General features: G+C 48.4%; 95 protein-coding genes, 4 tRNA genes and 1 pseudogene (2 of these 100 cut by a window edge). 43 read left to right on the top strand and 57 right to left on the bottom strand.

Annotated features, from left to right (window positions below):
- A protein-coding gene (gene acnB, locus FHP88_RS11785) for a bifunctional aconitate hydratase 2/2-methylisocitrate dehydratase (protein WP_144359271.1) crosses the window boundary here: on the bottom strand, positions 1-1,196 show its beginning. The gene continues 1,393 nt to the left of window position 1, outside the view; 1,196 of the gene's 2,589 nt are visible here — the first part of the coding sequence; its start codon is at positions 1,194-1,196; the stop codon falls past the left edge of the window.
- A 335-nt stretch (positions 1,197-1,531) separates the two neighbouring features.
- Here acnB and purB point away from each other — a divergent pair, with 335 nt between their 5' ends.
- On the top strand, positions 1,532-2,899 hold the full coding sequence (purB, locus tag FHP88_RS11780) for an adenylosuccinate lyase (RefSeq protein ID WP_144359270.1): 1,368 nt from the start codon (positions 1,532-1,534) through the stop codon (positions 2,897-2,899).
- Between the two features lie 139 nt (positions 2,900-3,038).
- Here purB and FHP88_RS11775 read toward each other — a convergent pair whose 3' ends face one another.
- Positions 3,039-3,803: an OmpA family protein gene (locus tag FHP88_RS11775; protein WP_144359269.1), complete on the bottom strand. Its 765-nt coding sequence runs from the start codon at positions 3,801-3,803 to the stop codon at positions 3,039-3,041.
- A gap of 347 nt (positions 3,804-4,150) precedes the next feature.
- Positions 4,151-4,639 carry a YchJ family protein gene (locus FHP88_RS11770; protein ID WP_144359268.1) on the bottom strand — a complete coding sequence of 163 codons (489 nt, stop codon included), beginning with the start codon at positions 4,637-4,639 and terminating at the stop codon, positions 4,151-4,153.
- Positions 4,640-4,846: 207 nt separating this feature from the next.
- Here FHP88_RS11770 and FHP88_RS11765 point away from each other — a divergent pair, with 207 nt between their 5' ends.
- Positions 4,847-6,259, top strand: coding sequence for a diguanylate cyclase domain-containing protein (locus FHP88_RS11765; protein WP_144359267.1), 1,413 nt, complete (start codon positions 4,847-4,849; stop codon positions 6,257-6,259).
- A gap of 12 nt (positions 6,260-6,271) precedes the next feature.
- On the opposite strand, the gene hrpA is transcribed toward FHP88_RS11765, so the two are convergent.
- Entirely contained in the window at positions 6,272-10,177 is a 3,906-nt protein-coding gene (hrpA, locus tag FHP88_RS11760) for an ATP-dependent RNA helicase HrpA (RefSeq protein WP_144359266.1), read from the bottom strand.
- Between the two features lie 230 nt (positions 10,178-10,407).
- On the opposite strand from hrpA, the gene FHP88_RS11755 reads away from it, so the two are divergent.
- A complete protein-coding gene (locus FHP88_RS11755) occupies positions 10,408-12,036 on the top strand; it encodes a methyl-accepting chemotaxis protein (RefSeq protein ID WP_144359265.1) in 1,629 nt (542 codons plus the stop codon).
- Between the two features lie 43 nt (positions 12,037-12,079).
- Here the strand turns inward: FHP88_RS11755 and FHP88_RS11750 are convergent, their stop codons facing one another.
- A complete protein-coding gene (locus FHP88_RS11750) occupies positions 12,080-13,822 on the bottom strand; it encodes an aminotransferase class V-fold PLP-dependent enzyme (protein ID WP_144359264.1) in 1,743 nt (580 codons plus the stop codon).
- A 138-nt stretch (positions 13,823-13,960) separates the two neighbouring features.
- Between FHP88_RS11750 and FHP88_RS11745 the strand changes: the two genes are divergently transcribed.
- The gene (locus FHP88_RS11745; RefSeq protein WP_144359263.1) at positions 13,961-14,419 is read left to right on the top strand and encodes an Lrp/AsnC family transcriptional regulator; all 459 of its coding nucleotides are present in this window, start codon (positions 13,961-13,963) and stop codon (positions 14,417-14,419) included.
- Between the two features lie 67 nt (positions 14,420-14,486).
- Here the strand turns inward: FHP88_RS11745 and FHP88_RS11740 are convergent, their stop codons facing one another.
- The 4 genes from FHP88_RS11740 to FHP88_RS11725 all read right to left on the bottom strand — a co-directional run bounded on the left by FHP88_RS11740 (position 14,487) and on the right by FHP88_RS11725 (position 21,917).
- Positions 14,487-15,260, bottom strand: coding sequence for a ferredoxin--NADP reductase (locus tag FHP88_RS11740; protein ID WP_144359262.1), 774 nt, complete (start codon positions 15,258-15,260; stop codon positions 14,487-14,489).
- Between the two features lie 341 nt (positions 15,261-15,601).
- Complete coding sequence (locus FHP88_RS11735; RefSeq protein ID WP_144359261.1) at positions 15,602-17,284, bottom strand: choice-of-anchor I family protein; 1,683 nt, start codon at positions 17,282-17,284, stop codon at positions 15,602-15,604.
- Between the two features lie 87 nt (positions 17,285-17,371).
- Positions 17,372-20,086 carry an aconitate hydratase AcnA gene (acnA, locus tag FHP88_RS11730; protein WP_144359260.1) on the bottom strand — a complete coding sequence of 905 codons (2,715 nt, stop codon included), beginning with the start codon at positions 20,084-20,086 and terminating at the stop codon, positions 17,372-17,374.
- Between the two features lie 148 nt (positions 20,087-20,234).
- Positions 20,235-21,917, bottom strand: coding sequence for a hypothetical protein (locus tag FHP88_RS11725; RefSeq protein WP_144359259.1), 1,683 nt, complete (start codon positions 21,915-21,917; stop codon positions 20,235-20,237).
- A 267-nt stretch (positions 21,918-22,184) separates the two neighbouring features.
- Here FHP88_RS11725 and FHP88_RS11720 point away from each other — a divergent pair, with 267 nt between their 5' ends.
- The 3 genes from FHP88_RS11720 to FHP88_RS11710 are packed head-to-tail and all read left to right on the top strand — an operon-like array spanning position 22,185 to position 24,605.
- Positions 22,185-22,628 (top strand): ATP-dependent zinc protease, encoded by a 444-nt coding sequence (locus FHP88_RS11720; protein ID WP_144359258.1) that lies wholly within the window; start codon positions 22,185-22,187, stop codon positions 22,626-22,628.
- Positions 22,629-22,652: 24 nt separating this feature from the next.
- Positions 22,653-23,558: a 30S ribosomal protein S6--L-glutamate ligase gene (gene rimK / locus FHP88_RS11715; RefSeq protein ID WP_144359257.1), complete on the top strand. Its 906-nt coding sequence runs from the start codon at positions 22,653-22,655 to the stop codon at positions 23,556-23,558.
- Between the two features lie 3 nt (positions 23,559-23,561).
- Positions 23,562-24,605, top strand: coding sequence for a succinylglutamate desuccinylase/aspartoacylase family protein (locus FHP88_RS11710; RefSeq protein ID WP_144359256.1), 1,044 nt, complete (start codon positions 23,562-23,564; stop codon positions 24,603-24,605).
- 103 nt (positions 24,606-24,708) lie between these two features.
- On the opposite strand, the gene FHP88_RS11705 is transcribed toward FHP88_RS11710, so the two are convergent.
- The 5 genes from FHP88_RS11705 to gap all read right to left on the bottom strand — a co-directional run bounded on the left by FHP88_RS11705 (position 24,709) and on the right by gap (position 29,707).
- Entirely contained in the window at positions 24,709-26,112 is a 1,404-nt protein-coding gene (locus FHP88_RS11705; protein WP_144359255.1) for an NAD(P)(+) transhydrogenase (Re/Si-specific) subunit beta, read from the bottom strand.
- Positions 26,113-26,127: 15 nt separating this feature from the next.
- Entirely contained in the window at positions 26,128-26,412 is a 285-nt protein-coding gene (locus tag FHP88_RS11700) for a proton-translocating transhydrogenase family protein (protein ID WP_144359254.1), read from the bottom strand.
- Between the two features lie 45 nt (positions 26,413-26,457).
- Positions 26,458-27,555 (bottom strand): Re/Si-specific NAD(P)(+) transhydrogenase subunit alpha, encoded by a 1,098-nt coding sequence (locus tag FHP88_RS11695; RefSeq protein ID WP_144359253.1) that lies wholly within the window; start codon positions 27,553-27,555, stop codon positions 26,458-26,460.
- A gap of 281 nt (positions 27,556-27,836) precedes the next feature.
- Positions 27,837-28,652, bottom strand: a complete 816-nt coding sequence (gene ppsR / locus FHP88_RS11690; RefSeq protein ID WP_144359252.1) for a pyruvate, water dikinase regulatory protein — start codon at positions 28,650-28,652, stop codon at positions 27,837-27,839.
- A gap of 23 nt (positions 28,653-28,675) precedes the next feature.
- A complete protein-coding gene (gene gap / locus FHP88_RS11685) occupies positions 28,676-29,707 on the bottom strand; it encodes a type I glyceraldehyde-3-phosphate dehydrogenase (RefSeq protein WP_144359251.1) in 1,032 nt (343 codons plus the stop codon).
- A 126-nt stretch (positions 29,708-29,833) separates the two neighbouring features.
- Here gap and FHP88_RS11680 point away from each other — a divergent pair, with 126 nt between their 5' ends.
- Complete coding sequence (locus tag FHP88_RS11680) at positions 29,834-30,589, top strand: class I SAM-dependent methyltransferase (RefSeq protein ID WP_144359250.1); 756 nt, start codon at positions 29,834-29,836, stop codon at positions 30,587-30,589.
- 61 nt (positions 30,590-30,650) lie between these two features.
- Here FHP88_RS11680 and rhlE read toward each other — a convergent pair whose 3' ends face one another.
- Positions 30,651-32,090 carry an ATP-dependent RNA helicase RhlE gene (gene rhlE / locus FHP88_RS11675; protein ID WP_144359249.1) on the bottom strand — a complete coding sequence of 480 codons (1,440 nt, stop codon included), beginning with the start codon at positions 32,088-32,090 and terminating at the stop codon, positions 30,651-30,653.
- A gap of 283 nt (positions 32,091-32,373) precedes the next feature.
- On the opposite strand from rhlE, the gene FHP88_RS11670 reads away from it, so the two are divergent.
- Positions 32,374-33,942 (top strand): Na/Pi cotransporter family protein, encoded by a 1,569-nt coding sequence (locus tag FHP88_RS11670; protein WP_144359248.1) that lies wholly within the window; start codon positions 32,374-32,376, stop codon positions 33,940-33,942.
- 43 nt (positions 33,943-33,985) lie between these two features.
- Here the strand turns inward: FHP88_RS11670 and FHP88_RS11665 are convergent, their stop codons facing one another.
- On the bottom strand, positions 33,986-34,972 hold the full coding sequence (locus FHP88_RS11665; RefSeq protein WP_144359247.1) for an NAD(P)-dependent alcohol dehydrogenase: 987 nt from the start codon (positions 34,970-34,972) through the stop codon (positions 33,986-33,988).
- 83 nt (positions 34,973-35,055) lie between these two features.
- Positions 35,056-35,646: a peptide-methionine (S)-S-oxide reductase MsrA gene (msrA, locus tag FHP88_RS11660; protein WP_335341567.1), complete on the bottom strand. Its 591-nt coding sequence runs from the start codon at positions 35,644-35,646 to the stop codon at positions 35,056-35,058.
- A 548-nt stretch (positions 35,647-36,194) separates the two neighbouring features.
- Between msrA and FHP88_RS11655 the strand changes: the two genes are divergently transcribed.
- Positions 36,195-36,437, top strand: coding sequence for a hypothetical protein (locus tag FHP88_RS11655; RefSeq protein WP_144359246.1), 243 nt, complete (start codon positions 36,195-36,197; stop codon positions 36,435-36,437).
- 137 nt (positions 36,438-36,574) lie between these two features.
- On the opposite strand, the gene FHP88_RS11650 is transcribed toward FHP88_RS11655, so the two are convergent.
- Positions 36,575-36,796 (bottom strand): DUF1127 domain-containing protein, encoded by a 222-nt coding sequence (locus tag FHP88_RS11650; protein ID WP_260843266.1) that lies wholly within the window; start codon positions 36,794-36,796, stop codon positions 36,575-36,577.
- A gap of 156 nt (positions 36,797-36,952) precedes the next feature.
- Between FHP88_RS11650 and FHP88_RS11645 the strand changes: the two genes are divergently transcribed.
- A complete protein-coding gene (locus tag FHP88_RS11645) occupies positions 36,953-37,870 on the top strand; it encodes a LysR family transcriptional regulator (RefSeq protein WP_144359245.1) in 918 nt (305 codons plus the stop codon).
- Positions 37,871-37,883: 13 nt separating this feature from the next.
- On the opposite strand, the gene FHP88_RS11640 is transcribed toward FHP88_RS11645, so the two are convergent.
- Both FHP88_RS11640 and FHP88_RS11635 read right to left on the bottom strand, forming a co-directional pair.
- Complete coding sequence (locus FHP88_RS11640; RefSeq protein ID WP_144359244.1) at positions 37,884-38,129, bottom strand: Rho-binding antiterminator; 246 nt, start codon at positions 38,127-38,129, stop codon at positions 37,884-37,886.
- A 168-nt stretch (positions 38,130-38,297) separates the two neighbouring features.
- A complete protein-coding gene (locus FHP88_RS11635) occupies positions 38,298-38,573 on the bottom strand; it encodes a hypothetical protein (protein WP_144359243.1) in 276 nt (91 codons plus the stop codon).
- Between the two features lie 331 nt (positions 38,574-38,904).
- Between FHP88_RS11635 and FHP88_RS11630 the strand changes: the two genes are divergently transcribed.
- On the top strand, positions 38,905-39,483 hold the full coding sequence (locus FHP88_RS11630) for a c-type cytochrome (protein ID WP_260843265.1): 579 nt from the start codon (positions 38,905-38,907) through the stop codon (positions 39,481-39,483).
- A gap of 9 nt (positions 39,484-39,492) precedes the next feature.
- On the top strand, positions 39,493-40,791 hold the full coding sequence (locus tag FHP88_RS11625) for an NAD(P)/FAD-dependent oxidoreductase (RefSeq protein ID WP_144359242.1): 1,299 nt from the start codon (positions 39,493-39,495) through the stop codon (positions 40,789-40,791).
- 402 nt (positions 40,792-41,193) lie between these two features.
- Here the strand turns inward: FHP88_RS11625 and FHP88_RS11620 are convergent, their stop codons facing one another.
- Entirely contained in the window at positions 41,194-41,901 is a 708-nt protein-coding gene (locus FHP88_RS11620; protein ID WP_144359241.1) for a hypothetical protein, read from the bottom strand.
- A 319-nt stretch (positions 41,902-42,220) separates the two neighbouring features.
- On the opposite strand from FHP88_RS11620, the gene FHP88_RS11615 reads away from it, so the two are divergent.
- The 4 genes from FHP88_RS11615 (at position 42,221) to FHP88_RS11600 (ending at position 50,219) form a co-directional block, all read left to right on the top strand.
- A complete protein-coding gene (locus tag FHP88_RS11615) occupies positions 42,221-42,721 on the top strand; it encodes a hypothetical protein (protein WP_144359240.1) in 501 nt (166 codons plus the stop codon).
- Positions 42,722-42,927: 206 nt separating this feature from the next.
- Positions 42,928-45,546 (top strand): PDZ domain-containing protein, encoded by a 2,619-nt coding sequence (locus FHP88_RS11610; protein WP_144359239.1) that lies wholly within the window; start codon positions 42,928-42,930, stop codon positions 45,544-45,546.
- Between the two features lie 45 nt (positions 45,547-45,591).
- Positions 45,592-47,928, top strand: a complete 2,337-nt coding sequence (locus FHP88_RS11605) for a hypothetical protein (protein ID WP_144359238.1) — start codon at positions 45,592-45,594, stop codon at positions 47,926-47,928.
- Positions 47,925-50,219 (top strand): hypothetical protein, encoded by a 2,295-nt coding sequence (locus FHP88_RS11600; protein ID WP_144359237.1) that lies wholly within the window; start codon positions 47,925-47,927, stop codon positions 50,217-50,219. The genes FHP88_RS11605 and FHP88_RS11600 overlap by 4 nt, the downstream gene beginning before the upstream one ends.
- Before the next feature lie 149 nt (positions 50,220-50,368).
- Here FHP88_RS11600 and FHP88_RS11595 read toward each other — a convergent pair.
- The 11 genes and pseudogenes from FHP88_RS11595 to FHP88_RS11545 all read right to left on the bottom strand — a co-directional run.
- A pseudogene (locus FHP88_RS11595) lies at positions 50,369-50,944 on the bottom strand (DUF6920 family protein); the annotation flags it as partial.
- Between the two features lie 103 nt (positions 50,945-51,047).
- Positions 51,048-51,902 carry an FAD-binding oxidoreductase gene (locus FHP88_RS11590; protein WP_144359235.1) on the bottom strand — a complete coding sequence of 285 codons (855 nt, stop codon included), beginning with the start codon at positions 51,900-51,902 and terminating at the stop codon, positions 51,048-51,050.
- Positions 51,903-51,943: 41 nt separating this feature from the next.
- Entirely contained in the window at positions 51,944-52,120 is a 177-nt protein-coding gene (locus FHP88_RS11585) for a chemotaxis protein (protein ID WP_144359234.1), read from the bottom strand.
- Positions 52,113-52,703: an electron transport complex protein RnfA gene (locus tag FHP88_RS11580; protein WP_144359233.1), complete on the bottom strand. Its 591-nt coding sequence runs from the start codon at positions 52,701-52,703 to the stop codon at positions 52,113-52,115. Before FHP88_RS11580 ends, FHP88_RS11585 begins: the two co-directional genes overlap by 8 nt.
- On the bottom strand, positions 52,693-53,355 hold the full coding sequence (gene rsxE / locus FHP88_RS11575) for an electron transport complex subunit RsxE (RefSeq protein ID WP_144359232.1): 663 nt from the start codon (positions 53,353-53,355) through the stop codon (positions 52,693-52,695). The genes FHP88_RS11580 and rsxE overlap by 11 nt, the downstream gene beginning before the upstream one ends.
- 10 nt (positions 53,356-53,365) lie before the next feature.
- A complete protein-coding gene (locus FHP88_RS11570; RefSeq protein ID WP_144359231.1) occupies positions 53,366-54,058 on the bottom strand; it encodes an FMN-binding protein in 693 nt (230 codons plus the stop codon).
- Positions 54,055-55,113 (bottom strand): RnfABCDGE type electron transport complex subunit D, encoded by a 1,059-nt coding sequence (locus FHP88_RS11565; RefSeq protein ID WP_144359230.1) that lies wholly within the window; start codon positions 55,111-55,113, stop codon positions 54,055-54,057. The genes FHP88_RS11570 and FHP88_RS11565 overlap by 4 nt, the downstream gene beginning before the upstream one ends.
- Positions 55,114-55,203: 90 nt before the next feature.
- The gene (gene rsxC, locus FHP88_RS11560) at positions 55,204-56,559 is read right to left on the bottom strand and encodes an electron transport complex subunit RsxC (protein ID WP_144359229.1); all 1,356 of its coding nucleotides are present in this window, start codon (positions 56,557-56,559) and stop codon (positions 55,204-55,206) included.
- A gap of 80 nt (positions 56,560-56,639) precedes the next feature.
- The gene (gene tpx, locus FHP88_RS11555) at positions 56,640-57,140 is read right to left on the bottom strand and encodes a thiol peroxidase (RefSeq protein WP_144359228.1); all 501 of its coding nucleotides are present in this window, start codon (positions 57,138-57,140) and stop codon (positions 56,640-56,642) included.
- A gap of 24 nt (positions 57,141-57,164) precedes the next feature.
- Complete coding sequence (locus FHP88_RS11550; RefSeq protein WP_144359227.1) at positions 57,165-62,078, bottom strand: 2-oxoacid:acceptor oxidoreductase family protein; 4,914 nt, start codon at positions 62,076-62,078, stop codon at positions 57,165-57,167.
- Between the two features lie 67 nt (positions 62,079-62,145).
- Complete coding sequence (locus FHP88_RS11545; protein WP_260843263.1) at positions 62,146-63,021, bottom strand: (Fe-S)-binding protein; 876 nt, start codon at positions 63,019-63,021, stop codon at positions 62,146-62,148.
- 232 nt (positions 63,022-63,253) lie between these two features.
- Here FHP88_RS11545 and FHP88_RS11540 point away from each other — a divergent pair, with 232 nt between their 5' ends.
- Together FHP88_RS11540 and FHP88_RS11535 are read left to right on the top strand one after the other, a co-directional pair.
- The gene (locus FHP88_RS11540; RefSeq protein ID WP_144359226.1) at positions 63,254-64,204 is read left to right on the top strand and encodes a LysR family transcriptional regulator; all 951 of its coding nucleotides are present in this window, start codon (positions 63,254-63,256) and stop codon (positions 64,202-64,204) included.
- A gap of 377 nt (positions 64,205-64,581) precedes the next feature.
- Complete coding sequence (locus tag FHP88_RS11535) at positions 64,582-64,791, top strand: cold-shock protein (RefSeq protein WP_029132379.1); 210 nt, start codon at positions 64,582-64,584, stop codon at positions 64,789-64,791.
- Between the two features lie 153 nt (positions 64,792-64,944).
- Here FHP88_RS11535 and FHP88_RS11530 read toward each other — a convergent pair whose 3' ends face one another.
- Positions 64,945-66,132, bottom strand: coding sequence for a ChaN family lipoprotein (locus FHP88_RS11530; RefSeq protein ID WP_144359225.1), 1,188 nt, complete (start codon positions 66,130-66,132; stop codon positions 64,945-64,947).
- A 170-nt stretch (positions 66,133-66,302) separates the two neighbouring features.
- Here FHP88_RS11530 and FHP88_RS11525 point away from each other — a divergent pair, with 170 nt between their 5' ends.
- Positions 66,303-68,339, top strand: a complete 2,037-nt coding sequence (locus tag FHP88_RS11525; RefSeq protein ID WP_144359224.1) for a M1 family metallopeptidase — start codon at positions 66,303-66,305, stop codon at positions 68,337-68,339.
- A gap of 28 nt (positions 68,340-68,367) precedes the next feature.
- On the opposite strand, the gene dinB is transcribed toward FHP88_RS11525, so the two are convergent.
- Entirely contained in the window at positions 68,368-69,561 is a 1,194-nt protein-coding gene (dinB, locus tag FHP88_RS11520; RefSeq protein ID WP_144359223.1) for a DNA polymerase IV, read from the bottom strand.
- A 297-nt stretch (positions 69,562-69,858) separates the two neighbouring features.
- On the opposite strand from dinB, the gene FHP88_RS11515 reads away from it, so the two are divergent.
- The 9 genes from FHP88_RS11515 (at position 69,859) to FHP88_RS11475 (ending at position 79,375) form a co-directional block, all read left to right on the top strand.
- Positions 69,859-70,341 (top strand): MarR family winged helix-turn-helix transcriptional regulator, encoded by a 483-nt coding sequence (locus FHP88_RS11515; protein WP_144359222.1) that lies wholly within the window; start codon positions 69,859-69,861, stop codon positions 70,339-70,341.
- Positions 70,342-70,773: 432 nt separating this feature from the next.
- Entirely contained in the window at positions 70,774-71,730 is a 957-nt protein-coding gene (locus FHP88_RS11510; protein ID WP_144359221.1) for an MBL fold metallo-hydrolase, read from the top strand.
- 72 nt (positions 71,731-71,802) lie between these two features.
- Positions 71,803-73,473 carry an FAD-dependent oxidoreductase gene (locus FHP88_RS11505; RefSeq protein WP_144359220.1) on the top strand — a complete coding sequence of 557 codons (1,671 nt, stop codon included), beginning with the start codon at positions 71,803-71,805 and terminating at the stop codon, positions 73,471-73,473.
- A gap of 11 nt (positions 73,474-73,484) precedes the next feature.
- Positions 73,485-73,691, top strand: a complete 207-nt coding sequence (locus tag FHP88_RS11500; protein ID WP_144359219.1) for a DUF2783 domain-containing protein — start codon at positions 73,485-73,487, stop codon at positions 73,689-73,691.
- A gap of 45 nt (positions 73,692-73,736) precedes the next feature.
- Positions 73,737-74,273, top strand: coding sequence for a VOC family protein (locus tag FHP88_RS11495; protein WP_144359218.1), 537 nt, complete (start codon positions 73,737-73,739; stop codon positions 74,271-74,273).
- A 199-nt stretch (positions 74,274-74,472) separates the two neighbouring features.
- Positions 74,473-75,489: a fumarylacetoacetate hydrolase family protein gene (locus FHP88_RS11490; RefSeq protein WP_144359217.1), complete on the top strand. Its 1,017-nt coding sequence runs from the start codon at positions 74,473-74,475 to the stop codon at positions 75,487-75,489.
- Positions 75,489-76,127: a maleylacetoacetate isomerase gene (maiA, locus tag FHP88_RS11485; RefSeq protein WP_144359216.1), complete on the top strand. Its 639-nt coding sequence runs from the start codon at positions 75,489-75,491 to the stop codon at positions 76,125-76,127. Before FHP88_RS11490 ends, maiA begins: the two co-directional genes overlap by 1 nt.
- A 92-nt stretch (positions 76,128-76,219) precedes the next feature.
- The gene (gene hppD, locus FHP88_RS11480; RefSeq protein ID WP_144359215.1) at positions 76,220-77,299 is read left to right on the top strand and encodes a 4-hydroxyphenylpyruvate dioxygenase; all 1,080 of its coding nucleotides are present in this window, start codon (positions 76,220-76,222) and stop codon (positions 77,297-77,299) included.
- A 123-nt stretch (positions 77,300-77,422) separates the two neighbouring features.
- Complete coding sequence (locus tag FHP88_RS11475; RefSeq protein WP_144359214.1) at positions 77,423-79,375, top strand: acetoacetate--CoA ligase; 1,953 nt, start codon at positions 77,423-77,425, stop codon at positions 79,373-79,375.
- Positions 79,376-79,458: 83 nt separating this feature from the next.
- On the opposite strand, the gene FHP88_RS11470 is transcribed toward FHP88_RS11475, so the two are convergent.
- On the bottom strand, positions 79,459-79,944 hold the full coding sequence (locus FHP88_RS11470; protein WP_144359213.1) for a Spy/CpxP family protein refolding chaperone: 486 nt from the start codon (positions 79,942-79,944) through the stop codon (positions 79,459-79,461).
- 182 nt (positions 79,945-80,126) lie between these two features.
- Here FHP88_RS11470 and FHP88_RS11465 point away from each other — a divergent pair, with 182 nt between their 5' ends.
- Positions 80,127-80,858, top strand: a complete 732-nt coding sequence (locus FHP88_RS11465) for a response regulator (protein WP_144359212.1) — start codon at positions 80,127-80,129, stop codon at positions 80,856-80,858.
- A complete protein-coding gene (locus tag FHP88_RS11460; RefSeq protein WP_144359211.1) occupies positions 80,855-82,258 on the top strand; it encodes an ATP-binding protein in 1,404 nt (467 codons plus the stop codon). Before FHP88_RS11465 ends, FHP88_RS11460 begins: the two co-directional genes overlap by 4 nt.
- Before the next feature lie 172 nt (positions 82,259-82,430).
- Here FHP88_RS11460 and FHP88_RS11455 read toward each other — a convergent pair whose 3' ends face one another.
- The 4 genes from FHP88_RS11455 to prsT all read right to left on the bottom strand — a co-directional run bounded on the left by FHP88_RS11455 (position 82,431) and on the right by prsT (position 90,704).
- Entirely contained in the window at positions 82,431-85,091 is a 2,661-nt protein-coding gene (locus tag FHP88_RS11455) for an MMPL family transporter (protein ID WP_144359210.1), read from the bottom strand.
- A gap of 117 nt (positions 85,092-85,208) precedes the next feature.
- On the bottom strand, positions 85,209-86,669 hold the full coding sequence (locus FHP88_RS11450; RefSeq protein ID WP_144359209.1) for a hypothetical protein: 1,461 nt from the start codon (positions 86,667-86,669) through the stop codon (positions 85,209-85,211).
- Positions 86,670-86,757: 88 nt separating this feature from the next.
- On the bottom strand, positions 86,758-87,591 hold the full coding sequence (locus tag FHP88_RS11445) for an outer membrane lipoprotein-sorting protein (RefSeq protein ID WP_144359208.1): 834 nt from the start codon (positions 87,589-87,591) through the stop codon (positions 86,758-86,760).
- Positions 87,592-87,911: 320 nt separating this feature from the next.
- Entirely contained in the window at positions 87,912-90,704 is a 2,793-nt protein-coding gene (gene prsT, locus FHP88_RS11440; RefSeq protein ID WP_144359207.1) for an XrtA/PEP-CTERM system TPR-repeat protein PrsT, read from the bottom strand.
- A 429-nt stretch (positions 90,705-91,133) separates the two neighbouring features.
- On the opposite strand from prsT, the gene FHP88_RS11435 reads away from it, so the two are divergent.
- From FHP88_RS11435 to FHP88_RS11410, 6 genes are all read left to right on the top strand, one after another.
- Positions 91,134-91,859: a PEP-CTERM sorting domain-containing protein gene (locus FHP88_RS11435; protein WP_144359206.1), complete on the top strand. Its 726-nt coding sequence runs from the start codon at positions 91,134-91,136 to the stop codon at positions 91,857-91,859.
- Between the two features lie 416 nt (positions 91,860-92,275).
- Entirely contained in the window at positions 92,276-92,695 is a 420-nt protein-coding gene (locus tag FHP88_RS11430) for a hypothetical protein (protein WP_144359205.1), read from the top strand.
- Between the two features lie 46 nt (positions 92,696-92,741).
- Positions 92,742-93,059, top strand: a complete 318-nt coding sequence (locus tag FHP88_RS11425; protein WP_144359204.1) for a hypothetical protein — start codon at positions 92,742-92,744, stop codon at positions 93,057-93,059.
- Positions 93,056-93,976, top strand: a complete 921-nt coding sequence (locus FHP88_RS11420; protein WP_260843262.1) for an HprK-related kinase A — start codon at positions 93,056-93,058, stop codon at positions 93,974-93,976. The genes FHP88_RS11425 and FHP88_RS11420 overlap by 4 nt, the downstream gene beginning before the upstream one ends.
- An 8-nt stretch (positions 93,977-93,984) precedes the next feature.
- Positions 93,985-95,133 carry a nucleotidyltransferase family protein gene (locus tag FHP88_RS11415; RefSeq protein WP_144359203.1) on the top strand — a complete coding sequence of 383 codons (1,149 nt, stop codon included), beginning with the start codon at positions 93,985-93,987 and terminating at the stop codon, positions 95,131-95,133.
- Positions 95,134-95,190: 57 nt separating this feature from the next.
- Positions 95,191-95,385 carry a hypothetical protein gene (locus FHP88_RS11410; RefSeq protein WP_144359202.1) on the top strand — a complete coding sequence of 65 codons (195 nt, stop codon included), beginning with the start codon at positions 95,191-95,193 and terminating at the stop codon, positions 95,383-95,385.
- A gap of 9 nt (positions 95,386-95,394) precedes the next feature.
- Here the strand turns inward: FHP88_RS11410 and galE are convergent, their stop codons facing one another.
- The 10 genes from galE to FHP88_RS11360 all read right to left on the bottom strand — a co-directional run bounded on the left by galE (position 95,395) and on the right by FHP88_RS11360 (position 102,314).
- Positions 95,395-96,411, bottom strand: a complete 1,017-nt coding sequence (galE, locus tag FHP88_RS11405) for a UDP-glucose 4-epimerase GalE (protein WP_144359201.1) — start codon at positions 96,409-96,411, stop codon at positions 95,395-95,397.
- 132 nt (positions 96,412-96,543) lie between these two features.
- Positions 96,544-96,631: transfer RNA gene (locus tag FHP88_RS11400), tRNA-Leu, on the bottom strand.
- Positions 96,632-96,659: 28 nt separating this feature from the next.
- Positions 96,660-96,733, bottom strand: a tRNA-Cys gene (locus FHP88_RS11395).
- A 100-nt stretch (positions 96,734-96,833) separates the two neighbouring features.
- A tRNA-Gly gene (locus tag FHP88_RS11390) sits at positions 96,834-96,909 on the bottom strand.
- Between the two features lie 63 nt (positions 96,910-96,972).
- A complete protein-coding gene (gene pgsA, locus FHP88_RS11385; protein WP_144359200.1) occupies positions 96,973-97,557 on the bottom strand; it encodes a CDP-diacylglycerol--glycerol-3-phosphate 3-phosphatidyltransferase in 585 nt (194 codons plus the stop codon).
- 9 nt (positions 97,558-97,566) lie between these two features.
- Positions 97,567-99,393, bottom strand: a complete 1,827-nt coding sequence (gene uvrC / locus FHP88_RS11380) for an excinuclease ABC subunit UvrC (protein WP_144359199.1) — start codon at positions 99,391-99,393, stop codon at positions 97,567-97,569.
- A 7-nt stretch (positions 99,394-99,400) separates the two neighbouring features.
- A complete protein-coding gene (locus FHP88_RS11375; protein WP_144359198.1) occupies positions 99,401-100,030 on the bottom strand; it encodes a uracil-DNA glycosylase in 630 nt (209 codons plus the stop codon).
- The gene (gene uvrY / locus FHP88_RS11370; protein WP_144359197.1) at positions 100,023-100,679 is read right to left on the bottom strand and encodes a UvrY/SirA/GacA family response regulator transcription factor; all 657 of its coding nucleotides are present in this window, start codon (positions 100,677-100,679) and stop codon (positions 100,023-100,025) included. The genes FHP88_RS11375 and uvrY overlap by 8 nt, the downstream gene beginning before the upstream one ends.
- 224 nt (positions 100,680-100,903) lie before the next feature.
- Complete coding sequence (locus FHP88_RS11365) at positions 100,904-101,872, bottom strand: DHH family phosphoesterase (protein ID WP_144359196.1); 969 nt, start codon at positions 101,870-101,872, stop codon at positions 100,904-100,906.
- 351 nt (positions 101,873-102,223) lie between these two features.
- Positions 102,224-102,314 (bottom strand) — tRNA-Ser (locus tag FHP88_RS11360).
- 216 nt (positions 102,315-102,530) lie between these two features.
- On the opposite strand from FHP88_RS11360, the gene FHP88_RS11355 reads away from it, so the two are divergent.
- Together FHP88_RS11355 and FHP88_RS11350 are read left to right on the top strand one after the other, a co-directional pair.
- Positions 102,531-103,202, top strand: a complete 672-nt coding sequence (locus tag FHP88_RS11355; protein ID WP_144359195.1) for a Bax inhibitor-1/YccA family protein — start codon at positions 102,531-102,533, stop codon at positions 103,200-103,202.
- Positions 103,203-103,268: 66 nt separating this feature from the next.
- Positions 103,269-103,454, top strand: a complete 186-nt coding sequence (locus FHP88_RS11350) for a hypothetical protein (protein ID WP_144359194.1) — start codon at positions 103,269-103,271, stop codon at positions 103,452-103,454.
- 67 nt (positions 103,455-103,521) lie between these two features.
- On the opposite strand, the gene serS is transcribed toward FHP88_RS11350, so the two are convergent.
- The 6 genes from serS to FHP88_RS11320 form a co-directional block, all read right to left on the bottom strand.
- Entirely contained in the window at positions 103,522-104,796 is a 1,275-nt protein-coding gene (gene serS / locus FHP88_RS11345) for a serine--tRNA ligase (protein WP_144359193.1), read from the bottom strand.
- 3 nt (positions 104,797-104,799) lie between these two features.
- Positions 104,800-105,111 carry a DUF190 domain-containing protein gene (locus FHP88_RS11340; protein ID WP_144359192.1) on the bottom strand — a complete coding sequence of 104 codons (312 nt, stop codon included), beginning with the start codon at positions 105,109-105,111 and terminating at the stop codon, positions 104,800-104,802.
- Complete coding sequence (gene crcB, locus FHP88_RS11335) at positions 105,108-105,482, bottom strand: fluoride efflux transporter CrcB (protein ID WP_144359191.1); 375 nt, start codon at positions 105,480-105,482, stop codon at positions 105,108-105,110. Before crcB ends, FHP88_RS11340 begins: the two co-directional genes overlap by 4 nt.
- Before the next feature lie 101 nt (positions 105,483-105,583).
- Positions 105,584-106,918 (bottom strand): replication-associated recombination protein A, encoded by a 1,335-nt coding sequence (locus FHP88_RS11330; RefSeq protein ID WP_144359190.1) that lies wholly within the window; start codon positions 106,916-106,918, stop codon positions 105,584-105,586.
- A gap of 11 nt (positions 106,919-106,929) precedes the next feature.
- Complete coding sequence (lolA, locus tag FHP88_RS11325; protein ID WP_186297696.1) at positions 106,930-107,562, bottom strand: outer membrane lipoprotein chaperone LolA; 633 nt, start codon at positions 107,560-107,562, stop codon at positions 106,930-106,932.
- Position 107,563: 1 nt separating this feature from the next.
- Complete coding sequence (locus FHP88_RS11320) at positions 107,564-109,864, bottom strand: DNA translocase FtsK (protein ID WP_144359188.1); 2,301 nt, start codon at positions 109,862-109,864, stop codon at positions 107,564-107,566.
- Between the two features lie 320 nt (positions 109,865-110,184).
- Here FHP88_RS11320 and trxB point away from each other — a divergent pair, with 320 nt between their 5' ends.
- The gene (trxB, locus tag FHP88_RS11315) at positions 110,185-111,144 is read left to right on the top strand and encodes a thioredoxin-disulfide reductase (RefSeq protein ID WP_144359187.1); all 960 of its coding nucleotides are present in this window, start codon (positions 110,185-110,187) and stop codon (positions 111,142-111,144) included.
- A 64-nt stretch (positions 111,145-111,208) separates the two neighbouring features.
- Here trxB and FHP88_RS11310 read toward each other — a convergent pair whose 3' ends face one another.
- Positions 111,209-111,874, bottom strand: a complete 666-nt coding sequence (locus FHP88_RS11310; RefSeq protein ID WP_144359186.1) for a flagellar brake protein — start codon at positions 111,872-111,874, stop codon at positions 111,209-111,211.
- Here FHP88_RS11310 and aat point away from each other — a divergent pair.
- The 3 genes from aat (at position 111,848) to infA (ending at position 113,727) form a co-directional block, all read left to right on the top strand.
- Entirely contained in the window at positions 111,848-112,651 is an 804-nt protein-coding gene (aat, locus tag FHP88_RS11305; protein WP_313957294.1) for a leucyl/phenylalanyl-tRNA--protein transferase, read from the top strand. The genes FHP88_RS11310 and aat overlap by 27 nt on opposite strands.
- Positions 112,648-113,397 (top strand): arginyltransferase, encoded by a 750-nt coding sequence (locus tag FHP88_RS11300; RefSeq protein WP_144359185.1) that lies wholly within the window; start codon positions 112,648-112,650, stop codon positions 113,395-113,397. The genes aat and FHP88_RS11300 overlap by 4 nt, the downstream gene beginning before the upstream one ends.
- Before the next feature lie 111 nt (positions 113,398-113,508).
- Entirely contained in the window at positions 113,509-113,727 is a 219-nt protein-coding gene (infA, locus tag FHP88_RS11295; protein WP_144359184.1) for a translation initiation factor IF-1, read from the top strand.
- An 18-nt stretch (positions 113,728-113,745) separates the two neighbouring features.
- Here the strand turns inward: infA and clpA are convergent, their stop codons facing one another.
- Positions 113,746-115,343, bottom strand: partial view of an ATP-dependent Clp protease ATP-binding subunit ClpA gene (clpA, locus tag FHP88_RS11290; RefSeq protein ID WP_144359183.1) — the 3' portion only. 661 nt of this gene lie beyond the right edge of the window; the window shows 1,598 of its 2,259 coding nt (coding positions 662-2,259); the start codon falls outside the window, past its right edge; its stop codon occupies positions 113,746-113,748.

The raw sequence follows: 115,343 nt of genomic DNA, 5'->3' as shown, positions 1-115,343 counted from the left end.
CGAACCCCCTCAACACCGCAGGCCTTACCGACCATCTTCTGCGCCAGCGAGTAGCCTTTACCCGTATCGGCAACAGGCGCCGCCGCCTTAAACAGGGTGGATGGCTCAAGACCCAATGCCTCACGGGCACGTGCAGTCAGACCACGTCCAATAATCAGGGGAATACGACCACCCGCCCGAACCTCATCGAGTATGACATCGGTCTTCAGCTGAAAACGACAAAGCTCTTCGCCCGTGTCATGGTTTTTAACGACACCTTCATAGGGATAAACATCAATCACATCACCCATATTCATCTTCGAAACATCACATTCGAAGGGCAAGGCCCCGGCATCTTCCATGGTATTGAAGAAGATAGGCGCAATCTTGCCACCAAGACAGTAACCACCGGCGCGTTTATTAGGGATAAAGGGGATATCATCACCCATGTGCCACAACACAGAGTTGGTGGCAGACTTACGGGAAGAACCCGTACCCACCACATCGCCCACGTAGGCAACTGGATGGCCCTTGGCCTTCAACTCTTCAATCAATTTGATGGGGCCAATGGTTCCAGGCTGATCGGGAACAATACCCTCTCTCGCCATCTTCAACATCGCATTGGCGTGCAGTGGAATATCGGGGCGCGACCAGGCATCGGGGGCCGGAGAAAGATCGTCGGTATTGGTTTCACCCGTCACCTTAAATACGGTCAGGGTGACCATCTCGGCCTGCTCTGGGCTTTGCGTGAACCACTCGCCTTCTGCCCAGGATTTCAGTACAACCTGCGCATGACTATTGCCTGCATCGGCTTTCTCTTTCACGTCATTGAAGGCATCGAACACTAACAATGTGTGGGAGAGTGCCTTAACTGCCGTTGGCGCTAACTCGTCATCATCAAGCGCGTCCACTAAAGGAGCGATATTGTAGCCACCCAACATCGTGCCCAGCAGCTCAGTCGCTTTCACACGATCAATTAGCGGGCAGGTGCAGTTGCCTTTAGCGACATCAGCCAAGAATGCAGCCTTAACATAGGCCGACTGATCCACACCGGCAGGTACGCGATTAGTGATCAGTTCCAATAGAAATGCTTCTTCACCTGCAGGAGGATTCTTTAGCAGTTCAACCAGCTGAGCTGTCTGTTCTGGATTGAGCGGAAGCGCCGGGATACCTTCTGCGGCACGCTCTTCTACGTGTTTGCGATAGCTTTCTAACACCGAGTGATCCTCCTGGGTTGATGCCTGGATCAGGCTCTTTCATCTAAATATTCAAGGGATTAGAGTGAGTCATTACATGACCGAGTTCTATTTATAACGTAAAACAGGAATAATTTCTGCACCGCAGCACAATTTAATTCCAAAAAAATATCCGGAAATATTTGGACAGTCATCCTTTTTCAAATATTTCGTGCAAGGATATTAACCCATAGCCGACCTTTTAGCGAGCAACTACGCTATTCCCAGGGATATAAATCAGACTAACATTTGGCCATGCCGGTCGCTCAAATGGTACAATTATTCAAATTTGAGCCTTAACAGCACGCAGGAATCCCATGGAACTCACTACTCTAACCGCAATTTCTCCGGTTGACGGCCGTTATGGCAGTAAAACCACAAGCCTTCGACCAATCTTTAGTGAATATGGCCTGATATTCGCCCGTGTCCAAGTCGAAGTTAAATGGCTACAGGCACTGGCCAGCCATCCTGCTATCGTCGAAGTACCACCGCTGAGTCCAGAGGCAAACACTGCACTCGATAGAATTTTAGACGATTTCAGCACGGACGATGCACAGCTGGTAAAAGATATCGAACGTGAGACCAATCATGACGTTAAGGCCGTAGAGTATTTCCTAAAACGAAAGATTAATGGTAACAGTGAGTTAGAGGCGGTCAGTGAGTTTATCCACTTTGCCTGCACCTCGGAGGATATCAACAATCTCTCTCACGGCTTAATGCTCCAGCAGGGTCGCAAACAGCAACTACTACCTGAAATGGACCAGTTGATTGAGGCGATACGCAAACTGGCGCATGCCCACGCTGAAATTCCCATGCTGTCACGTACCCATGGACAACCCGCATCACCAAGCACGCTGGGAAAAGAGATGGCCAATGTAGTGTATCGCCTGCAGCGACAACGCGACCAAGTTGCCAACGTACCTCTACTCGGCAAAATCAATGGCGCTGTTGGTAACTATAACGCCCACCTATCAGCCTATCCCCAGATTGATTGGGAAAGTTTCGCACAACAATTTGTAGAATCGCTCGGACTGACCTGGAACCCGTACACAACCCAAATCGAACCCCATGACTACATGGCAGAGCTGTTTGATGCGACCGCTCGCTTCAACACCATCAGCATAGATTTCTCCAGAGACATTTGGGGCTATATCTCTCTGGGTTATTTCAAACAAAGGACTGTCGCAGGCGAGGTAGGCTCCTCCACTATGCCGCATAAAGTCAATCCGATCGACTTTGAAAATGGCGAAGGAAACCTGGGCATTGCCAATGCCCTGTTCAGTCATCTTGCAATGAAACTGCCCATCTCACGTTGGCAGCGCGACCTGACCGACTCCACGGTTCTGAGAAATGTCGGCGTCGGGTTTGCGTATACCTCTATAGCACTGCAGTCTATTCTCAAAGGCATTAGTAAACTGGAGGCCAACGCGGCTCTCCTTGCCAATGATCTGGATAACAACTGGGAAGTGCTTGCCGAACCGATTCAGACAGTGATGCGTCGTTATGGCATTGAGAAACCTTACGAAAAGTTAAAAGACCTGACGCGCGGCCAGCGGATTGGCGCCGCAGAATTACGCACTTTTGTTGACGCGCTTGATATGCCTGAAGAGGCCAAGGCGGCGTTGCGGCAGCTCACACCAGCCAGCTATATCGGCAATGCGATTGATCAAGCAAAAAAGATTTAACCGTCAACTGAGCCCTTAACAAATCGCTTTAGAACATCCCAGTGCTCACACTCTAACGTTTCCATGCATTAAAAAACCGGGGCTTGTTAAGCCCCGGTTTCCTTAGTACGAAATAGCCGCCTTAGCGACTAACATCGCTTTACTTCATCATTACGTTAAATTCAACGCGACGATTCATCGCACGACCGGCCTTGGTATCATTACCAAATGCGGGCTGTGACTCACCTGCGCCATTTGCTTGCAGTTTGCTGGCATCAGCACCCTGGCTGATCAGGTAATCGCGTACCGTATTGGCACGGCGCTCTGACAGACCCTGGTTATATGCATCAGATCCAATACTGTCAGTATGACCAGTGATAAGGACAGACTTAACGGCGTCATTACCCTTAAACTTGGCATAGCTGCTATCCAGTACATCGTTCGCTCCGCCCTTCAGCGCAGCACTGTCAAAATCAAACAGCAGGATGTTATCGATGACAACCTTCTCCATCTTAGCCATCGGTTTCATGACCTCACAGCCATCTTTATCAACCTTGGCCCCAGCTTTGGTGCCTGGGCACTTATCCAGGTAATCAGGCACACCATCGCCATCTGAATCCAGCGGACAGCCTTTAGCATTGACCGGTGCGCCCCTTGGGGTACCAGGACACATATCTTTATCGTCAGTTACACCATCGCCATCTGAATCAACAGAAACCATATCACCACAGGCCTCCATTTTTTCCATAATGCCACCAACGGTGAACCAACACTCTCCTGCAGAGTTTTTAACGACTCCCTTTGATGCATCAATCGCATAGCGATTGTGGCTATCAGCGAAGCCCTCTACAGACAGAGCCATTCCACCGATCAGACCCAGAGGGGCGAGGATTGCGATAAGTTTTTTCTGTTTGAATTGTGCCATTTTTTCCTCTCTATTATTAACTATGGCGCCTGATGTTCAGACATCTTCTGCCCTGAAGTATTGAATCGACCAACTGAAGTAAACTGAATGTTTCAGCTGCCCTCTTCGTTCTGTCATAAGCAGCTTGTCACAGCCACGAAGGAATATCTAGGGTATGAAACAAATTATTACAATTGATTAATTCCCCACATAAAATAAGCAAATAAACTTGGCAGATCCATTCCCTTCAGGTTGCATAGTAAAACTCAGTGCCAAGCTATTCCACACCATCATTACTCAAGAGAAGTATAGCTGAGTCATGTCATAAAGCGCCGTCACCTCAAATATTTTATTTCAAGAGGGTGTGTTTAGCGCCCGCAACACTTCTTATATTTTTTACCACTACCACATGAACAGGGATCATTTCGTCCAATCTTTGGTGTCTCATTTCTAATAGTTGCAGGAGGAACAATATCGCCATCGACAAAAAACCATTCACCAGCCGCTTTACTAAAGTTACTACGCTCGTGATGATGACGCACAACACCCTTTTCTTTAAAAGTCGCTATAAACTCTACCACCCCGGTTGAATCGTCCACGCCGCCCTTCTTGGTATCAACTATCTGCAAGCCAAGCCATTCTGAATTTTCAGCCCATCTTCGGGTCGCCTCAACGTCATGATCATTACGGTGGTCTGGATGTAAACTCTGGCCCAGGAAATCAATATTACCGAGAGTAAAGGCGCTATAGCGTGCACGCATCAAACGCTCAGCAGTATCAGCCTTCTGCTCACCTAAAAGAATGGGCGTACAACAAGATGCGGCCGGTTGATTGGAACCACAAAGACAAGACGACATTAATTGGTTACTCCTGGTAAGTGCATATTGCATTAAGTATGCAATGATACGGTTTCTGTTGCTAGCAGCATGGTTTTATAGGCTTACTCATCAATACCAAATAGCGTATATTCTAGGCATAAGAAAACATTAAGAGATCGAATATATTCGTCAGCCAATGCGGACATTTTCAATATATCCATGATGACTAACTAACGGATTTTCAATGTGAAAAGGGTATACTCTCCTTATATTGCCGGCATAACAGTCCTCTTGGTCACTGTTATTGTCACGCTCATGGTGGAGAAAAATCAATCGCGGGAGTTTGAGCGACAGAGCCGCAATGAAGCCCTTACCTATCTCAGTGCAGTGCGCGCCCGCCTTGAAGGCACATTTAACTCAACCATCTATTTGACACGGGCACTCACCGTCCTGGTAACGGCACAAGATGGCATTTCTCGCAGTAAATTCAATCAGATAGCTCGAGAACTCATGTCCAGCAGTCACCACATACGCAATGTTGCCCTGGCTGAGGGCTATGTCATCAATTACATGTACCCGATATCAGGCAACCAGAAAGCGATTGGACTGGATTATCGCAAGTTACCCGCTCAATGGGACGCAGTGAAACGTGCAATCGATACCGGACAAACCGTTATCGCGGGTCCGGTAAAACTGGTACAGGGTGGTGAAGCCTTTATTAACAGAACCCCTATTTTCAAATCAGCCTTTTCAGATAAACCCGATTCAGGGGAGTACTGGGGCATCGCCAGTATTGTCATCAATATGGACACCGTTTTTGAAGAAGCCGGTCTGCCCGATACCGACTCAAAATATCGAGTAGCCATACGTGGCAAGGATGGCTTGGGGGAAAAAGGCGCGGTATTTTGGGGGGACGGCAACCTATTTGAACAAAACCCTGAACGCCTGGAAGTGACGTTTCCCAATGGCCAGTGGCAACTAGCCACCATCCCCACCGAAGGTTGGATTAGCAGTCGGAGTAATAGCAACTGGATATTAATCAGCGGCATCATCATCGGAATACTACTTGCCGCACTGACCATCATTGTCCAGCGAAACAGTATGCGGCTGCAGCACTATGCGCTACATGACCCATTGACCAAACTACCCAATCGCCTGCTGTTCAATGACCGTGTCTCCCAGGCACTTGCCCAGGCACAACGTAGTCGTGGCCAGATAGCCTTAGCGGTGCTGGATCTGAATAAATTTAAGCCGGTAAATGATACTTATGGACACCTTGCGGGAGATTATGTGCTGGAGCAAGTGGCCTACCGTATTCGAGCAACACTGCGAAAAGTGGATATTGTCGCCAGGACAGGAGGTGATGAATTCACACTGCTCTTCGTTAATATAAAATCCCTGGATAATATTGCCGTTGTTGTCGATAAATTAACCGCCCGACTGCTTGACCCCTTCATCTGGCATGGCCAACAAATCAGTGTCGGTGTCAGTATTGGCATAGCGATTTACCCAGAGCATGGCCAGGATCTGACAGAACTGTTCCATAATGCAGACAGTGCCATGTATGAAGCAAAACATGATCCTAATACCAACTGGAAAATCATGACGACAGAAAAATCCAAGCTATCGTCTGTAACGCAGACCGCAGACATTTCATAGCAGGGCCAATTGCTACAGTCCAAGCGCCTTCCAGCGCTTTTCTATTCGTTTTACCGATACGGGATAAGCGGTCTTTAACTCCTGGGCAAACAGTGACACGCGCAGTTCTTCCAACGACCAACGAATCTCCTCCAGACGCTCATCCTGCCGACCCTTTTTTCGCTCCCGCAAATCTCTTTCTTGCCACTGCTGATAAACGCCCTGCATCTCCCTGATCAACTGCTGATCCCTTGTCGCCGCATGATTAAGCTTTTCTATACGGTGTAAAAGCGCGGCCAGGTAACGCGGAATCTCGCGCAGTTGCTCAATCGGGGTCACACTTAAAAAACCCTTAAAGACCATCCGGTCGAGCTGTTGCCGTGCATCCTGGAGAGATGACATCCAGTTTATCTGAGTGATGGAAGACAATTTCTTGTTTACGAGTTGATAGTGTTCAAATATCTCACCGGCAAGCATTGTTACGTTGTTAGCTGTAACTATTAAACGTGATTTCCGCTCATCGATGCGGTCATTAAACGCGGTACCATCCCTGATCTCTGGCAAGTCATCGATGAAGGTCAGATCAAAGATTAACCTAACGAGCTCCTGCTCAAGATCAACCTTAACATCACCCTTTTTGCCCTCCAGGTCGGTTGCTTTTGCATACTGCAAACGCATCTTTTGCAGGCCTTGTATGTTACGCCTGATATAACGAACATCTTTAGCCAACTTGAGCATAAATAGCCGCGTCAAGCCAATACGGTGCAGCGCCTTTGCATTCTGCTCAGAGTCAACAATCCGAACCGCCACCTTATCCCTTGACTCAACCAATGCAGGAAAACCCGGCAACGTGATCCCGCCACGATCCAGATCAATCCTGTGTGGAAGTGGACCAAAATACCAATCTGTAACCTCATCAAGTTCCAGACCGCTCTCTGTTTCAGGATGATAGCGATCTTCCCCCTGACTAGCGTAGCGCGTTTTCAATTGCTGCAGATTCCGTCCTGAATCCACAACCTTCCCTTGTTCATTGAGCACTACAAAATTCATCTGCAGATGCTGATCCACGTTATCAGCCTGCCAAGCGTCTTCCGGAATATAGACTCCGGTCATCTCCAGTAGCTGTTCAGAAAGCACTCGGGTTAGCGGTTTGTCTGACGGCTCCATTGCGTTGAGACAGGCGTCGGCATAATCAGGGACAGGTACAAAGGATTTACGTAAGGCCTTGGGTAATGACTTTAACAACGCAATAATTCGCTCACGCAATAACCCTGGAACCAACCATTCACAGCGCTCTTCAGAGACCTGGTTGAGCACCGACTGTGGGATTTTTATACTCACGCCATCGGCCTTATGGCCTGGATCAAAATGATAGGCCAGTGGTAATTGCAGACTGTCCATCTTCAGCGCATCTGGAAATGCGTCATTGATTTGACCCGCCTCATTCGCCATCAAATCCTCAGCCCGCATATGCAGTAATTTAGGCTGATCATGTGTTACTTTGCGTAGCCACTTCTCAAACTGGGCCGCACTATAGATACCACTGGGCAGACGCTTATCGTAATAGTCATAGATCGCCTGCTCATCGATTAGCAGATCACGCCGCCTCGTTTTATGCTCAAGCAACTCAATTGATTGGATGGTTTCACGATTGTGCCGCCAAAAGGGTGCACGTGTTTCAAAGTCTTGATCGACTAACGCTGATCGGATAAAAATCTCCCGCGCTTCCACCGGGTTGATCAGTCCATAATTCACCTTGCGCTTTGGAATTATTGGAAGGCCGAAGAGCGTAATTCGTACAAAAGCGGCAACCTGTCCACGCTTTTTTTCCCAGTGAGGTTCAGAATAATTTTTCTTGACCAGATCGCCCGCGATTTCCTCAACCCATTCTGGTTGAATCTGGGCAACCGATCGTGCATACAGTTTTGTTGTTTCTACCAACTCAGCCGCCATCACCCACTTAGGCTGCTTCTTGAAAAGCGCCGATCCAGGAAAAATAAAAAAGTGGCTATTCCTCGCACCAAGATACTCCCTGCTGTTACCTCCCTGTTTGAATCCGATATTACTCAGTAAGCCCGTCAGTAGTGAGCGGTGAATCGCCTCATAATTGGCCGCTTGCTCATTCTCCCGATGCCCCATCTCATGCAGTTGGCCACGCAATTGATGATGGATATCGCGCCACTCCTGAACCCTTGTCCAGGATATGAAGTGCGTACGACAATGTGTTTGGAATTTACGTCGTGATAGATGCCGTTGCTGTTCCTCCAGATGTCTCCACATATTTAACAAGCCAAGAAAATCTGATGACTCATCGCGAAACGATCGATGAGCCTCATCTGCAGCTTGCTGTTTATCCATGGGTCGCTCACGTGGGTCCTGCACACTCAAGGCCGCCGCAATCACCAACACTTCATTGAGACAATCGGCCTCCGCAGCAGCCATAAGCATACGCCCAATCCGCGGATCAACTGGTAAACGGGAAAGCGATTTGCCGATCGAAGTAACACGGCGGGCGGCGTCAATTGCACCAATCTCTTCCAGGACACGATAACCATCTTTGATCAAACGGCCGTCAGGCTTGTCGACGAAAGGAAATTGCTCAATATCGCCAAAACCGAGCAAACGCATCTGTAAAATCACCGAGGCCAGGTTTGTCCGTTGAATCTCGGGTTCGGTAAACTCAGGCCGCGATAAAAAATCCTCCTCTTCATAGAGACGAATACAGACACCCGCCGCGACACGACCACAGCGACCTTTGCGTTGATCAGCACTGGCCTGTGATATGCGCTCCACCGGCAACCGTTGAACCTTACTACGATGGCTGTAACGACTGACACGGGCATAGCCCACATCGATTACATAGCGTATGCCTGGCACAGTAAGAGAGGTCTCAGCCACATTAGTGGCCAGAATAATGCGGCGGCTCCCACCCGGCTTAAAGACCCTTGTCTGCTCAGACGGTCCAAGCCGTGCATAGAGCGGGAGCACTTCTGTCAACTGAAGCTTATGTTTTCGTAAGTTTTCAGCTGTTTCACGGATCTCTCGTTCACCACTGAGAAACACCAGGATATCGCCCCGATCAATTCGTGAAAGTTCATCTACAGCAGAGAGAATAGCCTGTTGCATGGCATCATCGCGCTCGCTATTACCCTCATCCACTGGCGGACGGTAGCGCAGTTCTACTGGAAAGGTTCTGCCACTGACATTGATAATTGGAGCACCCCAGAAATGAGTGGAAAAACGCTCTGGATCAATTGTGGCAGAGGTGATGATCAACTTGAGGTCCGGTCGCTTTGGCAAAAGCTCCTTGAGATAGCCTAATAGAAAATCAATATTAAGGCTGCGCTCATGGGCCTCATCAATAATCAGTGTGTCATAGTCATTGAGATAACGGTCTTGCTGGACCTCAGCCAACAACATACCATCGGTCATCAGCTTAATGTGGCTATGCGGTCCAACACGGTCATGGAAACGCACTTTATAGCCTACCGAATCACCCAGTTCCCGCCCTAACTCGGATGAAATCCTCGAGGCCAGGGCACGAGCGGCGATACGCCTCGGTTGGGTATGCCCAATACGACCGAATACGCCTCTTTCCAGGGCAAGACATATTTTGGGTAGCTGGGTGGATTTTCCGGAACCCGTCTCACCACATAGAATGATCACCTGATGCTGCGTTATCAGTGCCGCTATCTCTTCCCAGCGCTCACTGATTGGCAATTCCTCGGGGAAATCCGCTTTCGGGAGCCGCTGTTTACGTTGCGTGGCAATCTGCCTTGATGTCTCAATACGTTCTAGAACACGGGCCAATCCCGCTTCAATGGGTTTCTTTTGAGCGCGCTGACGTTGTAATCCCCGGATTTGATTACGCAGAACATGCCGATCCCTTATCAGGCAACCCTCTACCGCCTCCAACGCAGATTTCAGATCAAAACTCACAATTAAATAACCCCTATGACAACAGCCCCTATTTTACAGATTTGGCGATCACGGCACACACTCCTTTAAAAACATTAATTTATAAATGGAATATTGACCCAGATCATTTAACTAAGGTATGTCCCCGCCCTTTCCTAAAGTTATACCCATAAGCGACGCAACATGGGGTAGAAATTTTATTGAATATTCGCTGAAGGACAGGCGCTCAAATTAATCTCCGGGGAATACAAATGAACAAGCCCAGTAATACCACCGAGAAAGGACTCTCGATCAGTACCAAGATCGATCTCGCGCTTATTATTCTCTTTTTGGTGATCCTGCTCGTCTCCGCCCTTTATCAGTTCAACAGCCAAAGAAATCTGGTTGAAGAGCTGGTTATGGACCAGACAGAAACCTTGGCTGACAGTTACTTTGATAACGTCAACACCTTGATGCTGACTGGGGGCATGGCCAATAAGGAGATCGCACGCAAAAAAGTAACCGCACGAGAAGAGGTCTTGGATGCCCGCATTATCCGCGGTGAGGGCATTGTCAAGTTTTTTGGTGCAGGGGATGAATTGAATGCAGTCAAAGATGATTTTGACAAACGCGCCCTGAACGGAGAAAAGATTGACACCATTATTACGGATGAACGAGGGCGAGTCCTCACGGTAGTCATACCCATGCGTGCCGAGAAAGACTATCGAGGCACCAACTGCCTGCTCTGCCATCCTGTGGCTGAAGGCGATGTTCTGGGTGCTGTGCGGGTGGACTACTCTTTACAGAAACTGGACAACACCGTATTTAAAGAGCTTTGGTTGAATATCGGACTGAATTCAGCGCTGTTAATTGCTGGCCTACTGATTATCAGTTTCATCCTGAAAAAGCTGGTTGTTTCACCCATTAGAAAAGTAACCGAAGTCGTACGCGCTATCGAACAACAATCTGACCTCAGTCTTCGAGCTGAGGTTAAATCAAAAGATGAATTGGGTCGACTCGCCATAGCCATCAACCTGATGATGGAAAAATTCGGCTCTATTATAACCCGTGTAAGTGCTTCGACGCTCCAGCTTGCGGAAGAGTCAGCACAGCTTACCAACATCACTACCCAGAGTATTGATGGCGTTCGTAAACAGCAACAGGAGAGCCAACAGGTAGCAACCGCCATGACGGAGATGGAGGCCAATGCCAATGAGGTTGCAGGCAGTGCCAGCAACGCCTCTGATGCCGCCAACCAAGCAGATGCACAAGCTAAAGAGGGCGGTAAGGTTGTGAATAATGCGATTGCCTGTATCAATACGCTCGCAGATGATGTCAGTCAGGCATTCGATGTTATCCGTCAATTGGAAACCGATAGCGATGGTATCGGTAAAGTCGTTGAAGTCATCACCAATATTGCCGAGCAGACCAATTTGCTCGCATTAAACGCGGCGATTGAGGCCGCACGTGCAGGTGAACAGGGACGCGGCTTTGCGGTAGTCGCCGATGAGGTAAGAACACTGGCTACCCGTACGCATAAAGCAACCCAAGAGATTCAGACCATGATCGAGGGATTACAGCGGCAATCACAGAATGCAGCGAATATGATGTCTCAAAGCCAGAAGCGTGTGGAGACCAGTGTTACCGAGGCCGCGCATGCAGGTGACTCTCTGAATAAGATCACACACTCTATCAGCACCATCAGTCAGATGAATGAACATATCGCCTCAGCATCACATCAGCAATCGATGGTGGCAAGTGAGATCAGTCGCAACATCACCGTGATCAGTGATGTGACAGATCAAACTGCTGATAACTCGGAGAAGATTGCCCATACCAGCCAACAACTTGCTCAGCTTGCCTATGAATTAAAACAGGTGATGGGCCAGTTCAAAGTTTAAACCACAACCGTCCATAAGCCGGAGTTACTCCGGCTTATGGACTTCAACTACGCCCCTGTAGGCTCTCTTTAGCCAATAAAAAAAACTGCAGTACGCCCTCTTCTCCTGCAAGCTTGACGTCATCATCCCGGTACTCAGTTTCAAGGTGCTTAGCATAAGTATGTGCTGCATTGAGATTGCTCGCGTAGTGATCACGCCGTTCTGCCTCAGATAGGCTTTCCGCTCCAAAGAAGACGCTATTCAGTGCATCTTCAAGAGAGAGTGAGGCCGATAACAATTGAGGTTGCTTGTGTGTCCAAAGCCCCGTAGTCGAATCAAATCGATACAGCGCAAGATACTTAAAGCCATTCTCAGCAATAAATTTCACCGCTTCTAAAATGTATTCCACCTCCGCATCATCAAACAGATAATGAAAACCGATCCGACACCATCCGGGTTTAATACCACAGTGTCCCTCTGCAATAACCGCTCGAAACTCCTGCGCTTTCTCCTCATCAATACCCAGCAACTTGTGGCCATACGGACCAGCACAAGAACAACCCGCCCGACTCTGAATACCAAACAGATCATCCAGCAGTGTTGTAATGAAACGCGGATGGTAATAGCGATCCCCCGGCCCCTTCAGATTGAATGAGACAATCCCTGTACGTCGCGTCGGATCAGGATTTCCCATGATTTCAATATTCGGATGTTCGCCCCATTGCCCCAGCGCACGGGTGACATAATCTGACTCACGTTGTTCAATCACCTTAACCCCGACAGCCTGCTTGATCTCAAAGACCAATGCAGCCTTGAGTGTCTGGAGAATGCCCGGAGTCCCTGCATTCTCACGGGTTTCGATATCCTTGATAAAATCATGGGTCTCAGGCCCCACATAATCAACCGTACCGCCACCCGCTACACTGGGCGGTAGTTCGGGATGGTAGCAGCGCTGGTTAAATACCAATACACCGCTGGCACCCGGTCCACCCACAAACTTATGGGGCGAGATGAATACCGCATCCAGTGATGCATCACCCTCATCAGCTTCCATCGACGGGTTCATATTAATCTCTACATAGGGTGCACTGGCCGCATAATCAAAGAAGGCCAGGGCATCATAGCGATGCAGCAGTTTTGCAATCTCATGAACGGGGGAAATCATGCCGGTGACATTCGACGCAGCAGAAAAAGAACCCATGCGCATGCGCCCCTGATACGCGGGTAACTGTAATAACCGTTCCAGGTCCGCCAGATCAATTCCACCATCTTCTGCCAATCGTACCTCGACAACAGTCGCCATACTTTCACGCCAGGATACTTCATTGGAATGGTGCTCATACGGCCCTACAAACACCACGGGCTGGTGCTCACGGCAATACGCCGTAAAAGCGCACGCTACATCATCTCCGGCAGAACCACTCAGCAACGACAACAGAGACAATCGAGTCGCCGCTGGCAATTTCACACCCACCAACTGTTGCATGCGATCAATCGCACCCGTCGCACCTGTTCCGCAGGCGATAATTCGTCCGTCAGATCCTGCATTGACGGCTCGCTTTATAATCTGCTCGGCTTGATGCAATAACTGAGTTGTTGTGCGACCACTGGTATCGTCTTCTGTGTGACTATTTGCATAGAGCACCTGAATCTGTTTCAGATAATCCTCAATAAAATGTAACCCGCGACCAGACGCCGTGTAGTCGGCATAGACCATGTGCCGTTCACCAAATGGCGTGGTGAGTTTGGCATCTACTCCGATGATCTGGCTACGCAAGTATTCCGGTGTGAGGCTCTGCAATTTCATTGAATGACCTTCTGAGGGTGACCTGATGTTAACTATGCTACACCCACCGCACTGAAAGTTGTTTCTATATTGACTCTGATTTGACCTATAATGGACACTATTATCCTATTTTACTACATTATTAGAGTAATTTTTTCTATGGATAGGACTGATAAGAAGATTCTCAACCTACTTCAGCAAAATTGCAGTCTCTCTACGGCAGAGATTGCCGAGCAGATTGGCTTGAGCACAACACCCTGCTGGCGACGCATACAAAACCTGGAAAAATGCGGAGTAATTCAAAAGCGTGTAGCGCTATTGGATCGTAAATCGATCAATCTGGGTGTGGATGTCTTTGTGGCGATAAAGACCCGGCATCACAACGCGGAGTGGCTGGATGCCTTTGCAGAGGCCGTATCCGCGTTCTCAGAAGTGGTTGAGTTTTATCGAATGAGTGGTGATATCGACTATCTGATGCGGGTCGTTGTACCCGACATCAACGCCTATGACCGTTTCTACAAACGACTCATAGAGAAGGTCGATATTCAGGATGTCAGCTCCAGCTTTGCGATGGAACAGATTAAATACACCACCTCATTACCTGTGGACTATGCATAAAGTCTTTTGAAGACTGTCATCTTCCCTGACCCGATCATAAGGATCGAGTCAGGCAATGGCATTCACCCTACGATTCAACAAAGGCCCGTTCAATGACATAGTGACCAACCACGCCATTACGCGACTCGGTAAATCCCTGGTTATCCAATATCGCACAGGTATCTTTCAGCATGCTCGGGCTACCACAGATCATGAACCGATCATGCTGGATATCAAATGGTTCCAGACCAACATCATCAAACAGCTTACCGCGCTCCATCAAGTCAGTGAGTCGACCCGAGTTATGGAAGGGCTCGCGAGTCACTGTTGGATAATAGGTCAGCTTCTCCTTGATCATCTCGCCAAAGAACTCATTTTCAGGCAGTTCATTTTGTATATAGTGGGCATAAGCGAGTTCAGATACGTAACGCACACCATGCGTAAGGATGACACGATCATATCGCTCATAGATTTCCGGGTCTTTGATAATACTCATGAAGGGTGCCAATCCGGTACCCGTACTGATCAAAAACAGATTCCGACCCGGCAATAAATTATCCACCAGCAAGGTGCCGGTTGGTTTGCGGCTCAAGATCAGCTCATCACCCACCTGAATATTCTGTAGTCGAGATGTCAGGGCACCATCAGCCACTTTAATACTGAAGAATTCCAGTTCATCTTCATAGTTGGCACTGGCAATACTGTAAGCACGCATTAACGGCTTACCTTCCAGCTCAATACCAATCATCGTGAAGTGTCCGTTATGAAAACGGAACGAGGGATCACGACTGGTCTTAAAACTGAACAAGGTGTCATTCCAGTGATGTACACTGGTCACTGTCTCTTTTGTCAAACTGGCCATTGTTAATACATCTTCCTTTTGAGGGGTTATTATTCCAAATAAAAACCACTCTATACCGTCTATTCCCAATGGGTGAAATACCCAATGCTTCTTAGCTTATGCCGTTTAATTGATTACCTGGAGCAGATTAAGTTCCACTAGCACCCACGCCAGTGTGACACAGAAGATAGGCGATTAATATATGCGTAAGGGATTGACAAACGTACAGCGAAGCAAAAATGGCCGCTTTTGCGTAGCGCAATAAATTCTAATGCTATTAAGTACAGATTACTTGGGCAGAGTTAAACTTTTTGCCGGGGAGAAATACCCCCGGCATGTTAGCTTCCGTCGTTAATATTTCACTATCGCCGATAGCGCCTCATTACCAGCATACCTAAACCGAAAAGCGCCAAACTACCTGGTACGGGTACAGCACTCACACTGTAAAGTGTTGTGGTTCCAGAACCTTCATTGGCAACGGCAACATAACCGTATCCGCCACTGCCATAGGCTAAATTACCCAGTGACACAAACAGCAGTCCTTCAGGGCTTAGGTCACCCGCTTCCACTATATAACTTTGATAGAGGGGATTAGTGGGATCGGTAATATCAAATATCATCACACCATTGGTTCGCTCTAATCCGACAAGTGCATACATCCACTGTCCTAACTGTGCAATGGTGATACTTTCCGGCTCCGGACCCTTGTCATCCGAACGACCATCTGCCCATTGCCCTGAATACTGATTGGCTAATATCTGTTCAATCAAGTTTCCACTGTCATAGACCTGGTTGCCATTCTCATCCCAGATAGAGAAGGAGCGTGCGCCAAATGAGTAGATTTGCTCTGTCAGGCCATCACCGTCACTATCGCCATTGGCGGTGGTGGTCTTCAAGCGACCCAGATTTCCATTTTTCTGCAGAAGGAAATCGCCATCGCTTAGTCCGCCAGGACTTCCCAGGTTATCCGTATCATCAGCATCACTGTCAGCAATATTATTATTATTCAAATCAAGCGCTAAATCTTTTACTCTCACCTCTTCGGAATAACCGCTGTAATCACGGGCATCGCCTTCATTGGCCGTAACATAGTAAAGATTTCCATTCACTACATAGGAGTCAATGGCATCCGGCTGGTACATCCCCATAACATTCCAATTCTGCAGATTACCGTTAATACCGTCCTTATCTGATGCATCAAACTCATTACCCGGAAGGGTGTAATCCTTATAGCCCAATCCCTGTATTTCAGTGATTGTGTTGGTAGTAAGATCGATCTTGGCAACTGCATTGTTCTCCTGCAATGTAACAAAAGCGGTTTTACCATCAGGTGAAACCGTGATGTACTCGGGCTCCAGGTCCTGCGATACGGTTGCGCTATTGTTATTACCAAATACCCGACCACCATCGGCCTCAATCGCTGCCTCGCTGAATGCGCCAAAGCCCAAGTGAGTAGCCGTTGCGGAGGCCACACCAGTCGACAGATCAATTACAGTCACCGTGCCATTCGGATCATTGGTGTAACTGTCATTCGGCTCTCCTTCATTCGCCACCAGAAGCTTACTACCATCAGGCGTGAAGGTAACCATATCGGGGAGTGCGCCGACTGTCACTTTACGGGTAAAGGATGCCGTTGCAGCGTCAAAAAACCAGACTTCACCCGCGTCCTGTTTATTAGCTGAATTTTCTACGGCTACAGCAACAACACCATTTTTTACTGCAACACTGTTGGGAGACCCCATGACTGATGTATCGAGAGTGGCAATTTTTACACCGCTTTTATCCAGAACATCAACCCCTTTCTCACGACCATTAATGACAAAAAAGCGCTCGCTTGCAGTGTCATAGCTGACAATCTCTGCTTCCGGTGCCAGATCAAAATCGGTCACACCCTGATCAGCATAGCTGTCGAGCACACTATTACCTGCATCGTATGTCCAGAGCTTCTGAAAATTGAGTATTGGGGCGGCCATAGCCGGTGACCCAATGATTAGGGAAGTAAAGAGTATTGCCGTCACTCCATAACGCGTTTTAATTCTTAGCATGATTTTCCCGACAGAATGCAAAATGAAATTTCACACTCATGCTATGTCGATAATGTTACAGGTTGTTGAAGGAAAGCTTACGCTGTTTTACTCTTGCGCCAGTCTCCGCAACACGTAATGCAGAATCCCACCATTTTCATAGTAGGCAAACTCATTGGGAGTATCGATTCGAATAGTCGCACTTAATGTAATTACGTCACCCGATGCTCTGCGAATCGTTACTTCAACAGATTCCTGACCAACAGCTACAGCAGGAATAGAAAAATATTCTGTACCATCCAACCCATTTGTGTCGGCTGACTCCCCTGCTTTGAATTGCAGTGGCAAAATCCCCATACCAATCAGATTCGAACGGTGTATTCGTTCATAGCTCTCGGCGATGACGACTTTCACCCCTAAAAGCGCCGGTCCCTTGGCTGCCCAGTCTCTTGATGAACCTGTCCCGTACTCTTTACCCGCTATTACAATCAGCGGTGTCTGCTCTTTACGATATAACTCGGCTGCATCAAAGATAGAACACTGTTGATTGCTTGGAAAATGGGTGGTCCAACTCCCTTCCGTGCCTGGAGCTAAAAGATTTTTCAGTCGAATATTGGCAAAGGTACCTCGCATCATCACCTCATGATTACCACGCCTTGAACCGTATGAGTTGAAATCCTGTGGCGCAACCTGACGTGATTGCAAATAGCGCCCTGCTGGACTGTCAATCGCAATGGCACCGGCAGGGGAGATATGATCGGTCGTAATACTGTCCCCCACTTTAACTAGACAACGGGCATCCTCAATCGAGCTGACCCCGGGCTGAGTGCTGGCAATATTTTCAAAAAAGGTTGGTAAACGCACGTAGGTGGATTCAGGCCAGGCAAAGCGTTCACTCTTTTCTATCGGCAGATTGTTCCAGAGTTCATTACCGGCATAAACATCCCGATATTTGGACTTGAACATCGCTTCATCCAATGAATCCAGCATCAGTTGTTGAATCGTTTTTCCATCGGGCCAGATATCGACCAATGTAATGGGATTATTATCAGCATCATATCCGAGTGGGTCAGTATAGAGATCCACCCCCATATTACCTGCCAGGGCATAGGCCACGACCAACGGTGGCGAGGCGAGATAGTTCGCCTGCACATCCTGATGGATACGGCCTTCAAAGTTACGGTTACCGGAGAGGACCGAGGTAACCAGCAGCTTACCTTTATGGATAGCTTGGCTAATCTCCGTAGCCAACGGCCCGGAATTCCCTATACAGGTGGTACAGCCATACCCCACGACATAGAAGCCCAATGCCTCAAGATCTTCCATCAAACCAGTACGCTGCAGATATTCAGTTACCACTTTTGATCCAGGTGCCAAGCTGGTTTTAACCCATGGTTTGGTCTTCAGGCCAAGCTTTCTGGCATTTCTTGCGACCAATCCTGCGGCAATCAGCACCGCAGGATTAGAGGTATTGGTACAACTGGTAATGGCTGCAATCACCACCGCACCATGTTCCAGATTAAACGTTTTCCCCTGATAGCTGACGTTCACAGCGCCCGCTTCAATCGGTGTATGGCCACCCTCTTCATCAAAATCAGTGACGTTGTCAGACGCCTGCTCGGAGTGTCTAAAAGTTGCGAGGACATCTTTGAAGCTCGATTTCGCTTCCGTTAGGGGAATCCTATCCTGCGGCCGCTTCGGGCCGGCAATCGAGGGAACCACATCGGAAAGATCCAGCGACAATACTGCACTGTATTGAGCGGTCGGCGTATTGATGTCATGCCACAGCCCCATACGACGCATATAGCTTTCGACCAGTGCCAGGCTGTGCTGATTGCGACCGGTCAGTCTCAGGTAACGGATGGTTTCCGCATCTACGGGGAAAATACCGCAGGTAGCCCCATATTCTGGCGCCATATTGGCAATGGTGGCACGATCGGCCAAGCTCAGATTTTCCAATCCTGGACCAAAGAACTCGACAAACTTTCCGACAACCCCATGTTTACGTAAACGCTCTGTTACTGTCAGAACAAGATCCGTCGCCGTTGCACCCTCAGCAAGTTTACCCTCCACCCTGAAGCCCACTACCTGAGGAATCAACATGGTGATCGGTTGTCCCAGCATGGCAGCCTCAGCCTCAATACCGCCAACCCCCCACCCAAGAACCCCCAGCCCATTAATCATGGTGGTGTGTGAATCAGTACCTACCAGCGTATCGGGATAGGCCTCACTGCCAGCATCATCCTCACGGGTAAAGACGCCGCGTGCCAGATACTCCAGATTGACCTGGTGAACAATACCCGTACCCGGTGGGACAACCTGAAAATTATCAAACGCGTTCTGACCCCAGCGCAGAAACTGATAACGTTCCCTATTACGACCAATCTCGATCTCGGTATTCTTATTCAGTGAATCGGCTGAGCCAAAATGATCCACCATGACCGAATGATCAATCACCAGTTCCACTGGCGTAAGCGGGTTGATCTTGGTTGGCGAACCACCCAACTCCACCATAGCATCGCGCATGGCAGCAAGATCCACAATCGCAGGCACACCGGTAAAATCCTGCAGCAACACCCTGGCGGGTACAAAGGCGATCTCTTGTGAAGGTTCTACGGATGGATCCCAGTTGACCAAAGCGTGAATATCATCATCGGTTACGTATGATTCATCGCCATGTCGAAGCAGGTTTTCCAGCAGGATACGCAGTGAGAAAGGAAGGCTATCAACAGGATACTTCCCCCGCAGGTGATCAAACGGATAGATGGTATATTCCCTGTTATCGACGTTCAGCAATTCCGCTTGTTTGTAGGATGTGCTCATACCCCTGATCCTCCTCGTCTTCCTTATAGCTCATATTGTCTTGCACCTATAAGGTTTAGGCTTCGTAGCCGGTAGATAGTTCGATTGTTTCAACATTAACGTAAAACCGGCCCCTAAGGACCGGTAGATCATCAATCCCCGCCAACAATCAGCGCCTTTCCTGCTGCTGAATCATCCCAGGTATTCGCTGCATGATGCAGCCTAACATCTTTTCTGCCTCTACCATCGAGAGCTCATTGCGGGGCTTGTTTGCCAACCGATCGCACTCAGCCGACCCTCCTCCGCCTTGAGTATTTACTTTCACATACCGCTCCCAGTCACTGACGCTCAAGGCACGTTGCTGATTGGCATCTGCAATCTCAAACCCAATCAGCATCTTTTGACCAGGCTGGACTTCCCCCTCGTGCAGTTTGAGGGTGTGAAAACCATCAGCCTTTGTGGTGAGTTTTACTGTATGTGTGTCTGATAACAACCCGGCGCCATCATACGCATGGACTTGTGCACCCTGATTGGACAGAAGACAGAAAAAATCACCCAAAGTAGTCGCCTGCCCTGCACCCCAGAGCCGCTCCGCAGCATCACCCGATGAAATGTTGGCCGCGTCCAGTGTTTTATTACAGGCAATTTGCCGCATCTCTTCAACGATCTCCGAACCACGCATCTGGACAGCTTGATGGTAAGGGTTCATCACTGGAATTTTTTGCTTTATTCCAGTTAATCTGGCGACAGAACCATCAATCTGGCTTAATCCTTCCTGATTCATCGGTAACGTCTGCAGTTGTTGCTTAAACGGTTCCAACATATCCGCAACAGCCCGGTTAAACCGCTGCCAAAAGGCCATGGTCATGGAATTACTTCGACTCCGCTCACCTTGCGCTTGCAACACCTTACCCATGCTTATGCCCTCTTCCCAGAGTTTTCCAAGGTCAGCCGGTTGATGGACTTCGTAGTCATCCAGCTTTTCAACCATTGACGCCATCAATTTGGCGCTCTTCTTCTGCTGCTCCTGCTGCTGTTTCAGTTCAATTTCCTGGCGCTTGATTGCGACCGCTTTATTGTATGATTTGGCTTTCTCAGGTGCTGCCTGGGAGAGCGCAGGCAACTGGGACAACTCATCCAGCCGACCCAATCCTTCTGTTGTCTCAGGAAGTTGTTGTATTTCCTGAAGGGCTGTATCGAGCTCGGTCGACGCCTCTGCTTGGGCAGCAAGCTGCGCCTTTTCTATCGCCTGCTTTTGTGCCTCAAGGCGACTTGAGTAGTTTTCAATATCAGTGCCTGCAAGGTGACGTTGAGATTGGACGAGATCAAGCAGGGGTTGTTGTTTATCTCGAGACATACCCCGTAGCTTGGGCCTGATCTCTTTTCCTTGTAACACCGCCTCCGCCAACTCGATCAGTGCAACTGTTTCCGCATTCGCCTCGCGCTCAACCAATGAAACAACCGCGGCTTCACTCTTTGTTCGCGCTTGTATTAATCCCACGAGCGGTCGTTGGGCACTTGCAACCAATTTGGTTGCCTGCTGCAGTTTTCCCCGTGCCGTTCGATCACGCCGCTTTGAAGCCGCCTTACTACAGCCCCTCATAACCTGATTAAATTCATTAAAGTCACCCTTAGACCAGTCAAAGATAGAGTGACCAAACAGTGGAATCAACAAATCATCTTCAGCAAGCGCACTCAACTCAAAACCGGGCGAGACAGTTACTTTCGAAGCCGATTTATCTGACGCTGCCCACTGCTCCAATTGGTTACAGTCAGGCTTGTTCAGTGCAGCAACATAAGGGCTATAGATGAGCAGAAGGGAAATGACTAAAATATTATTCAGGTGCATCATGCCTACCTCCGTTTTGTTCTCCTTTTATAAAAACTGACAGTACACTACTCCTGTATGTGGGGTTAAGTTTAGCAGCTTGATCCTGTCGTGCAGACATTCACTCGATAATTCTGAAGAGCGGCATTCAAACGATAGACAAGCTATCTAATGCACTCTACATTACGCCATTTTTATAAGATCAGGCCTAAGAGGAAAACAATAATACTCGGGCTTTGGACCGGTAAGTGCTAAGATATCCCTACAGGCCAGCAAAAAGATGGATAACGCATGACCAATAATACAATGCTGACACTGGGCTGGAGGGAATGGCTGACACTGCCTGAACTGGGCATCGCCCGCATCAAAGCCAAAGTCGATACAGGCGCCCGCACCTCTGCGCTACACGCCTTCTTTATTGAGCCATTTAGGGAAGGTAAACGGGATCGCGTAAAATTCGGGGTACACCCCTTGCAGAAGGATCGGGATACCGAGATCATCTGCATCGCCGACCTCCTTGATCAACGCATGGTAACGGACTCCGGCGGGCATCGTGAAAGTCGCTATGTCATAGAGACTGAAGCGATAATTGGAGATATCAGCAAAAGAATTGAGATCACGCTGACAGATCGTGACACCATGCTGTTTCGTATGTTGCTGGGACGCACTGCATTGCGGGGTGACTTCCTTGTCGATGCCGCTCGCTCATACCAGACGGGACAGAACACAGTCTAAAAACTGAAATAATCAGGAAACCATATGAAAATCGCTATCCTCTCCCGCAACAGTAAACTCTACTCAACCAGCCGCCTGATAGAAGCGGCTAAAGAGCGCGGGCATCAGGTACGCGTGGTTGACCCATTGCGCTGTTACATGAATATCACATCGCATCGTCCATCGATTCACTATAAGGGTGAGATACTGGATGATTTCGACGCAGTCATTCCCCGCATCGGCGCATCAATCACCTTCTATGGCACAGCGGTGCTGCGCCAGTTCGAGATGATGGGTGTCTATCCACTCAATGAGTCAGTGGCCATTTCACGGGCGCGTGACAAACTCCGTTCTGCCCAGTTATTGGCACGCAAAGGCATTGGTCTTCCTGTGACTGGTTTTGCCCACTCACCTGATGACATCAATGACCTTATGGCCCAGGTTGGTGGCGCGCCCGTTGTCATTAAACTACTGGAAGGCACCCAAGGTATTGGTGTAGTACTGGCAGAAACGGATAAGGCGGCAGAGAGTGTAATCCAGGCCTTCATGGGACTTAAGGCAAACATCATGGTTCAGGAGTTTATTGGAGAAGCCAAAGGGGCCGATCTTCGCTGTCTGGTTATCGGTGACAAAGTCGTCGCCGCCATGAAACGCCAGGCCAAAGAGGGAGAATTTCGCTCCAACCTGCATCGGGGCGGTTCGGCTGCTCTGGTCAGAATTACGCCAGAAGAACGTTCTACAGCGGTGCGTGCCGCACGGGTGATGGGGCTGAATGTCTGCGGCGTTGATCTCTTACGCTCTAATCACGGACCGGTTGTTATGGAGGTGAACTCATCGCCAGGCCTGGAAGGTATTGAGAATGCTACTAACAAGGACATTGCCAGCACTATAATCGAATTTATCGAAAAGCATGGTGGGCCGAACAAAACCAAGACCCGAGGCAGGGGCTAATTAATGAGCAATCCCCTTCTCATTGGTGATAAGGAGGTCAAGCCGGGACAAAACCTCACCATTGACCTCCCACTCGCACAACTCTACACCCATACGCCCATGACCATGCCTGTACATGTGATTCGGGGTAAAAAAGCCGGTCCACGGTTGTTTGTCTGCGCGGCGATTCACGGTGATGAGATCAATGGCGTAGAAATCATTCGTCGCTTACTCAACCTGCCACTGTTAAAACGCCTACGAGGCGATCTGATTGCAGTACCCATTGTTAACGTTCCAGGTTTTCTGCACAGGTCACGCTATCTGCCTGATCGCCGCGACCTGAACCGTTCATTCCCTGGCTCTGAAAAAGGCTCCCTCGCGGGTCGTGTTGCCCATCTGTTTCTTAATGAAATCGTCGCTCAGTGTACGCATGGCATAGACCTGCATACAGCGGCTATTGATCGCGCCAACATGCCGCAGGTACGCGCCCATCTTGAAGACCCTATTGCCGCCGAAATGGCCGAAGCATTTCGTACACCCGTAACACTCAATGCCGGTTTGAGAGAGGGTTCTGTCAGGCAGTCCGGTGCTGCGCTTGGCGTTCCAATCGTGGTCTATGAGTGTGGTGAAGCCCTGCGTTTTGATGAGCACTCTATCCGTATTGGTCTGCGTGGCATCATCCGCGTCATGCGCCACCTGAACATGCTGCCAGCATCTCGAAGCAAAAGCAGCAGTCAGCAGACCATTCTTACTCATGCCAGCTCTTGGGTTCGAGCATCGCAAAGCGGTATACTCCGCGCCATTGCTCCGCTTGGAGGGACAGTCGGAAAAAATGAGATTCTCGGGTACATCAGTGATCCCTTTGGCGAGCGGGAATCCAAAGTGAAGTCACCCTCCCGGGGTATTGTGATTGGCCGCACAACACTCCCCCTCGCCTATCAGGGTGAGGCACTCTTCCATATTGCACGACTGGAACAGGAGGAGGTGGATCTATTGGATGATGCCATGCAGGAAGAAGATCCTTTGCCTTCCATCCCTTATTTACAGGATGAACCCATTATCGTTTGATCGCGGGATCTAAGAATCACGGGGTCGGAGTCAAATTAAATCAGTATTGTCGCTTGCAACACCCTGTTCCTTGATCAGTTTGACTCCGCCCCCTATATTTCCATCAATGCCCACCACCCTTCAAGGCACCTGCCAGTCCTTCGCAAACCGCTTTCGCATCACCAAAGATCAGTGAACAGTTATCCTGGTAATAGAGCAGATTATCAACGCCAGCATAACCGGGGTTCATGGAACGCTTGATAACGTAAATCTGTTTTGCCTTACTGACATCCAGAATCGGCATGCCGTAAATGGGACTTGATGAGTCGGTCTTAGCCGCCGGGTTGGTTACATCATTGGCACCCACCACCAACGCTACATCAGCGGTTGGGAATTCCGGATTAATTTCATCCATCTCAAGAACATGATCGTAAGGAATATCCGCCTCGGCCAATAACACATTCATGTGTCCAGGCATACGACCGGCCACGGGATGAATGGCAAATTTCACTTCAACACCCCGTTCAATCAACAGCTCCATAAACTCCTTGAGTGCATGCTGAGCCTGTGCGACGGCCATGCCATAACCTGGGATGATAATGACCTTGCTGGCATCTTCCATCCAGTAAATGGCATCTTCTACAGAAGCTGCACGAACACCTTTCTCGAGGGCCGCAGCCGCCGCGCTGGATTCACCACCCGCCGAGTCACTGCCAAAGCCACCAAATACCACATTAATGATCGAGCGGTTCATCGCCTTACACATGATGAAAGAGAGAATGGCGCCAGAGAATCCCACCAGCGCACCGACGATAATCAGGAGATTGTTCTGCAGGGTAAAGCCCGTAGCCGCCGCGGCCCAACCTGAATAGCTGTTTAGCATGGAGATGATTACCGGCATATCGGCACCGCCGATAGGGATAATCAGGGTGAAGCCCAGTACGAAAGCCAGTAGTGTCATCATGGTGAGCGAGAACACGCTTTCAGTCATGCCGAAGTGTGCACCAAAGGCAATAATGACAATACCCAGCAATGCATTAAGTATGTGCTGCCCTTTGAACACCACCGGCTTGCCACTTATCAATCCCTGCAGTTTTCCAAACGCAATCACTGATCCACTGAAGGTAATGGCACCAATCACAATACCAACAGCAAGTTCTGTCATCAGCACTGGATTCAGCGTACCCGCAGCAGCGCGATTCACATAGGTGCCAATGGCGACCAGTACGGCAGCCATACCTACAAAACTGTGCAACGCGGCAACCAACTGCGGCATTGCGGTCATCTGAACCTTCGAGGCCAGCACCGCACCTATCAGGGCACCTGCAGCGACACCCGCAATGATGAAACCGTATGACTGCACTTCCGCGCCCAGAAGGGTTGCGATAACTGCCAGTGCCATACCGGCCATACCGTAGTAATTACCCCGCCTGGCAGTAGACGGATGGGTCAAGCCCTTTAGCGCAAAGATAAACAGGATCGCTGACACCAGATAGGCGAGCGCCTGTGTATTGGCTGAAAATTGCATGATCGACAGGCTCCCTTATTTCTTCTTTTTAAACATGGCGAGCATGCGATTGGTCACCAGAAAGCCACCAAAAACATTGATCGATGCCAGTAATACGGCGAAAAAGCCCATGATTTGGGCCGTTGTACTGGCCTCTTCCAAACCCGTGACCAGTAGCGCGCCAACGATGATAATGCCAGAGATGGCATTCGTCAGTGCAACCAGTGGCGTATGCAGTGAAGGGGTTACCCCCCAGATAACGTAATAGCCAATAAAGCATGCAAGCACAAATACGTAGAGTGCTACCAATGTATCAGGCATCTCACTGCCCTCCTGTAAAATCTTTGATGAACCCGAGCAAAGCCGTTATGCCTCTGGTCGAACCAGAGCAGACTGGGTAATCTCGTCGGTCTCGAAATCATTCAACACCAGTTTGCCTTCCTGTGAAGTGACCATGATGTCCAACAGATTGGCGATATTCTTGGCAAAGAAGGCACTGGCATCCGACGGCATTCTGGAGGGGTAATTAGTATGCCCGACCAGGATAACACCATGCTTGTTGACCACCTGATGTTTCTCTGTGAGTGGACAGTTGCCACCTGTCTCTGCAGCCAAATCAACAATTACCGATCCTTCACGCATGCGCTTGACCACATCTTCCGTCACCAATACAGGCGCAGGGCGACACGGAATCAGCGCAGTGGTAATCAAAATATGGGCTTTACACAGCTCATCGGCCAGCAACTGCTGCTGTCTTGCCTTGGCCTCATCAGAGAGCTCTTTGGCGTAGCCCCCTTCTCCGGCGCCACTTTCGCCGATATCCAGATCAATAGGCTTGGCACCCAAAGACAGAATTTGTTCACGCGTCTCGGGCCGCACATCGTAGGCATATACCTCGGCACCCAGACGTTTAGCCGTGGCGATGGCCTGCAGTCCAGCGACACCGACACCCAGCACAACCACACGCGCTGGCTTGGCAGAACCTGCAGAGGTCATCATCAAGGGGAAGAAACGACCAAACTGATTGGCAGCTTCAATGACGGCACGATAACCCGCAATATTGCTTTGCGAAGAGAGTGCATCCATGGATTGCGCACGTGAAATGCGGGGAACACGCTCAAGCGCCATGGCGCGAATATTTTTATCAAACAAGGCCTTGAGCGTGCCATCATCTTCACAGATCTCGATGAAGCCGATCAGCACCGCGCCATCAATCATCATGCTGATCTCTTCCAGCGATGGCTTTCTCACCTTAAGCACGATATCTGCAGCAAAGGCTTCCGCTGTATCGACCAGAGTCGCACCGGCAGCCTGATACTCATCATCGGTAAAATGAGCCGCTTCGCCAGCACCCCTTGCGACCAACACAGAAAAACCTTTGATGACCAGTTTTTTTACGATATCAGGCGTGGAAGCGACGCGCTTTTCCCCTGTCACCGTCTCTTTTGGAACCCCAATTTTCATATTTTTGTCTTTCGCAGCACTCTTAAAAAAGAGGATAATTTATTAATAAAAACAGTTCATTATGTTTTTTATGCAAGCGCAGCACAAGTGGGATATCTTATGGAATGCCAAAGAATTTTTTATCTGGATATCCCCCATTGAATCTACTTATAAACGCCGACTAGAAAGACCGCGCATACGTTTGAGTGTAGTGGGTTTTTGAGCCTATTTCAGGACTTTATCAATAGAGCCAACGGCCCATCGATAATGCAGAGCGTTATGGGAACACAGCAGCACCGACACTATCTGGACCGCACCGCCTTAACGATACGCGACGAGACCTCTTCGATCGAGTGGGTCGTGGTATCGAGTACCCAGATATTGTGCTTCTTAAACATCTGCAGGGCCTGGCGTACCTCAGAGGCACAACGTTTGAGTGATGCATAGTCACTGCCAGGCCGTCGCTCTTCACGGATACGACTGAGGCGAGGTGGGTCAATGGTGAGCGCCACCAACTTCTCTTTATTTTTAAGCAGGTGATCGGGGATCTTGTTCAGCTCAAAATCATCGGGCGTCAGCGGATAGTTTGCCGCTTTTATACCGAAATGCATGGCGAGATAGAGACAGGTAGGTGTCTTACCCGAGCGCGAAACACCAATAAGGATGACATCAGCCTGATCATATTTATCCAGACGTGCGCCATCATCATTAACCATGGCAAAGTTAATGATATCCATTCTGTCCTCATAGCTGTCTCCGTTTGCCATACCATGACTAAGACCCGTCTTGCCGGAGGGGTTGACGCCCAACTCCCTGCTCAAGGGGGCAATAAAGGTATCGAACAGTTCAATGTAGAGGCAGTTTGAGCGTTTCAGGATGACACGGATTTCATACTCAACCATGGTGGCAAAGACAATCGGACGGGCACCATCGGCTTTAGCCACCATATTAAACTGATTGGTCAGCTTCTTTGCCTTTTCAACCGTGTTAATAAATGGCATATAGACCGTCTTGAATTCGATGGTCTGCTCGAACTGTGAAATCAGACTATGCCCTAGCGTCTCTGCGGTAATACCTGTGCTTTCAGATACGTAATAAACTGTCCGCTTCTGTGTCATCTGAATTCCTATTGGATCACTGATTAGTCTGCTATTGGCTGTATGCCGTCAATCATTGCAATAGTGGTATCCAACATGCGATTGGCAAATCCCCACTCATTGTCAAACCAGGTCACGACCTTGGCGAAATGATGATTACAAACTTGCGTCTGATTGCTATCGACAATCGAGGAGCGACTATCGTGGTTAAAATCACAGGAAACCAGCAACTCTTCAATATAACCGAACAATCGACCGCCCTGCTTCTGACTCAATCCTTTTAAGGCCTGATTAAGTGCCTCACGGTTTGTCGGTTTTTCCAGCTCAACCGAAAGGTCCATCATAGAGACATTAATAGTCGGCACACGAATGGCCTGTGCATGGACACGGTTTTTCAGTTCGGGGAGTATTCTGACGACACCCTTAGCAAGACCGGTCTCAACAGGAATGATGGATTGCAGTGCGGAACGTGTCTTACGAAGATCACTGTCATAGGCATCAATCACCGGCTGATCATGCATCGCAGAGTGAATCGTGGTTATTAGGGCGCACTCAATACCGAAGGTCTCCTGCAACACATTCAACACGGGAATGATGGCATTCGTAGTACAGGAGGCATTCGAGACAATCGTATGCTCCGGTTTCAACAGATGATTATTCACACCAAATACAATCGTGGCATCGACATCCTGCTCGGCTGGTTGTGAAAAAAGCACCTTGCTTGCACCCGCCTGAAGATGTCGTTCCGCATCCTGGCGTGTCTTGAAGACGCCACTGCATTCAAGCACCAGATCAACACCCAACTGTCGCCAGGGAAGCAACTCGGGTTTCGGCTCACTTAACAGGTCAATCTTATCCCCATTGATGAGCAGATGACTCTCATCACGCGCTACGGTTCCTGGAAACCGGCCATGAGTGGTATCGTATTTAGTCAGATGAGTAACCGCATCAAGATCGGCCAGTTCATTGATAGCGACAATATCAATAAAACTACGGTAGTAATCGGATTCATACAAAGCGCGTAATATACAACGCCCGATGCGTCCATAGCCGTTAATGGCAACTTTTAGCTTCATGAAACCGGATGCTCGATGCTCGTTGAACTGACTGATTAATGAGGAGAGTGAGAACACCTAAATTAAAGGTGAATTTTCCCACATTTCACGGGCATTTCCCACCCGTCACTGCGTATCAGGCATATTATGAATAACGATTTCAAGGATCACTTCTCGAGCAACGCATCGAACTACTCACGTTTCAGGCCGAGTTATCCTGCAGAACTCTATCGATATCTCGCCACGCTCACGCCAAATCATGACCAGGCCTGGGATTGCGCCACCGGCAATGGACAAGCCGCCGTGCAACTTGCCGAGCACTTCAAGCGAGTCATTGCGACAGATGCCAGCCGCCATCAAATAGCCGCCGCGACAAAGCACAACAACATTAAATACAGTGTTTCACCTGCCGAGAAGACGGATATCGACAGCCACTCTATTGATCTGGTGACTGTCGCCCAAGCACTGCACTGGTTTGATTTGGAGCGCTTTTATCAAGAAGTGAAGCGGGTACTGAATCCCAAGGGCGTTATTGCAGTATGGACCTATAATCTTTTCAGAATCAATGACGATGTCGATGCACTGATTGATTCGCTATACCACAACACACTGGAAGATTACTGGCCACCAGAGCGTCGTCTGGTCGAAAATGGCTATGCTGATCTACCCTTCCCGTTCAACCCTGCAACCCCTATCCCCAACTTCGCTATGTCTGCAAGCTGGACCCTGCCGCACATGCAAGGCTATCTGCGTACCTGGTCGGCTGTTTCACGTTACATTGAGATAACAGCGGTAGACCCGGTTTCACAGATTGCCACTCAACTTGAACAGGCCTGGGGAGATCCCAAACAGGAACGCGCTGTTGTCTGGCCATTGAGTATGCGGATTGGTTTCAATCACTGATACACATTAACCCAACAACAACGCGTTCACCGCTGTTTGTCACATCATCTGCCGCTAGCGCTTATCCACCTAATAGTGAAGCGCGCTCCCGTCCTTGGGAAGGGCGTCGCCGCCTATTGGTTGACGCCGGAGTTGATTTTGATGCTGTAGTGGCTTTGGGTTGCGGCTTATGCTCTTTTGCAACCCGCGTATTACCATTGGCTTTTTCTGCAGAACCCTCAGCACGCACACGATTTCCACGGCCTTCGCGGTTTTGTCGTGGCTTCTGACTGTCATTTCTCGGCCGCTGCTGAGACTGCTGTTGCCGACCGCCACGCCCACGGCTGCGATCACCACCTCTCTGGATGGGTTCCGCCTTAATGCTCGGATCAGGCTCGTATCCAGGCAGAATTTCCTTGGTAATTTCTCTCTTCAGCACACGCTCAATATCGCGCAGCAGTCCGTTTTCGTCCACACAGACCAGTGAAATCGCCTCACCTTCATTACCGGCACGACCGGTACGGCCGATGCGATGCACATAATCTTCAGCAACATTGGGCAATTCAAAATTGACCACATGAGGAAGCTGGTCAATATCCAATCCGCGCGCAGCGATATCGGTTGCCACCAACACACGCACTTCACCCTGTTTAAACCCGGCCAAGGCACGGGTTCTTGCACCCTGACTCTTGTTGCCATGAATGGCCGATGCGGTAAGGCCATCTTTCTCAAGTTGCTGCGCCAACCGGTTTGCACCGTGTTTGGTACGGGTAAACACCAGCACCTGCTTCCAGTTATTCGAACCGATCAAATGAGAGAGCAGTTCCCGTTTGCGCTCGCGATCCACCGCATAGACACGTTGCTGAACCGTTTCTGCCGCCGTATTGCGTCGAGCCACCTCAATCAATACCGGGTTATTCAGCAACTTATCGGCCAGGGTTTTGATCTCTGATGAATAGGTCGCTGAGAACAGCAGGTTCTGCCGCTCTTTCGGCAACAGGGCCAACACCTTACGAATATCATGAATGAAACCCATATCGAGCATACGATCGGCTTCATCCAGTACCAGAATTTCGACTTTCGAAAGATCCAGGGTCTTTTGTTGTACATGGTCCAACAGGCGTCCCGGTGTCGCCACCAGGATATCCACACCATGCCGCAGCTTTTCTATTTGCGGGTTGATCTTGACCCCACCGAATATCACAGTGGATTTCAATGGAAGATGCTTACCATAGGTTTCTACACTCTCACCAACCTGTGCCGCCAGTTCACGCGTAGGGGTCAAGACGAGCGCACGTACCGCACGATGGCCTTTACCCTGAGCATGTTGGTTAAGAAGTTGCAGCAACGGCAAGGTGAAACCCGCCGTCTTGCCCGTACCCGTCTGGGCACCGGCTAAAATATCTTTTCCTTGTAAAACAACAGGAATGGCTTGTGCCTGTACAGGCGTAGGCTCCGTGTAGCCCTCTTCTGCGACAGCACGGAGTAATTCGGCCGAAAGGCCGAGGGAATCAAACGACATACTTATTATTGCTCCTGGATGCCTACCCGCTTGGGGCCCAGCCTAGGCAAAACTTAAAGATTGATGCTAAATCGAGGTGTTCCTGAAGGTGTTACCGCGATGGAGTCAGCGCAGACCGGAGTGCGCGAAGGGTGGCATTGTAGACCTTTCCCTGATAAACACAAGAAATCATTAAAAAATAACCTTTTAGTTATTCGACGTATACTCCTGACAAGATCACTGAATAATGATTGAATGTGATGCAGCGTAATCTGTTTAAGCAAGCGCGTGAGGTAGCAGCATAATGACTCTGTTGCAGGCCGTAGGGGGTCTGGGTATTTTTCTTCTTGGCATGTTGATCATGACCGAAGGGCTACGTGCCCTAACCGGTAATGCCATACAACGTTTACTGATCCGATTTACCCAAACACCCACCTCAGGCGCATTCACTGGCGCTATTGCCACCGCCATTCTGCAATCCTCCAGCGCTACGACTGTTGCTGCCGTCGGTTTTGTCGGAGCCGGGCTACTTACCTTCCCAGCCGCCCTGGGCATCATCTTTGGTGCCAATATAGGCACAACCATCACCGGTTGGCTGGTAGCACTGATTGGATTCAAATTGCAATTGGGCACCTTGGTGATGCCGCTGATTTTAGCCGGCGTGTTGATGCGTCTGTTTGCAAGGGTCCGACTGGGACAGATTGGCTTTGCACTGGCCGGATTTGGGCTCATTTTTGTAGGCATAGAGGCCATGCAACACGGCATGGCGGGACTTGAATCACATTTCATGGCAGACACCTTCCCTGCCAACACATTCACTGGCCGCCTGATACTGGTACTGCTCGGTATCGTTGTCACACTCATCACCCAATCATCCAGTGCCGGTGTAGCCGCCGCGCTTACCGCCCTGTTCACAGGCACTATTGAATTCGAACAGGCCGCTGCACTTATCATTGGCATGGACGTCGGCACAACCGTTACAGCAATAATCGCGACCATTGGTGGTTCTGTTGGCTCTCGTAGGACCGGCCTTTCACATATGGTCTATAACCTGATGACTGCGCTTTTGGCCCTTATCCTGCTCACGCCCTACATCGCCGCATGGAACCAACTGTTTCCCAACCAACTAATTACGAATGCAGAGATGGCGCTGGTTGGCTTTCACACCCTGTTCAATTTTGTTGGATTACTGGTCATTCTTCCCTTTACCAAACAGTTTGCAGCGTTAATCATTCGACTGGTTCCTGACAAGCCAACCGGGTATACCGATCGACTGGACAAACAGCTGATCAATGATCCCATTGTGGCCATGAGCGTTGTCGATTCAACCATTCAGACGATGTTAATTGCCCTGCTCAATCACATCCGTGCCCAGCTCAGTGCCGCATGCCATGGCAAGCTCGTTGATATGGCCACACTGCAGCAGGCGCTGGATGAAACCCACACCTATGCCGATTTAATACACATCGCTCCAGACAAGGAGATAGAGCTAAAACATGCAAGCGATATATTGCACATACTGGATCATATGCAGCGCCTGCATGAACGTTGTGATGAAGATCGCGATAGAGTGAATAGAGCCCTGCAAGAAAAACAACTCCACGATTTCTGTCTGCAGCTTGAAAGCAGTATCGAAAATATCATTGATGCTTTAAAAGAAAACAACTACTCAGCGGCTCAATCAATCAGTCTGAATCTCCTTGCAACAACCCATTCAAAAATGGACGCTATCAGAAGCCGTATCATGGCTGAGACAGCTACCGGATCACGGGATGTACCAGACGCCAACCGTGCATTAGAAGCCGTTCGCTGGTTACGCCGTGTCGTGATACATATCAATCGAATCATGCACCATTTAGCTGGACTAGCTTAGCAATGTGTCGGCATGGGAGAACAGGGAAAGACTGGATTACTGATTAACTTGAAGCATCACTGATGGCGATAACGACACAACCCAATCGCTGTTCAGTTTCTACTCTATGATGTGCTTCAGCAGCCTGCTCAAGTGAATAGACGTTATCAACAATTGATTTGATGCTCCCTTCCTCAATCATCTTTTTAAGTGTGAGAAGCTCCTCTTCCTTCTCTTCAGCAAATGCAAAGAATACACGCTTATCGCTAACCAGTGAGGTCAGCACAGACCTCAGCATATTGAATAAACGTGGATTTGCCATCAAGTAGCGTCCCTTTGGATTAAGCGACTTCAGACATCCGTCGTAAGAACTACCAGCAACCATATCAAGGATCACATCATATCTTTCACCCGTTTTGGTGAAATCGTCTTTTGCATAATCAAAAAAGTGATCCACCCCGATACGGCGCAGCATCGTCTCTTTAATGCCGCTATCGACGGCCGTCACCTCTGCACCCATCGCTTTAGCAATCTGCACACCAAACGTACCGATACTTCCACCCGCTCCATTCACCAAGACCTTCTCACCCTTTTGGATCTTGGCCTTTCGTAGAAAATGAAGGGCATTCAGCCCGCCTAGCGGTACTGCTGCGGCCTCTTCATAATTCATGTTGATAGGCTTGGGGACGATCGTATAATTATCGGGCAGCGATAAATATTCAGCGTAGGCGCCGAAGCGAAGTTTAGTAGCGCCAAAAACTTGGTCACCCTGTTTGAACTTTACAACATCGTTGCCAACAGCTTCGACTTCTCCTGCAAAATAGCCGCCTAACACCTCTCTTTTGGGTCGTCTTATACCCATCACAATGCGCAAGGGTAGCCAAAACCACTTCACCGCAAATTTGAAGCTTCGTAATTCACAGTCAGCCTTAGTCGCTTCAGCAGCATAAACGCGTATTAAAATCTCGTTATCCAGAGGTGTGGGCTTGTCAATCTCTTTGCGTCGAAGAACATCAGGCGAGCCATATTGGCTGTATACCATCGCTTTCATAAATATCCTTATTGTAATTTGCACAGCCTATCTTTCTGTTGTTCAGCAAAGATAATATATTCGCCTATTCACAGCCAGGGTGATTAATGCGTCGCCTTATCACCCCAAATCTCTTTTAAACGTTGATCCCGCCCACAATTCCAACGGTAGAACTTATACCGAACCGAATTGGTCTTGTAATAATCCTGATGGTAGCTTTCATTACCTTTTATCGGGTAAAAAGTTTTTGCGTCTAAGATGGGTGTAACCACCTTTTGATCAGGGAACTGTGCTTGCACAGCTTGTTTAGATTGCTCAGCTATTGCTCTCTCTTTATCGTTTGCCACAAAGATGGCACTTAAATAGCTGTGCCCTTTATCGCAAAACTGTCCACGTGCATCGAACGGGTCGATATTGACCCAGTAATAAGCAAGTAGTGCCTGGTAACTCACTTTCGCGGGATCATAGGTAATCTCTACAGCCTCATAGTGACCGGTATGATCACCATTATAGGTAGGATTTTCCGCTGTTCCTCCGGTAAACCCAGAAACCACATCAATGACACCGGGATGTTTCTCAAAATCAGACTCCATGCACCAAAAACAGCCACCCGCTAATACAGTCTTCTCGGCCATAACATTCGATGCACCAAACAGTAAACTGGTTAATAGAAAGACCACCCATTTCTGTTTCACAATACTTCTCCCTTTAAACAATGATGTTATCACGCAAGGCCTGGATACCTTTCCCTCACTAAGCGCATCATTTATTGAGCATGAGGTAGGCGCCTGACACTGCCGTTCAATAACTCTCTCCCTTATTGACCTTGCTGACAACCGAAATAGTTCAACTGTTATCAATTTGTTATAAATGGCCCTGTTTTTGATAGGCCATTGCCATAATTAGGGCTTAAATTTAAGACCCGATCCCCAGAACACCCCTATTTTGATTCGCAAGAATCATATTTTTAAACTATCTTAATAAACAGAGACTGAAACACTTACCCATTGGGCACAACAGGTAACACATGACGGCGCTATTTTCAGGAGGAATTAACAGTCTGCAGATAGTTGAGTATCCATAAAGACTCACAAAGCGCAGATTAAATATACGGCAGCTACTTCTGCCAAGATTGCTGGGGAGTTAACGAAGCGCATCATCCTATTGATGATTGATGCGACTTATAGTTGATAACCGTAACCGTGAAGGACAACACCTTTCCTGATCGGAAAAAGAGGCAGTCATGAAAACATTACTACTGCTAGCATCACTCGTCACACCGCCCCTGTCATTTGTCTCGATAGATTGCACCCAATACGGCAGACCAGGAACACCCTACCTGATCATGTCCCACCTGGGCACTGGCGTGACCTTACCTGTCCGTAAATTACCACAGTATCCCCAAGCGGTGATGCTACTCGAAGAGATTGAGGCCGTTGACCATGAGCGATGGATCGATCCCAAGTGCAAGTGGATCAAATCATAGCGGTGTTTTAAATGACTAAATCCGGCTCATGACGACACTAAAGACAGAATGGGTATAGGTACTCACGTGGGCACAAAAGTGTGCCCACGCTACAGGCGGCAAAATGTGAACACCCATACATTGACTCGGCAGCCAACTTACTCTTTCCAGAAGGGCTTACTACCCTCATTGTCTGCTTCTGCACGATTGACACCAATATCACTTAGCATACGGTCATCCAACTTGAGTAACGCATTGCGTTGGCGTTTTCGCTCATAGGCGGCATAAAGCCACTGAAAGGCCTTACTTACAAACTGCTTTAGCTCAAACGAGTGAGCGTGGGAATCCGGTATATTAAGGCAGGTTGTTTGCATCTTCATGATCACTCCTTATCCTGATTTGTGTGATCAAGCTACGCCTCACCCTATATTTGATCCAATCGCATAATCAGATAGCGCCCTTCAGGAATTGTGATGACACTTTTAGGCTATTATCTGTTTTAATAAATCATCACTACGGTCCTTGGCGAGAAAGCAATGGAACTCTATCACCTCAAAACCTTTGTAAAGGTTGCAGACGAAGGCAATCTATCAAGAGCAGCCGAACTCCTGTTTACTAGCCAACCTGCCATCAGCGCCCACATTAAGGCCCTTGAAGAAGAGTTAGGGATCAATCTGTTCCAGCGTACGCCGAAAGGGATGCGACTCACCCCATCCGGTGAGCTTTTGTATCAGAAGGCTGCGGGAATCCTCAACTCAGCCGATGAGTTAAAATCTGAGGCTCAGTCGCTCCGACAAGAATTGGTAGGTGATCTCAAGATCGGCGTACATACCGATTTCGAATTTGTTCGCATCGCTCCTTTGCTACAAAACTTTGCGCGTAAACATCCCAAAGTAAGAGTACATTTCCTGGCCGGTATGTCTGCCACCAACATACCGGATGTACGCAAGGGAAATATTGATGGCGGCTTTTTCTTTGGTCCAGCAAAAAGCGCCGATTTAACCACCATTGAGTTAGCAACAATTCCAATCAGAGTAGTCGCACCCGCCACATGGCAAGACCGAGTAGAGCATGCATCCCCTGAAGCGTTGTGTGCCCTGCCCTGGATCTATACTTCACAAAACTGTCCATTCTATGACCTGCACAGCCAAATATTTAGCGACTATCAGTGCACACCCAACCAAGTCGCCTTTGTGGATAGTGAAGATGCAATCAGGGAGTTGGTCAAAGCCGAGTCTGGTTTAGCACTGCTACGTGAAGAAGATGCCAAACAGATGGAACAACAAGGGCTGGGTTACTGTTGGGCGGGTGAGGTTCCTTCAATAGCGCTCAGTTTTGCCGTACAGAAGCGGCGCAGAAGTGAACCACTGATTAATGCCATTATTGAGGAGATCTGTTCTCTGTGGGGTGTTGAGAATGAATCAACAAACGAAATGATGATAGATTCGGCTTGAATCCAGTTAGATTTTAGATAAATGAAACGACTTGGAAATGGGGATTTTCAACACAGACCTCTAGCTTGGCGATATCATCCAAAATCACTAAACTTTCGACATCCGCAATTTCCACCTTAATACACTCTTCACGTGCATCATTACATTGGGTATCAAGCGCTGTGCATTCGATAACAGCGCCAGACTTCATTTCAAGTTTAATGGGATAACCATACATGCACACTATTTCAATGAAGTCATATTGAGTGCAGCTGATCATAGAATTAACCTTTCGATGTGGAATAGCTCACCATCAATCTAACGATCATTCTTTGCAACGTCCTATTATCCCTGTGGCTCATGGTGTCTATAGTGAGTTCCCGGGTGCCCTTGATGGAAGTAGTTAAGTACATTGAACATGATCATCACATGTATAAAAAAACATGGCTCAGTGAATTTTGAATCCGTTATACACGAGTAAAAGAGAAAGCGCCCAAACGGCAACAGACGGAAGCAACAGGATCAGACCCACCACACGCCGCCACAGTACTCGCTGAACAATCAACCAGGCAGAACAACAAACGCCCAGAGCGGGAACAAAAAACAATACCAGATATAGGCCTATTTCTCGCACCAGAAATAGATGATTAGAAACACCCATCGCCCAAACCAGGCTGGTAACAATAAATACAGCGGTCAATGTATAGCGAGTACTTTTTTCCATAACTACCCACGTACATCCTGATTCTAATTGGCCGCCCGGCGTACGACAGGCGCTTTCAGATGGGAACACATATAGGGACGCCCGGGGTTGATGTCAATCGTTATCTTGGAACGGAGGTCCAGTCGGTCGCGAACAGGATCACAGATCCTATTGTGCTGGTGATTCGAATTTTGTAGACGTATAAATGTGTGATATCACACACCTCTCCACCCTGCATGCCACCCTAAAACACTTAATATTTGCAAGCTTATTATTATCGACTCATACTGTACCTCTGCCATAAGGCAGAATTCCTATAAGAAACAGAGAACTGGAGGAGCAATAAATGGCGTTGAAAAAAACGTTACGGGTTGCATTTACGGGAGGATTGATGATTGGCGCATTGACTGTCCACGCCGACCCCAGCCCACAAATGCTTTCACAAACCTGTGCCGCCTGCCACGGCACCATGGGTTCCAGCATTGCCGTTATTCCCACTATCGCAGGAGCAGATCCCGAGTACTTCGTTGAGAGCATGCAGGCCTTCAAGAACGGTGAGCGTAAAGCTACCGTGATGGACCGCGTAGCTAAGGGTTACAGTGACGAGCAGATCACCGCCATGGCGAACTACTTTGCGGCGCAGAAACCGGTACCCATGAACCAGTCATTCTCCGCCGACAAGGCGAAGCTGGGTGCCAAGCTGCATAACGACTACTGCGAGAAGTGCCACGAAGACGGTGGCACCAATACCGAGGCCAGCGCCCTGCTCGCAGGCCAGTCCATGCGCTATCTGAAGTACAGCATGGAGGATTTCAAGGCAGGCCACCGAGAGGTGCCTAAGAAGATGAAGACACAGGTCAAGAAGATGCTCGATAAACACGGCCCGAGCTCTATCGAGTCTGTACTCAACTTCTACGGCAGCCAGCAATAAGGGGGAGGCATGAACAAAATCAACAGAAGAGAATTTATCAAGTTATCGGCCGCTGCCGCAGCACTGGGCACGCTGGCCGGATGTACCGGTTCGACTACCCGCAGCAAAGGCGCCCGAATCGTTGTAATTGGCGGTGGCCCGGGTGGCGCGACGGCAGCCAAGCAGATTCGGATGATGGATCCATCCATTCAGGTAACCCTGGTCGAGGCCAACAAACACTACCACACCTGCTTCATGAGCAATGAAGTGCTAGCTGGCGATCGGACCCTGGATTCCATCCAGTTCGGCTTTAACGGCCTGCGTGGTCACGGCGTAAACGTGGTACATGACATGGTGACCGGCATCGATCCCAAGACGCGCATGGTGATGACCAAGGGTGGTCAGAGCCTGCCCTATGATCGCTGTATCGTATCTCCTGGTGTTGACTTCAAGTGGGAGGCGATTGAGGGCTACGACGCCAATGTGGCAGAAAAAATACCCCACGCCTGGAAGGCGGGTCCACAGACCGCGATCCTGCGTCGCCAGCTGGAAGCGATGCCCAACGGCGGCACCGTTATCATCGCCCCGCCGGGCAATCCGTTCCGCTGCCCACCCGGACCCTACGAACGGGCGAGTCAGATTGCCCACTACCTGAAACAGCACAAGCCCCGTTCCAAGATCCTGATCCTGGATGCCAAGGACAAGTTCTCAAAGCAGGGCCTGTTCATCCAGGGTTGGAAGCGGCTCTACGGCTACGGCACCGATAACTCCATGATCGAGTGGGTGTCGGCTGCCGGAGGCGGCAAGATCGAGAGCGTCAATGCAGGTGCCATGTCGGTACAAGGCGCAGTGGAGAGCTTCAAGGGCGATGTGATCAACGTCATCCCACCACAGAAAGCAGGAAAGCTTGCCTTTGTCGCCGGCCTCACCAAGGGCGACTGGTGCCCGGTCAACAAGAAGACCTTCGAGTCGCTGATCCATGCCAATATCCACGTGTTGGGTGATGCCTCGATTGCCGCCGGCATGCCCAAATCGGGCTACAGCGCCAACGTACAGGCCAAGGTCTGCGCCATGGCGGTGGTGGATATGCTCAACGACCGCGAGCCGGGAGATCCGTCTTACATGAACACCTGCTACAGCGTGGTGGGTAAGGACTACGGCATCTCGGTGAGTGTGGTCTACTCGCTGGACGAGACGAAGAACGCGATTGTCGCGGTGAAGGGGGCTGGTGGTCTAACACCGAGCGATGCCACCCCGGAGATGCTAGCCCGGGAGGCACACTACGCCCACGGCTGGTTCGCCAACATCACCAACGATATCTTCGGATAAGAAGAGAAACCGGTCGGGATGCCAATCCCGTCCACCCATTGCCATGATACGTTTACGGGGCCTTCGGGCCCCGTTTTTTATATGTTGGTTTTTGGGCGCGGTGTATCGGCAATAGGTTCGCGGGCATGGAAGTGCTGTTTGAATTCGAGTGTCTATCTGTCACTATTCTGCTTCTTTGCTTGTCCCATATCATACCCATTCAATAGACAGGTAGGTTCGGAATGCTTGTGTGCCTAAGCGGATGTAATCAAATCAAACAAATAAGCAAAAAAGATGCCCCGATGCCAACGCGGAAGGCTCCCTAAATAAGAATTCCTCATACAAGAGTATTATCTCGAATCAATTGTAGAATAGATTGTACCGTTTAACCGAAAGGAAATTTTCTCGTGTTGCGGCCAAGTTTTACAGCACACCAAACAGCCAGGCCCCGCTCCCTCCAATTACAAGCCACATACCAGTAGCTAAAAATACTGATCTCATGGAAGAACCAAGCTTGCTGGCAAAAGCAATGGGGACAACGGCAATGGCGAATCCGAGTAGGCCCAACACCTCGTTATCATCAAAATAAGTGAAATTCACAAATCCAATGCCAATCACAATGGCCCAAGGCATGAGACCTAAAAAGAGGGCAATGGTTGTAGATTTTGCTTGATCGGGAGCGTCAATTATCGGGTACTGATGACTGACTGATAGCAGTTTTAAGCCACGCCTAACCACATAAAAGGCGCCGTAAGCGAAGAGTCCCACAATGGCCGGCAGCAGTAGAGAGAGTATCCCGGATCCGATACCTGTTTCAAAGCTATAGCTAACGAAATCAAATAGCCCATTTATCACCATATAGACGATACCCAGCCCAATCAGAAGCCCGCTGGCAAACGATATAATGATGGTTTCATTGCTGGCGATCCAAACACTCTCTTTGCAAGAGTCGCAGGCAAACAAAATACCTTTTTCACGTGCCGGATGGGGGAAGTTCTCCACCTCTTCGACTTTTGCTTGCATTTTTCCACCGCAGTTTTTGCAGCACCGTATCAGAGAGCGTTTAAACGGCTGAAGGGGTTGTTCGATGTAATCCCAATCTGATTTTTTCAGTTTATCCTTCTCGGTCATAGTTCTCACTGTCTTGGATGCTGTTTTCTGCAGACCCTTATCGGCATATATCAGGAAAACCTAAGGGAGAACGAATCAATTCATTTTCAATATGACTTATGTCACCCCTCCCCCGTAGATTATTAAATTTCAGTGCGCAATACATCTTTAGGTCACCTGCTTTTCTTTTACTACAAAAGGAAATTAAAGTTTTTTCTACACCTGCCGTATTAACATTAGGTGTTGATAACTACCTAGGTAAACAAGGCATTAATAGGAAGCACTGCTTATCAATTATAACTTTAGATGCTGGAAAGCTTTGTTCTCGAATAGCTATCTAGTGGTCGTCGCCGTATTTTTTTATGTTGTACCAACGGCCCATGCCGAATCGATCTTTTCAGTTGATACCCAGTATCAAAAGCGGTTCATATTAACCGATGATACAGGGGCAACCAACTTGGCAAACGCCCGCTTAAAGATCACTATCTATGTGTATGATGGTGTACTGGTCGATACTAATGCTGTTCAACTAAAAGTTATCTATATAGATAGACCGTTGGTTGGACTACCTTATTCAACTGTTTTTTCAGGGGCTGAGTTAAAAGCTGCCCTAGCAAGATATCATGGCGTCAATGGGAAGTTTAATCCAAAAGATCACGAGGCTGGATACTATTTTGTCTGGGAGATTGATCTGAATGGTGACAGCCAGTTTTGCCCTGGCGATCTCATGATGGATTCTGATAGAAGTGATGATTTCTATCCAGTTATTGGCGACATTTTCAATCACACGCTTACAGTTGGGTTTACATCAGTAAAGGGACAAACGTGTAACCCATTTTAAATCATCTGGTATCTCTTGGCGGGGTCCGTATAGCATACCCATTCCTAGGTGCCAAATCCGTACACAAAACTACCAGATCTCAGGGTGCATACGCTAATTAGGCAACACAGTAGTGATTCTGTAAGTTTGAATATTGATGTGACATGAGCTGATTCAGTGGAATTGGTTACGCAAAAAAACATTTACAAAAATAAACGGGGCAGTTAATGAAGCAACTTCAGTTTTCACATGGTTCGATTTGGGTCTTTCTATCGTTACTAACAGCTCCCCTGATGGGCCATGCAGATCAGGATATGGGGTGGCAAGGCTATAACAGCGGCCCGAGCACACCCAATATTCAATCATGTGATGACCAGCCCGGCGTCAAGCTAGGGAACAGATGGAATTGGCACTATCCCCGTGAAACACCAAAAATAAAAAATGGCACCAAGGAATTGAAATGCACAAGTGGTAAGAAAGGTATTCTTTATACCCGTGACGACATTGAAGGGAAATACTTTGTAACCAATGCCAAATACCTGAAGGTCACCCCGGTGATGGATGAGGCTTGTACAGCTATAAAGCGTTATTGCAATCCGAAAATCATTGAGTTACCACCCGTTACGCATAAGGATTACAAAGGCACATTATCGTACCAATTTCCACACGGCGTCTACACCCGGGCAGACTTGGAGATGCTTGCCTCAGGGCAGGTGCAGAATAAAACATTGCTAGCTGTATTCGAGCATAGCGGCTGGATCAAAGATGGCGTCGTTGTATCCATGAACGTATTACCGAGCAAGAAGGCTAAAATCAAGTCGCTTGCAGGATTGTTGAATGACGATCGAGAAATAATGAGTGTCATGAACATTGATCACGGTGGCTCTAGTCAGACAGTAATCGCAACGTGGGATATCGCTACAGAGCAGTTGGTACGTATGGTTGCTTTGGCCTCTACCATATTCACCAGCGGAGTGGTTACACCAGATCTTCGTAGGATATTTGCTATAGATACTTCCGAGAGGAGTAAAGCAAAGTTTACGATGATTGATACTCAAACAGGTAAGCTAATTAAAGTGATACACGAGGGATCTACTGAACCTTTCCCAGTAATCAGTCCTGATGGTCAATACATTGCAGCAATGACAGTAGATGGACCGCATAAAGACAGGCTGTCAAATGATTACTGGCGGGTATGGCGTGTTTCTGATAGCCAGGAGATGGCACATTTTTCCAGTATGACCGCCTGTTTTGACCATCGCCACTTAGTTGGGGATGTAGAGTTTACCTTTTCCCCTGATTCATCGAAATTCTATATAGGCTGGCAATGCGGGAAGTCTACCACTGAAGATGGAAATTTTTCCAATGGTAAGAGTTATGGCTGGTTAGGCAGTACCGAAACATGGCAGGCGGGAAGAGTTGAAGAATTCGATGATGTGATCGGGGATGGAGAGTTTTCAGCTGACGGGACACAGTTGGTTACTTATAGCAAGAATTATAATCTGCGCAGTAGAGTACAGAGCAAATTTACTCACTGCAAAGGCGATCAAAGAGAGCTTGGTAAGGCAATTCCTGATACACCTATGCACCTCTACATAACTGATGACACATACGAGTTTCGTACGGCACTGAATAATCAGTGCCGAATAGTCGCAAGCGGCCCTATTGGCTTCAATTCAGGCGTTAACGAAAGCACTTTGATGACAGGTGACCGTAAACGAATGGTTATTCTAAAAGAGAAGGATGACATCGGCTCAATTGAAGTCTTTAACATTAATTTCCCTGATGCCAACGCTCTAAGCAAACTACAAGATAGTGCACAGGCACAGGCCAAACGCGATAAAGAAGCCGCAGACGAAAAAGCCAAACTGACTAAGGTTACTGACGAAGCACAAAAACTCTATGACGCGGGATTCGTAGCGCAAGCATTGGATATGCTCGACGAATATGCTGAAAGACCGAATACCCCACCAAGTGCCGTTATCACCAACACTGCTTTAACCTGGGCTAAGAAGCTGCCGCTGGAGCGTGTCGGAAAAACGTTACTCAATATGTACAAAAAACAGATGTCGCAACCTGTTAAGACAGGTGATGGTTTTTCTGGTGATGATGACATCAGTTTGCCAGAAGGTTTTTCGGTTAAACTTGTATTCCCTGAAACCAGCGCTGAGAGAGCAGGCCTTCGAAAAGGCGATGTTGTGTTAGCGGCGAATGGGGTCAAGGTTAATAGTGATGCAGAGTTTAAAGAGATACTGCGCAATCATAAACCAGATGATGTCATAGTGCTGACAGTATTGCACAATGCGACTCGTCAGAAACTATCAATAACACTAGACGAAGCGTTACCCAATTCGGGTGCTGTCTGGGCGGTTTTCCATTTACTGGAGTACGGCATGGTAGCGGCGGCGGCCGGGCATCCTGATCTAACCCTGGATGCAGCGAACGAGGCGCAAAGGGTTTCAGATAAGTATAAATCATCCTTGCATAAAGAGAAGATCAAGTCCTTTATCACTGCATTGAAGGCGCTGAGTATTGCAGGTAAAGGAGACACAAAAAAAGCTTACTCCTATGCAGTGAAAGAGGGGGGCTTTATTATAGGAGGTTTTGATCTACTAAGAACCTTTTATATCGGGCAAAATCCTAATTCTCAATTTTGGGCGCCGCTCTATAGCGACCGTAAAAAACTCGCCTATCTGCTGAAAACAGAAGCAAGCAAATTGCCCGAAACACCTACGTACAATTTTGGGAAACAACCCTACCCCAACTTGAAAGGCCAGATGACGAAAAAACCAAGTAAGAAAAAGAGTGAATCTAAAAAATCCAAAGTCACCATTTTGGATGACTAGCTGCAATTGGCGTTACTCAAACTCCCCTTTTTACTTGGTACTCGAATGAACTTACTAAAAGCCTGGCCGATCATTTCTCTCGGTTTGATTCTAGCCATCTTTGCTTCACCAGCAAGCTATGCAGTAGATGAACAAACCGTAAGTGATTTTAAACAAGATATTCAAGGACTCTATAAGGACTTGGATCGCCTCTTCCCTCGTTTTCAAGAAGCATTTACTTACGAAGTGCGTGTACTCAGATTACGTGCAAAGGAAAAAGCGCAATTTTGGCGCGAAACAGGCTTGCTGGAAGGAGATTTCAATTTATTTGAGGAATTTCGCCACCAATTCGCCAATGTACACAAAATAATGGACTTGGATTTTTCCAAAGTCCATGGTGCGTATACCATCCTGCAACGACAGATTCATGGAATGCAAATCGTAGCTACCGGAAGGTTATACGCTGGCGACGATGACAACACGAAACGCAAAGCAAATGCTCCTGAAATGACTCGCGATTCCAATGGTAACCGTTATGACATGAATGAGCGTATTAATATCGACAGTCAACGCAACGAGTTATCCCATAGCCTATTAGCCGTTTACCTCAGTGCGTTAGCATCAGACACACCCGAAGAAGGTGAACAAGAGATGAAAGCTTTTGCCACCGTATTACAGAATCTTGGGGATGCAAATCGCGATCTGATCCTTGATGAAGTAACTAAGTTACAGATTCAAGAAGAGAAGATGTTGTTTGAATTGATCCCTATTTTTGGTGATGCGGTTAGCTTGGCTGAAACTTACCAAGGTGAAGACATATGGGGCAAGAAAATGTCTTGGGTGGATTATGGCTTAGCCATAATGACGATTTTTTCATCAGTTGGTGATGTAGCGGATGTAGCAAAGCTTTCTAAACGCTTTCCCAAGAAAATGGCCCAACTCCAATCCAACCTGGCCACCGTCCACAATATGGCAAAAAGGATGTCCCCGGATGAACTAAGAATGCTCACTAAAAATTACCCGGCTGATGCATTGGAACGGTTGATGAACGTGGATCTCCATCAACTGTTAGCGGGTAGTGAAAAAGTATCGAAGATCGATGCAGGAAAAATCAGTGACCTACCCGTTATCAAGCTAACGGGAAAGCAGGAGTTTTCTGACATTGGAGATATAGCAAACCTGAGAGCCATGTCATTGGCGCGTACCTCTATCGCAGAGCAACAAACAGCTGTGACCGTGATCAATAACCTTGATGAGGCACGGCACAGTGAAGTACTCGCCACGGCGTCAGAAAGACTTACTCAAGCTGCACCCGCACTCGATGTCAGACGACTGGCCAATCCAGATCAAATGAACCCAGAAGATTGGGATAATTTGCGCCAATCAATGCAGCATTTAAAGCCTGAGCGCCAGGCTGACCTCGAAAGAGCCATCATGCAACCCGAACTCTTACCCGCATTTTTAGAAGCAGAAACAGGTATCCCTATCCTCGCACTACAAACTAAAGCGGATGCTATCGGGGAAGGTCAGTATGTGGCTTATCGTAAAGCCAATGCGGGTGGATTGCGGTTAATGAATAAGGCTCCGGATGATAATTTCGCGGGCGTTGTTACCAAGCATAAGGATATTAAAGGTAAAAGCGGCCCTGGTGGACTCATTCCGTTTGACCAAGAGTTCAGTAAAATGGCAGCTCAATTGGATGCTGCAGAAGCAAGCGGCGATGCAGAAGAAATTGCAAAGGTGCGCGCAACAATCAGAAAGTCAGATCGTGGTGTTAGGCAATTGGTAGGACGGGGAGGCGTGAGCTTAAGTACCCGATTGGAAGGGCGAGATGTTATCGCCGTAACGCGCACGATTGATGGCGCCCCTCGCCGTTCACTGGTTACTCGAGACCCCGTCGATGGCGCGTTTTATGACATAGAGAGTGGCAATAGGATTGTTGAAGATACCATCAGTCCCATTACCTCTAAAAATGGCAAGATAAAAAAAGTCCCTATTCTTGTGGATAGTAGAGGCCGGGCCTATTTGGCAGATGCTGACCCCCACATTATTGGCACTCGAAACTCAGCTGACCTTGTCGATGATTCGCATGTTAACGGCTTTATCACACGCTCAGAGCAAGAGCTGATTGATACTCAAAATCGGGCATTACGAGCAGCAGGGGCACCCATCCTAACTCAGCATGGTGCTCAGGTTAGAGCTTATGGACTCGACCTTCCTGTTGATGAAACTTTTTATGTCATCGAACAGGGTGGCAGAATTCGCTTCATTCAGCAGGACAATCTTCCCGATTTAGTTCACTACCATCGGATCAATGGGACAGTTGCCCCGATTGATCCCAGCTGGCGCTGGGGTGGTTATGATGCGGATGGATTTGAGGTTTCTCGCGGAGCAAAACAATGAGAAGTTTCTGGACTAGATTCGCACTCATTATCATTGTTTTAACAGGTATATCACCTTTAGCCACTCAGGCTGAAGCAACAGACTCACAACAGTTAGCCGAGCGATTAGAAGAACTAAAGGTTGAGTATAAACGGATTGAAACTGACATCACGGGCATGTCTCGCTTTATAGGCAAAGTCAAAGAAGACCGAGCCAGTATTGATACCTTGTCAAAATTTCTCTTTAGACTGTCGGTCGTCTCCAAAGAGATTGATAGTTTATCCAGAAAAGCAGATGCCCTGAGCGTAGAAGAAAAGCCCTTTGCTATCAGTAAAATATGGACGACCGATACAATCAAAAGTGAAAAAGCGCTATCCACTATTGCTGAAGGTGAAGCCGTCTATCTTTATCTCGCTTTCAATATGCCCAAAAAACTAGAAGCTATTGATATTGCTTTCACAGTGGTTGAACTAAAGAGCGGAAAAAAAGTCGCCGCCATCAGTCGGACCCGGCCACGAAAGGGAGCAGAGGAAGCACAACGCACCGGCATCAAAATTGAATCAGATGATTTGACGTTGGGTGCCAGCTATGAGTGGCTGGCAAAACTAACCTCAAGTGATGGAAAAACTGTTTCTAAAAAACTGCAGTTTAGGTATGGTCACTCCGTAATCCCCTTGGAAAAGATTAGCCTCATCGCCAGTAATATTGAAACCGGACAACCACTGGGGTCCGACATCGCAGACGATGTTTCAATTAAATTCGAAGCCACGGTGCCTCTCCTAGAATCAGGTGAAGGTGAAATTACCTGGCAGCTAATTGATACCAGTAAAAAGCCGATTGAGTCAAAGGGAAAAGTTGAATCGTTCAGCGAGGTAGGCGGTAGTAAAAAATCCACCTATAAACTTACAAGCCAGGAGCTAGCACCGGGACAGTATTCCGTTTCAGTGATACATACATTGAAAGGGAGTAGTAAAAGCAAAACAGAAAGTACTATTGCTTTTAATGTGATGGGTGGGATCAATATCCACAAGCTTGCCGTCTCTAATTCAAAAAAGGGGGATATTGCCAGTGGTACGCTGAAGGCAGGCGATTTACCCCATCTTTTCATTCACTACACGGCACTAAAACCAATCAAAACGGGCTCCTTACGAATTTACGATGCTAAAAGTGGAAAGGAGTACTATTCGAGCGATATCGCTGAACGGGTTAAGGCTGATAAAAAACCACACCGAATAGGTACGCGTCTCGGTGCAGATTTGCTGCCTTTGGATCGCGAGGTCATTTTCGAAGTTCGTTTCGTTGATATGAATGACAACGATATCGCAAACAAACGCTCAATTCGAATCAATCGCCATAAGCTCGATGTTAAGCTTGCAAAACAGCTTACATCAGGAAAAGACTATACGTTTTCAATTACACCACCCGCTGGATTTGTTTCTCCCTATACCGTGGCATACCAGCCTTCTAACCTTATCGTTCATGAAAGCGCCAATAATCCACTTAAAGGTTATGTAACGGGAATAACCGAGCAAAAGAAAGCATCTGCTGGCCTGAAAATTGAACTGACAGATGCGGCTGGGCAAGTAGCCGTCGCTTACAGAGAATTGATGGTTATCGGTAGTCGCCAGAAGCAACCGATCACACAGCCTCGTTCTATAGTGACACAGAAACACTCTGCCGGAGATCTCTTCTCTTCTCTCTGGGGGTATAAAGAGGGCGATTATCGAAACGACCCAATAATAAAACAGTTAAACAGATTGTCACGCAGCGAATCTGGTCAAGACCATGCGTTTGAACGCTGCCTTCCTGGAATAATAACAGATGGATCCATTGGTACTATTGATTCAGATCGAGCACTTATGGGGAAGCTTAAAGAGATGCGGAAGAAAATCACTAAGAGACAAACTAAATGCTCCACTGGGGAACCCTATTATCGCATGTCATTTTCTCTTAAGTGGAGAAATTTCCCTCAGAAAACTGTAAATGGGTACAAAGAATTTAACGTTAGCTATGGGGCCTCCTGTCGGCCTATTAAACCGAAAAATCAGGGGAGATATCGCTATCTGGAGTATGACGGTGGTTACTATGCCGAATTTTATAAGAAATTCACTTCTGATGATGCCGATAGTGTCATCAATATGATGGTCATGAGCTGCCTTGCACCCTCAACATTCCTTAAGAAATTCATTCCAGAGGCACCAACGAGTGCTACTAAGCCAATGGGTTGTACATCGGTACCGGACAGCCGAGAGGGATTTTATGAGCACTCTTGCCGGATGCCAATGTCAGAGTTACCACGCAAGCTGTGGTGACTATTTCCATTGATATCCGCCATGTGTAATTTTCTCATTGCAATTCTTAATGCCATCAGTACTACCGGAGTAGAAACTCTTTCTAATTTATCGGAAAACACCCTAATTAACGGATAGCAAACAAGCATAGACACCCACAACAATCTTTTTCATTCATTCTCGCCTGCAGACAGGTAATGAGCTTTGTAAGCAATTACCTCGCCTTCCCAGAAGGGAAAAGTTTTTCCTTTTGCCATTCGTGCAACTGAGAACTTAAAAGGAATCATGACCCCCTCCACATCACGATAATCTGATCGTGAAACAAATTCACCTGATCCGTGATAAGGAGTTGTCAGATCACCATCTTGTTCAGCATGCAGACTGATAAGCCGCCCATCATCTTCAGCAAAAGTGGCTACCATATCGATACTACTGGTTTTATAACTTACTACAGCCCTTGCATGCAGATCATCAATTGGCTCCCACTTCAGATAAGCACTGGGTCGTAGTGCTTGAGGGTAAAGAGAGGCCTCCAACAACCAGCGTCTTAATGATATTCGATCAAGGTTAATCGATGACTTCTCATCAACAACTGTAAACAGTGAAAAAAGTTTAGCCTTCATCTCCATCTCACCATCTAGATAAGCGTCATAGACAGTGGCATAAAAACCTGGAAAAATAGGCGTGTGGGCTTCAAACACCAATGCTGGAACATTTGGCACCAGTGTCTGCTGAGCGGTTGTCGGCTCAAATGTTTCAGTTTAACGCTGCTCAAAACATTTCTCTCTTTTTAAAATCCAAATAAAAAAACCGGCATGTGCCGGCTTTTTTATTCGTCTGCATCACCCATTAGCTATAAAACAACTGCGACCAGCGTCCCTGATCTATCATCTTTTGTTTCATAGCTTGCCATTTTTCTTCAGATCCCGCGGCTGCGCCGAATACCTTGTCCATTGAGTCCAACAATTTGCTCAGTCCGGCCACACACACATAGGTGTTGGATTGCTGTATTAACGCCCATGCCTCTTCAACATGCCGTTCCAATGACTGTTCCAGTGCCTGCGTATCCGTCATCAGCGGTTTACCCGCCAGTGCGTTATAGGCTGCGAATGTGACTTCGTCAAAATACTCTTTCAGGTCGCTGTTCTCATCGTTCATGTAGAGCATGTCCATGCCCGTTTTTGCACCATAAAACAAGCGCACCTTGCCCTGCCATGCGCCTTTATCTTTATAGAGATGTTGGAGAAAGGCACGAAATGGCGCAATGCCGGTACCCACACCAATCATCACTAAATTGGCGCCAGTGTCAGACGGTACATTAAAGGGGCTTTTATAAGGGCCTGTGATGGATATCGTTTTACCGGGTTTGGCATCACAGAGATAGTTTGATGCAGTACCCGGGTAACGCTCACCATTTACGGGATCAATATAAAAACAGCGACGAACCAATATGGAGAATTCGACTCCCTCTTCAGCACCTGTTGGACGATCATTGGCAATCGAGTATCGACGCATATGGTATTTGTTGCCGAAGGCATGCGGCCCTGGCACGACAACACCGATGGATTGCCCTTTCATATAACGGAATGAGGGCTCATCAACCCGTAATACAATATGCCGCACCTCATCGGTTGATTCGGGTGTTATCCGTTTACTCTCTATGACCGTAGCCGTTACTGCAGGTCCTAATTCTACGTCACTCATAAATCCTCCGCGCCCGTTCTATGCTATTACATGACGGGCTATTATTTTTTACAACTGGACCCACCACTGCAGGAGCAGTTGCCACCGCAACCTCGTTTCTCCTGATAGGGACCAAATTCAGGATGACGCCGGGCAAATTCCCGTGCCATCTGCTGCACTAAAATCCAACCAACCAGTACGGCCATGATTACAGCGCTTGCCAGTAGAAACTTAAGCATGGGAACTTCCCAGTCCGGCAAATCCCATGAAGGCCAGCGAAAGCAGCCCCGCCAGCATCAAACCCATCGCGGCACCTTGACTGACTGTGGGCAATTTTGCCAGTTCCAACTTTTCGCGTAACCCTGCCATCAGCATCAACGCGACGGTAAAACCAACGCCGGCACCGGTACTGAAAGCCAGTGATTGTAGAAAGTCATATTCACGGAATGTCTGGAACAGGGCAAGACCCAGAATGGCACAGTTGGTGGTGATGAGCGGTAGAAAAATACCTAGCGCACGAAACAGTCCTGGGCTGAATTTTTTAACCGTCATCTCCACAAGCTGTACGGCTGAAGCAATGACTGCGATGTAACAGATCAGACGCAGAAATTCGATTTCAAATTTCACCAATATCCAGTTGATGCCATAAGCTGAGATTGAACTCACCAACATGACAAACATAGTAGCCATGCCCATATTCCACGCCGTCTCTTTTTTAGCCGACACGCCGAGAAACGGACAGAGCCCCAAAAACAGTGCCAATACAAAATTATTGATCAGGGCGGCATTGAGAAAGATGAATGTCAGTGAATTAGGATCCATTGGTGGTCGCCCCCTCAGCAGCAAGCAGTTTCTGCTCTTTGCGCTGTTTCAAATACTCAAACAGGAGTAACCAGGCTCCCAGCACGAAGAATCCACCTGGAGGTAAGATCATGACGACCCATGGCTCAAAGTTACTGCTGAAAATCTGGTAACCCAGAATTGTACCGGCACCCAGCAACTCACGCACCGTACCGAGACAGAGTAGCGCGATGGTAAAGCCCACACCCATGCCGATGGCATTAATGATGGAGGCGCTGACCTTCTGTTTGGAAGCATAGGCCTCTGCCCTGCCCAGTATCACGCAGTTGGCAACAATTAGCTGAATAAAGGCACCCAGCGCGTTATAAAGATCCAGACTGATGGCCTGTATCACATAATCCACGATCGTCACGAAGGTGGCAATAATGATGATATAGGTGGCAATACGCACCTGCTTGGGGATCATCTTGCGCAGCAGTGAAACCAGCGTGCTGGAGGCTACGAGTACAAACAGCGTGGCCAAACCCATGGCAATCGCGTTCATGGTGGAGTTGGTGACAGCCAACACAGGACAGAGTCCCAGTAGCATCACAAACACCGGGTTCTCTTCCCAGAGCCCGCGCATGAAGGTGTCCAGGGTTACTTGCTCTTGTTGATTGGGTAGTACTGACATATTCCCTACCTCACCCCTTCTGTCCAGTTCTCAAGGCATCCAGATGCTTGATGATCAGCGGGAACATACGTTCACCACTCTGATTGATCATGCGTCCAATGGCCTTGGAGGAGATGGTGGCACCCGAGATCGAATCGATCTCCCACTGCTCCCGCTTGGTACCGTGCTTAACGGTTACGATGGCGTTTTCGAGTCCACTCTTCTGAGTATTCAAACGTGCATCAAGTGCCTCAAAATTTTTCAGAAAATCTGGATCAAAGGCGATCTTGTCACCCAACCCGGGGGTTTCGGCCATCTTCAATATTTTTATACCAGTGACGCACTGACAATCCTGGTTGTAACCGTAGAGAATACGAATTACATCCTGATAGCCCGTAGCAGCCGCTTCCAGTGCGATACCTTTCAGCTCACCCTTATCGTCATAAGCGGCGTATATTTTCTCACCAGTAGCCGTTTTATCTCCGTCTGCTGGAAAAAGACCCTCAGCACTCAGTAGAAAATCTTTTTTACTCACAACACCGGGGATAACTTGCGAAACCGCCTTTTCAATGGCGATGCGTTTATTCTCTTCAATAATCGGTTGGGTATATTGAAAAACCAAAACCACCAGCAGACCGGAGAGCATGGCGATACCACCCAAGGTACGCAGCATGGCAAAGCTGGGGGTTTGTGGTTGAACCTGAACCTGTTCATTACTGCTCATGATTCAGCCTCTTGCTTTTGTGCACCATAAATCTTCGGTTGGGTTACCGAGGCAATCAACGGTGACAACGCGTTAGCGACCAGAATGGCATACATCACGCCTTCTGTGAGCCCACCAAACAGACGAATAAGTACAGTCAATAAGCCAATCACCAATCCATAAAGCCAGACACCTTTTGCAGTCATCGGTGAAACCACCATGTCAGTCGCCATAAACATGGCGCCTAGCATCAGACCACCCGACAGCATCATAAACAGCGGCGAAGGATAGAGGGTTGAATTCATCAGATAGAGCGGCAACGAGATCAGTGTCACCCCAACAAAGATAGACAACGGTATACGCCAGTCCATCATCTTGCGAAACGCCAGATAGAGTCCGCAGACAAAGATCAATAGTGCAGAGGTTTCACCCGCCGATCCAGCCACCATGCCGGTCAAAAGATCAATAGTATCGACAGTGACATGCTCAAACTTTTGTAACGCCAAGGGCGTTGCACCGGTAAATCCATCCAGGGCGTGTTGCTTCACCCATACATCGGTATTCACAGGCGACATGAACGGTAGTGCCAGTGAGGATGGAATAAACTCTACGAAACGGCCTGTGACAAATCCGGGTGTCCAGGTGGTGATCGCAACGGGAAACGCCGCCTGCACAAAGGCACGCCCAATCAACGCGGGATTCATCACGTTGAAGCCCAGACCACCGAACAGCGATTTTCCCAGACCAATTGCAATAAACCCTGCAACCACTGCCATCCACAGAGGGAAGCCAGGTGGCAGTGTCAGTGCTAACAACAGTGCTGTAATTACAACACTGTAGTCACCGACACTGTTGGGCCGGCCAGAGAGTTTACAGAAGAGCGACTCTGTCAATATGCAGGTGAGTGTTGTCACCAGGATCAGCGCAAAGGCACTGATGCCAAACTGAAATACCGACCAGCCACAGACCGGCAACAAGGCATACACCACATTGCGCATAATCTGCTCAACAGAGATCGCCTTCTTCAAATGGGGTGAAGTGCGTATCTCAACTACTTTTTTTTGCTTTTTGCTCATGCTCTACCCTGCATGGGGCTTCCTGTCCCGTTTACTACTTGAGGATTTGGCAACCATCGGTTTGACGGCAACGCACTCCCCGCTTATCTATCAAGCGGCTACCGCTTTTGTTTCCCGATTGATCGCCTTGGCAATGCGGAAATATTGTGTCAGTGGTATGTTGGATGGACAGACATAACTGCAACATCCACATTCAAAACAGTCTTTCAGATGATAGTCCGTCTCCATCACTTCGTATTGTCTGACGCTGGCCAGTTGACCCAACATTGATGGATTCAGATTAATCGGACAGGCATCTAGGCAGGCACCGCATTTGATACAGGGATAGACCGGCCGATTTTTTTGATCTTCATTCTCTTCTTTAAAGACCACAACACCGGATACGCCTTTGGTCACCGGTACATCCAGTGATGCTACCGTCATGCCCATCATCGGCCCACCGACAATCACTTCATTGGCATCCGAACTGGAGCCCGCCTGCTCCATCAGAAACCGGAGAGGCGTTCCAATAGGGACCAGGTAGTTACCGGGTTTACTGACACCCGGCCCCGATACGGTAACCACACGTTCAATCAGCCCACGACTTTGTGGAATTAATTCACCCAGTTGAGCCATAGTGCCGACATTATAGACGGCCACCCCAATATCCACCGGCAGACCACCGGACGGAACCTCTTTATTCAACAGGCTCTTTATCAGCATCTTCTCCGCACCCTGCGGATACTTGGTCTCTACAGCCTCACAGGTAATGGCGTCATCCTTGACAAGCTTTTCACGAATTTTCGAGACTGCATCCAGCTTGTTATCTTCAACGCCAATGATGGCCTGCCTTGCCCCGGTCGCACGCATGATGGTGCGGATACCAGCCAGCAGTTTGTCGGTCTGCTCCAACATCACTCGATGATCGCAAGTCAGATAGGGCTCACACTCACAGCCATTAATAATCAGGGTGTCGATCGACTTGCCTTCCGGCGGCAACAGCTTCACATGACTGGGAAACGCCGCACCGCCCAATCCGACCATGCCACTGGCCTGCACCGCCTCGATCAACGCTTCGCGAGAGAGTGATTCCAGATCTTGTTCCAACCCATACAACACTTCTTGCCTTGAAGCCTCGTATGTTTCGATGATGATAGCCGGTGTCTTGGGGCCGGCTGCGGTTGGAACGAGTTGATCTATCGAACGCACAATCCCTGTCACAGGCGCATGCATCGGTACAGAGACAAAACCACCCGCTTCTGCAATCGGCTCACCACGCACCACTTCCTGCCCTGGCTTTACCAGCGGCACTGCCGGGGCGCCAATATGCTGAGCAAGCGGAATAACCATCTTGGGGGCAAAAGGCAGACGCTTGATCGCCAGATGGGCGGTCTGCTCTTTGTGCGCCATCGGATGCACACCGTGCTTGAAGGTCTTGGTCCGTCGAAATAGATTGAATAGACCCATTGTCTCTCCGCTGATCTCTACTGCCAGAGCGTACTACACAGTGCCATCCCCTACAGCGATGGCACCAGGTTGTACACTCCTTATTTCAACGCCTCAAGCGCTGCATCATAGTCTGGTTCATCGGCTATCTCTGGAACCAGTTGGGTATAGGTAACAATGCCATTTTCATCGACAACCACGACCGCACGACAAGTCAAACCCATCAATGGACCGTCATTGATGAATACACCATAATCCTTGGCGAAGTTCTTACCACGCATTAATGATAGTGTGACTACATTTTCCAGCCCTTCTGTTTCACAGAAACGGCCTTGTGCAAAAGGCAGATCAGCCGAAATCACCATAGCAACCGCATCATCACGACCGGCAAAAGATTCATTGAACTTCTTGGTCGAGATGGCGCAGGTAGGCGTATCCAGACTCGGAACAATATTCAGCAGACGCTTCTTGCCAGCAAAATCGGCCAGACCAATATTGGCCAACTCTTTATTGGCCAGAGAGAACTCTGGTGCCTTACTCCCCACAGCCGGCAGATCACCATTGGTGGTTACCGGATTACCTAAAAATGTCACTGTAGCCATATTCTATCTCCTCGTTGTTTAGAATTACTGGTACTTCGCTGCGCGCTTAACCAGTTTATCGAGATCCTTTTCATTCGCATCCCAGGGCGTACCGGGATGCAAACAGCCGGCCGTACATTTTTCTGCGGCCTTGACTATATCTTTATAGCTGCCGCCTTTCGGATTGACTACTACTGCCATTTTGTCGTCGTTGTACTGGAAGATACCGGGCGCGATATCCACACACTCGTCACAGGTGGTACATTCCGGTGTTTCAATCCACACAGGCTCATAGTCAGCCGCATTGGCAGCTGCAGGTGCCGAGCCCCCAGTACTGCTCACTGCAGGCGCATCAGTCAACGCACTGATATCACCATCATTCGCCATGGCCAGTAGATTGGCGGTCAGTTTCTGCGCCATCTCAGCCTTGGTGCGATTGACGATCTCAGCCTCACTCACCCCTTCACCGTAACCTGAAAGTGATCTTAGCTGATGCCAGAAGGTTCTGCGTTCTTCACAGGAGAGTACGATCTCCTGGGCCACCAATACCCGCATCAGGTGACTCTTTTTATCTACCGCCCAGATGTAGGGATAACGACCATCACGATCATCCTCATCCATATTGAGGAACTCATGCAGCTCGACCATGTCGTCATTCCAGGCATCCTGGGGAACGGCACGGAAATGCTTGCGGAATCGTCCTTCACTGAAGGCGAAGTCGGCAAAGGTAACCGGCAACTCGAGTTTCGCCTCTTTGCCTTTTTCATCCTGGTAGGTCAGTGAATAGGTCGGCCAATCGGAATCGATTGCCGGGTTGCCTTCGATACTGCAGCACTCACTGAAGGTCACACCCGCATCCGGATCGAATCGGAACATCGGGTAAGCGCGTGACTCCAACGCCATCTTGGCCTGAGCTTCAGAGGCATCATCCGCCACACCATGTTCTGGCTGACAGGTGGTATAGAGGTTGAACATGGCGGGACGTCGACTGTTCAGACCATCAATGAAACCCTCAATCAGATGGGTCACGTTGGCTTGAGAGCTCTGCAGTACAAAACTGGTACGATGTGCCATACCAATGATACCCATCTCTTTACGGATTTCGGTCTTACCCTTCCACGCCTTTCCGTAGGGCGACATATCGGCAACCTGACCGACGAAACCTGAGGTACAGGCCTGCCCACCGGTATTTGAATAGACCTGTGTATCCAGGATCAACACCTTGATCGGTACGCCAGAGGCCAGGGCACGGGAGAGATTCTGGAAGCCGATATCGTACATGGCACCATCACCACCAATCGATACAACAGGCGGACAGAGCAGCCACTCTTCTTCACTGAATCCTTTCCAGTCAAAATAGGTGAAGAATTCATCGTGGATGTCAGCATCGAACTTACCTTCCAACTCCAGCTTGGCCTGACGGATCGTCTTGAAGCCTGCGGCCATCTTGGCCATGTGGCCTTCAAAGATACCCATCGCCACTGAAGGACTGTCCTGGAACAGGTGGCTAGTCCATGGGAAGGGATACGGGTTGAACGGGAAGGTAGAACCCCAGACCGAGGTACAACCCGTCGAATTAATGATACCCATGGTGGCACGACCTTGGTTGGTCTGGCCGTCCGTATAGAGCCACTTCAAATGGCGCAGCTTTTCCAGCAATTGGGTCGCCCATCTCAGCCACTTGGGATCAACCGGATCAACGACTTTACCTTCTGACAGAGTTGCCGCCAGATTGGTCAAGGTCAGATCGGTGTCTTTGTTCTCTTCAACCGCATCATTAATTGCTGCGGTATTGGAAAGATCCATTCCCGCCGCCAGTTTCAGGCGAATATGAGTTTCCAGACGATTAATCAAATCGTCCAGCTCAGCAATATGCGCCTTGACCCTTGGTTGCATCAGCGCAGTAGCGGTACCTGTAAAGAGATGAATCGCGGTCTTTTCACCACACCCAAGACAGGCGCCATCACCGGAGACCATAGACTGATAGTTGGTCTTATCCAGCAGAAGGGTTTCAAGCGCACCAATCTTTTCATTCAGATCGTCGATACGGATAAAGTCCGCATCGGTGGTAGGTAGATCCATCCAGAATTTCCAATCCTGCTGCATCTTCTGAACGGCCGCTTCGGTCTGCAGATCAACCACCAGCGCACCATCATCGCACACCTCCACACACTCCATACAGCCTTTACAGGTGTATGGGTTGACGGTGATAGAGAAGAGACCACCAGAGCCTTTGTTCTTCTTCTCACGCGTGGTGTAATAAGGCTTGGTAACGGAGAATTCAAAGCCACCGATGGATTCCAGGAATAGACCAAACTCGCGCTCCAGTCCGGCCTTTTTCTGCTCATCCAGATCCGATTCAGCCAGCAATTCAAGTACGGCCTGATCAAGCAATTTGGAAACAACCGCCGTCTCGCCCTGCTCTTCAATCAACCCACGCAGACGCTTTTCAACATTACGGCTTTCACGACGCAGATAAAGTGTGGGTGTCCCCTTCTTTTCGATCCGCTCAATCGCGGTGTTAAAAATATCACTGATACTATTCACCAGACCTGGGATAGCACTGTCTGGACAGGCGGTATAACAGTCACCACAAGCGGTACAGTTTTCTGTGATAAATTTGGGATAGTCAAAACGGATCTGCGTCATGTCACGGAAGATACCGGTAGCGGCCGGGATCAGACTGGTAGCCATGAAGGGATCAACCAGATTTTCAGAGCCCATTCCGCTCATATAGAAAGAACCCGTCTGCTCCCAGAAACGATGCACATCGGATAGTTTCCCATCACCTTCTGGAAGTTCCTGAAGCATGACAGGAATATTGGCTGATTTGCGAATATCCTGCTGGGTAAGGCCAATCTGTTTATCGGTGATCTCTCTGATCTCATCAAAGCCACGACGCACAACGCGTAGATTGTCCTCAACTACGCGCTCACCCTTGCCACCAAACTTATCCCGCAGCTGTGCGGTAATGGCATCAAAAAGACCTTGCTCGGTAAGATGAGCACGCTCAAGCAATGGTGAAGCAGCAAAGAAGGCACCCTGGAAGGCGTTACCCTGCATACGGAATTGCAGTTCTGCATCGGACGCCTCCTCCTTGGCAATCTTGAACCCATCAACAAAGTAGACATGGATATTGTGGTCAACAATGTACTTCTGATATTTCACCGGGATCTGCGCCCACACCTCTGCTTCAGTCTCCAGATGACTCTGGATAATGAAGAAACCACCCTCTTTCAATCCATACAGCGGATTAGAGTGCAGGAATACATTGGGATCCGGCGACAACACCACATCAACATGATGATACTCGCAGTTCAGACGAATGGGTTCGGGTGCAGCGGACAGATAATAGGTCGTTGGCTGACCTTTTTTCTCAGAACCATATTTTGGATTGGCACGAATGTCATAACCCAAAAGATCATACAGCGTCATCGCCAGGTTCTTACCCGTGGTGATAGCGCCCCAGCCACCCACTGAGTGCATGCGTACCGTAATGGCCTCTTTCGGTAACAGGTCCGGGTTTTCGCTACCGCGTATAGACATCTTGGCGATATGCGGGTAGGCCTCCAGTAATTCCTGCTGGCGTATCTCTGCCTTGGGATCCGCTGACTCACGAACAAAATCCACACCCAGGTAGAAGAAGCGCTGCTTTCTGCCCTCAGGCAACATGTTTTCGATTGCACCGATCAACCCTTCCGGTTGCAAATCACGCGAGCCCAACCCATAGGAGCCGGAGAATAGCGCGGGTGCTTGGCCTGCCTTGTACGACTCATAATTAGGATAGGGTTTATCCGCACTGGAATATCCGCCATTCTCAATACACTTGGTCAGCGCTGCACGGACCTCACGTATCATAGGTAGATCTTCGGCCAAAGGCTGATCGGTACGCTCAAGTACCACAACTCCTTTACGACCCTTTAACACTTTGCCTATGAGATCACCTGGGAATGGACGATACATGGTGAGGTTCATGACACCCACTTTCAGTTTGCGGGTCTCACGCAGATAATCAGCCACCGCCTGTGCCTGAACAATCATTGAACCCTGTCCGGCAATGATGTAATCGGCATCATCCATCTTATACTGACCAACGCGGTTATAACGCCGGCCTGTCAGTTCGTAATACTCATCCATTACCTGATCGGCAATATTTGAAATGTGATCAAAGAAATAAGGACGTTGCGCGGCAACAGCCTGCATATAGGCGTCCTGATTCTGTACTGATCCAGAGAGCATGGGGTTATCGACGTTCCACACTTCAGGTACGCGGCGACGCTTCTCGCCGTAGATCATCTTTTGTGAAGGAGTGGGACAGGTGATGATATCATCAGGGCGTCCACAGAACTCTTCGATCAATTCGCGCTCCGGCACCATCACCGGCTCAATCAGATGAGTCGTCAGAAAACCGTCTTGTGCTACAGCCGCCGGCGTCAAACTCAATTCAGCAATCTTCCGACTAATCAGATTAAGATCAGCGGCCTCTTGGGCATCCGCACCAAAGACCTGGAAGAAACCCGTATCATCAATACAGTGGTAATCGTCGTGTCCACAATGAACATTCAAAGAGGCCTTGGTGATAGCCCGGGTACCAATATTAAGCACGTAAGGTAGACGCTTGCCCACTGCGGCATAGAGCGACTCATGCATGAAAGCCACGCCCTGTGCAGAGGAGAAGTTGGTGGCGCGCAATCCCGTCATCGCCATACCGGCGGTCACTGCAGCAGCGGCATGTTCGGATTCAGGTTCAACGAATATCAAGGGCTTGCCAGCTACATTGATATGGCCTTTCGCCACCTCTTCTGCCCAATATTCACCCATCTGTGTCGAGGGAGTAATAGGATAGGCCCCGGCAGCATCAGACGCCTCTCTCTCGCACATGATGACTGCGGTGTTGCCATCCATCGCCATGCGGATACCCGGATACTTAAACTGCTTTTGCTCTTTTTTACCGAACATGGATACTTCCTCTTCTACAATTCGGGATCAACCATCACTGCTGGCAGTCCAACTGAAAAATCTTTTACTACCCGATGGGCAGCATCTCTTTGCGGATAATTTTCTTGGCATCTTTACCCACTTGATAACCACCCTGCTTATCAAACCAGACAATCGCTCCTGTTGGACAACGCTCTATAGCAACCTTTGAGGCCAGATCATTTTTGCTGTAATCAATAACCGCCAGGTTATTCTGCATTGTGATCAAACCTTCGGGTGAATCCACGGCACAACGCTCACAGGCGGTGCAGATCACTTCGCACTCGTTCTCGGCCTCTTCGCCTTTTTCAAGATTTTTACAGGCTACAAACAACTGCTCATTGATGGAGTGGAGCTCAAACAGATCTTTTGGACACACCTCAACACAATCATTACAGGCTGTGCAGCGATCTTCATTGACAATCGGCAGGCCGTACTTATTCATGGTGATTGCATCGAAATCACAGACAACCGCGCAATCACCCATACCGAGACATCCCCAGGCACAACCTTTACCACCCCCGGATACCAGGGCAGCTGCACGACAGGAGTTTAATCCAGCATAGCTTGCGCGGATAAAGGCAACATGCGAACCACCTGCACAGGCAAGGCGAGCTACTCGTTTATTCTCGGCACCCAAATCCACACCGAGGTAATCCGCAATTAATTTGTTCGCCTCTTTGGAATTAACGGTACACTGTGCTGGCTGAAAGGTGCCGACGATCAATCCTTCAGCAAACGGCCTGCAACCTGGACTACCACAGGCACCACAGTTGGCTCGAGGCAATAGATCTTCAACATCATCAATGCGGGGATCTTCATAAACAAAGAGGCGCTTGTTGGCTAAAATAAGAACCATTGCCAGAACAGAGCCAAGCAAAGCCATAAAGCCAACGGAGATAGCAATGCTGGTGACATCGGTCATTAAAGTGGCACCTCAAACTAAACTACAGTTAATGGCCGGATAAAAATACTTAATAGTTACAAGTAATACTATTTATTTCCTATAAATATCAATCCCTTGTATAACTTTTACTTGAATTTATCAGGCGCGTTATCGCAAGTGCAGCAAAGTGTAGTAGAAAATGTGGTATTTGACAGGCCAATTATTTCAATGCTTACTATTAACATCAGCAATAAAGTAACAAGAGAGCATCATGGCTTCACCCGCGCCAATATATTACAAACAGAATAGACTCAAGCAGTTACGCGCTTTTTGCCATGCAGCAAGAACGGGCAGTATCAGTGAGGCTGCTGATAAGGTTTTTCTTAGCCAGCCCACTGTCTCATTACAGATCCAAGCCCTTGAAAGAGAACTTGAGACAGTATTGTTTGAACGACGTGGGCCAAAAATTCGTTTAACACCGGAAGGCAAAATCCTGTTTAAACTCTCACAGCCATTAGTTGAGGGTATGGATAAATTGCATGAAACCTTCATTGCACAACAAGGATTACTTGAGGCAGGCGATCTGAATATTGCCGCCGGTGAGTCCACTATTCTGTACGTCATACCAAAGCCACTTAAACTTTTTATGGAACAGCACCCTAAAATCAGGGTCAAGCTCCACAACGTAACAGGCGGACGTGATGGTCTTTCAAGACTGCGCGCCGATGAAGCCGATTTTGCTGTGGGGTCGATGCTGGATGTCCCCGACGACATCGTCTACAAACCGCTGGTCACCTATTCGCCCGAGCTAATCGTTCCACTGGGTCATCCGTTGGCCGAAAAACAATCTGTCTCACTTAAGGATATCGCCCCCTATGGCTTGATTCTGCCGCCGCCAAGTTTAACGACCTGGAGAATGGTTGATCTGGTATTCCGTCAGCATGAGCTGATAGCGAAAACCGGACTCGAAGCCGGCGGCTGGGAAGTGATCAAAAAGTACGTTGAATTGGGGATGGGTATCTCTATTGTTACCGACGTATGTCTGACGGGTGAGGAGAAGCTGGTAAAAATTCCATTGGATGAATATTTTCCCAAGCGAACCTACGGTATCGTGCTGCGCCGCGGCAAATACCTGTCACCTCAAGCAAAACGTTTCATTGACCTCATGGAAGCATGTTATGAAGGCGATAGTGCGACAGATTTAACGGCAGAAATACTCTAACGCATACTACCGGCATCACCTTTATCTATTTGTTAATTATAGTAATTTTAACTAAACCATGACCATTACAAAACAACGCTTTAGCGTATTAATAGATCTGTATTTAGTTCTTGACTCCTGAACAAACCACATGGAGAATGAGACGAATTAACGCAGGTTGCTGAAATTGAAAGAATAACCCGCCTGAGTATGATCAAAATTATACTGGCACTGGTTAGTGGGTAGATGGAAAAGAGTCGAGGTATCCTGGGATCTTTTCCATCTATCTAAATTTGAGATAGATGGACGCGTTATCGCACACCGGCAACATTCGAAGGGCCAGTGTTTTTTTGAAATGCCAACTCAGTTGGCGCTGTTATATATAGTACGAGGGTTATATGTCTGATTTAGTTACCGGTGTCGTTAAGTGGTTTAACGATGACAAAGGATTTGGTTTCATCGAGCGCGAAGGCGGTTCTGATGTATTCGTTCACTTCCGTGCCATCAATGGTACTGGCCGTCGCACACTGGCAGAAGGACAGAAGGTCACTTTTGAAGTGACTCAGGGTCAAAAAGGTCCCCAGGCTGAAAACGTAACCATCGTTTAAGCTACAAACATTTATTCACCGGGGGTGTGTAAGCACCTCCGGTGAATTGCTTTACAAGCTCCTCTCTTCCCTCAGAATCGGATCATTTACCGAGCGCTGAAAGGAGTCCCTGCTGTTTAAAAATATTAATCAGCAGTTATTCGGGCAATCGGATCATTCACCAAGAATCAGATCCAGTGATACTTTTTTCTCCCCAAAAAGCACACTCTTTCTGAGTATCTCGATTCTAACCTGATCACCAGGCCGTTTATCCAACAAGCCAATCCTTAAATCTGCTGGTGCCGTTACGTTCAGTTCGTCAAAGGAAAGAATGATGTCACCCTTTTCGACACCGGCCTTATTTGCTGCGCCATCGTCGGCAACGCCGCTGACACGAACACCAATATCTGCTGGCTCCATGTAGATCCCCATTAATGCGGCTGATGGCAAACTGACTTTTTGTGGAAAAATCACGTAATCTGCGATCTCCGGCTCAATCCTCAGCTCACCACCCGGCAAGATAATGGCGGAAGAAACTGGCACTCTCCGCTCAACACGACTGGGAATACCCGAACCATACATAAGATGACCGCTACCAGCCAGGACTACAAGATGCTTACCGGGATTATCTTTGAGAAAACTCGCAATCCGCTCAGCCATACCCTCATCCCATAACAACTGAACCTGTAAAAAACGCTCGAAGTTACGATCGGCCTTTTCTCCATGCTGCATGAATATACTGCGCAATCGCTCAGTATAGGCGCTGTCTGAATAATCAATATCGACTGGTATTTGTTTTCGTTGCTGATCGGATAATGATTCAATACCCTTCTGTGAGACTTGGCCTGTAATTTCGCGCGGGGTATTCAGAGCGATAACCGGAATGGCGTGTGTTTTTGCAAAAGTGAGTATCGGGCGATAGTGGCGATAATCATAGGACCAGCGCTCGTACCATTCTGTTTTACGTAACATCTCTGCTTCGGTGATGACACCGCCTATATAGTCATCAAGATACGGGTGGAACGGCCTTTGGAACATCTCCATTCCTATAGCAAGATCTACACCGGCAAACCTCAATGCAGTGATAATCTCCAATTGAGCCATGTGATGACTATAATTGTCGTGCGTTTCACCGATATAGATTACGCGCTTAGTAAGCAGATCCGGAATCAATGCCTTGATATCTTTGGTCGCATTCAGATCCAGCAAAGAAGCACTCGCCGCTGTTACAGGCGGCACATCGACTGTTTCATGCCCAGTCGATCTCACTACCGGCTCATGTACAAGCGCGTTTCCACATGCTGTCAGCATCTGCACCGACATAATCATCACCAGCAAAAAGGGATATCGTGCTATAACCATAACTATCTCACTTCAACTTCACGTAAGGCACTCTGACACTTCAAAAGTGGATTGATTCAAAAGAGGTTCACACCTTGTTATATTCAAAAAGCCCGCGCACCACTTACAACACTCAGCTTATCCATACTATCAGAAGGTATATCGCGCTTCTGTTACTTTTCTGTTCGCCTGTGCTCAGCTCCACTCCACATGAATCACTTGTACATCATAATCTACAGGTAGAGATTCACCCCGAATCAGGCGATTTGATCGCGATAGATACCATTCATCTCGTTGAAGATACTCGTGTAATTTCGTTTTTACTTCATGCCGACCTATCTGTCGCTCTAATTGATGACGCAGGCACTCTGACAAAGGGGGCGCTATTACAAGGATCTGTCCCTATCAGACAATACCAAGTACATTTCTCAACCCCTTCACAAAAAGTCACGCTCAAATACGCAGGCACTATTGCCCATGCACTCAGTGCCGAAGGCGAATCATCATCACTGCGCCAATCCACGCCAGGAAAAATATCGATCCAAGGCGTATTTCTCAGCGCAACGAGTTACTGGTATCCACAGGTAGCGGATGCCCTGATCAGCTTCAAAATGCAGGTAAAACTGCCTGATGGTTGGCGATCAGTAAGCCAAGGTAGATCGCTTCCTGGACATAATGGCTGGGAAGAGCAACAACCCCAGGAAGAGATCTACCTCATTGCCGCCCCCTATCATTATTACAATATGGCAGAAGGCAGCACCCTTGCCGAGGTTTATCTGCGCGACAATAACCCCACCTTGGCAAAGCGCTATCTACTGGCAACCTTTGACTATTTATCACAGTACGAAAAACTGATTGGTCCCTATCCTTACACTAAATTCGCATTGGTAGAAAACTTCTGGGAGAGTGGCTACGGCATGCCTTCTTTTACGCTTTTGGGGCCTCGCGTAATACAACTCCCGTTTATCATTCACACCTCCTACCCTCATGAGATTCTACACAACTGGTGGGGGAACGGAGTCTACACAGATATAGCATCCGGAAACTGGAGCGAAGGACTCACAACCTATCTATCCGACCATCTAATTAAAGAGCAGCAGGGAGAAGGCGCAAAATACAGAAGAAATACACTTCAAAATTATGCCAACTATGTAAGGGCGCAAGATGATTTTCCGCTTATACATTTCCGCGGCAATCAAGGACAGATCAGTCAATCGATTGGTTATGGAAAGACGCTCATGTTATTTCATATGCTTCGCAATGAGATAGGCGACGAACTGTTCATAAGGGGACTGCAACAATTTTATAAAAACTATAAATTCCGTAAAGCAGGATTTGCCCAGATCAGGGAGAGTTTTGAATCCGTCTCGGGTCAATCACTCAAACCTTTCTTCGAGCAATGGCTTACACGCACAGGTGCACCGACCCTGAAGCTGTCTAAAGTAAATATCATACAAGCAGAAAACCGCACAAAGCTTTCAATTACCGTTGAACAGACACAATCAGAAAGTCCCTACTGGCTCAAGATTCCTCTTTTCGTGGTTGGCGAGGGGCTAAATCAGACCGAGCGGCATACTTTGGAGATGAAAAATCGAAAAACCACATGGGTTATTGATACGGCAACTTCGCCGGTCAGTGTATCCATCGATCCGTTATTTGATCTTTTCCGAAGACCAGATCCCAGTGAGATCCCCAGCAACCTGGGTCAACTGTTTGGAAGCCAAAAGATAATGGCAATACTGCCCAGTAATGATCCAGGAGAACTTAAACAGGCCTATCAAGCGTTAGTTACTCAGTGGCAGCAACGTCAACCAGGACTCACTTACCTATGGGATAATCAGATTAATGCCTTACCACAACAAGGGCACCTGTGGATTATCGGTGCGAGAAACCGATTTGCTGATCACTTTAGTCACTTGGTAACCAATAGCGAAATCACTCAGGGGGCCAGCAGCCTAGCTTTGACTCAAACCAACGCCGTGCACCCCAACCAGACCCTGGGCTACATTCATAGTGATTCGATCGAGGCTATAGGGGGACTGGCCAAAAAACTACCTCATTATGGACGTTATAGTTATGCCTTGTTCAATGGCAACCAGCCACAGATAACTCAACGCGGTGAATGGGAGGTTGGTGACAGCGCCTTATCACAGCGTATCCAAAAGAACTACCCAGGGCCTATGGGTCAGATAAGAGACCATAGCCCCCTGACAGACTATACTCAGTAAGCGATCTCCTGCAGCAATGAAATATCGCTTATGACTTCGGTTTTTTATCCGGTATTCCCAGCGATAGCTTGCCTTTGCCAAAGCGATCCGTAGCCTCATCCATCATGCTATAGAGACGGTGATCACGATCAGAGGGTTGCGTTGAATCAAACAGATCCAGCATGGTACCACTGCCTTCCCCCCAATCAGAGACACCCATCCCTATCAGACGAATCGGCTGACCCATTTTCCCCGAAGTTGCAAAAAGCTCCCAGGCTACGGTAAACAGCATACTATCCCTGTCTTCTGCAAAGGCTAAACGGCGCTGTCGTGTATAGGTTTCAAAGCCAGGAAGTCGCACTTTAATCGATACCACTTGGCCTTTCAGCCCTTCTCTCCGCAAGGTTCGACCCACTTCCGCAGTCAGTTGCCTGAGCGTGTCCCGAAGTTTTCGCAAATCTTTTGTATCCTCTCCAAAGGTTGTCTCCTTGGAAATCGACGAACGCTCCCCACGTACCCCAACATGAGCTGACGCTTCTCCCCTGGCCTGCCGATAGAGCCCCCCTCCCATCTTTTCGCCAAAATAGTGCTGCAATGACTCGAGGGTATATTCGCGCAATTGTCTCACTGTTCGAATACCCAGACGCTGAACTGTTTTGAGTGTTTGAGGACCCACACCCCGCAGATTGGCAACGGGCATTGGATCTAAAAATGCCACTATTTGATCGGCTAAAACCACCGTCAACCCATCTGGCTTATTGTGTTCAGAAGCCAACTTGGCGATTAACCGATTGCTGCCCACACCGACGGAACAACTCAATTCGGTTGCCTGCCAGACAGCCGCTTTAATTTTACGCCCAATGGTTTCGGGTGAACCGTGCAGGCGCTCCAAACCACTGATATCCAGATAGGCCTCATCGACAGAAACCTGTTCAACAACTGGAGAGATTGAAGCCAGAATAGCCATGACTTTATCCGAAGCCTCTGAATAACTCCGCATATTAGGCTTAAGAAAAGTCGCATTTGGACAACGGCGATAGGCCTCGGCAATCGGCATTGCGGAACGAATCCCGAATTCACGGGCCTCGTAAGAACAAGTGGAGACTACACCGCGATTGCCTGGGAGTGCGCCAACCACTACTGGCCTACTCCTGCATTCGGGACGATCTCTCTGCTCAATAGATGCAAAAAAGGCATCCATGTCGACATGAGCAATCAATCGTGGCGCTAATTTTTCTTGCATGCTTTATTGTACCGGCTTCCTAATTTCCCACCAAATAGGTCGGATAGACTTTTTCACTGAATTACGGTTGAGCCCGCCAATCTACGTCACCTATTACGTCCAACCCGCTTGTCGAGGCAGTAAAAAGTGGATAGATTACACTGAGTTGACTTACAATACAGACACCGTTTATACCAGGGACGACTCTGCTTTCTAAGAGAAGTTGTTGCGGCGGATCTATCGGCCATACGTTGGTCGCTAGCGTGAAGCATCACATAATTACGGTTATCAAACGAACCTGCCCATTGGAGTAGTAAATTGTCTCAGAACAATACAACCCACAACAGTGACGAGCCTCGCGTTGAGCTTGAAAATTTTATTCCATACCGGCTCTCGGTGCTAAGCAACTTTGTCTCCGGCAGCATCGCCACAATCTACTCTGAACGCTTTAATATCAGCATTATGGAGTGGAGAGTAATTGCCGTATTGGGGAATTACCAACCCCTGTCCGCCAATGAGATTTGTGAACGCACTAATATGGACAAGGTGCAAGTCAGTCGTGCCGTTTCCAGCCTTACCAAATCAGGGCGAGTGCTGAGAAAGACCGACAAAAAGGATCGCCGCAAGTCGCAGCTTCGTTTGGCAGCTAAAGGAATGAAGGTCTATCAACAGATAGTACCGCTTGCCCTTGAACGAGAAAGACAACTGCTCACTCCTTTTAATGCCAAAGAGATGAAAGAGTTTGACGAACTCCTGCGCAAACTGGAGATCCGTGCACGTGAACTCTGTGCCACCGAATAATCTTTAAACTATTAACAGCGATACCGTCTCTACTGAATGGCTGAGATTGATCTTTCAGACTCGAAACAACCGATAACCTCCTTCATTCTGCATCAAACATCCGTATTTAACATCCAGTTTAACTCGAATCATCAAGCCTACAAGTAGGCTAACTTAATTAGCCTTATTATTCAGTTTGTTATAACAAATAAGGCCGGTTAGCATTGCCCTCCCTCCTCTGTCCCGGTATTCCTGACAGGGGAAACGAGTCATCCGCGTAATATCAAGAACTATACTTTTGGCAGGATGAAATGCCAATAAACCCACAATATCCAGTGTTGTTATTAGTTACGTATGCAACTATATTTACAATAACAACTGACATTTGTCATTTTTTGCCGTTTCATTGGTAACCAATGTTCCACAGACCGAATCAACTGAAGGTATCACGCAATGAGTAAGAAATTCGCATCCCATGCTGACGTCGAAGAGAAGAACGTATCATTCGATAAACTGGCCGAAGGCGTCTACGCCTATACCGCTGAGGGTGATCCCAACACCGGCATCATCATCGGTGATGACAGCGTTATGGTGATTGATACCCAGGCCACACCCGACATGGCGCAGGATGTTATTCGCCGGATTCGCGAAGTGACGGACAAGCCAATCGAATATGTGGTGCTGTCTCACTACCATGCCGTTCGGGTCATGGGGGCTTCGGCCTATAATCCCAAGCAGATCATTGCCAGCCAGGCGACCTATGACCTGATTGTTGAGCGCGGCCAGTTTGATTTTGATTCCGAAGTCGGTCGTTTTCCACGGCTCTTCCAGGGCGTTGAATCCGTACCTGGCCTCACCTGGCCAACCCTGACCTTTGAAAGCGCCATGACCCTCTGGATGGGTAAGCGTCGTGTTGAACTGATGCATGTCGGTCGCGGCCACACCAAGGGTGACATCGTAGTCTGGTTACCTGAAGAGAAGATCTTGTTTAGCGGCGACCTGGTAGAGTTTGGTGCCACGCCTTACACCGGCGACGCCTATCTGACCGATTGGCCCCAGACCCTGGCCAATGTCCGCGCACTGGGCGCTGAAAAACTGGTTCCAGGTCGTGGCGATGCCTTGACCACCCCCGAAACAGTTGAAGCTGCCATTAGTGGCACTCAGGATTTCCTCACCCAGATGTTCGAGAGTGTTAAAAAAGGGCGTTCCGAAGGCAAGGCGTTGAACGAGATCTATACCGAAACCTATCAGGTACTCAAACCAAAATTTGGTGACTGGGTAATTTTTGAGCACTGCCTCCCCTTTGATATTACCCGTGCCTTCGATGAGGCTGGTGAATACCCCGATCCACGCATCTGGACCGCTGAACGCGATACCGAGATGTGGCACTCATTGCAAGACGCACTTTGATTAGCGCCCTCCTTCGGGAGGGCCTGAATAAAATTAGAAGGCGGAAAGCCAAACGAGGAGGATCGCAAGATCATGTTGCAAAGCCATCAGAACCCTGTCTATGAGTTTGTTCACTCAAGCGACCAGGATGCCCCTACACCAGTCCATCACCCGGTTATCATTGTGGGTGCCGGACCGGTGGGTATGGCGGCCGGCCTGGATGCGGCCAAACAGGGTATAGCTGCGCTGATACTGGATGACAACAACACCGTCAGTATCGGTTCACGCGCCGTCTGCTATGCCAAACGCGCACTGGAAGTACTTGATCGCCTCGGCTGTGGCCAGCGCATGGTGGATAAAGGGATCACCTGGAATCTGGGTAAAGTCTTTTTCCGTGACGATCAGGTCTACTCTTTCAACCTGCTCCCCGAAGCGGATCATGAGCGCCCCGCCTTCATCAATCTTCAGCAGTATTATCTGGAAGAGTACATGGTGGACCAAATCAACCAGCAGGAAACGGTTGAGTTACGCTGGAAGAGTCGTGTCACACAGGTAGAAGAGAAAGCCAATCACGTGCAGATTCAGGTAGAAACGCCTGAAGGCGAATACACCCTCACCTGCGATTATCTACTGGTAGGTGATGGCGCAAACAGCGGCATCCGCAAGATGATGGGGCTAGAGAGCAGCGGTCAGGTATTTCAGGATCGCTTCTTGATTGCCGACGTGGTCATGGAGACCGACTTTCCACCCGAGCGCTGGTTCTGGTTTGACCCTCCTTTCCATAAAGGCGGCTCTACTCTACTGCATCGTCAGGCCGATAATGTCTGGCGGATTGATTTCCAGCTGGGCTGGGATGCCGATCCCGAAGAAGAGAAAAAACCGGAGAATGTCATCCCCCGCCTGAAGGCGATGCTGGGTGAAGAGACCGAGTTTGAGTTGGAGTGGACCTCGGTCTACACCTTCCAGTGTCGACGCATGGAAAAATTCCGCCACGGCCGACTACTGTTTATTGGTGATGCGGCCCATCAGGTCTCACCCTTCGGTGCTCGCGGTGCCAACAGCGGCATTCAAGATACAGACAACCTGTTATGGAAAGTCAAACTGGTACTGGATGGCAAGGCCCCTGACACACTGCTCGACAGCTATGACGAAGAACGTGTCTATGCGGCCGATGAAAACCTGTTGAACTCAACCCGCAGTACAGATTTTATTACACCAAAGAGTCCTGTCAGCAACACCTTCCGCAATGCCACACTGCTACTGGCCGAGGAGTATCCCTTTGCCCGCACCTTGGTCAATAGTGGTCGTCTCTCTCTGCCTTCGGTCTATCACTCATCCAGCCTGAATACGGCTGATGAAGATGAATTTGACAGCAACATGGTACCCGGTACCCCAAGTACCGATGCGCCAGTCAATGAATCGGATTGGTTCCTGCGTGTCATTGGCAACAACCGTTTCAATGGACTCTTTTTTGCCGAGCAAGATGGCACGATTTCAGAGGCTAACAGAAACCTATTAACCACACTGGCCAATAGCGACGACATTGCCATCAATATCCTGATCGTTGGCCTGACTGCAGATCAAACACTGCCGAATGGCATGGTCCGATTGGCAGACAACAAAGGTCTATTAACGGAACGCTTCGATGGCAAGCCCGGCACCTTTTATCTGTTCCGACCGGATCAGCATATCGCTGCACGCTGGCGCGCGCTGGATCAACAGAAAATTGCAGCGGCGCTGAACAGAGCAACCGGCCGGAGCTGAAGGAGCAAAAGATGATCGAGACACAACACCTGAATGTTCAACCGGCCCTGAAACGTCCGGATGATTTTTACAACGCGCTAGTGGATATGCACCGCGACCTGAGCGAAGAACAGAGCCAACTGGCCAATGCCAAACTGATACTGCTGCTCGCTAATCACATTGGTGATGAGGCCACCCTTGAAGAGGCGCTGAAGATAGCAACCGAAGGCCTCAACTAATCAGTAACAGAATTTTAAACTTTAGATTTAACAGGAGCAGAACCTGTGGACATTAAACAGATCCATCACGTTGCATACCGCTGTAAAGATGCCAAGGAGACTGTGGATTTTTATACCAAAAATCTCAACATGGATTTTCTCCTTGCCATCTCGGAAGACAGAGTGCCTTCTACCAAAGAGCCTGATCCCTATATGCATCTGTTTCTGGATGCCGGCATGGGGAATATTCTCGCCTTTTTCGAGATTCCCAACTCACCCCCTATGGGCAAGGATCCAAATACCCCGGATTGGGTGCAGCACATCTCCTTCCGACTGGAAGATGAAGCCGCCTTGTTAGAAGCCAAAGCGCAACTGGAAGCCAATGGTATTGATGTGATTGGTCCCACCAATCATGAGATCATCAAGTCCATCTATTTCTTTGATCCCAATGGTCACCGTCTGGAACTGACAACGGTTACCGCCACTCAAGAGATGCTTCAAGAGCTGCACGACATCGCCCCGGCCATGCTGGAGGAGTGGAGCAAAACCAAGAAGGTGGTCACCCATGCCTCCTGGCTGCACGAGAAGGAGTTCAAGACGTAGGGCTGTTTGGAAACAAACAGATGTAGGGTGGGCACGCTTTTTTGTGCCCACGCGGATTGGGCAACGGGGATAACAGCGTGGGCACACAAGACGTGCCCACCCTACAGAAGAATCAAATCGTTATCCGCGTGTATGTGTATTCATTCGCGGCTAACAGTTTTATGAGACAACCCCGTTTCGCGGGCAGAAGGAAAATTCAATGAAACTAGCTTCCTTAAAACAGGGGCGTGATGGCGCACTTATTCTCGTCTCCAGAGACCTGAAACGGGCTGTATCTGCAGGCGACATTGCGGCCACACTGCAGGCAGCGCTGGATGATTGGGCGCGCTCGCAACCGAAACTGCAGGCACGCTACGAACAGATCAATGCAGGAACGGTAGAAGGCGCTTTTGATCTGGAGATGGACAAGCTGGCCTCACCACTACCCCGCGCCTATCAGTGGGCCGATGGCAGCGCTTATGTCAATCATGTTGAGCTGGTTCGTAAGGCACGGGGTGCAGAGATCCCCGAGAGTTTCTGGCACGATCCCCTGATGTATCAAGGAGGTTCCGACAGTTTCCTCGGGCCGCGGGAACCGATCAAGATGGCGGATACAGCTTGGGGTATCGATTTCGAGGGTGAGGTCGCCGTTGTTACCGATGATGTCCCTATGGGCTGTTCAACGGAACAGGCCGCCGACAGCATCCGTCTACTGATGCTGGTGAATGACATCTCACTGCGCGGGTTGATTCCTGCGGAGCTGGCCAAAGGTTTTGGCTTTTTTCAATCCAAACCCTCCAGCGCCTTCTCCCCTGTTGCCATCACGCCGGATGAACTGGGTGACAGCTGGCAGGATGGCCGGGTCAAACTCCCCTTGTTGATGGATTACAATAACAAACCTTTTGGCAAAGCCAATGCCGGTGTGGATATGACCTTTAACTTTCCCCAGCTGATTGCTCATGCCGCCAAGTCCCGTCCACTCGGAGCCGGGGCAATCATCGGTTCAGGTACTGTATCCAACAAACAGAATACCGAATGGGGTTCAGCCATCGCTGATGGCGGTGTGGGTTACTCCTGTATCGCTGAAGTACGCATGATTGAAACCATCAACAGCGGCAAACCTGAAACGCCCTTCATGGGTTATGGCGATACCATCCGTATTCGCATGGAAGACAGTGAGGGCAACAACATCTTTGGCGATATTGATCAGGTAGTGGAGCCCTACGAGGCAGATTAATGAAACTGTTCGACTACTTTCGCTCTTCCGCAGCTTATCGAGTACGTATCGTACTTAATCTGAAAGGCATTGCGTATACGCACGCAGGCATTAATCTGTTAAAGGGAGAGGATGGCGATCCAGAGTATCACGCGGTCAATCCGCAGGGGCTTGTTCCTTCATTGCAGGATGGATCACACACACTCACACAGTCACTGGCGATCTGTGAATACCTTGATGAAATCCATCCCACACCCACACTGCTTCCAGGTACGGCACTGGAGCGTGCCCGCATCAGGGCCTTGGCCCAAATGGTCGCCTGTGATATTCATCCGGTCAATAATCTGCGCATTCTAAAATACCTGACCAGTGAATTGGGTGTAACAGAAGAGCAGAAATTAACCTGGTATCGACATTGGGTGCAGGAGGGTTTTATCGCATTGGAAGCCCTACTCTCATCCTCTGCTGAAACGGGCCAATACTGTCATGGTGACACCATGACCCTGGCAGATGTCTGCCTGGTACCCCAGGTCTATAACGCACGCCGTTTTAAGCTGGATCTGGCACCCTTCCCTACAATTGAACGCATTGAACAACACTGCCTGAAGCAAAACGCTTTTGAGCGTGCTCAACCCGAAAACCAACCAGATGCCATTTGAACTTACCCGTTCAACCCGGTATCCAATAATAGAAACCACAGGCGGCGATCCTGCCTGATGCACTGAGCGGCCACCCGCCAGGAGGAGAAAAGATGGGACAACTCTGGGACAACCCCATGGGAACCGATGGTTTTGAATTTGTGGAATACACCTCCCCGGAACCTGAAGCGCTGGGACAACTTTTTGAACGGATGGGTTTTGTCGCGATAGCCCGCCACCGTTCCAAGGATGTCACGCTCTATCGCCAAGGCGATGTGAATTTCATTATCAACGCCGAAAAAACCGGCTTCCCCCGCTCTTTTTCTCAACAGCACGGTCCCAGTGCCTGCGCCATCGCCTTTCGGGTGAAGGATGCGGCACACGCCTATAGCATGGCCCTGGAGCACGGCGCCTGGGGTGTGGAGACCAGGGCCGGCCCGATGGAGCTGAACATTCCGACCATTAAAGGGATTGGTGACTCGCTGATCTATCTGGTGGATCGCTATGGCGATAAGGGTAGCATCTATGATGTGGACTTTGTGCCGATCAAAGGCGTTGACCAGCATCCCAAGGGCGTTGGGTTTACCTATATTGATCACCTGACCCACAATGTCTATCGCGGTCGTATGGATGAGTGGGCCGATTTTTACTCCCGCCTGTTCAACTTTAAAGAGGTGGGCTATTTCGATATCGAAGGCAAACTGACCGGACTTAAATCCCGCGCCATGACCAGCCCCTGTGGAAAAATCCGCATCCCAATTAATGAAAGCAGTGATGACAAGTCGCAAATTCAGGAGTACCTCCACGCCTATCACGGTGAAGGTATACAGCATATCGCACTGGGAACGGATGACATCTACAGCACTGTTGATCAATTGCGTGCAAAGCAGGTCCCGCTACAGGACACCCTGGATGCCTACTATGATTTGATTGATGAACGGGTTCCGGGTCATGGTGAGGATATTGCCAGACTACGTGAAAACAGCATCTTGATCGATGGCGCACCGACTGAAGGACAGGGTCTGTTATTACAGATCTTCACCAGCACAGTGATTGGCCCAATCTTCTTTGAGATCATTCAACGCAAGGGTAATGAAGGATTCGGTGAGGGCAATTTTCGCGCCCTGTTTGAATCGATTGAACTGGATCAGCTACGCCGCGGTGTGATCAGCGAAGATAACGCAAGCCACTGAGAGTGCTGCTATCATACTGACTCCTCTGTTGTTATTCGCAGAGGAGTTTTTTTTATGCTCTGATCAATGCTATCCTTTATGACGTTTACGTTAACGTTAACTTATTAATCGGTGGAGATATCCATGCTACAACCCCTCTGGCAACCCACTCCTGAGCAGATCGAATCCGCCAACATGACCCGGTTTCGGGTCTATCTGAACGACAAGCTAGGCACGCAACTAGCTGATTATAATGACCTTTATCAATGGTCGATTGATCAGCCAGAAGCCTTCTGGCGCGCACTGTGGGATGAGAGTGGTGTAATCGCTGAAACCCGTGGCTCCGTGGTACTGACGGAGGGTGACAAGATGCCTGGGGCGCACTGGTTTCCTGAGGCACGTCTGAACTTTGCCGAGAATCTACTGCGCCGCCGTGATGATGGCGATGCCCTGATATTTTGGGGTGAAGATAAGGTTCGTCGATGCGTGAGTTACAAGGCGCTCTATGATCAGGTTTCCCAGGTCGCGCAGGCCCTCAAGGCCGCCGGTATCCGTGAAGGTGATCGGGTAGCGGGTTACCTCCCGAACATGCCGGAGGCCGCTATGGCCATGCTGGCTGTCAGCAGCCTCGGTGCCATCTGGTCAAGCTGCTCGCCGGATTTTGGGGTCAATGGCGTAGTTGATCGGTTTGGCCAGATTGAACCTAAAATCCTGTTTGCCGCTGACGGTTATTTCTACAACGGCAAGACCCATGACAGTCTGGAGAAGATCGCCGAGATCCAACAGCGCATACCGAGCCTCGAAAAGGTGGTCATTGTCCCCTATACCCGTGAAACATTCCCGCTGGATGCAATCAAAAATGCCCTACCTCTGCCGCAGTTCGTGGCCGATTACCAACCCGAAGCAATCACCTTCAAACAGCTACCGTTTGATCACCCGCTCTATATCATGTTCTCTTCCGGCACCACCGGTGTACCGAAATGTATTGTGCATGGTGCGGGTGGCACCCTGCTGCAACACCTTAAAGAGCATCGTCTGCATACGGATGTAAAGCCTGGTGATCGTACCTTCTTCTTCACCACCTGTGGCTGGATGATGTGGAACTGGCTGATCTCTGGACTGGCTGCAGAGACCACCATCCTGTTATATGACGGCTCCCCCTTCTATCCCGATGGCAATGTGCTGTTCGATTATGCCGATGCAGAAAAAATGACCCAGTTTGGCACCTCGGCCAAGTTTATCGATGCCATCAACAAGGCCGGACTCTCACCGAAAACCAGTCACAATCTTTCAACCGTCCGCACGCTCTGTTCTACCGGTTCACCACTTGTTCCTGAGGCGTTTGACTTCGTCTATGAGCAGATCAAGCAGGATATGTGTCTCTCCTCTATCTCTGGCGGAACCGACATCATCTCCTGCTTTGCACTGGGTAATCCGGTGCTGCCGGTCTATCGTGGTGAACTGCAGTGTCGTGGCCTGGCGATGCAGGTTGAGGTGTGGAACGATGAGGGACAACCGGTACGCGGTGAGAAAGGTGAACTGGTCTGTACCCGCCCCTTCCCCTCCATGCCGATCGGTTTCTGGAATGACCCTGACGGTGAAAAATATCACAGCGCCTATTTTGATCGATTCCCAAATGTCTGGTGTCACGGTGATTACGTGGAACTGACCGCACAAGATGGTATCGTCATCTATGGCCGCTCAGATGCGGTTCTCAATCCCGGTGGTGTGCGTATCGGCACCGCCGAGATCTATCGCCAGGTCGAACAACTGGAATCCGTTGTTGAGAGTCTGGTAATTGGTCAGGAGTGGGAAGGTGATGTGCGTGTCGTACTGTTTGTCAGACTGCGCGACGGACTGACCCTGGATGATACCCTGATCGATCAGATCAAAAAACAGATTCGGGCCAATACCACACCACGCCATGTTCCAGCTCGGGTGGTTCAGGTCAGCGATATCCCCCGCACCAAGAGTGGCAAGATTGTGGAATTGGCCGTGCGGGAAGTGGTGCATAACCGGCCAGTTAAAAACAAGGAGGCATTGGCTAATCCAGAGGCACTGGAGCTGTTTTCAAATCGTCCTGAGCTTCAATCATGATCGCTTTATTTTAAAGACCAATGTAAAACGCCCACAGATCGTTGTGGGCGTTTTGGTTAGAGCTATACCACTGGGAATAACGATTAGTGCATACGCCCCATGCCCCGCATTGGACGCATCTCATCGGCCAGCTTCTGCTGTTCTGGGGTCAGCTGGGAATAGAGCTGCTCAATGGCATCTGCCATCTCGGTCATTTGACCGGCTCCCGTGCGCATCTTCTCAACCCGTTCGCCTACGGTCATTTGGGCTTTAAAACCGCCGGCCTTTTTATATTCCACCATCTTTTCGACCTTGGATTTCAGCACTTGCTCAAAAGACTGCCAGGCGGGTTCCTGCGCTTCAGTGATCCGAAGCTTATACTTCATCATATCCAGCCCTTGTGCCATGCGCTCGGAAGGATCACCCCGCATACCACGACCATGCCGTCCCTGTTCACTGTATCCGCTCTCCTGCATACCCATTCCTCCTTGTCCATAGCCACAACGATCAAACCGGCCATTGGCGGCAACCGCTGTACTGATACCAATAACCGCTACAGCCGCAATAATAATTTTACTTGAACGTTTCATCTCACTTTCCTCTCTTGTTCGGAGCAGTTTGCCCCTTCTGTGAGGACTATGAAAACATCCGGGTGTAACGGGTGGATGTCAAAAATGATCTTTTTTGTAAGCCTGAGTAACAACCGACAAACTGTTACACTCTGTTACAAAGAGCGTCAGGTTTTCTAGAGCAATTCAGGTATAAAGGAGCCATGGAAAAACAGCGACATATTCTGGTAGTCGATGACGACCTCGACATACGACAACTGCTACAGGCCTACCTGGAGCAGAATGGCTATCGTGTAACGACAGTGGGTGAAGGCAAATCAATGAGCCGGGCGCTGGATGAGCAGCGCATTGATCTGGTGGTGCTCGATCTGATGCTACCGGGTACCGATGGATTGGAACTGTGCCGCAACCTGCGGGTAAAGTCCAAAATACCCATTATTATGTTGACCGCCCGGGGCGATGAGATGGATCGTATCCTGGGATTAGAGATGGGTGCCGATGATTATCTACCTAAACCCTTCAATCCCAGAGAGTTGCTTGCACGTATCAAGGTCGTATTGCGGCGCGCGGTATCACTGCCATTTGATCAGGAGGAGTCCGTTTCACCCTCCATTCACTTTGGTCACTGGCAACTGGATTCCGTGGCACGCCACCTCATCTCAGAATCAGGTGCTGTGGTGCCACTGAGTGGGGCCGAGTATCGATTACTGAAGGTGTTTCTGGAACATCCAAATCGTGTATTAAATCGTGATCAGTTACTGGACCTGACCCAGGGGCGGGAGTCTGACCCGTTCGACCGCAGTATCGACGTGCTGATCAGTCGACTCAGACGTCGCCTGGAAGATGACCCAAAAGATCCCGAGATCATCAAAACAGTCCGGGGTGAAGGGTATGTGCTGACAACCAAAGTACATAACCTGGGTGATACCGCGTGAGACTACTGCCCCGCTCCCTGTTTGGTCGTCTGGTACTGATTTTGATTGGCGGCCTGCTACTGGCGCAATTTCTCAGTACCGGCCTGTTACTCAAAGACCGTGGTGAGATCCTTCGGGAAAACACCGGCCAACAACTGGTACAGCGTATTGCCTCCATTGTTAATCTGATAGAAGACACACCCACGCCAGAACGACAGCGTATCATCCGTGCCTTCAGCACACCCACATTCCGCGTAAGCCTGGCAGACGCACCTGTTAGGCAAGACCCTGAAGCCCACGCCCTGCCATCACATCATCTCGAGATGATGTTGCACCAGGCATTGAACAAAAACACAGAGTTGCAGGTTGCCATTCTACCCTTTAAGGCGGGCTTTAAAGAGGATTCTCCACCTTGGCGCAGGCGCCATGATAGCGATGCTGATAGAAGATATGGATCCGGCGAACGCCCCTTACGTCCCAATCGATTGAGCGGATTTCAAGCCAGCATTCGTCTCTCTGACAACAGTTGGCTAACCGTTCAGCGGCCCCTGCCAGAAGGTATTGAGAGCTGGCCGAAGAAACTGCTGGGCTATCTCGGGGTACTGCTACTCTCGATCATCCTGATCTCTCTGCTAGCCGTTCGCTGGGTGACGAAACCGCTCGGCACCTTGGCGGATGCGGCACACAACCTGGGCAAGGATATCGCCCATCCACCGCTTGACGAAAAAGGTCCTAAAGAAGTCAGACAGGCGGCCCAGGCCTTCAATACCATGCAGTCCAGACTACGGCGCTATATTGAAGATCGCAGCAGTGTGCTGGCAGCCGTCTCCCATGATCTAAAAACACCCATCACCCGCTTGCGACTGCGCCTGGCACTTTTACAGGACAGTGATCTGCAAGCACGCTTTGACAAAGACCTGACTGAGATGGAGCAGATGGTTACCGCAACCCTGGATTATCTCAGGGGAACAGAGAGCAAGGAGAAGCGGGTTAACATCAACATCAACTCACTGCTTGAATCACTGCAGGATGATGCCCAGGAGTTGGGTTGGAACATGACTCTGGCAACCGGCAAGGTATTGCCCTATATGGGCCGTCCATTGGCACTGAAACGTTGCCTGATGAATCTGATTGAAAACGCAGTACGCTATGGTCATGCAGCTAACGTGCGCATTGAAGATTCTGAAAAATCACTTACCCTGATTATTGCTGACCAGGGAGAAGAAACTATTTCCGAGGAGGAATTGGAAAACCTGTTTAATCCATTCTATAGAAGAGAAGAGTCCCGCGCCAAAGAGACCGGCGGCACAGGCTTGGGCTTGGGCATCGCCCGAAACATCGCGCGCGCTCATGGAGGCGATGTAATCTTACGTAAAGGAAGAACACAGGGTCTTGAAGCGATTATCACATTACCCAGGTAGAGCGAAGGCAACTGAGATTAATTCCAGAAATAGAATACTTTTCGAGCTGTCTGATCCTGAAACAAAAGAGGCGATCCATGAAGCACGTGCCATACGTAAATAAATTATTATGACTATCCCAGGTTAGTACTTGAAGACCTTATTCCAGCCCCGCATTTATCTAGCAAACTTCCTACTGCTTTCTAAAAAGCGGGTCAATTTTCATGACTGCGGGGTGTCGTGAATAAATGATCATTAATAATGCAGGTAATAACATCAGGTCAAAGATAAGCGCCGCCACCAAACCAATACTTGTCAAAAGTCCGAAGTGGGTTGTCGGAACAAACTGAGATAAGGTCAACACCAGAAATTGCGCGCTCAATATGATCGTTGTGGTCATCACGGCCCGACCTGCCTGCCGATAGGTCTTCACCAATGCCGCAACAGGACTGACACCCCGTTTTACTCTACTAATAAAGCCGTGATACACGTGAATGGTGTCATCGACAGCAATACCTACAGCAACACTTGCAATCATGGCCGTCGCCATATCTAGCCATATACCAAAAAATCCCATGATAATAAAAATCATCACAATAGGAGAAAGATTTGGCACCATGCATAGCAGCGCACTGCCAAAAGAGCGCCACTGAATTAGCATCAATAAAAATATCAATCCTAAGGCTCCAAACAAACTCTTGATCTGGCCTTCTATTAGCAGATCTTCCTGATCAGCAAACATACGACCAAATCCAGCGATATCCCATTCGACCCCTTTTATTGGATGATCAGCAAGGTAGCCTCGTAAACTTTCGATCAGAATGGAGAGATCATTGGCTCCATGTACATTCACATTAAGGTTAATATGGGTGATCCGATACTCTTCATCAACAAAATCAAACAGATCATTGCCATCGTAGACCAGTAGATATTGGCTGATCAGCGCTTCATTTTCAGGAATTCGTTTGTATTTCTGATTTTCAGCATTGAACCCCCAGTGCATTTCCTCAATGAAATCAGCCATTGAGATACTTTTATCCACCTGAGGCAGACCTTCAACCCAACGCTGAAAATCCCGAATGGCATTGAGCGTCTTTGGATGTTTGAACACCCCAACCTCGCGGCTTTTTAGTACGACATCCAGGGATGACGTTCCAACCAGCTTACTTTCAATTCGATCCGTCGTCTTACGAATTGCGTGATCCGGATAAAAGAACTCCTGAAAGTTAGTCTCAACTACGATGTTAGACAATTGCGGTAAAGAGACACCTAACGCCGCAACGATGCCGCCAACAACGTATAAGGGATAGCGAACACCCGTATGAAAAAGTTTTCCGACCAACCAGTCCATCGCAGTTAATCCTGATTTTCGCTGCGGCCACTCTGAGTAATCAAAGCGAGAAAAAATAGTTGGCACCAGGTGAATAACAATGAAATAGATCAGCGCCACACCCACCGCGGATATAAGACCAAAAACCTTAATCGGTGGGATCGGACTTAAGCCGAGTGAAGCAAGACCAGCAACCGTCGTCAATGCCGTATAAAAAGCGGGCTTTTGAACCTCTTTTAGTGCACTTGCCACACGTTGCGGACCGGTCAATCCTCGCTTGGAAGCGTAGTGAAGTGCATTAAATAGGTGAACCAGCGCCGCAACTGTTAAAGCTGATAAAAGTGGTGGAATAATACTCGATATAAGATTGAACGGCTGATTAAACAGTACATAAAAAGCAACCGTTGAACTCACTACCACACCAATAACAACACCAGCAACAATGACAGCCAACCAGCGATGGAACAGCCACCAGATCAACAGCAATCCAATGACGGTCGTGGCAGGGATAAAGATCATATTATCCTGCAGCATAGAACGCATCTGTGCCACATCTGTGGTTATTTGCCCTGCCATGCCCTTCAGGTAACCATCAAGATTGACGCTCGCTATAGTCTCGAGTATCTGATCCTCTAAGGCCAGACGCTCCAGGCTGGAGTTGATTTCGACAGGAATCACAAGCATCGCGACCGCTGACCCATCAAGTGCCACTAATGTATTCTGGGCAAAGCGATCACTAAAGGCACGCTGTTGACGTTCAGTGGCACGAGTTTTATCCAGCGTCTTTACATTCACCAGAGGTTCAACAATAAAGCCATCTTCCGTACCACTGATATGATCTTGCGTGGTCATATTGATCACATCATCAATCAATGGATTCGAAGAGAGCTTATCAGCAAGCTCCTTGAAGGCCACCGCAAAACCCTCAGAGTAAAGCGCAACACCTTCAAACAGTAACAGTACAGCCTGATCACTGGGAAAATAGTGTCTTAACTCATTATCGGCAATAACAGACGGTGCATCGACGGGCAAATAGACTTTGGGGGTATTGTTGATATTGAGATTTAGAAGTAAACCATTTGGAAGCACAGTAAATAAAAACAGAAAAAGCACACTGAAATAAAACTTCCATGGCAAACGAAGAAACACATTCTTAAGGTGAAGATCGGCCTCAGTCGTAAGAGAAAACTCTATCGCATCCTCCCCTTCGATTACCGCATGGCAGGAGTTCAGTATCGCAACAAGATGGATTCCATCATGTCGCAAAAAGGTGACTTTCGCTTTTGCATAATCTTTTGCAGACCGATCGACTCGACTTGCATCTATGAAATGACCACGAAGCCGCTCCCAATGCCGATCAACCACTAAATCCAGTACAGGAATAGCTTCCAATTCGTCAAATGAGTCGTACCCCAGCAGGGTTATAAAGGCGGGATTTGCATAGACGAACATACCGTCATGCTGAATCGCGATCGGTTTTCGATCGTGATCATATTTGGCATATCTTGTGGCATCGTCTTGCATAGAGAGTGGGACTATCCTTTCAATATAGCGCTATGCTCAACACTTATTGAGCATAGCGGCTTCAGACAATGCAATCCTTAGTAAAATATTCGTGAATCTGCGTTTCGAATAGTTGATTTAGAACTTAGCGCGCCAACCAAGTGTTAAGATGGAGTGATCCTGGTGATAGCCTCCAGGAGTACCCGCCGCACCTTCAAAATAGTGGGCATCCAGATAGATCTCTTGTGAATCTATGCCGGTATATGCGATCTCCGGATTGAGATAGAGGTCATGCTTGTCCAGTCCTTTGTAGAAGCGACCCTTTACCCGCCAACGATCTTGCGCAAATGGCATTTCAAACGAGCCGCCCAGTAAATATATTTCTGTGCGATCAAGTACGGCTGGGGCATCAATATGATTGATACCCGTAACCTGTAAATTGACGCGTGCATCACCATCGCCGGGGAAAAACTCAACCCCTGCACCCCAGCTTATACTTTCGACGGTATCAAATGCCCCACTCAAATGGGTAACCGGGGCGTCACTCTGCCAGCCGGCCTCGATACGCCATATTGCACCCGCAGCCTCGACCCCAACATCACCCCCTACAATCCAGGAACGCGGGTATCTAGCCTCAAGCACACCGCGTGATGTGTTGTAATTAAAATAGGGTAATGACTGCCTCACTTTTTGCAAAGTAACGGCATAATCCATCCCCTCTCCAGTCCCGCTGTAGCGAACACCAAACCCACCATCGCTATCTGATGCTTTATAATCTACCGGCGAGGTCTGCACCAAAGCCCTGGTTGCGGGCGTCGAATTGAGACCAAGAATCTCTCCTGACCGGCGATTGACAGGGAACCAGACACTCTCAGAGCCCGGTAGTTCGGCCTCGCGAAAATGCGGCAGGAAAACCAGATCCCACTTTTTATCACCTGAAAAATATTCATAACGTATAGCAGCAGATGCACGCCGCCTATCGGATAAGTCATCCAATATGTATCTAGATAAGTCGTGGGTACTCATACGATCCGTAGGAGGGAACTCGTCAATGCGTCCCCACAATATTTTCTGTGCGCCCGCGGTTATTCTGTAATTGTCACTACGATACCTGACGAACGTTTCATCATAATCCAGATTCACCAAGTCCCAATCCTGATTGCCATGCTGTTTATAGCCATCCACTCTTACTGAGGCTTGTAGGTCCCACTGACTGGAAGGCAACCAGCGCGCCGTTCCCCTACCATGCAGATACCCCAAGCCATGAGCATTGGCATTACCATCTGGAAAAACACCGTATTCAGCCCACAACTCATTTAGACGAAGGGTAAATTGTGGCTCTTGCTCAGCCCCATCGCCCAAGGCAACGACATCTGCTTGTGTATCTGCAGGCTCATCAATAGTAATCTGTTCATCCTTGCCTTCAAATTGAGGTTGTTTTTTATCATCATCTTCAATCAGAAGAAGCTCTTTAGGTTCCGCCTCTTCTATGACAAGCACTTCAGGCTCGCCCGGTTTAGCAGCCTCGTCCTCAATAATAAGAACCTCATCATCTGCCGATGTATCTGCAGCCCAAGAGATTGCTGGGCTTGCACCCATCGTCAAGCATGCTGAGAATACGATAGTTCTATAAACTTTGAGTTGCTTGGCCATCATCCCCTAATCCTTTTTTTGACCCAGTTGCACATTAAGGTCGAAATCGCTTTTCGAAACTGGTATCCGTTAAATCTCTCCGCGTAAAGAGTCGATCAGGAAGTCCCTGATCATATTTAATCTTTTGCGTAATCAACTGAGTTTTGTGTCCGGTTTTCAAGTCATACATGGTGCTTTCCAGAATAGTCCAGACACCTTGTATTTTTTTAATCTTTCGTGCGGTCATTTTTTTGCTGGGTTTATCCTGCCCTTTCTCAAACAACTCTACGGTCAAGGGCACCAATATCTTGCTATAAATACAACTGACCCGTTTAGAATAGACAGAGTTGTCTGGGTCCTTCGGCACACTTACCAGTAAGTCACAGGGAACCTTGCCGACGCTACCCTTTCCTTTCAAGAAGTGATGATCCATCTCTACTTCCCGGTCCAGTAGATCTTCATAAAAAAAATCGGATCCCACAAAACGGCCGCCTTTACGTGAGGATGAGATTCGCCGAACTTTTTTTAGCGCTGGAAGATAAAGCCATTGGTCACTTTCATCACCCGGATGATCTTGTGTCAACAATCCCGTACCCCTGACATCATCTGGCTTAATAAAGCGCATCAAAGACCAACGCTCACCACCACCCTTCTCTTTACCGTAACTATAGAGTTCCCTCTGCCGGGGATTTCCGTTACTACTCTGCAACTTCATAACAACAAACGCACTAAAATCATCCCCATTTGGACGATCATAAACAGCCTTTGCCAATGCAAGGCCCTCTGCATTACTCAGCGAGTCCAAAGCAAATGAGCGTGCCGCACAAAACATCAGCATCAAGCCCAATATACTGAGGAAACCCCCTCTTGATATGCCTTTAGCTATCATTTTAGCTACAGTTGCGCCTATAACTTAATAATTAATATTTGAAATATTCTATAACCACTTGAATATATTGCAAGATATTTCTAAGCTGGAGTGCTGCGCGATTATCATGGAACACTTAAATGCTCATCAGTGGTGATCAAAGTTAGACCCAGACAAACTGAAGCGATAATGACCTATGTATAGGTGATGGTACAGTCTATTGCATTGAAATTATTGCATTTCATTAGCACTACTGGGACAGCAGTCACAGAAATTGTAATCCTAATAAAAACTCCGCTCCTGTGATTCCAAACGAAGCGGAGATAGGACTATCAATATGATTAGTTCCCGATTTTTTTCAACAAAGCATCCACTTCTGCCATATCTTCGAACTGCCGGGAACTCCCCTTAATCTCTCCAAGTAGCTTGCTTGCTTCAGCCTTACGGTCCAACTGAACAAGCGTTGATGCGAGGTGATATTTTACAGAAGGATTTCCATAGTCGTAGACCAATGCCTCACGAAACGTACCTAATGCCTCTTCCAAATCACCCATTCGACTCTGAATCCAGCCCAATGTATCCAAGAAATTTGCATTTTTTGGTGCAGCCGCTATCGCTTTCCTTGCCATAGCCACAGCCTCTCCCGGCATGGCCGAAAGATAAAAAGTTTCAGCTGCGCTATTAAGTATCCGAGGAGAATCTGGATGCTGCTTTAACAATTTTTCATACCGGTTTTTTGCGCTTTTCATGGCGCCTAATCGGGTATAGGCCTCGGCCAGGGCCAACTCAACCTCTGGATCATCAGGGTATCTCTTCAGCCACCCACCCAATCGCTCAACCACTCGATCATTTGCTTTTTTAAATGAATAAATTCCTGCCAAGCCTAATATGGCTTGCCTGCTATCACCCAGGGTCAAGGCCTTCTCATAACTTGCCAGAGCCCTATCTTGATCACCCAGTCCACGATACAACTCTGCAGTTAACAGATCACCTGCTGGTGTATCTGGCGTAAGCTTCCTAACCTGGGAAATGAGACGCAGAGCATGCACTTCATCACGCTCTTCAATTACTAGTTTTATTAAGGCGATATAGCCGGCCAAATAATTCTCATCATATACCAAGGCCTTCTTCAATGACGCAATTGCTCCCGCCCTGTCATCCGCATCAGCCTGTGCTTTCGCCAGTGTCATGTATGACTTACCTTTGTTTAGTGCAAAGTTGGTTGCTGTCGTAAATGACTCAATCGCCTTTTGTCGCTGATTCAGCTGTTGATAGACTCGTCCCATCATTGTGAACGCCTGTGCGTCAGTAGGATTTCGGCCAATAAATTCATCAAGCACAATGAGTGCCTTTTCAGAGTCTCCCGATTTAACGAGCGTGTCTACAAGGCCATCTAGAGTAAAGTGAATGTCATTTTTAAGTAAAAACGCCTTGTTGTACCATAGTAGTGCCGATTTTATATCGCCCAAGATGCTATAGGTGTTACCCAACTCGACCATCAATTCGTAGCGCTCAGGATAATCGGCCACCTTAGTCTCAAGATAATCCAGTGACGCCTTCCCTTTGCCCCGGACCAGATCCATCCTCGACAGATGTATCATGGCATCGGTATTAGCTGGATCAAGCTCCAGCGCCCTTTTAAACCAGGTTTCAGCACCTTTCAAATCACCACTCAGTCCCAAAGTGGCGCCGTACTGCTGGGCAAATCGTGAGCTCTTCGGCGAGGACTCAACTAATTGCTTATAGATTCCAATCGCGTTTCTGTAGTCTTTCTTCTTCAGATAGGCATCAGCAAGCAACAGATCCAATTCAACCCTATCCTCACCATCTTCCTTGACCTGTACTAACAGCCCAATCGCCTCGGTTAACTCACCTGACGCCACCTTACTACGGGCGAGATTAATCCTGCCTAACTCCGACCCCGGAGCCAACTTCACAACCCTCTCAAAATACTGCTGAGCCAAGTCATAGCTCTCCATATCCATGTACGCCATACCCAATAATGAAAGGATATTAGGGTTATCTGGGTAGACCACATTCACTTTTGCCAGAATACCTCGGGCATTTTCAGGCTTTCCGCCGATGAGTTCTATAGTGGCAAGTGTTCGAATCGATTCAAGATCATTAGGTACGACTTGCAAGTATTTATTCAAGTAGGATTTAGCCACATCGTAGCTACCCAACTGAAAACTGGTTATTCCTGCCAAATACAGGTAACTAGGATTTGTTCGCATCACATCAGGTGGCACTGATTTCAGCGTTGCAACGACATCCCCAATCCGAGATTCGGCATCTTTCTTATCACCTTTTAGAGCACTGATGATAGATTTCAGGTATTTAGCGCGCGGCTCGCGGGGTATCTGCGCGAGGATAAAATCAACATCCAATTCCGCTCCCTGCAAATCGCCTTTTTGCATAAGAAGGCCCGATCGCGCAAGACGAGCAGCCAAATGATTTGGCACCAAGGTAATGGCACGATTAAGGGATGTCAGCGATCCGGAAAAATCGCTTCTCAGACGCTGAATATTGGCATTCAACAACCAGGCATTTGCAGAAGCTGAGCCGCTGCTCAAAACCTCATCCAGAATAATAGCAGCCTGATTGACCTGATCACGCTGTAGAAGCACCTGTGCCTTGCCAAGCTTCGCCTCTGTCAGATTGGGCTGCAGTTTTAGTGCCTGATCAAATTCACGATACGCAGAACTTAATTGAAAAAGGCCAAGATGAGCCCTACCCCTGAAGTACCCCAGCCGCGCCTCCAGATTCCGCTCTCTACTTGCTGGTTTTGCAATATCAAGTGCCTGTTGATACTTGTCCTGAAGCAGATATGCCTCTGCAAAGAGGGGCAAGAGCCTATTGGCACTCGCACCATGTGCTTTAGCAAACTCTAATTCGGCTTCAGCAACGACCCCATTTCCTTGGCCGATAAGGACCTCCGCCATGAGCAGCCTTGAAGGCAAATGATCCGGATCGAGTTGCAGTGCATTCTTAAGGTGGATTATCGCATTGGAAAACTGCTCGCCCTGAAAACTTTTTAATGCATCTTCATAATAGTGTCCAATATCTTCAGCAGCCGCGGATAAGGGAGACCATGAACAAAGAATCAGAACAAAGAATACAAAAAGCTTCTTCATGTAAAACGCACCATTATGAAATAAAAAAGAAAGTTCACGTAGTCGGCAATTTGAGACATCTGTGACATAAATAAAGCATCATGACAGCCCGCACCATAGTAAATAAACAAAGAATATTATGCGAAGGTCAATATCAAAAAATAGCTATTAGTTGACAGCTTACCAGAACAAATCACTCGAAGATGCCTGATCTCCCAGATCAAAGCCTCAAAGAGAAATACCATCGATCTTAAGTATTTTTCCAACCTTTTCGGTCGTTATAATGGGCAGGCTGAACCATCCGGTTAGTGTCAGTATTTTTTACACAGGATCAAAAATGCACGCGATATAATAACCATTAGTATTTGTTTTATATCAAATAAATATTAGTGGCCCAATAATTGCTTGCTTGCAGATATAGGTTAAACTTCAACTCAGTGAGTTTGTATTATGAAAAAACGTAGCGTCATTAACACCCTACTGGTAGCACTTTTACTTTCTGGGTTCGCCACTTCTGCATGGGCTGCAAATTCAGTTACAACCACCATTATTGATCCACCAGACAATCCCTACGGAGCAGACAACATCTATGGGATTTCGAGTATGAATGTTAACTGGAACTCTAATGACGATGTGGTTGTAGACGTCTACACTGCATTCGCTGGTAAGTCCAATGCATACTATTACGGCGGCTCAAAAATTCTCTATGGCGATCTCATGATCAGCACCGGAAGTGGCTGGGACTATGCCTTTCATATCCATAATAAAACTTCAAACGTCGGCGGGGATGGCTGGCTGATTGATTATGCCAATTCCGATGGTTATCTCGAAGTTCAGGATTATCACAACACCAACGAAAGCAGGAAAAACACTGTTGTCGCCGTAGACCATGGCGCAAACCAGCTTACAGCAGCTAATCAGGGATCGTGGTCCGTCGGCTCTGGCGTAGTATCATTTTCATTTAACGTCTCCAGCCTTAATCTTTCTGATCCAGCCCAACTTGCATTTCGCTGGGCTATGACGTGTGCAAACGATATCATCTCGGGAGTCGCTTACGGCCCAGGTGGCAATCACCAAGTACCTGAGCCCGCCATATTAGCCTTATTCCTATCGGGTCTTGTCGGCTTTGGCGTGATGAGAAAACGCTCATTGAAAGGCACATTACTAGAGGCGTAAGGTATTACAGTAGGTAAGTAATATCACTACTCAGGAAAATTTGGGATAGAATAGTACACGTAGTGGTAATCTCTGCTAAAGGAATGAAGCCACTAAACGCTATAAACACATGCTCTGTTATCTAGGATGTTGACGCCATGTCAGACAGTAATGATAAAAAATCTGGTGTAGTTGAAAATGAGGCCGATCAGAAGCCGGTTTCCACCAGTCGTAGGAATTTCACTAAAGCAAGTCTACTTGCCACCCCTGTTCTGATGAGCGTAGCCAGCAAACCTGTCTGGGCTACCACAGGAAGGCGATGTACCGTATCTGTTCTTATGTCTGGCAACACATCTGTCCCCATAGACTGGACCAGCTGTAGATCTTGTAGCCCGGGCTACTGGCACCATGAACGATCATGCTGGAGCACTGCTGGCATGAATCACGAGAAAGACACCACTTTTGGTGCGTTTTTCTTAGGCAGCTTCAACAGAGATCACTACTTCAAGGATGAAAAAAAGGCGCTCGACACACCTTTAGAAGATTTTTTCCCATCCGTTGGCGGTGACGAACCTTTCATGAAATTCGCTAGAGCAGCAACCGCCAGCTATCTTAATGCGATGGCTATTGGACATCTGTTTGGTGGCAATATACCAACTGCCGCACAGATTCAGACACTTATTGCTAACGTCTTCTATACTTCAAGGCTAGGCAAACCAAGCAAGGAAAATCGCGATACCAGACGGATTCTTGCTGGCGAGAAGGCTACAGACTTGTCTCGCTATTATGATGAAGGCTCAGAAGAGTGTATTCTTCCAAATAATGGTAGATGCCCAGAACAGGGATTTAGGACTTAAAATAAGAAATCAGTCTCTGATTTAAGATTTCTTGTAGACAAACTCAATGAACTTAAATGGCGCCAGCCTGAAAGTTAGTCATAGCGCCTGGAGTTTAGCGACAAGTGGAGAATATCACTGGGCACAGTGGAATGACTCGGATGAGATCGTGCTCTACTTCACTGGCTCTGGGGATACCTTTCTAATCAGTTACTTTGGCTACCTTCTACTCGACGCACTTAAGGGTTCGCCGAAAACGGCTGAGGATCTCGACAAACTCCTCAGCGCATCGGACAGTATCCCGCATGACCTTTTACCAATCCCAAAAGAGATGATAGATTCACATCTATTTCATTTTCAAAAGTTGGGCTTGATAGAATTGTGACCGATACAATCAGTGCTTTGCCGTTTGACCATTTCTCTGGCTTCCTTAAAGGTGAAGGAATCAGAATAGAGACAGGTCCATTCATTACACGACTGCAGACTAAACTTACTGATGTTATTGAAAACCTGGCGCTGCTCTATTCCGATTACCCAATCTCCACTGAAGCCGGCTTTTCTGACTTCCATCTGGATATCCATAAACCAAATTCAATACGGCGCTGGATCCACCCCCAAGTTAACTTCACATTCGATGGGATAACACCTTTTAAGCCCTTACCTCGCCCACAAGCGTACGCAATTTTCGAGTGGGGTCTTAATTGGTGCATTTCAAATTACGCCCATCAATACCTCATTATTCATTCTGCCGTGCTGGAAAAAAATGGCGCAGCAATTGTTCTGCCAGGTATACCAGGGGCAGGAAAAAGTACACTATGTGCAGGGTTAGCGCTCAGTGGGTGGCGCTTATTTTCTGATGAAATGGCTTTGATAGAACCTAGCAGTGGTCAGTTGGTCAGTAGCCCACGACCTATAAGCTTAAAAAACGAATCCATTAATATCATCAAAAACTTCAGTTCTTCTGCAGTTTTTGGCATTACTATTAACGATACTACTAAAGGCTCAATTGCTCACCTGAAACCTCAAATAGAGAGTATTCAGCGCTGCAAGGAAAAGACAACCCCAAGGATTATTGCTTTTCCCAAGTATCGGACAGGCGCCAGAACATCCCTGACCCCCTTAACTAAAAGTCGCGCCTTTATGACACTTTGCGAAAATTCATTTAACTACTCCATCCAAGGAAAACTAGGATTTGAAACGATCAAGTCATTGATTAGCAGTTGTGACTGCTTTGAATTTGAGTACAGTAGTCTGGATGAAGCCATCAAGACTTTTGATACACTTATTGAACAGATGGAATAGCGTTCAATATGAATCTTGTCGTAGAAGCTCTTGTAAATCCAGAATCAGTTAAAAATCTGAGCGATACTCAGTGGGATCTCCTTATTCGCCAAGCCCGAAGTTCTGAATTGCTGGCACATCTTTACCATCGCTTTATGGCAGAAGGCATTTTTTCTTCGATACCCGAAAAACCAAAGAACCATCTTAAATCTGACGAAGTACTTGCCACCAAGCAGCACGAAGCGGCTCGCTGGGAAATTCTGCAAATATACCAAGCACTCGAATCAATCGGAACACCCTTACTTTTACTCAAAGGGGCAGCATACCTACATGCAGATCTTCCACCTGCTCCCGGTAGATTTTTCAGCGATATCGATATACTTGTGCCCAAAACAGTTATCAATGACGCCGAAGAGAAGCTTCATCAATGGGGATGGTTAACCACGCATAATGATGACTATGACCAGCGCTATTACCGTAAATGGATGCATGAAATACCCCCGTTACAGCATGTTGGTCGACACAGCACCATAGACGTCCACCACAACATACTACCACTCACAGCACGCCTGCATCCTGACCCGGAAAAAATGATTCAGGCTTCTGTTCAGATCGATGAATCATTCGAGCTCTACACGCTATGTCCTGCCGATATGATTCTTCATAGCGCAACTCATCTTTTTCATGATGGAGAGCTAGAGCATGGACTGCGTGATCTGGTGGACCTCGACCGGCTATTACGACATTTTGGGAATGACGCAAGTTTCTGGGAAACCCTGATAAACCGTGCCAATGAAATTGACTTATCTCGTCCTCTCTTTTATGCACTAAGATATACCTCAAAAATCCTTAATACACCGATACCTTTAAAAGCATTAAACTCGAAACAACTCGATAAGCCGGCCTATCCTGTTCAGTTTTTCATGGATCACCTCTTTTTAAGAGCGCTCGCCCCAGCGCACAAAAGCAGTAACGATTGGTTTACGGGTATAGCGAGATGGTTCTTATATATTAGATCCCATTACCTTCGGATGCCTTTGCACTTACTAATACCGCATCTGTTTTACAAGGCATACTTAAGACCTTATAAAGAATGGAGAGAGAATCGAGGTGCCGATTCAGGTAAAAAAACGGGTGGACATAAGGAGTCTGAATCCGAAATAGATATTTTCGAGTAGACCCCCTGTTCGAGACAGTATATAAACAGTAGAACAATAAAACACTAGGAGAAGATTATGGCTTCCCTGCTTTCCAACATTGGTTCACTCATTGGATTTCTTGGAATAGTAATATGCCTCGTAGCAGGTGTAACACGTCTATCGGGCAGTTTCTTTTTAGCTGGATATGGTTTACAAAGCCTGCTTTTGGCAGGAATGGGGCTATTGCTAGTAGGTTGCTTTTTGAAACTGGAAGCGCTCACGCGAGAATAAGCCGTAGCATCAGCTATCACGGTACCCGTTTGGGTTATTAGATTGCCAGCGCCAGGCATCTTGGCACATCGCATCCAAGCCCAGCATTGCATGCCATCCCAGTTCTTTCTCCGCAAGTGACGGATCAGCATAGCAGGCCGCTATATCACCTGGCCGTCTATCGACTATTCTGTATGGAACATCCCTACCGCTTGTCTGCACAAACGCATTCACCATATCAAGTACCGAATAGCCCTGCCCTGTTCCCAGGTTGTGTATGATAAGCCCCGGTTTCTCATCCAATTTATCAAGTGCAGCGATGTGTCCTTTGGCCAGATCAACCACATGAATATAATCCCGCACCCCTGTGCCATCTGCTGTTGGATAGTCATTTCCATACACCGATAACTGCTCCAATCTCCCGGCAGCTACTTGAGCTATATAGGGCATCAGATTATTGGGTATTCCATTGGGATCTTCACCAATCAGGCCGCTCTTATGTGCACCGGCTGGATTGAAATAACGAAGAATAGAGATATTCCAGGATTTATCCGATGCATATATATCTCGCAGAATATCCTCAATAATGAGTTTTGAACGCCCATAAGGATTTGAAGCAGATAACGGAAACTCTTCACGAATGGGCAGGGCTTCAGGATCACCATACACAGTGGCAGATGAGCTAAATACAAAAGTTTTCACCCCTGCGGATTTCATCGCCTCCAATAAGGTAAGCGTACCTGCGATATTATTCTGGTAGTAGTCGAGTGGAATCTCGGTGGATTCACCCACAGCCTTGAGGCCCGCGAAATGGATCACTGCATCAACGGGGTGTTGTTGAAATGTATTTTCCAGTAGCGCGGCATCCCGTATGTCACCCTGGATAAAGAGTACATCTTTACCTGCAATCTGTTTTACGCGATTCAATGACTCGCGATAGCTATTACACAAATTATCAACTACAACCACCTCATGGCCTGCCTCAAGCAGTTCAACACATGTGTGTGAGCCAATATATCCCGCACCACCGGTTACCAATATTCGCATACTTAAATATCCGTTACTTCCATCAACTGAAAAACATTGTCCATTATTCAACAAATAGCAGAGTCAAACCACGCAGAATCTCCCGAAGACGAGCTTTCGGTTAAAACCAGATTGATTATTTGAAACAAAGAATGGTGCCCGGGGCCGGACTTGAACCGGCACGGTCGCAATGACCGGCGGATTTTAAGTCCGCTGCGTCTACCAATTTCGCCACCCGGGCAGGGTCTTTTTATAAAGCGGATAAAAAATGGAGGCTGAGCCCGGAGTCGAACCGAGGTAGACGGTTTTGCAAACCGCTGCATAACCACTTTGCTACTCAGCCATTTTTCTTTTCAGGGGCGCAAGTATCCTGTATTTTTCAGGATTTTTCCACTACCTGAAGAAGAAAACCCCGAGCTGTTACCCGGGGTATTCTGAATACTTGGAGCGGGAAACGAGATTCGAACTCGCGACCCCAACCTTGGCAAGGTTGTGCTCTACCAGCTGAGCTATTCCCGCATCGCCTGATGCGCGGGCTATTGTAGTCTCCCAGCCGACCGTGTCAAGCCGTAGATTGCTCGACTAGCCGTTTTTTTCCTCTTCAACGAGTGACTGATCATTCAGGCTGGGCCAAGCGGCCTTGATATACATGACCATCGACCAGAGCGTCAGAATGACTGCAACATAGAGCAGTACAAATCCTATGGTATACATCGGCAGAGTAAAGAAATCATCGCGATAGATCATTAGAAAGATCGCCGTCATCTGAAAAGCGGTTTTTATCTTACCTATGGCCGATACGGCAATAGTCGCCCGGGCACCTACCTCTGCCATCCACTCCCGCAGAGCAGAAATTGTAATTTCGCGCCCGATAATCACCAGTACAGGTATCGCCAATCCCGGTATGGGATCTTGTTGAACAAGCAGAATCAACGCTGCTGCAACCATTAATTTATCTGCCACAGGATCCAGAAACGCACCCAATGCAGATACCTGCTCCAATTTTCTAGCGAGATAACCATCAAACCAATCTGTGATAGCCGCTAATGCAAACACCAATGCACAGGCCTGTGCGGCATGCTGCCATGGCAGATAAAATATAATCACGAAGACTGGAATTAGAAGTATCCGCAAGAGCGTCAGTATGTTGGGTATATTTTTGAACATGCGTCTCGTCTATTCTTCGTGAAAAGCGGCATAGATCTGTTCAGCCAATGTCCGGCTAATGCCCTCAACCCGCTCCAAATCTATAATCCCGGCCCTAGCAATCCCTTGAATTCCGCCAAAATGTTTCAACAGACCCTGGCGTCTCTTAGCACCGATGCCGCTTATCTGTTCAAGAACCGACGTCTTTCTACTTTTGTTCCTGCGCTGACGGTGCCCTGTAATGGCGAAGCGATGCGCTTCATCACGAATCTGCTGAATCAGATGTAAAGCCGGCGAATCTGCAGGCAGTATAATGGGCAGATCTTCCCCTAACAAGAAAAGCTGCTCCATCCCTGCTCGCCTATCCGGACCTTTGGCAACACCTACTAACAATACGCCGACGATAGCAAGCTCTTCCAATACATTCGCCGCAGCGTGAAGTTGCCCTTTTCCTCCGTCAATAAACAATATGTCCGGTAATACACCTTCCCCAGACTGGATGCGTGTGTAACGACGGGTCAGCGCCTGTGTCATCGCCGCATAATCATCCCCCCCCTGGATCCCTTCAATATTAAAACGCCGATAATCTGTTTTTAAAGGTCCATTCGAGTCAAACACCACACAGGACGCAACCGTTAGCTCACCACTGGTATGACTGATATCAAAGCACTCCATTCTGCTGGGTGTATCGTCAAGATTGAGTCCTCGCTGCAGTGCCTCTAGTCGATCTCTCATACCCGCTTTACTTGCCAGCTTTGCATCCAAAGCCAACATCGCATTCTGCATCGCCATGCGAAGCCATTGGGCTCTGTTGGCCCTCACCTTTTGGCGCACGTTCACTTGACGCCCCGCCTCCAGTGACAATACCTCTTCAAGTAAAGCCCGGTCATCGGGCGGGTGGCTCACGATAATTTCAGCCGGAATCTGTTTGCCAAGATAGTACTGAGTGATGAACGCCGACAGTATCTCACCCTCGTTATCTACTCCTGCCGTATTTGGAAAAAAGGCCTTATTGCCAAGATTGCGTCCATGTCGAATTAAAAACAGCTGGATACAGGTGCTACCACCTTTTTGACTACAGGCAATAATATCCAGATCACCCCGCTCGCCGGTTATGTACTGTTTTTCCTGTATTCGGCTCAAAGCGGCTATCTGGTCACGCAGTCTTGCGGCTTGTTCAAACGCCAGCACGGAGGAAGCCTTCTCCATGCGCGCCACTAGTCCATCAATGACCTCAGCGGTTCTACCCTCTAAGAACAGTACAGCGTCTTTTACATCCTCAGCATAGGCCTCTTCCGAAATAAATCCCACACAGGGAGCGCTACAACGTTTGATCTGATATTGCAAACAGGGTCTGGATCGATTGCTATAGAAGCTGTCGTCACATTGTCTTACGGGAAACAGTTTTTGTAATAACTGCAATGTCTCACGCATTGAACCAGCATTGGGATAAGGACCAAAAAAACGCCCTTTAGCCTTCCGCTTTCCCCGATGATAGGCAAGCCGAGGAAACTCATCCGCAGAGAGATAGATATAGGGATAACTTTTATCATCCCGCAATAAGATATTATATTTTGGTTTGAGCGACTTGATCAGGTTATTTTCAAGGATCAGCGCCTCAGCCTCGGTATGCGTTACCGTTACCTCAATGCCCTGTATTTTCGCAACCATGAGCTGGATACGGCGATTCTGGGCGCGTGTGAAATAGCTACTGACACGTCGCTTCAGATCCTTGGCCTTTCCAACATAAAGCACACTGCCATCACCCGCCATCATCCGATAGACACCCGGCAATCGGGTCAGACTTTTCAGAAAATGCTTGTGATCGAAGAATGTGTTGCCGTGTTCAAGCGCCATAGGGCGATTATAGAGCGTTTAGCAGACTTCTGGCACGCTCAAAGACAGCCTGGAACATTTCTGGCGTTAAACGACGTGTTTGTGTGTTGTATCGACTACAGTGATACGAATCGAGCAGTTCAATCTTGCCTGGCATTTTATGCTGCGCCAGATGGGCAAACTTGTAGGCACTTAACTTCAACCCCATGGCCTTGAGCACAGCATTATGGGCGACTAACCCAAGGGCGATGATAACACCACCCTCTGGCAGGGTCTTTAGCTCTTCTGTGAGGAATTGATTACAGGTATTTATTTCACTACCAAGGGGCTTGTTTTGTGGGGGTAGGCATTTAACAGCGTTGGTAATTCTGCAGTCAATTAATCGCAAACCATCAGATGCAGACAGAGACTCTGGCTTAGTGGAAAAGCCATAGCGATGCAATGTTTCGTACAACAGTATGCCTGCATAATCTCCTGTAAATGGACGCCCTGTTGCATTGGCACCATGCATTCCAGGAGCCAACCCAACCACCAGCAAGCGGGCAGAATCTTCCCCAAAAGGAGGAACAGGTCTGGCAAAATAGTCGGGGAAATCTGACTTCACCTGATCCAGGAATGTGGACAGGCGAGAACAACGACGACACGCAGGATCAAACACTGGATGATTCAGAAGCAGTGATCAAACCATGACGAAGGGCAAGGAGTGTCAATTCAACATCCGTTTCAACATCCAACTTTTCAAATAGCCGATGACGATAGGTACTCACAGTCTTGGGGCTCAGACAGAGAGAATCTGAGATAAACTGGGTTTTTTGTCCTTGAGTGATCATCATTAAAACTTGCATTTCACGTTGCGAAAGCCGGCTAAAGGGAGAATCAGGGTTTGCACCAGACATTCTGGCCAATGTAAGTTTTTGCGAAACTTCACTGGAGATAAAGGGACGACCAGCAGCAACTACCTTGATCGCCTGAAACAGTTCATTTGCGGGACAACCCTTGGTCAGATAACCCAGAGCACCAGCCTCGTGCAGTTGTTCTGGGAAGGGGGCATCTGATAGAACGGTAACAACAATAACCTGGGTATCCGGATTCTGCCTTCGAATGCGTCGAGTTGCCTCAATGCCCCCTATTCCGGGCATGTTGATATCCATCATAACCAAATCTGGTTTTAACTGCTTGGCCTTGAGAACCGCATCCTCACCACTTTCAGCCTCACCAATAACTTCAATACCCTGGGAATCATTGAGAATATGGCGGAATCCAGTCCGCACCAATTCATGATCGTCGACGAGCATCACCTTGATCACACGATTACCCCATTAAAGTTACTGAACAAAAATCCAGAATGATTGGAATAGCAAATAGTAAAATTCAAGCCAATCATATGGCCTTGTTAATTTTTTTAAGCCGAAACCACCCGCTCAAGTCATTTCATTCTTAATTATCACCTTATATTATCGAGCTTGACTGCTCTTGAAAAGCATTCATTTAAATCTAAAGGTTAAATTAGATAGAGGCTTTGGCTCAGTAATCAAACCTGTTTTTGATACATTTTCTGCATTGCAACGACAAATTCATCATATGAATCAAGGGGTAAATGATTAATACCCGCTGCTGCTGCCCTGCCGCCACCAGTTGGAAACATGCCACAAACTTCATCAGCGCCCGATCGCTTGGAGAGTGGCGCCCGTACACTCACCAAATATCCGCCCTGATGATTGCCTGTCAACACAGCATGTGCCCGATCTGGATCAGCGTTGGTCAGCTGGTTCCCTAAAGCCCCACTCACTCTTCTAGCCCAAGGCTCATCGGGTAATATTATTATTTTGATCGCTTCTGTCTGAAAATCACACTTTACACGCCCCGCGAGAGTGAGATCATCATAGTAACCTGCCTTAAGTAATGAGTAGCAGGAAGATGAATCATTAACGAAATCAATCGGCTCAGGGTAATCCAGCAGTGATAAATAAAGCTTGTCAGGTGCTATGTGCAAATCGTCGATCGTTTCACCATAGCCATTATAATTTAGGCAAACCCCTAATACCTCCAGTTGACTGATTCTATCGGCAGAATAGTGCATAGTGCGTCCAATCGATTCTGCTTGGCGAATCATATTGTCACCAAACGCCGCCGTAATCGCCCATGCTTTAAATTGACCACCCAAGTAGTCATTAACCAACAAACTGGTACAGGTCTCTGGTGCCGTATTTATTATAGCGTTTAAGTGTGGATGCTGGGGAACCTCACCCGCTCTATGATGGTCGACATAAAATACGTTAACTCCTTGACCCAACAGACGAATAAGATCCGTATGGTTCTTCTCCATTGAGATATCAAACACATTCAGCTGGTCATCGTTGTTTGCATCGACCCGGCTTAATAGCTGAATATCACGCTTTACACCCGTCACCAAGGTGCTTTTTTGTGGATCAGCCAGACGCATCTGCAGTAAGGCACAAATGCCATCTGCATCGCCATTAAATACGTCAATTATCGCCATTGAGTCATCACATCCTTCATTTACTACAATCAGATGTACTATTAAGTGGTACAGATCGCTATTTTACATGGAAAAGGCTTGACCTACGTAAATTCCACATCTGAGCAATGTAATAAATACTGCAATAAGTGGAGAGAATTTCCTCACGATCAAAGTTACCGATGATGGACACATCACCGTAGCTGAGGAGAGAACTCCCGACAAAGGAGAAACGGCGAACAGGTTATAGAGGTGAGCTTGAATAAAGAATCATGTGATTCATCAAACAGCTGACTTATAGGGGTTAGAACGGGGTTATATGAGGCAAGAAAAAACCCTGTAACTCGTTGAATTTACAGGGTTTTTGCTATGTGGCGGAGAGACAGGGATTCGAACCCTGGGAGGGCTACAAACCCTCGCTGGTTTTCAAGACCAGTGCATTCAACCGCTCTGCCATCTCTCCAAATTTTTGAGTTGCGAAATATACCCGATCCTCAAAGGTTACGCCAGTACTTCAGAAGACTTATTTTACTCTTGAATTATTGATCTCCCGCCACAATTCATTATGCTATGATCAACCTAATCGCCATGAACCAACTTATTATTTTGTAGTCATACTAAATAGATTGGTCGGCTAGACAAATTGCGTAACCATTGAATTACCTGGAGAAAATGCAAAATGAATCGATTTAACCAGACTATCGCTCAACCTGCACAAAGTGCACTGGCGGTAAATAAAGTCATCAAGAACACCTATATGCTGCTTTCTGCAACACTGTTGTTCAGCGGCGTGATGGCGATGGTTTCCATGTTCTTCGCCATGCCACCGATGGCTTATCTCATCTCAGTAATTGGTGCAATGCTCCTGGGTATGTTCGTGCTACCGCGCACGGCTAATTCATCTGCGGGCCTGGGGGTCATCTTCCTGATTACCGGCATGCTCGGTTTTGGGCTCGGCGCGATTCTTACCCTCTATCTGCAGCTACCCCATGGTCCACAGACTATCGCTACGGCGCTCGGTGGTACCGGCGTTATCTTTCTGGGTCTTTCAGGTTACGCATTGACCAGCAAACGTGATTTCAGCTTCATGGGTGGGTTTGTATTTGCTGGCATGCTGGTGATGATGGTTGCCATTGTTGCAAACATCTTCCTGAGCCTGCCCTTCCTGTCACTGGCTATTTCCGCTGGTGTCATGCTGCTGATGAGCGCTTACATCCTATTCCAGACCAGTCAGATGATAAATGGCGGCGAGACAAACTATATCTACGCCACTTACAGCCTGTACATGGCTATCTTCAATATCTTTATATCTCTGCTGCAGATTCTGGGCGTTTTCGGTGGGGATGACTAATATCCTGATCTGAACTTAATCGGATCAAACCCCGGCCAGATGCCGGGGTTTTTGTTGGAGATAATAATGGACAATATCTGGCTACAGATTGCCATGGCCGTGACCATCGGCATGATGATTTTCTTCCTCTTTCCCAGGGCGATGCACTGGATGAAGAATGGCCCGAAAGCAGGCCAAGGGGATTGGATGGCTGCCGTTATCCCCTTGGTCGCTGTTGTTGCCTTTGTCATCCTCTTGGTGATGATGGTTTAGGGTTTATGTTTCTTCAGGTACAAAAAAGCGGCCGATTGGCCGCTTTTTTGTACCTGACTTTGATTCATCAAACCAAACGATCTACACCGCCCATGTAGGGTCTTAAAACCTCTGGCACAACGATACTACCGTCTTCTTGTTGGTAATTCTCGATCACTGCAACCAGTGTCCGGCCAACGGCGAGACCTGATCCATTCAAGGTATGAACCAACTCAGGTTTCCCGGTTTCCGGATTACGCCAACGCGCTTGTAAACGACGCGCCTGAAAATCCTCAAAGTTTGAACAGGATGATATCTCGCGGTAGGTATTCTGTGCCGGTAGCCACACCTCAATGTCATAAGTTTTAGCTGCTGAGAAACCGATATCGCCAGTACACAAGGTAACCACACGATAGGGCAACCCTAGCTTCTGCAGGATATTCTCAGCATGCCCGGTCAACACTTCCAATGCCGCATAAGAGTCGGTGGGCCTGACAACCTGCACCATTTCAACTTTCTCAAACTGATGCTGGCGTATCATGCCGCGCGTATCCCGGCCGTATGATCCGGCCTCACTCCTAAAGCATGGCGTTTGTGAAACCCACTTGCGGGGCATGTCGACATCTTCAACAATCGTATCTCGGACGAGATTGGTGACAGGCACTTCTGCCGTTGGAATAAGATAGTAGGGAAACTCGCCCGCCAGTTTGAAGAGATCCTCCTCAAACTTGGGCAATTGGCCGGTTCCCTGAAGGCTGTCAGCATTCACCATAAATGGGACATAGGCCTCGGTGTAACCGTGCTCACTCGTGTGAATATCCAACATAAATTGCGCCAACGCCCGATGCATACGGGCCAGCGGCCCTTGCATAGTGACGAAGCGAGAGCCGGTTATCTTGGCGGCAGTTTCAAAATCCATCCACCCTTTTGCGCTACCAAGATCAACGTGATCTTTGGGCTCGAAACCAAATACCTTGGGCTCTCCCCAACGACGCTCTTCTCTATTATCAGCCTCATCTCTCCCGTCTGGAACCGACGGATGGGGAATATTTGGAATACCCAGGGCGATCTCACTTAACTGCACCTGAACATCATTCAAATCATCTTGAGCCGTCTTGAGCCTGTCACCTAGATGGGCAACCTCATCCAGCAAGGGTTGAATATCCTCCCCTGACGCCTTGGCCTTACCGATCTGTTTGGATCGGCTGTTCCGCTCATTCTGCAATTCCTGGGCAGCGACCTGCAGATGCTTCCTGGAATCTTCCAGCGTCTTTATCCGCTCAACATCCAACTCAACACCACGACGTTTAAGTTTCGTTGCGGTCTCTTCAAGTTCATTTCTCAGTAAGCGAGGGTCGAGCATTTTTTATTCACCACTATTTACATTTGCGGGCCAACTAACGATATGGCCTGGCTTGATTAAAGAATTAAGATGATTCAGTACGATTTCAACTTTTGCCGGTTCGTCGAAGAACTCCAAAATCATCGGTAGGTCCAGTGACATATCCAGTAAGCTAGAGGAGTGAATTTTCCCCGATCGCCCAAAGCCGGTTATGCCACGAAATGCGGTTACCCCCGCCACCTGCTCCTGGTCATGCAGTAACGCCAGTATCTGCTGATACTGATGTGTTCCTTCTGTCAGATAGATTCGAACCATAGTTACAGGCTTGGTACTCATATCTGTCTCCCTAGAATGACACCACCCCAACAGGCGAACAAGCAGGCGGCTACTGACAAGATCATATTTAATCCTGCCTTGGCATACTCAGCCTGTTCGACAAGATTCAGTGTTTCAATAGAGAAGGTAGAAAAGGTGGTAAATGCCCCGAGGAAACCAATCAACAAGGCCCCTCTCCATTCTGGGCTGACACTCATCCGCTCCAGAAACAGGATATACAGCAGACCCATCACGAACGAGCCGAGCACATTTACCGCCAAGGTTCCGTAAGGAAAACCACGCCCCAGCACAGCATAAATGCCATTGGAGACCCAAAAACGCATCAATGCGCCAACGGCCCCTCCAGCAGCAATAGTCAAAACCTGAGACAATGGTCAATGCTCCGATAGCATTTCAACAAAAAGAGGCATTTTACACGCAGTTAGGTATTGAGAATACTCAGCATATCCAATGGTGATGATTATGCACTCGCTTACTTTTCACCCCGCGCCTGCTTATCCAGAGCCCTTAGTCGATCCAGTTTTTCACCGATCTTGATCTCTAAACCGCGTTTTACGGGGAAATAATAGCGGGTCTCATGCATTGACTCCGGGAAATAATGCTCTCCTGCGGCATAAGCATCCGGCTCATCATGCGCATAGCGATAGTTGTGCCCATAGCCTAACTCTTTCATGAGGCGGGTGGGCGCATTCCTCAGGTGTACGGGTATCTCATGGGAGCCTGCATTACGAATATCCTGCATGGCGGCCTTGTACGCCATATAGACTGCATTACTCTTCGGAGCACAGGCCAGATAAAGGACTGCCTGCGCAATCGCCAGCTCCCCTTCAGGACTCCCCAGTCGTTCCTGCGTCTCCCAAGCATTCAAGGCCACTGTCAGGGCGCGCGGATCAGCATTACCAATATCTTCAGAAGCCATCCGCACCACACGTCGTGCCACATAGAGTGGATCACACCCCCCATCAATCATCCGAGCAAACCAATAGAGGGCGGCATCTGGTGCAGAACCGCGCACCGATTTATGCAGTGCAGAGATTTGATCATAGAAGGCGTCCCCGCCCTTATCAAAGCGACGGACACTACCGGCAACAACTTCTTTCACGGCAGACTGGGAGATAATCTGATCCGTCGTAAGATCTGCCGATATTTCCAATAGATTAAGAGCACGCCGCGCATCTCCATCGGCTGCTTCAGCCAGTATGCGACGCAACTCCGGCGCCAGCGTCAACTCACGATCACCTAATCCGCGTTCGCGGTCTGCTAACGCCTGGTCAATGATCTGTTCCAGATCGTCCACATCCAGACTTTTCAGGACATAGGTGCGTGCCCGGGACAATAGGGCGTTGTTCAATTCAAATGAAGGGTTCTCAGTTGTCGCACCTATAAACAGGACAGTGCCATCTTCCACATGAGGCAGGAAGGCGTCTTGCTGAGACTTGTTGAAGCGGTGCACCTCATCAATAAACAGTACTGTTTTTCGGCCATCAAGACGCTGTGCCTCTCGCGCCTTGTCGACAGCCGCACGGATATCCTTTACTCCCGAAAGTACCGCAGAGAGACTCAGGAACTGGGCACCCGAGTGTCGAGCAATCAGAGTAGCCAAGGTGGTTTTACCCGTACCGGGTGGCCCCCAGAAGATCAGGGAGTGTAGGCGATCTGATTCGATTGCCATGCGTAACGGTTTACTCTCACCCACGATATGGGACTGACCAAGAAACTGTTCAAGCGTCTCAGGACGCATGCGATCGGCAAGGGGTCTTATCCGTTCAGGTGCATCGCTGGCGAACAGATCAGTAGAAGAGGTCACAGCGCTTATGCCTACTGTTGATAAAGGTCGAAGGCATCGGGCCGGGTAAAGACAAAAAAGCCCCGTTCAAAGACTGGATTTTGTTTAATATCGTAGAATTGGAAACGCGTAATCTGACCGAAAGCATCTGTCATCTCCATACGATGCAATTGGTTATCACTGAATGCAAGCAACACCCGAACAAACTGGCTCTCTTTATCTCTTGGGATCAGTTCAACCCAGGCAAAGCCCTGACTATCCCCGATATCAATCACCTCAAAGTGCTTCGCAACCGGATCGCCACCGATCAAAAATTGCGCAGGGGTTCCCTTCAGAGCGGTATCTTGCGTCTGAACACTCACCTGCTCAAGTTCTGGGTCCAACAACCATATCTGCCTACCATCTGCAACGATTTGTTGCTTATCAGGCTCCGAGTAATCCCAGCGAAAGAGATCCGGACGCTGCATGGAAAAAATCCCCTGTGAACGAGCCGCCTGTCGCTGTTGAGGGTCCAACACTGACTGCTCGAAACGCGCCTGCAGGCTCTGCAACTCATTCAGAAAGACATCCATCTGCTGCAGTCCAGTATTGGCAGAAGATGTCGAGAGGGAGAGCGCCAATTGAATAAAGACGCACAACCGGATTAAGTATTTATTGAAAATCACATCACATCTCGGGTGGTGGTGGGGCCAATACTTCCCTATTTCCATTGGACTGCGCCGCGGAAACAATGCCCGTGCGCTCCATCTCTTCAATAAGCCGGGCGGCACGGTTGTAACCAATCTTCAATCGCCGCTGTACTCCGGATATGGATGCACGTCGCGATTCAGTGACTATCTGGACAGCTTCATCATATAAGGGATCACTGTCCTCTGTATCAACGTTCTCTCCTGAGAGACCCGGAATCATCTCGGTTGGTTCCCTGAGAATCTCCTCAATATAATTTGGTGCACCGGTCTTTTTGAGATGCTCAACCACACGATGGACTTCATTATCATCCACAAAGGCGCCATGCATGCGCTGGGTAATACTGCCGCCAGGCTGCATATAGAGCATATCGCCATGCCCTAGAAGATGCTCGGCCCCCATCTGATCAAGGATGGTCCTTGAATCAATGCGGGACGAAACCTGGAAAGCAATTCGGGTAGGTATATTGGCCTTGATAAGGCCTGTAATAACATCCACTGAGGGACGTTGAGTAGCCAACAACAAATGGATACCTGATGCCCGCGCCTTTTGCGCCAGACGAGCGATGAGCTCTTCAACTTTTTTACCCACGACCATCATCATATCGGCCAACTCATCAATGATGACCACAATATAAGGCAGTCGGCTCAGGTTAGGTACCTCCTGCGCCTCAAACATGGGATTGGGCTGGAACAGGGGATCTTTGATCGGTTCGCCGCGCTTCTCTGCATCACTGATTTTTTTGTTATAACCGGCGATATTGCGAACGCCCAGAGAAGCCATCAATCGATAACGGCGCTCCATCTCGCCGACACACCAACGCAAGGCATTGGCCGCCTCCCGCATATCCGTGACGACCGGGGTAAGAAGATGAGGAATACCCTCGTAGACAGAGAGTTCCAGCATCTTGGGGTCCACCATGATCAGCCTGACCTCTTCCGGCGTTGCCTTGTAGAGTAGACTCAAGATCATGGCGTTAATTGCCACTGATTTACCCGATCCGGTGGTACCGGCAATCAGGGCATGCGGCATCTTGCCAAGGTCCGCAACCGCAGGATTACCAGCGATATCCTTTCCAAGCGCAAGCGTCAGGCGGGACTTAGCGGAATCATAGGCCTCTGATTTCAGCACTTCGCTTAGATAGACCATTTCGCGGTGTTCATTGGGGATCTCCAGACCAATAACCGTCTTACCTGGAATCACCTCTACTACACGGACACTGATGGTGGAGAGTGCCCTGGCAAGGTCTTTCGACAGATTGGTGATCTTGCTAGCCTTGGTCCCCGGTGCCAGTTGCAACTCAAACAGCGTGATCACGGGTCCGGGATGTACAGCCACCACCTCGACCTCAATACCAAAATCTTTTAGCTTGAGCTCAACCAGTTGCGACATGGCTGCGAGCGCTTCTTTGGAATAGCCGAGGCCACTCTTTCTGGCCACATCCAGCAAACCTAGCGGGGGCAGACTCCCCTCAGCTGGGGTATCAAAGAGCGGGACCTGCTTCTCCTTTTCGACCCGCTCGCTGGTTTTGACTTCACGAATAGTAGGTTCGATTTTGGGTGGTGTGCGGGTCTCAAAGCGCTTCTTCTCCACTTTGAAGGTTTCGCTACGCTTCTTTTTAACCGCTTTCGCTCTGCGCGTCTCCTCCAGGCGACCTCGAATCGACCCTAGATAACGAAAAAGCCTGAGTACCAGCCCCCCCAAGCCATCCATCACCCTGAACCAGGAGATTCCCGTGAACAGGGTAAAGCCCGATAACATCAGGGCAAGCAGTAGTAGGCTGCCGCCAGCAAAACTGAATACACTAACCAGCTGCTCTTGAAAGAAAGCACCTAAGATGCCCCCAGAACCACTGGGTAAGAAGGTGGCCACATGGGTCAGATGCAGGGCGGCTAAACTACTCCCTGCAATGAGGGTCAATAGAAATCCAACCCAGCGCAACGTAACCATTGGAATATTCAGCGTATTGTCTGGATTGCGTTCTTTTAATATAAGCCAGCCACTCCAGCCGACCATCAGGGGAAACAGATATCCCCAGAGCCCAAACAGATTGAGCAGCACGTCTGCAAGCCAGGCGCCGACAAGACCACCCGCATTTTCGGCAAACTCACGCGGCCCTGCATAGGACCACCCAGGATCATTCTCTGTGTAGGTAACCAACGAGAGTAGCAGGTAGGCGGATATAGCCACCAGCAGCACCAGCGCACCCTCTCGCAACCGCTGTCCAGCGACCGTTCCCGGGTTGTTCTGCAATTGTTCTGTTTGACTGGCCTGCGCCACCGAATTCACCAAGTTAAAAATAGATTTTAAATTATATAGTTAGAAGCACTATTTAGTCTAATTTCATAACTGACTATCAAAAGGCATAACGAAACTGTCTCACTGCCCAATAATGAGGAATTGCACGAAAAGAGTCTTTACCCTCCATCACGCTTTCCGTACCATCATCTCCCAAATTCCTCTTGGGTTTAAAATCCCACTGAGGATCAGGGTTATCCAATACCTTCCGATACCCTTTGATAACGAGCTTACCGCCTGAATCACGCCAATCTGTAGGCGTGTGTTTCAGTCTACAAGGTTTTTAGCAGGAGTAATTATACATGAGTGATACCAAGCATTGTCGCCTTCTAATTCTCGGCTCCGGCCCCGCCGGTTATACCGCCGCAGTGTACGCAGCACGGGCCAATCTTAATCCGGTATTAATCACCGGCATGGAACAAGGCGGACAATTGACCACGACCACCGAAGTAGATAACTGGCCGGGGGATTTTGAAGGGGTACAGGGTCCTGAACTTATGGATCGGATGCTTAAGCACGCTGAGCGCTTCGATACCGAGGTGATTTTTGATCATATTCACACAGCTGAATTAACCCAGCGTCCCTTTCGTTTAACCGGCGATCAAGGCACTTACACCTGTGATGCCCTGATTATTGCAACAGGTGCCTCTGCGCAGTATCTGGGGATGGAGTCTGAAGAAGCCTTTAAAGGACGCGGCGTTTCAGCCTGCGCAACTTGTGACGGCTTTTTCTATAGAAACCAGAAGGTTGCCGTAATCGGCGGGGGCAATACCGCGGTAGAAGAAGCACTGTATCTGTCAAACATCGCAGCCGAAGTTGTAGTTGTCCATCGTCGCGACAAATTCCGTTCTGAAAAAATACTCGCCGATCAATTGATCCAGAAAGCCGAGAATGGCAACGTCACTATTGAATGGGACCACGTATTGGATGAAGTATTAGGTGATCAAAGCGGTGTAACCGGGATGCGCATCAAAAACGTCAAGGATGGTACCACCAAAGAGATCGATCTGATGGGCATATTTATCGCCATCGGTCATAAACCGAATACGGACCTATTCCAGGGACAACTCGAAATGCGCCACGGCTATTTAACCGTACAGGGAGGCCTGGAAGGTAACGCCACTCAGACCAGCATTGAAGGCGTGTATGCAGCAGGAGATGTGGCCGATCATGTCTATCGACAAGCCATCACCTCGGCCGGCAGTGGCTGTATGGCCGCGCTGGATGCTGAACGCTATCTGGATGCAAAAGAAGCAAAATAATCTATATGAAACGTCGCATCTACAGACCAGAAATCTGTAGATGCGACGCGTGTACTGACAGATTTCAACTACGAGCCTTTAATTTCAGGACGCAGTTGTTCAGCATCACTTCCTGGAAGCGATTGACCTGCTGAAATGAGATACCACAGCAGTAACGACTATCTTCAGGATCATTATTGTGACTGATGACTGATCGATTGCAGATATCTGTCAGGACCATAATCTGCTCCTTCTCGCCACACACATCTACCTCAAACTTCACCACCAAACGTTCGCCTTTTCGACCGAGAGGCTCAAGACTTTCCAACCTGGCTCCAGTCATACTGAGATCCTTCACCAATGCGGGTTGCCACGAATCATCATTATCAGGATCCCGAGTATTGCGCACCAATGCAGGCAGATTGGCATTGATCCGCTCAGCATTGCGTACAGCAAGGCTTTCAATATTTTCCGGATAACTCAAATGAAGATGGGGAAATGGTTTGGTTGCCGAGTGTGTGACTGTCGAGATAAAACCCATCACATTACTGCCTTGAAGAATGCGTACTGCAAAGCGCATCCCATCTTTTATAAACTGGACCTTTTCATGTACCAGCGGTGTGGTAACAATCAGCCCCCTCCCCTCAAGGTAACCGATCAATGTGACCGTATAGCGATCGGTATACTCGGGTGAGATTCGCTGTAACTGAAGTGTGTTACCAACATGCAGATTGAGTATTTTTTCAGCCATAGAAATTATTTCAAGATACCTATACTCTTCATATTGCAGAGATTTGGTAAAAAGGCAAGTGCCTGTAAAAATATGATTTCATTACTTGACCCCGATAACCCGCACGCACCCTTTCCCCCGGTCGATTCCGCAGAACGGGAACCTGATGGGCTACTCGCCGTCGGCGGCGACCTTTCCCCTGTCCGTCTGCTCAATGCATATCGTCAGGGGATCTTCCCATGGTACTCTGAAGAACAACCCATACTCTGGTGGTCACCCAACCCCAGGATGGTGCTATTTCCCCAGAAAATCAAAGTCTCCAAAAGCTTAAATAAAACACTGCGTAATCGTGGATATGTTTTTAGTTTTGATCAAGCTTTTTCATCTGTAATAAACCATTGCGCCATGCCACAACCCGGTAGAGAAGAGACCTGGATAACGGATGAGATGATGGATGCTTATATTCACCTTCACAAGCTCGGCTTTGCACACTCGGCAGAGGTGTGGGAAGAAGACCGCCTGGTTGGCGGTCTTTACGGCGTTGCGATTGGTCGCGTCTTCTTTGGTGAGTCAATGTTCAGCTTGTCACGGGATGCCTCAAAGATTGCCCTCGTACATCTCGCAAATGCCTTAGCTGAACAAGCCTTCGAACTGATTGATTGCCAAGTCTATACCGCGCATTTGGTCACGTTGGGCGCAGAAGAGATAGACAGAGACTCATTTACACAACTACTCAATCACCACTGCCAGCAGACAGGTTTTATTGGCTCTTGGCAAAAAGGCATCAACCCACAATGAACCAACAAGGATCTCAACCACAAAGGGTCATGCTTTACCTGTCAGGTGACCACCCCTGCTCCTATCTTGATGCACACATCGCCAGAACCCTGTTTGTTGATCCAAACCAAGCGCATAGGCAAGCCCTCTACAATGAACTGATTCACCAGGGGTTTCGTCGTAGTGGCGAGATGATCTATCGGCCTGATTGCACATCCTGCCAAGAGTGCATCTCGCTACGGCTAGACGTGGATCAGTTCAAACCCCGGCGTACTCAGCAACGTGCATGGAAACGCCTGAAAGACAACCTCCAGATTGTTGAACAACCGGCAGAGTACAATCCCGATCATTTCACGCTCTTCAAACAGTACGTCATTCATCGTCACCAGGAGGGAGAGATGGCTGACATGACGGAGATCGAATACCAAAACTTTATCTCCAGCCAGTGGTCAGACAGCCGCATATTTGCATTTCACCAGAAGGATGAACTGGTTGCTATTGCCGTTACGGATCTCCTCCGCGACGGACTCTCTGCTGTCTATACTTTTTTCGACCCTAATCTTGAATTCCTGAGTTTGGGAACATTCAGCCTGCTTTGGCAAATTGAAGAGTGCAAACGGCGTAATCTCCCATGGCTTTATCTGGGCTATTGGATTAAGGGGTGCAAAAAGATGGCCTACAAGAATCAATTTCATCCCCATGAAGCCTTTATCGATGGACTTTGGGTCAAAAACTCAATCAACAAGCCACACCAAAAAATCATTTAATTGGACAAAATGCTTGCCATTAGTTGATTTTCACTCATAATTGCGCGCTTGTTTTAGTCGGCTTTGTGATATAATGCTCGGCTAGCGACTCAAGGGTAACCAGGAAACCGAATGGCTAAAGAAGATTTTATTGAGATGGACGGTACAGTCGTTGAGACTCTGCCCAACACTATGTTTCGCGTTGAGCTGGAAAACGGCCACGTGGTCACCGCTCACATCTCAGGCAAAATGCGTAAGCACTATATCCGTATCTTGACCGGCGACACTGTCACTGTACAGTTAACGCCCTATGACCTGAGCAAAGGCCGCATTACCTACCGCGCACGCTAATCAGGATTCTGCGCTGCGTCAGTGAATGGCGCAGCCCTCCATATCCAGCACCAGCTCTCCGTCTACAACTGTCACGCGGATTATGCCGCCCTCAGTAAGGCTACCAAAGAGCAGTTCCTCTGCCATGGGCTTTTTGATCCTCTCTTGGATCAAGCGCGCCATCGGACGAGCTCCCATCGCTGCATCATAACCGTGCTCAGCAAGCCAGTATTTGGCCTTGTCATCCAGCTTCAAGATTACGCCCTTATCTTCTAGCTGACCTTCCAATTCAAAAACAAACTTCTCCACAACATGTGTAATCACATCAGGAGGCAGTGATTTGAACTGAATAATGGCATCCAGTCGGTTGCGGAATTCCGGTGAAAAGAGCTTTTTAATCGACTCCATACCATCACTCGTGTGGTCCTGATGGGTAAAGCCAATGGATGAACGTGCCATCTCCCCAGCACCGGCATTGGTAGTCATCACGATCACGACATTTCTGAAATCCGCTTTTCTGCCATTGTTATCCGTCAGTGTCCCATGATCCATTACCTGCAGTAACAGGTTAAACACATCAGGATGGGCCTTCTCTACTTCATCCAATAACAGAACAGAGTGTGGATGTTTACTAATCTCCTCAGTTAACAAACCACCCTGGTCATAACCTACATACCCAGGAGGGGCGCCAATGAGGCGCGAAACGGTATGACGCTCCATGTATTCAGACATATCAAAGCGGATCAATTCAATACCCAAAATTCTTGCAAGTTGTCGTGTAACTTCAGTTTTACCAACACCTGTTGGACCCGCGAACAGGAATGACCCCACAGGTTTTTGATCTGATCCGAGACCAGAACGACTCATACGAATCGCCGCTGTTAAGGTGGAGATAGCCTCATCTTGACCATAGACCACCATCTTTAGATCACGGTCAAGATTCTTCAATGCTTCAACATCGGAGACGGAGACGCTCTTGGGTGGAATACGTGCCATTTTGGCAATAATATTCTCAATATCCGCCACTTCAATGCTGGTTTTTCTGTTTTCAGCATCCATCAACTGGACACTGGCTCCTGCCTCATCAATGACGTCGATCGCCTTGTCAGGCAGATGCCTGTCGTTGATATACCGCTCAGAAAGTTCGGCGGCAGTTCTCAATGCCTCCATCGAGTAACTGATCTTGTGGTGCGCCTCGAAGCGGCTTTTCAAGCCCTTAAGGATCTCAATGGTCTCTTCCACCGAGGGCTCTTCAACATCAATCTTCTGAAAACGCCGCGCAAGCGCCCGATCTTTTTCAAAAATCCCGCGAAACTCTTGATAGGTAGTAGATCCGATACAGCGCAATTCACCAGAGGCCAATACGGGCTTGATCAGGTTAGACGCATCCATAACACCGCCTGACGCGGCACCCGCGCCAATGACGGTATGAATCTCGTCAATAAAGAGTATTGTTTCGGGTTCTTTTTTAAGTTGCGCCAATACTGCTTTGAGTCTCTTCTCGAAATCTCCACGATATTTTGTTCCGGCAACCAGGCTACCCAGATCCAGTGAATAGATCGTACATTTAGAGAGAATCTCTGGCACTTGGCTGTCTACAATTTTCTTGGCTAATCCTTCTGCGATAGCGGTCTTAC

Origin of the sequence: Sedimenticola selenatireducens, assembly GCF_007625115.1 — a bacterium.
Classification (GTDB): Bacteria; Pseudomonadota; Gammaproteobacteria; order Chromatiales; family Chromatiaceae; genus Sedimenticola; species Sedimenticola selenatireducens_A.
Note: the sequence above shows the minus strand (reverse complement) of the source record. Positions and strands in the feature narration are given on the sequence as shown.

What these genes read in the sequence shown, in the direction of transcription:
- FHP88_RS11720 (WP_144359258.1), top strand. Translation starts at nt 22,185, where the DNA reads ATGACCAATAATACAATGCTGACACTGGGCTGGAGGGAATGGCTGACA.
- FHP88_RS11340 (WP_144359192.1), bottom strand. Translation starts at nt 105,111, where the DNA reads ATGAGTACCAAGCCTGTAACTATGGTTCGAATCTATCTGACAGAAGGA.
- rhlE (WP_144359249.1), bottom strand. Translation starts at nt 32,090, where the DNA reads ATGTCGTTTGATTCCCTCGGCCTTTCGGCCGAATTACTCCGTGCTGTC.
- pgsA (WP_144359200.1), bottom strand. Translation starts at nt 97,557, where the DNA reads ATGTTCAAAAATATACCCAACATACTGACGCTCTTGCGGATACTTCTA.
- FHP88_RS11625 (WP_144359242.1), top strand. Translation starts at nt 39,493, where the DNA reads ATGAACAAAATCAACAGAAGAGAATTTATCAAGTTATCGGCCGCTGCC.
- FHP88_RS11300 (WP_144359185.1), top strand. Translation starts at nt 112,648, where the DNA reads ATGAACCAACAAGGATCTCAACCACAAAGGGTCATGCTTTACCTGTCA.
- FHP88_RS11635 (WP_144359243.1), bottom strand. Translation starts at nt 38,573, where the DNA reads ATGGAAAAAAGTACTCGCTATACATTGACCGCTGTATTTATTGTTACC.
- FHP88_RS11570 (WP_144359231.1), bottom strand. Translation starts at nt 54,058, where the DNA reads ATGAGCAGTAATGAACAGGTTCAGGTTCAACCACAAACCCCCAGCTTT.
- FHP88_RS11725 (WP_144359259.1), bottom strand. Translation starts at nt 21,917, where the DNA reads ATGATGCACCTGAATAATATTTTAGTCATTTCCCTTCTGCTCATCTAT.
- FHP88_RS11700 (WP_144359254.1), bottom strand. Translation starts at nt 26,412, where the DNA reads ATGCCTGATACATTGGTAGCACTCTACGTATTTGTGCTTGCATGCTTT.
- FHP88_RS11510 (WP_144359221.1), top strand. Translation starts at nt 70,774, where the DNA reads ATGAGTAAGAAATTCGCATCCCATGCTGACGTCGAAGAGAAGAACGTA.
- FHP88_RS11705 (WP_144359255.1), bottom strand. Translation starts at nt 26,112, where the DNA reads ATGCAATTTTCAGCCAATACACAGGCGCTCGCCTATCTGGTGTCAGCG.
- FHP88_RS11640 (WP_144359244.1), bottom strand. Translation starts at nt 38,129, where the DNA reads ATGATCAGCTGCACTCAATATGACTTCATTGAAATAGTGTGCATGTAT.
- FHP88_RS11450 (WP_144359209.1), bottom strand. Translation starts at nt 86,669, where the DNA reads ATGGGTGCAAGCCCAGCAATCTCTTGGGCTGCAGATACATCGGCAGAT.
- FHP88_RS11535 (WP_029132379.1), top strand. Translation starts at nt 64,582, where the DNA reads ATGTCTGATTTAGTTACCGGTGTCGTTAAGTGGTTTAACGATGACAAA.
- FHP88_RS11310 (WP_144359186.1), bottom strand. Translation starts at nt 111,874, where the DNA reads ATGGCTGAAAAAATACTCAATCTGCATGTTGGTAACACACTTCAGTTA.
- FHP88_RS11350 (WP_144359194.1), top strand. Translation starts at nt 103,269, where the DNA reads ATGGACAATATCTGGCTACAGATTGCCATGGCCGTGACCATCGGCATG.
- FHP88_RS11610 (WP_144359239.1), top strand. Translation starts at nt 42,928, where the DNA reads ATGAAGCAACTTCAGTTTTCACATGGTTCGATTTGGGTCTTTCTATCG.
- FHP88_RS11500 (WP_144359219.1), top strand. Translation starts at nt 73,485, where the DNA reads ATGATCGAGACACAACACCTGAATGTTCAACCGGCCCTGAAACGTCCG.
- FHP88_RS11415 (WP_144359203.1), top strand. Translation starts at nt 93,985, where the DNA reads ATGAATCTTGTCGTAGAAGCTCTTGTAAATCCAGAATCAGTTAAAAAT.
- FHP88_RS11585 (WP_144359234.1), bottom strand. Translation starts at nt 52,120, where the DNA reads ATGCTTAAGTTTCTACTGGCAAGCGCTGTAATCATGGCCGTACTGGTT.
- FHP88_RS11490 (WP_144359217.1), top strand. Translation starts at nt 74,473, where the DNA reads ATGAAACTAGCTTCCTTAAAACAGGGGCGTGATGGCGCACTTATTCTC.
- rsxE (WP_144359232.1), bottom strand. Translation starts at nt 53,355, where the DNA reads ATGTCAGTACTACCCAATCAACAAGAGCAAGTAACCCTGGACACCTTC.
- galE (WP_144359201.1), bottom strand. Translation starts at nt 96,411, where the DNA reads ATGCGAATATTGGTAACCGGTGGTGCGGGATATATTGGCTCACACACA.
- prsT (WP_144359207.1), bottom strand. Translation starts at nt 90,704, where the DNA reads ATGAAGAAGCTTTTTGTATTCTTTGTTCTGATTCTTTGTTCATGGTCT.
- FHP88_RS11410 (WP_144359202.1), top strand. Translation starts at nt 95,191, where the DNA reads ATGGCTTCCCTGCTTTCCAACATTGGTTCACTCATTGGATTTCTTGGA.
- FHP88_RS11735 (WP_144359261.1), bottom strand. Translation starts at nt 17,284, where the DNA reads ATGCTAAGAATTAAAACGCGTTATGGAGTGACGGCAATACTCTTTACT.
- uvrC (WP_144359199.1), bottom strand. Translation starts at nt 99,393, where the DNA reads ATGGCGCTTGAACACGGCAACACATTCTTCGATCACAAGCATTTTCTG.
- infA (WP_144359184.1), top strand. Translation starts at nt 113,509, where the DNA reads ATGGCTAAAGAAGATTTTATTGAGATGGACGGTACAGTCGTTGAGACT.
- FHP88_RS11365 (WP_144359196.1), bottom strand. Translation starts at nt 101,872, where the DNA reads ATGGCGATAATTGACGTATTTAATGGCGATGCAGATGGCATTTGTGCC.
- FHP88_RS11620 (WP_144359241.1), bottom strand. Translation starts at nt 41,901, where the DNA reads ATGACCGAGAAGGATAAACTGAAAAAATCAGATTGGGATTACATCGAA.
- FHP88_RS11645 (WP_144359245.1), top strand. Translation starts at nt 36,953, where the DNA reads ATGGAACTCTATCACCTCAAAACCTTTGTAAAGGTTGCAGACGAAGGC.
- FHP88_RS11590 (WP_144359235.1), bottom strand. Translation starts at nt 51,902, where the DNA reads ATGAGTGACGTAGAATTAGGACCTGCAGTAACGGCTACGGTCATAGAG.
- FHP88_RS11565 (WP_144359230.1), bottom strand. Translation starts at nt 55,113, where the DNA reads ATGAGCAAAAAGCAAAAAAAAGTAGTTGAGATACGCACTTCACCCCAT.
- FHP88_RS11545 (WP_260843263.1), bottom strand. Translation starts at nt 63,021, where the DNA reads ATGACCGATGTCACCAGCATTGCTATCTCCGTTGGCTTTATGGCTTTG.
- FHP88_RS11475 (WP_144359214.1), top strand. Translation starts at nt 77,423, where the DNA reads ATGCTACAACCCCTCTGGCAACCCACTCCTGAGCAGATCGAATCCGCC.
- maiA (WP_144359216.1), top strand. Translation starts at nt 75,489, where the DNA reads ATGAAACTGTTCGACTACTTTCGCTCTTCCGCAGCTTATCGAGTACGT.
- hppD (WP_144359215.1), top strand. Translation starts at nt 76,220, where the DNA reads ATGGGACAACTCTGGGACAACCCCATGGGAACCGATGGTTTTGAATTT.
- aat (WP_313957294.1), top strand. Translation starts at nt 111,848, where the DNA reads ATGCAGATTGAGTATTTTTTCAGCCATAGAAATTATTTCAAGATACCT.
- FHP88_RS11650 (WP_260843266.1), bottom strand. Translation starts at nt 36,796, where the DNA reads ATGAAGATGCAAACAACCTGCCTTAATATACCGGATTCCCACGCTCAC.
- FHP88_RS11530 (WP_144359225.1), bottom strand. Translation starts at nt 66,132, where the DNA reads ATGGTTATAGCACGATATCCCTTTTTGCTGGTGATGATTATGTCGGTG.
- FHP88_RS11355 (WP_144359195.1), top strand. Translation starts at nt 102,531, where the DNA reads ATGAATCGATTTAACCAGACTATCGCTCAACCTGCACAAAGTGCACTG.
- FHP88_RS11425 (WP_144359204.1), top strand. Translation starts at nt 92,742, where the DNA reads ATGAACTTAAATGGCGCCAGCCTGAAAGTTAGTCATAGCGCCTGGAGT.
- FHP88_RS11750 (WP_144359264.1), bottom strand. Translation starts at nt 13,822, where the DNA reads ATGAAATTGCAGAGCCTCACACCGGAATACTTGCGTAGCCAGATCATC.
- FHP88_RS11775 (WP_144359269.1), bottom strand. Translation starts at nt 3,803, where the DNA reads ATGGCACAATTCAAACAGAAAAAACTTATCGCAATCCTCGCCCCTCTG.
- dinB (WP_144359223.1), bottom strand. Translation starts at nt 69,561, where the DNA reads ATGCAAGAAAAATTAGCGCCACGATTGATTGCTCATGTCGACATGGAT.
- FHP88_RS11605 (WP_144359238.1), top strand. Translation starts at nt 45,592, where the DNA reads ATGAACTTACTAAAAGCCTGGCCGATCATTTCTCTCGGTTTGATTCTA.
- FHP88_RS11580 (WP_144359233.1), bottom strand. Translation starts at nt 52,703, where the DNA reads ATGGATCCTAATTCACTGACATTCATCTTTCTCAATGCCGCCCTGATC.
- rsxC (WP_144359229.1), bottom strand. Translation starts at nt 56,559, where the DNA reads ATGGGTCTATTCAATCTATTTCGACGGACCAAGACCTTCAAGCACGGT.
- FHP88_RS11740 (WP_144359262.1), bottom strand. Translation starts at nt 15,260, where the DNA reads ATGGCCAGTTTGACAAAAGAGACAGTGACCAGTGTACATCACTGGAAT.
- FHP88_RS11430 (WP_144359205.1), top strand. Translation starts at nt 92,276, where the DNA reads ATGAATCACGAGAAAGACACCACTTTTGGTGCGTTTTTCTTAGGCAGC.
- FHP88_RS11655 (WP_144359246.1), top strand. Translation starts at nt 36,195, where the DNA reads ATGAAAACATTACTACTGCTAGCATCACTCGTCACACCGCCCCTGTCA.
- acnA (WP_144359260.1), bottom strand. Translation starts at nt 20,086, where the DNA reads ATGAGCACATCCTACAAACAAGCGGAATTGCTGAACGTCGATAACAGG.
- trxB (WP_144359187.1), top strand. Translation starts at nt 110,185, where the DNA reads ATGAGTGATACCAAGCATTGTCGCCTTCTAATTCTCGGCTCCGGCCCC.
- FHP88_RS11550 (WP_144359227.1), bottom strand. Translation starts at nt 62,078, where the DNA reads ATGTTCGGTAAAAAAGAGCAAAAGCAGTTTAAGTATCCGGGTATCCGC.
- FHP88_RS11435 (WP_144359206.1), top strand. Translation starts at nt 91,134, where the DNA reads ATGAAAAAACGTAGCGTCATTAACACCCTACTGGTAGCACTTTTACTT.
- serS (WP_144359193.1), bottom strand. Translation starts at nt 104,796, where the DNA reads ATGCTCGACCCTCGCTTACTGAGAAATGAACTTGAAGAGACCGCAACG.
- FHP88_RS11670 (WP_144359248.1), top strand. Translation starts at nt 32,374, where the DNA reads ATGACTCTGTTGCAGGCCGTAGGGGGTCTGGGTATTTTTCTTCTTGGC.
- FHP88_RS11505 (WP_144359220.1), top strand. Translation starts at nt 71,803, where the DNA reads ATGTTGCAAAGCCATCAGAACCCTGTCTATGAGTTTGTTCACTCAAGC.
- FHP88_RS11770 (WP_144359268.1), bottom strand. Translation starts at nt 4,639, where the DNA reads ATGTCGTCTTGTCTTTGTGGTTCCAATCAACCGGCCGCATCTTGTTGT.
- tpx (WP_144359228.1), bottom strand. Translation starts at nt 57,140, where the DNA reads ATGGCTACAGTGACATTTTTAGGTAATCCGGTAACCACCAATGGTGAT.
- FHP88_RS11600 (WP_144359237.1), top strand. Translation starts at nt 47,925, where the DNA reads ATGAGAAGTTTCTGGACTAGATTCGCACTCATTATCATTGTTTTAACA.
- purB (WP_144359270.1), top strand. Translation starts at nt 1,532, where the DNA reads ATGGAACTCACTACTCTAACCGCAATTTCTCCGGTTGACGGCCGTTAT.
- FHP88_RS11470 (WP_144359213.1), bottom strand. Translation starts at nt 79,944, where the DNA reads ATGAAACGTTCAAGTAAAATTATTATTGCGGCTGTAGCGGTTATTGGT.
- rimK (WP_144359257.1), top strand. Translation starts at nt 22,653, where the DNA reads ATGAAAATCGCTATCCTCTCCCGCAACAGTAAACTCTACTCAACCAGC.
- FHP88_RS11445 (WP_144359208.1), bottom strand. Translation starts at nt 87,591, where the DNA reads ATGATAGCTAAAGGCATATCAAGAGGGGGTTTCCTCAGTATATTGGGC.
- gap (WP_144359251.1), bottom strand. Translation starts at nt 29,707, where the DNA reads ATGAAGCTAAAAGTTGCCATTAACGGCTATGGACGCATCGGGCGTTGT.
- FHP88_RS11745 (WP_144359263.1), top strand. Translation starts at nt 13,961, where the DNA reads ATGGATAGGACTGATAAGAAGATTCTCAACCTACTTCAGCAAAATTGC.
- FHP88_RS11710 (WP_144359256.1), top strand. Translation starts at nt 23,562, where the DNA reads ATGAGCAATCCCCTTCTCATTGGTGATAAGGAGGTCAAGCCGGGACAA.
- FHP88_RS11665 (WP_144359247.1), bottom strand. Translation starts at nt 34,972, where the DNA reads ATGAAAGCGATGGTATACAGCCAATATGGCTCGCCTGATGTTCTTCGA.
- FHP88_RS11540 (WP_144359226.1), top strand. Translation starts at nt 63,254, where the DNA reads ATGGCTTCACCCGCGCCAATATATTACAAACAGAATAGACTCAAGCAG.
- FHP88_RS11680 (WP_144359250.1), top strand. Translation starts at nt 29,834, where the DNA reads ATGAATAACGATTTCAAGGATCACTTCTCGAGCAACGCATCGAACTAC.
- FHP88_RS11695 (WP_144359253.1), bottom strand. Translation starts at nt 27,555, where the DNA reads ATGAAAATTGGGGTTCCAAAAGAGACGGTGACAGGGGAAAAGCGCGTC.
- FHP88_RS11755 (WP_144359265.1), top strand. Translation starts at nt 10,408, where the DNA reads ATGAACAAGCCCAGTAATACCACCGAGAAAGGACTCTCGATCAGTACC.
- FHP88_RS11455 (WP_144359210.1), bottom strand. Translation starts at nt 85,091, where the DNA reads ATGCAAGACGATGCCACAAGATATGCCAAATATGATCACGATCGAAAA.
- FHP88_RS11465 (WP_144359212.1), top strand. Translation starts at nt 80,127, where the DNA reads ATGGAAAAACAGCGACATATTCTGGTAGTCGATGACGACCTCGACATA.
- ppsR (WP_144359252.1), bottom strand. Translation starts at nt 28,652, where the DNA reads ATGACACAGAAGCGGACAGTTTATTACGTATCTGAAAGCACAGGTATT.